Raw genomic sequence first — 112842 nt, 5'->3', positions numbered from 1 at the left:
GGCAAGGGCGATAGCTCGCCGGTCAAGGTCGGCGCCATCGCAGGCGTCGTGCCTGAGCCGACGCACCCGGATTCCTCCGCCAGCCGTGCGGCTGCGCTAACAAGGCCACGAGAGGCGTCGCCTGCGCCCCAAGAAGAGGAAGACGACACCGAGGAACCTCACAGTCCAAAAAAGAAAGTTGGTTGGAAGGTAATCGGCGCCCTCGTAGTGGTGCTCGCGCTCGTCATCGGCGGCGAATTCTGGACCAAGAACGAGATTTCTAACAACTTCTACGTCGCCACCGACGAAGAAGGGGCACTCAGCATCGAGCAAGGCGTAGATTTCTCAGTCTTTGGGCGTTCTTTGCACCACAAGTACCAAAATGCCTGCGTCGATAAAGCAAATACGCTGCGTCTCGGGTCCACTCCGTGTGAGGGGGATTTCGCCCCGTTCAAGGTCACTGACCTGCCAGATTCCGAGCGCGCGGCCGTAGATAACCTGCCTTCGGGTTCCTATGCCGAGGTACAAACCCAGCTTTCGAGCCTGTCCTCCAAGGCACTCAAGCCGTGCATCAGCACGCCGAGCAAGAAGACGGACGAGAAGCTAGAGAAGAAAACCGCTAAACCAGGAATCACGTGCCGGGAGGTGAGCTAAGTGAAGAAGATCTTTTCCCGCGGCACTGAGCTCGGGCTGCTGATTCTGGCGGCCGTGGTCTTTGCCATCACCACCGTCAGCCTGGAACTTTCCCAGGGCAACATTTTGACCATGGACGTCCTCTACCTCATCGGTGGATTCATCGGCGTCTTTACCGTCGCCCACCTGGTGCTGTGCTTCCTGGCGCCGCATTCGGATCAGCTCATGCTGCCGATTGTGTCCCTGCTCAATGGCACCGGCCTGGTCATGCTGGCGCGCCTCGACCTCGTCAATGATGGTGTCCTGGCCCGGCGGCAAGTGATGTGGACGATCGTCGGCCTTATCCTCTTCGTGCTGGTGCTGGTTGTATTGCGGGATCACCGCTCCCTTACCCGCTACTCCTACATCCTGGGCGCAGCCGGCCTCATCCTGCTGGCGCTGCCGCTGGTGTGGCCGCAGCCGCCGGGAGTCGAGGCGCGTATTTGGCTGTGGCTGGGCCCATTTTCTATCCAGCCTGGCGAGTTCTCGAAGATCATGCTCATCTTGTTCTTCGCCATGTTGCTTACCCAAAAGCGCTCACTGTTCACCGTTGCCGGTTACCGCTTCTTGGGTCTTTCCCTGCCGCGTCTGCGTGACCTCGCGCCGATTCTGGTGATTTGGGGAATCGCCATCGTGATCATGGGCATCTCCAATGACTTCGGCCCGGCGCTGCTGCTGTTCAGCACCGTCCTCGGCATGCTGTTTATGGCAACTGGCCGTGTCAGCTGGCTGCTCATTGGCTTGCTCTTGGTAGGCGTTGGTGGTTTTGGCATCTACCAGATCTCTTCGAAGATCCAAACGCGCTTTTCCAACTTCCTGGACCCGCTGGGCAACTACGACAGCGGCGGTTACCAGCTTTCCCAGGCACTGTTCGGCATGTCCTCCGGCGGCATCTCCGGAACGGGCTTGGGCCAAGGCCACCCAGAGATCGTCCCAGTGGCGCACTCCGACTTCATCCTCGCCGGCATCGGTGAGGAGTTCGGCCTCATTGGCCTAGCCGCCGTGCTGGTCATGTTTGGCATGCTGGCTTCTCGCGGTTTCAATACCGCGCTGAAGTCCCGTGATTCCTACGGCAAGCTGGTTGCATCCGGTTTGTCGCTGACCCTGGCAGTCCAGGTCTTCGTGGTCACTGGCGGTATTTCCGCCATGCTGCCGATGACCGGCCTGACCACCCCATTTATGTCGGCTGGCGGTTCCTCGCTGATGGCTAACTACATGCTGCTGGCGATCCTGCTGCGCATCTCTAACGCGGCTCGTCGCCCAGCGCGTGAGACCAGCAGCAATGCGCCTACCGATACTTCCATGTTCCCCGCCGTACAGGAGGCAACCCGATGAATAAGTCGATCCGCCTCGTCTCTCTCTTTGCCATCCTCTTGACCGCAGTGTTGCTCGTAAACCTCACCGTGGTGCAGGCATTTTCAGATGACAAGTACGCACATAACCCGAAGAACATGCGCGGTTTCTACGCCATGCAGACCACCCCGCGTGGCCAGATCTTCACCGGCGATACGGTGCTGGCTAAGTCCACCGAGGATTCCGAGGGCAAGTACTCGCGTTCCTACCCCACCGACTCGCCGGCCTTTTCCAACATCACCGGCTACCTTTCCACCCAGTTCGGTGCTTCCCAGTTGGAGGCTTCCCAGAATGAGATCCTCAACGGCACCGACGATTCCCTCCTCACCCAGAACTGGCTCGACACCATTTCCGACAAGGAAAAGGTAGGCGCCAACGTCGAGGTCACCATCGATCCTGCGCTGCAGCAGGCGGCCTATGATCAGCTGGTTGGCCCGGGTTACAACGGCGCAGCGGTGGCCATCCAGCCTTCCTCTGGCAAGATCCTGGCCATGGCTTCCTCTCCGAGCTACAACACCAATGATCTCCTCGGTGAAAACGCCGACGAGACCTGGAGCGCGCTGCAGGAGCAGGAGGGCAACCCGCTGCTCAACCACGCCACGCAGGAAACCCTGCCTCCTGGTTCCATCTTCAAGATCATCACCACGGCCGCCGGCCTCAACAATGGTTTCAACCCCAGCTCCTCGCTGACGGGTGCTAAGTCCATCGTGCTGCCGGATTCCGTGACGGAGCTGACCAACTACGGAAACGAGGTGTGTGGCGGCTCCCAGTCCGTTACCTTGCAGACTGCCTTCGCCCTTTCCTGCAACACCGCCTTTGTGGAGATGTCTGAATCCATCGGCGCTGAAGAGTTGCGCAAGTACGCCGAGGCTTTCGGCGTGGGCGAAAAATATGATCTCGGGGTCAACAGTGCTGCCGGTAATTTGGGCGAGCTCGCCGACGGCGCGCAGGTTGCCCAGTCCGTCATCGGTCAGCGAGACGTGACCATGTCTGCACTGCAGGCGGCCATTATGGCTGGCACCATTGCCAACAAGGGCAAGCGCATGGAGCCCTACCTCATCAACCGCATCACTGATGCGCAGATGAATGAGATCCGCGCGACCAAACCTCGCCAAGCCAAGCAAGCGGTAACGGAGGATGTTGCGAACACGATCAAAGAAATGATGTACAGCTCGGAGCACTCGACCTTCGGCTACGATGGCAACTCCTTTGCTTCCAAGACCGGCACCGCAGAGCACGGCGAAGGCCTGCCTCCACACGTGTGGTACGTCGCGTTCGATCCGGACCGCGACATTGCCGTCGCCGTCGTGGTCAAAGACGGTGGCAATCTCGGCGAGTCTGCCACCGGCGGCCAGGTTTCTTCCCCTATCGGACGCGCCATCCTGCGCGCATATGGAGGACAGTAAAAGTGAGCAACTCAGATAATAAAGAGCATCTCCAAGCCCTCATCGGTGATGATTACCAGCTGCAGTGGATCATCGGCCACGGCGGCATGTCCACGGTGTGGCTGGCTGACGACGTCCGCGGTGACCGCGAGGTAGCAATCAAGGTACTGCGCCCTGAGTTTTCTGATAACACCGAGTTCCTCAGCCGCTTCCGCAACGAGGCTCAGTCGGCAGAGTCGATTACCTCTGAAAACGTGGTGGCCACCTATGACTACCGCGAGCTCGAGGACAACGGCCGCACCTTCTGCTTCATCGCGCTCGAGTACGTCCGCGGCGAGTCCCTCGCCGATCTTCTAGCCCGCGAGGGCGCCCTGCCGGAGACCCTCGCGCTCGATGTCATGGAGCAGGCAGCGCATGGCCTCGCCGTGATCCACCGCATGGGTTTGGTGCACCGCGATATCAAGCCCGGCAACCTCATGATCACCCAGAACGGGCGGGTCAAGATCACCGACTTTGGCATCGCCAAGGCAGCAGCTGCGGTTCCACTCACGCGCACCGGCATGGTGGTCGGCACTGCGCAGTATGTCTCCCCAGAGCAGGCACAGGGTCTCGATGTCACGCCGGCTTCCGATGTCTATTCCTTGGGCGTCGTGGGCTACGAGATGCTCGCCGGCAAGCGCCCGTTTAGCGGCGATTCCTCGGTGTCCGTCGCGCTCGCGCACATCAGCCAGGCGCCGGAGCCACTCTCGACGTCGATTAGCGCCCCTGCTCGTGAGCTCATCGGGATTTCTCTGCGCAAGGATCCCACCACCCGTTTTGCGGACGGCAACGAGTTCACCAACGCCGTCGCCGCAGTGCGCAACGGCCAGCGCCCGCCACAGCCTAAGTCGGGGGCATTGGCACCAATGGCGGCCGAGCCTTCCCCTTCCGCGTCCACGGAGATGCTCGCCAGCGTGGCCAACCCCAAGACCGCCACCCCGGAGCGCGCCCCAGTCAAGGACACCCCACACCCCGTGCCAAAGGAGAAAAAGAAGGGCTCCGGATTTGGCGTAGGCCTTCTTATTGCTGCCGCATTGGCCGCCTTGGCGGCATTGGGATTCTTCGCGGCAAACTTCTTCAAAGGCGCAGGCGAGTCCACGGAGCCCACCACTCCGCCGGAATCCATCGTGGTTACGGAGTACCGCGATCCCGTAACAACCGAGGACGTTACCCCCGAAGAAACCACGGAAGATACCCCTGAGCAGGTCACTGTCACCACCACACACTCGGTTGAGGAGGAGACACCTACGCAGGAGAAAACCACCCCGAACCAGCCGGTTCATACCCCCACGCAGCAGGAAATCCCTACTACTGTCCAGCACGAGACCGATGTCAATGAAACGCCAAACTCTCCAACCGCAGTAGACTCGCTGCCTGATAACCCCCTAGAAAATCTACTACCCCAGGATGGTGCCTAGAACATGGTCAATGACCGCTACCACCTTCGCCAGGTCATCGGATCCGGCGGCATGTCTGAGGTTTATGACGCCGAAGACACGGTTCTGGGGCGCGCGGTTGCTGTCAAGATGCTGCGCCCCGAAATGGCGCGTGACATTAATTTCCGCGAGCGCTTCCGCCGCGAGGCTCAAAACTCCGGCAAACTGAATCATCCCAACATCGTCTCTGTCTTCGACACCGGTGAAAAGAACGTCGATGGCATTACGATCCCCTACATCGTGATGGAGCTGGTCAACGGCCGTACCCTGCGCGATATCGTTCGTGAAGACGGCCCACTTCCAGCTCAGGAGGCAGCGCAGCTACTAGCACCCGTGGCAAATGCACTGCAGGCTTCCCACGAGGCCGGCATCATTCACCGCGACATCAAGCCCGCCAACATCATGCTCACCAACACCGGCCAGGTGAAGGTGATGGACTTCGGCATCGCGCGTGCGCTCGATGATTCCACCTCCGCCATGACACAGACCTCTGCGGTCATCGGCACCGCTCAGTACCTGTCCCCGGAGCAGGCTCGAGGCAACCCAGCCGACGCCCGTTCCGATGTTTACGCATTGGGCTGCGTGATGTACGAGGCCGTCACCGGCCGCACCCCTTTCGAGGGCGAGACTCCGTTCGCGGTGGCGTACCAGCACGTTCAAGAAGAGCCGATTCCGCCTTCGCACTACATCAACACAGAGGGCCTTTCGAACACCCAGCGCCTCAACATCGATGCGGTCATTCTGACTGCCATGGCCAAGCACCCAGCGGATCGTTATCAATCCGCCTGGGAGATGAGCGAAGACCTGCAACGTATGGCAAACGGCCAGCTCACTGAAGCTGCGCGCGGCCACGTCAGCGAGGAAGAGCAAGCGACTTCGATGGTGGCGCCAGTGGTCGGTGCACATCGCGCTCCTGTGCAATCCACTCGTCCTGACAAGGACGAGGAGGGCGGCAATGGCCTAAAGTGGCTCGCGCTTTTCTTGGCGGGCCTGTTGGTTGCCATCATGGGCTACTTTGCATGGGACTTCTGGAATGCCTCGCGCGAGGAGGACCGTGCTGCTCAGCAGCAGCAAGAGGAGGCGACCGCCCGCGCCAACATGGTCATTGTTCCGGAGGTAGAAAAGCGCCCACGCAACGAGGTCGTCGCCGAGCTCGAGAAGATGGGCCTGCTGGTTTCCGTCAACGAAGAAGCTAACCCAGACATCGAGCGTGGCCAGGCAATCCGCGTGAACCCTGCGCCGGGTTCGGAGCTGCAGAAGGGTTCCTCGATTACGTTGACTATTTCCTCCGGTGACGAGATCACCGATGTGCCGGATCTCTCCGGTATGACCTTGGAAGAGGCGGGCAAGGCGCTTAGCGACGCCGGGCTTTCCCTCAACGAGCAGGTCGAAGAGGAAAACGACGATACTCCTGCCGGCCAGATCATTTCTCAGAATCCCGCCGGCGGCTCGCAGCTATCTAAGGGCTCAAAGGTCAAGGTCACCGTGTCCAAGGGCAAGGAGGAGGCGAAGGTCCCTGACGTAACCGGTATGCCACAAGACCGCGCTGTCAGCATGCTGGAGTCGGTGGGCTTTGAGGTAAACGTCAACGTCGTGGACTCTCAGGAGCCGGCGGATCGAGTTTTGTCCGTAAGCAACCAGGGCGGCAAGCTGGCCAAGGGTGAGACCGTCACGATTGAGGTCTCCAATGGCATGCTCATTACGGCACCGAACCTGTTGCACAAGACGCCTTCTGAGGCTGAGTCCGCACTGCGCTCTGCCGGCTGGCAGGGTAGCGTGCGCAACGGCCCCGTTGTTCCTACCGGTGCGCTGGTGGATAACGGCCGCGTGGGCTGGGCTTCTGTGAATGCGGGCGATACCATTCGCAAGAACGCAACCGTGGAGCTCCGCGTCTGGGAATTCACCGCCACGGAGCTGCTCCCGCGCTAGTAGCAGGCGAATTTCGCCTGCTAAAGTAACCGTAAAAAGAATGACTAAAGAAAAGTTGAAGGTTTAGCAATGCCAAAGTCAAAGATCACCCAGAGCTCGAGCGTTCCGCAGTCCTCTAGCTCTGCGGCCAACCGAACTCCGGTCAAGATCAATTCCGAGGGCACGCCGAAGTGGTACATCGCCATCATGCTGGGCCTGATGATCATCGGCCTGCTGTGGCTCGTGGTCAACTACTTGGCCGGCGAGTCCATCCCATTCATGCAGGAACTGGGCCCATGGAATTACGGCATCGGTTTCGGCCTAGCCATCATCGGCCTGCTCATGACGATGGGCTGGCGCTAAACTTCATCCCCCTGTCATGAGCTCTACGAGGTTCTATAGCTTCGCCGGCGTCGGCTTCATCATCGCCGTGATGCTGACCGTCGCCATCGATCCTTCTGTCCTCACCCCCGGCGCGCTGTTGCTAGCGGCCCTCGGCGTTGCTCTTACCCCGCTTGGTATGAACCACCCGCTGTGGGCGGCTGCGGCATATAGCGTGCTTTTTGCTATTTGTGGATGGCATCCCGAATGGCGCTCCTTTTTATTAGTGGCATGGAGCGCGGTAATCGTGGGTCTTATTTCTTATCGTCGCCCATGGACGCATGCGGTGATGCCTGGGCTGGTGTTGGTTTTACTCTCCATCATCGATCCCATCCACGGCATCTTGGCCTCCCTCGACCTCTTTAGCTTCTTGCTGGTCGCCGCCATCAACGTGACAGGAATCATCTTTGGTGTCTATTTAAAGAAGGCGCGGCAGCGGCAACTGGCAGCCGAGCAAAGAAGCCAGGAATACCGGCATGCGCTGATGACTACGCTGCATGACTCCGTAGCGACCACGTTGACCTCGGTGGTCATGCGCTCGGAAACACTCGGCCTTCTAGAAACCAACCCGAAGGTGGCTGAGAACGCCACATCCATCGCAGATGATGCGCGCAAAGCGATGGGAGAGGTCCGCGATCTGCTCCGGTTGATGAAGAACGAGGATGCACCGCTGCCGAATGCAGCACGCTCCACCATCGCAGAAGAACTGGAAGAGATGCAGAGCTTCCTGAAAAGCCATGGTTTCGAATGCACTGTGAAAGGAAAGCTCGGGAAATTGGCGCGTTCCATGGCTTTGCCCAACGATCTGCATTTGGTCTTTTCAGAACTTAGCGCCAACTTGATCAAATATGCCGAAGCAGGTTCCGAAATCACCATCCGGCTACGACGCAATTACCGCGGTCTCGATATGGAAGTCCATTCACTCATCGCTGGAGCCCAGGCAGATCAACATATGACGACTGGACTGGGTCTTTCAGAAATCGAAAAAAGAGTTACTGCAGCAAACGGCACTTTCAGCAGCGGCCCCCACAATGGTAAGTGGGTAAGTGCGCTTTATATCCCATTTTCCAGCATGGTGCGCAGATAAACTTACCTTGTAGTAGGCTAAGGCCCATCGTCTTTATTTCTCGCCCTTATAGGAGTATCCACATGCGTTTTCGTTCTGCTGCAGCCGCTGCCGGTGCGGCCCTGTGCTTGATGGGGACCCCATTTGCTAGCGCTACTTCTTCCTTCGGTTCTTCCAGTGCCGCTGAGTCTGCTACTCAGACTGAAACCGCCAACGAGACCGCCTACACCGGCGGATTTACCTACTACACCTCCATAGCGGAAGACTTCGCAAACGCTTTGCGTTGCTCCACCAGCCCGCAGCGTTGGTGGTGTGGTCGTAGCCGCTAAGCCTCGATGTCCATTAGAGTCTTTCTCGTCGATGATGACCCGCTGGTCCGCTCGTCACTACGACTTTATTTCGAAACCACCGATGACATCTCGGTGGTAGCTGAGGCAGCTAATGGCGCAGAATGCCTCTCGATGCTGGACAACGTTGATGCCGACATCGTCTTGGCAGATATTCACATGCCCACGATGGACGGCATCACTTTGCTGCGCAAAATCAAGGAAAGGCCCTACCCGCCAGTTTTCTTGGCGGTGACATCCTTTGATTCGGATGACACCATGCTCAAGATTCTGCAGGAGGGCGGGGCTGGCTACATTCTGAAAAACCAAAGACCGCAATCCATCATTGATGCAGTGCATGAGGCCATCCACGGCGGCACCGTCGTCGCACCCGTAGCGATGCACCGCCTAGTGGGATACATCGGGGATGCGCCCCGTAAGGATCCGGTCGCCACCGCCATCGAGACACACCACCTCAGCACTAACGAGATCAACGTGCTCAAGCTGCTGCTGCAAGGCAATTCGAATTCCGAGATTGCAGCAGCGCTGGAGATCTCAGAATCTTCGGTGAAAAAGCACGTCTCCAGCCTCATCATCACCTTTAACGCAAGCACCCGCCTAAATCTTGTAACCAAGATTTTAGGCGGGGCAGGTAGCTAGGCACTGGGGCTAGAACACGGCTTAATACACCGGGGCATCGTCAATGCGTAGCTCCGAATAACGCGAGTACGGTGCGCTGACAAAGTACGGCGCGCCCTTTTCTACCCACTGCTGATCCTCGGAACAACGCACATCCTGCGAATCCGCGTCGAGCATCATAAAGCCCCAGACGAGCTTGCCTTGCTGATTGGCTTCCAAATCGTAGGGGCCAATCTTTTGCCCGAGGCTCCAGTGGATCTCGTGGACGAAGTTAAAGCCAAACGTGTTCGACATGTACTTTTCAATGTCGCCGATTGGCTTCACTGAAACGCTGACCTCAGTGGTCTGCGTACGCTTATCAGTCACGGTGTGGCTAACTGGAACAGTGTAGTCGTTGCGATTAGCCACGCTGGCGGCATCAGTCTGCTTAAACCACATGCGCTCCGCCGTGACATAGGTGCCCTGTGCGCCCGGTGTTGCACAGTGCGTGCCCGGCTTGTAGTCATCATTCCAGCGCTGCGGCAGGCGGTAGGAAGCCGCGCCGTCGACAGCCTGCGCAGCCGGAGTGGCCGCACTTACTGCCACCAGCAATGCTGCGGCGATGCGTGCAAACTTGCGCACAGTTTGCCTCCCTTAGTTGAACTTCATGTTGTCGCGAGTAGAAACCTCAACGTGGCGCTCTGCTGGCAGCGACGCGGTGAAGGTCTCGCCGGTGCCCTGCCAGGTTCCGTCCTGGCCGCACACGGTCTTCTCGCCTTCAAAGTCGGAGACAACCCAGCCCGCGCGCATGACGGCGGTCTTACCAGGTGCAACGTTGTACGGACCGACGGTCTCGCCCACCTCGTAGGTCTGGGAATCGGTGTAACCAGCGTTGAACTTGATGTTGACTAGCTTCAAGATGTCGAAGTCAACGCCTACGGAAACGTTCCAGGTCTTGGTCTTGGTCTCCTTGATGGAACGGGTCAGTGGCAGCGGCTCAGCGTTGTAGTTGGAGACGGTCCAGGTGCCTGCGGAACCATCAAAGTAGGTGCGGACAATCTCAACGGTCTGGCCGGTATCGCCTGGGTTGACGCACTTTTCACCGATGGTGGTCGGGTTAGCAGCGCCGTGGTTAACGGCAGGCAGTGCCATTGCTGGTGCAGCGGCGATGGAAGTTGCAGCAATTGCGGATGCTGCCAGTGCGAGAGTGCGGTTAAAGCGCATGGTGTTACTCCTATTTAGTGAGAAAGAAAGTGGGGTTGGTAGGCGGTGTCGATAGTGTTAATAGGCGGTCTGGGTCGCAACTGGTAGGTCACGCCACTCATCTGGGGTGACGTCAACCTTGCGGGTCGAGCCATCCTTGCCGGTGACGGTGGCCTCCGCCCAGAATCCAGCCGGCGCGGAAGCCTGCTTGAAGTCGTGAACAAGGCTGTACTTTCCGTCGCGGCCACAGTGCAGCTCGCTGTAGTTCACGCGCATCATGGTGGTGCCGTATTCGATGCGTGCGCGCTCACCTGGCTTAAGGTCGAGTGGCGCCAACGCGGTACCCACCGGCATGTAGGCACGCTGCACAGCACCGATGGAGCCGAGCCAGCCCTCCGGCAAGCGGCCTTTATTGCCCAGCCAGTTCATCTGGCCGTTGTACTGCGCACCCACCAGGTGGTCGGTGATGCCACGATAGGTGTAGTCAGCCTCAGTCCAGTTCATGAAGTCCTGGGAAAAGCCCGGCTTTCGGAAGGTAGGAGCTACGCCCTCAATGGTGTTCGGGTACCACTGCATATCGCCAGCGGTGCACTCTTCGCCTTCACTCGGCCAATTCTCGCGCTGCAGGTCGGTCGCAGGGTTGACCACATGGTCCTGCTTTTCATCGGCAATCTTCTCCAGGCTTGGGCCGGAGACGGCATTGTAGCCACCATCAACAACCTTGCTGTTCGCACCCGGCGCGCGGGAAGGAATCTCAAGCGCTTGGTCATCAACGGTGCCGTCGGCGTGGATTACGGTTGCCCAGGCATAACGCTCAGCCGGTGCGGTACCACGGATGACATTTGCACCCGAGATATTGGTATAGATGCCATCCTTGCAGTCCACGAACATGGAAATGAAGTCTTTTTCCACAGTGCCGTATTCCACGCGGAAGGAATCGCCAGGCGCAAGCTTGATCGGCCCGATGGTTTCCCCTTCGATCCAACCGTTGGACAGAGTCAGACCGATGTCTGCCTTTGCGGTGGTATTCCAGTTGGAAGGCCACTTGGCGGCAGAGTTTGCTTCGATCTCGTGATTAGTACCGGATTCGACGGTGGCGGTGTACGGAACCGTCTGCTTGGTGGTGTTGGTGAACTGGATGGTGCCATCCGAAAGGTAACGGCGGCCAGTTTCACCAAAGTGCCAATCCGGATAACCCGCCGCAGTAGCCTCTGCTGGGCTGCACTCCTTGTAGAGATTCTCAATCGGATAGCCCTGCGGCATGGCGGGGATCTCTGCGTGTGCCGCAGCAGGGGCAACGAGGCTTGCCGCAGACAGTGCGGCGGCTGCTACGTAGTAGCTGAGACGGAGGCGGGGAATGCGCATCGCTACGTTTCCTTTTATTCACTATTTTTTGAAGTTTGAGGTTCACAACGGCGCGGTCTCTCCCTCCACGCGCTGTGAACTACTCACATGACGCTAGACGGCCACCATCGAATCCTTCAATACTTCAGATACTTTCGGATAATCGCCCCTTGAGCTGAAGCTTTACAGACTTTTCCCAGCTAATTGCTATCCGAGAAACACTCAAAATTGTCCTTTCGTACACACCCGCTTCTACCCCCCTTTCCCGAGTTGCCAACAAGATGGGAAGAAAGTTATCCACAGGCTGGGGATAACTCTGTGAAAATCAAATTCCCCAGGTTTCTTCCACAGCCTGTGGATAACTGTTTTCACGCACTTCCACAGGGGTTAAATTGCAAGAATGTAAGTCTTCTTGCCTGCGTGATCAGGCAAAACTCCGTCCATGCGTTCGAGAAATTACAAAAATGTAGTTATCCACATTGTGGATAACTACTGTGGAATTCTTTCGCACAAGCGTTTTGGTGAATAACTCGCCGGAGTTATCCCCAAAACCCTGCTTGAAGGCCTAAAAAGAAACTTAAAGCCAAGAAAACCGTGAAAACTCCCGTCCATCGCACTCCCCGACGGCTGTTAAAAACAAAGAATGCGAGAATCACGCCTGTGAACAAACCGCCCAAATGACCCCACAGCGATACGCCGGACATCAAAAACGTATAAGCCACGTTGGCCACTACAAGAACAATGGGTGCCCGCAGATCCATACCGCGGGAGTCGTAGAGCCCTACCAGCAAAGCGAGCAGTGCATAGATAGCTCCCGAGGCTCCCACCGTCGGAGTTTGATAATCCATCCCCAGCACGGCCGCTGAGGCGCCCAGCAAAGAGAGCAAATATACACAGGCATACAACACCCCGCCTAAGGCCTGTTCGATTTCGCGGCCTACGAGCAGCAGAAGGAACATATTGACAGCGAGATGCCCGAGATCGATATGCATAAACCCGGCACTTAGCGCCGTCAACGGCGCAGCCTCAAAGTCCGGACCCCACAGCGTCCAGTCATAGGCCAGCGAAGAGCCGTAGTAGGACGCAGTAAGCGAATGCGACTGGATGGCGGTAACCGCCCACGCCAAGGCACAAAAGGCGATGACTGTTGCGGTGACCGGCGCTTGTTTTAGGTAGCTTCGCAATGTCTTTTCCATATTTTCCCCAAAAACTTCAATGAGCCCACCGCCACTTTTAATAAGTGGTGGTGGGCTCAGTTGTTAAGAGCTCTTAGGCGATCTCGATGGACTCGATGATGACGTCCTCACGCGGGCGGTCCATGCGGTCCGTATCAACCTTGGCGATCTTGGACACGACTTCCTGGGATGCCGAGTCGGTGACCTCACCAAAGATGGTGTGGTGGTTGTTCAGGTGCGGGGTCGCAGCCACGGTGATGAAGAACTGGGAGCCGTTGGTGCCTGGGCCAGCATTTGCCATAGCCAGCAGGAATGGACGGTCGAATTGCAGCTCTGGGTGGAACTCATCCTGGAACTGGTAGCCAGGGCCGCCACGGCCGGTGCCGGTCGGGTCGCCACCCTGGATCATGAAGTTATCAATGATGCGGTGGAAAATTGCGCCATCGTAGAACGGTCCGGACTGCTCGCCCTTTGCGTTCTGGGTGGAGTAGTCCTTCTCGCCCTTTGCCAGGCCGATGAAGTTCTCCACGGTTACCGGTGCATGGTTACCGAACAGGTCGATAACGATATCACCGTGATTGGTGTGCATCGTTGCAGTTGCAGTCTTCTGAGTCATGCCGACCATTGTATGGAATTTCTGGCTCGCGCGCCGCAAATGACATAACGCCCTAAGCGATCACTATGCTTAAGCCCATGATTCGCGCCGTGCTCTTCGACCTCGATGACACTTTGATGGACCATACCTCCGCTATGCGCGAGGGTCTCGACGAATGGTGCCGCGAGCTAGGGCTTCCCACTGGCCAACATGAACGCTTCGCCGCCATCGAGCGCAAGTGGTTCGCCGCCTATGAGCGCGGCGAGGTCACCCATCATGGCCAGCGCATCGCCCGCTGCCGCGAGTTTCTAGAAAAAGACCTTTCGGAGCACGACGCATTGCAGGCCTATTCGGGGTATCTTGCCGCCTACCAGCGCAATTGGCGCGCTTTTGCCGATGCCCAGCCCGCCCTGCAGCGAGCCCTGCAAGCAGGTCTTCGCGTTGGCGTTCTCACCAACGGCGCCCGCGAGATGCAAGAGGCAAAGCTGCGCGCCGGCAAGTTAGATCTGCCAGAGGTGCATCTCATCGCCACGGTGGATCTGGGAATCCCCAAACCGCAGGCCACCGCCTACCTGGCAGGCTGCCAGGTGGTGGGTTCTACTCCCGCGAAAACACTGATGGTGGGTGACTCGCTAGCTAACGACGTCGAGGGCGCCCGCGCCGCCGGGCTGCAAGCGGTGCACCTGCGTCGCGACGGCTCAGGCGATATTTCTGGCCTAGACCAATTGAGGTTCTAGCGCGGAGGCCAGCACTTCCTCGCGTGCCAAGACGAGATTGCGCAAAGCCGCTTCCGTCTCGGCATAGCCGCGGGTCTTAAGACCACAGTCTGGGTTAATCCACAGCCGCTCAGCCGGCACATGGCGTAATGCTGCACGGATGAGCTCGGCCATCTCCGCCACCGAAGGCACGCGCGGCGAGTGGATGTCATAGATGCCAGGGCCGATCTCCGAGTGGAACTTCTCATCGATGTCTTGCAGCAGCTCCATGCGTGAGCGCGCCGCCTCGATGGAGGTGACATCGGCATCGAGGCCTGCCACCGCATCAATGATCTGCCCGAACTCGGAGTAACACAGGTGCGTATGAATCTGGGTGGTCGGTTGCGCCTCGAGGGCAACCAAGCGGAAGGCACGCACTGCCCAATCAAGGTAAGCCTGGCGTTCTTCTTGACGCAGCGGCAGCAGCTCCCGCAGTGCGGGCTCGTCGATTTGGATGATGCTGATGCCGGCGTCTTCGAGGTCACGCACCTCGTCAGCCAGCGCCACGCCCAACTGATCCGCGGAGACTGATTGATGCACGTCATCGCGGGTAAAGGACCACGCGAGGATGGTCACCGGGCCGGTTAACATTCCCTTGACATGCTTTGCAGATAGCGACTGCGCGTACTTGGCCCACTCCACCGTCATCGGCTGCGGGCGGGAGATGTCACCGCCAACGATTGGCGGACGAGTACAGCGCGAGCCATAAGACTGCACCCAGCCATTTTCGGTGACCACGAAGCCGTCGAGCAGCTCCGCGAAGTACTGCACCATGTCATTGCGCTCCGGCTCGCCGTGCACGAGTACGTCCAGCCCTAGGCGTTCTTGCAGTTCGATGACCTGCGCGACCTCCTTGCGCAGCGCCTTTTCATAATCGGCGTCGGAAAGCTCGCCCTTGCGGTGCGCGGCGCGCGCAGCGCGGATCTCCTGGGTCTGTGGGAAGGAACCGATCGTGGTGGTCGGAAGCTGCGGCAGGTCCAGGGACTTCTGCTCCTCGACGCGCTCGGCAAACAGCGGCTGACGCTGCACCTGCCCTTCCGGCAGCCCTGCCGTGCGCTTGGCGACGTCCTGGTTATGCGTGCGCGCTGATTCCGCCCGGGTACGCACCGCGCGATCGGCCTGGGCATAAGCCTCTGGGGCGTCGAGCGGGCCGGCGAAAAGGGCCACGACCTCGCGTACCTTTTCATCAGCGAAGGAGAACCACGTCGCGACGTCAACTGGCAATGTGGTTTCGGCAGCGACGGTATGCGGAACGTGCTGCAAAGATACCGAGGTAGTAACCGAGGCGCCCGGAAGTTGCTCCAGCTTGGCACGCAAATCGCGCAGGTTCGCCGCCCACACATTACGGCCATCAACCAGGCCCGCGCTCACGTGCACCGGCAACTGCGCTACGCGCTCCAAATAATCTGGTTCCAGCGCCAGGGTTCCCACGCTCAAGTCCACCTGGACTGCTTCTGGGCGTAGCTTCGCAATCGCGTCCAATCCCCTGCGGGCTGCGCCATAAGGCGTGGTCAGGTAGATCTGTGGGCGCTTCGCAGTGCCGAGGATGCGTTCGTAGGCCTGAATAAGGGCGTCGGCAAGCGTAGCGTCATCTGCTGACTGCAGATCAGCCACCAGCGCAGGCTCGTTGAGCTGAATCCACTCCACGCCCGCCGCATGCAGGTACCCAAGCACCTCGATATAAGAATCCACCAGCTTGCCCAGGTGCTCGAGAGGCTGGGTGTGGGAACCTTCCGCCGGCTTGGACAGCGCAAGCAGCGTCACAGGACCCACCAGCACTGGGCGCACCTTGTGGCCTGCTTGCCCGGCTTCCTCTACCAGCTTCAGCACGCGCTGCGGACGCGCCTGAAACTCCTGCTCGTCAGCAATTTCTGGGACGATGTAGTGATAGTTGGTGTCGAACCACTTGGTCATCTCCAGTGGTGCTGCCTGTGCATTTCCGCGCGCAAGACGAAACTCATCGGCAAGGGTTTCGCCCTCGACTACGCCCACCGTCAGCGCGGTTTCGAGGACGTGATCGTAATAGGCCACGTCCGCCGGGATTGCATAATCCTCGCGCAGGCCGAGGTCATGCAGGCGGGCATAGGTATCAAGGCGCAGCGAGTGCGTGGCCGATTCAAAGGTCTCCTCATTGATCTTGTCGGCCCAGAAGGCCTCGAGTGCGCGCTTTAGCTCGCGGTTCGCGCCGACGCGCGGATAGCCTTCGATGGTTGTGTGAGGAAATGGTGCGTTCATCGATTTACTCCGATTCTGCTCAGTAAGTCTTGGGTGATGGCTGGGTTGTTATGCGTATATATATGGAGGCCCTCCGCGCCCGCGCGCAGAACGCCGCGCGCGAGTTCGGCCGTGAGCTCCATACCGATTTCTTGTTCTTCTTCTGGGGTTTTCGCTGCCGCGAGCGCTGCCCGCACTTTTGGTGGGACGTCGAGCCCGGACAGCCCCGCCATTCGCTCAAGGCGGGCCACGCTGGTCATCGGCATGATTCCGGGGATAAGAGGGATGCGCACGCCGGCGAGCCGGGCGCGTTGATAAAAGCGCGCGTAGTCTTCCGGGTCGAAGAAGAGCTGCGTTATGGCGAAGTTCGCGCCCAAGCGCTGTTTGGCCAGCAGGACATCGATGTCTTCATCAGCATTGGCTGATTCCGCATGGCCATTGGGATAGCACGCCACGCCGACGGCCAGGTTGCCTGCGGCGAAACGTGCCGCTTGCGCTGCTTCCCGACGCCGAATGAGCCGGATCAGCTCATCAGCATGCTGCAGGTAGCCCACGGGCATGCCGTCTTCCGGAAGATCCCCGCGCAGTGCGAGGAATCCGCGGACGCCAGAATCGACGAGTACATCAACCCACTCGCTTAGTTCTCCCGGGTTACCGCCGGTGCAAGCAAGATGCGCCAAGGGACGCATCGAGGTAGTACGCGCGATCTGCTCAATGAACGCGGCCGTGCCACGCAACCATCCGGAGCGCTGTGAGCTGGTTACTGCAATGTAATCAGGATGATAGCTCTGCAACACTGCAAGCAGTTCGGATATCTTGCTCGCATCAGCGTCGTTGCGCGGCGGAATCACTTCGAAGGAAAGCGCGGTGCGCTGACGCACCCGAGCCGTCCATTCATCGATTTGGTCTAAAGGCGCAGAGGCCGAGAGTCGCGGAGTCATGCCCACCTCCTTCGCTGGTCACTTCGATTTCGTTGAGATGAAATGTACCAAGCGGTCTATTAAGAAAGGAGGGCTAAAATTTAGATACTATCTTTAAAACGGTTCTGCCTGCGGGGTTAACGCTTATTAGCGCGAATAAAAATCGCCCAAAATGAACCAAGCTGTCTATCCAAAAGGCGTGGCGGCGGGGGTAACCGGCCTAAAAAAGCAGTAGAATCAAGGCCAATTCCCAATGTCAGACTTGTCTATACCACCTCTCTTAAACAAGTTGCGACCAGCTCCAAACGCAAACGACATCGAGGCTCTCTCTTGAAAAAACATAAGATTTTGACCAAGCTCTCTGCTGTCTGCGCTGCAGTAGTAACCACCGCAACTCTTGGAACGGCAGCCGCATCAGCTCAGCAATCCGAGACGGTCCTCTTCGGCGACTCCATTTTTGCCAACCCCACCTTCGATCAAATCGGCTCCCCCATTGCCGAGCTATCTAGCGCCATGAAGATCGGCAGCGACCCAGGCGCTCCGAGCCCACAGGGTTGCCCGCAGGGCGCATCCAACGTTGGCCGCGAGCTCGGCCGCGCCTCGGGCCAGCGCGTCATCAACTACGCTTGCTCCGGCGCTACCGCTGCCGGCAGCACGCCGCGTTCGGACTTTGTCCAGCAGGTAGGCCACGCGGTTGATACACACACCCTCAACCCGGGCACGCGCAACGTGCTGATCCAGTTCGGTTTCAATGACGTCGTCAACACGAACTTCATCGTTGACCCGAACCGCACGGCTTATAAGAACGCGATGCGCAATCAGATAAACCGCATCCGCGCTGCCGCCCCAAACGCCAAGATCACCCTGGTGGGCTACCCAGCCTTCTCTGCGGCAAACGGCTCCATTTGCCCAATCCGCATCAAGGAGAACCCAGGACTAGGCGCTAACCTCTCCGCACTGGGCAGCGTACGCACCATCGAAGACAACGTTAACCATGCGATGTTCCAGGCCGCCCAAGAAAATCATGTGGACTATTTTGACCTACGTTCGGCCACCATCGACCACAATATGTGTGCGCCGACCGGCATGCGCTGGATGGGAGGCGTCTACGAGTTTGCGGAGCCGCATAACTTCTTCAACCACCTGACCCACTCCGGCAACGTTGGCGTGGCGCGCATCCTTTCGGATCGCGTCCTCGCACGCTAGGAAATCCACATAAGGATTAACGCTATAGTGGCGGGGCCCTCGCGCCGTCACTACGCTGGGGTGAAGCGCACCATAAACTAATTTAAGGAGCATCTGGGATGAACCCCACCGCAATTTCCGCCTCCATCGGTCTAGCGAACAATCTGTGGAGCCGTTTCAAGGATTACCGCGAGGAAAAAGAACTCGAAGCTTATGCCGCCCTTGAAGGCGCCGCCGCACGTGCGGAAAGCCGCAGCAAGGATCTCTTCCCAGAGGCACGCCGCAACGCCGGTGCTGTAACCCAGGCTGCCCACGAGCGTCTCGAGCGCACCATCGCCGAGCTCAAGGAGCGCGGCCAGGAAGCTGGCAAGCAGGCATCTGAACGCTTCGAAGAGGCTCGCAAGGATGCCAAGAAGGCGCAGAAGAAGACCAAGAAGCAGGCAAAGAAGCAATCCAAGGCTGCACGTAAGGCCGCAAACAAGGCGCAGAAGCAGAGCGCAAAGAAACTGAAAAAGGCAAAGAAGGTCAACTTCCGCAAGGAAGACAAGGGCTCCAAGTTCTGGCCATTCGCCCTTATCCTGACTCTTGTCTCCGCAGTTGCCGGCGGCGCTTACTACTTCTTCAAGATCCGCAAGGAAGCTCCCTCCGAGGTTCCACCTTGCGTTGAGGACTTCGGTGGCGGCGCAGACGCAGCGGCTGAGGGCTCCACCTTGGTCTACACCTCCACCTCCGAGCAGGACCTCAAGAAGGATTCCGACCTCGCTGAAGAGGGTGTCGTCGAGCGCGATGAGGAGCTGCTGGGCTCCATCGATGAGCAGCTGGCAAAGCACAAGGAAGAAGCTGCGGCCGCTGAGGCCGATACCTCCCGCATCACTGATGACCGCGAGGATGAGGGCAAGCACCGCCTGCAGACTGACGAGCAGGAGTAGTAATATCCCCCGAGCAAGGGGGTAGCACTCAAGTTGTCTTGATCTCAATTCTTTGATTAAGAGACCTAGAGCTGATTGAATTCTTGAGTATTTCGAACCTATCTCAAGGAGAGTAAATGAGCTTCGAGTCTCTCATTGTCAAGCTCAAGAGCGGAGCGACCTACTACTTCCCAGCCGGCTCCGTCAGCGGGGATCCTTCACATCGTGTTGACAATCTCCGCTTTGCAATTGAGAACGGCACTATCTTCCGTTCTGTTGATGACAACGGTATCGACCGCGAGTTCTCTGGATACGACGTATCGAATTACCACCTTGCATAAAACCTGCAGAGCATAAAACCTGCTAAGGCTGTCTTTCTTTCCGGATAATCCGAGCAAAGAAAGGCAGCCTTTTCTTATAGGATAAGCAGCTATGACTGTCTATCCTCGCATGAAAACCTGGTCTTAGTACCTGCCAAGCCAGCCACCCGCCGGGGAGACCTCTCTCACCGAAACCACCAATTGGTCTAAACCCCGCAGCGCAACCCGGCGCCTGCTCTTTGCGCAGCCGGTGGGCGTGGCCGGCATTCTCATCTCCGCCGCCATCAACGCGCCATTGGGTGCGCTTGTCTCCGTGGTCATTGGCCAAGCCACGCAATACGCATTCAGCGACCCTTCCTGGCGCACGCTCGCCATTCCAGTGGCGTTGACCGCACTGCTGCTTTTCATCGTCTATCTCGCCGAGGCCACCGCGGATGCTTTCACCGATCTCAGCCAGGCCCGCACCACGCATACGTTGCGACTCGGGCTGCTGGAGAAGCTGCTCAGCGCTTCTACCTCGGGACTTAACCCAGGCCGCCTGCTCAACACGATGGACGAGGATTCCCATTACATCGGCCAGCTCAAGCAGGTGCTCAACTTTCCGCTGACCATGGTGGGCTATCTGCTGGGCGCGATTTTCAGCCTAGCGCCGATCTCGTCCGTGGTTTCCATCGTGCTTTTGATAGGTGCCGTCGTCACCGCGGCGGTATCTTGGGCCACCGCAAAACCGTTGACGAAAGTGGCGGCAGCCCGCCGCCAAAAGGAAAACACGGCGCTTTCGCTCGCAACGGACTACGCGCAGGGCTCCCGCGTTATTAAAGGTCTAGGTGCTAACGAGGTGGCCAAGCAACGCTTTGGCACCGCTGCACACACCGCCCTCGACGCCATGCTGCGCGAGCTGCGTCTTAGCGCTTGCCTGAACTGGTTGCGTCAGATGGTGCCTACCGCATTTACCATCGGTCTGCTCGCATGGACCTCATGGCAGATGTACCTGGGCAATATTTCCCCAGGTGGGATGATGAGTATCACGATGCTCGCCCCACCGGCGCTCAACGTCCTTGGGATCGCACTGGGCCATCTCACCGAGGCGTGGGCGCGAGCTCAGGCCTCGGTGGAGCGCATCGGTGAGTTGCTGGAGGATCTGGATAAAGGCGACGTCGCAAAGCACGGCAATGCACTTTCCTTAAGCCCGGGCCTGCAGGTCTGGGTACCGGAGACCACCAAAGGGCGCGCGCTTGTCGACGCCACCATATCCCGCCTTTCTGCTCACGGCGCCCTGTGCCCGCCGCACCGGATTTCTGTGCTGGAGGGGACGCTGGCCGATAACATCAATCCGCTCGGCAACATCCCGGCATCGCAGGTTCGCGCGGCACTTGAGGCCGCGGCCTGCGAGGACATCGTCGCTCGTCTCGGCGGTTTTGATGACTCTGGCGCCTTGCCGGATGCCCCCATTGGGGAGGCTGGACTGAACCTGTCGGGCGGTCAGCGCCAACGCGTTGCGCTTGCCCGCGCGCTTGCCGCGCACCCGGAAATCTTGGTGCTTGATAACCCCACCACGGGCTTGGATTCGCTAACACTCGCGACGGTAGCTGAGCGCGTGGCGCGCTTGCGCAAGGACCAGATCACCGTCGTAATCAGCGGCGCGTCGACGTGGGCGGCTAACGCGAAGGAGGTGCTCGAACTATGAGTAAACCCGCAGCAGATGCCCTAGCTCCTGCCTCCGCCCGTGAGTCCTGGCAGTTCCTTCGCACGCTGCCTTCCGCACCGTCGAAGGCGAAGCTGGCCGTGGTATTTGGCATCTTTACGCTGACCATCGTGATGATGAACCTGGGCTCGCAGGTACTCGGCCGCCTCGTGGACATCATCCAGGGCGGCGAAGTCCCTGTGATTGGCTCTGGGCGCAATGCGATGATTGCCGCATTATGGATCATCGCAGCCTGCCTCATCGTTGAGGTCAGCGGCCGGGCGCTCGGCGGCTACCTCATCAACGCCCGCACACGCCGACTGGCTGTGGATCTGCGTACCGCAGCTCTCGACTCGGTGCTGCGCGCGCCCGTGCCGCGCGTGATGGAGCTGGGAACCGGCAACGTGATCACGCGCTTGTCTAAGGACATCGACACCGTGGTCACGGCGGTGGCCATGATGGGTGAGCGCCTCGCCGTCACCATCTTCATTCTGCCGCTTACTTTCCTGACCATGGCTTTCATCCACCCGGCTTACCTTTTGCTGTGCATGCTCGCAGTCGCCGTGATGTATCCGTTTATCAAGGGAACGATTCGCGATATCCCCGCCGTGGCTAACGCCGTCTCCACCGTAGAGGCCCGCCGCAACAACGTCTTGCTGGATACCATCCGCGCCTTGGAGACCCTCCGGATTTTCCGCCTCGACGGCTGGGCCACGCGCCGCATGGAGGACTACTCTTGGCACACCGTGCAGGCTTGGGGCGACAAAGTGCCGCTTATCAACCGCATCATTGGCCAAGGCAGCATCGCTTTCGGAGTGCTCCTGCTGGGTTCACTTTCGATGTCGGTTCCGATGGTGGCGTGGGGATGGCTCACACAAGGCCAGGCCACGGCCGCGGTCTTGCTGATCATGCGCCTAGAGATGCACGTTTTCAACATCTTGTTCTTCGCTGGGGAAATTCAGCATTCGGCAACTTCCTTGGGCCGCGCTGTGGCGCTGGCTCTGCTGGGCGCTGACGTGCCGACCAAGGAAGTAGCGCCGCTTGAGCAAGCCCCCGCGGTGCATATCGACGGCGTGAGCTACTCCTACCCCGGTGGCGCCAAGGTCTTAGACGGCATTAGCCTCACGCTGGCGGCCGGCACCACGACCGCGCTGGTGGGCACCTCAGGCGCAGGCAAGTCCACCTTGGCCGCACTGGTGGCCGGGCTGCAGTACCCCACTGCGGGCAGCATCCGCCTTGACGACGTCGACACTGCAACAGTGCCCAATACCTGGGTGACCGAGCATGTCGCGCTGATTACCCAGGAGGTCCACCTCTTTTCCGGCACCCTGCGCGAGGATCTTCTGCTCGCCCGGCCACATGCTAGCGATGCGGAACTATGGGCAGCCCTACACGAGGTGGGATTGACGGAAGACTCGCGCTGGCTTCCCGACGGCCTCGATACCCGCATCGGCGCCGGCAACGAGGAGATGGGCGCCGAAGCCGCCCAGCAGATCTCGCTGGCGCGCATGGTGCTGCGGCAGCCGCCGGTGCTCATCATGGATGAGGCCACCTCAGAGGCCGGCTCTGAACACGCCGCCGTGCTTGAGGAAGCCGCCCGGGCCGTCACCCGCGGGCGTACCTGCCTAGTGGTGGCGCACCGCTTGGACCAGGCTCGTGAGGCGGACCGCATCATCGTGATGGAGCAAGGAGAAATCGTCGAAGACGGCGATCACGCCTCACTCATGGCGCTCGGTGGGCGCTACGCCAAGGCCTATGCGCAATGGGAGCACGGCCACTAAGCCAAACTTGGCCCGACTAAACTCCCTCCCCTTCTCTCCTTCACTTCTCCTCTCTTCGAGAGGTGGTCCCCTTTGCTTGGCTCCCTTTGTGGGGGATGCAGAAGCGAGTCTCGAAAGCGGCGGGCCGAGGACAACGCAGGAACGACGAAACCCGGCACCGAATGGTGCCGGGTTTCTGGGCTGTGGAGCATAGGAGAATCGAACTCCTGACCTTCTGCTTGCAAAGCAGATGCTCTACCAATTGAGCTAATGCCCCAGTGCGTTTAATGCTACCCCAGGGGTATCGCAGAAAGAAAATCGCCGGCTCAGCCGCTAGCCCCACCGGTCACAACAGTTAACTATTTTCACTCTGGTTGCGTGTCACTAGGGCTTTTAGAAACGGCAGCGACCATAATCAAGGAACAGAAATACCCTCGTTAGAAAGGCTTTTGCATGCGCCGCCTCGCTGCCGCTACCGCTGCACTCTTACTAACCGCCGCACTTCCAGTTTCAGCCCACGCAGCGCCAGCAGCGCGCTTCCCGGTCCCCAACTTGCCGCAGATGCAACTGCCGAACCTCCAGCAAGAAGCCGAGAAGCTCAATAACGACTTCCTAAACTCCTTGCCGCCAGAGCTCGGTTCATCGAAGCCTGCACCACAAAAGCGCACCCCAAGCCCAGCACCTGCACCTACGCAAAAGTCTGACTGCTCCAATTGCGTCGCCATCACCTACGACGACGGCCCCAGCACCCTAACCAACCAGCTGCTCGACACCTTGCGCGAAAAACACGCACACGCCAGCTTCATGGTGCTTGCCCCTAACGCCACAGCCCACCCAGAGCTGCTGCGCCGCATGCAGGCAGAGGGGCATACCATCGGCAACCACACCAACACGCACCGCGAGCTAAACAAGCTCGCCGCCGGCGACGTCGACGGGGAAATCAAGGCAGGTGCCGGCGCCATCAAGGCGGCAACCGGCCAGAGCCCTCGTTGGCTGCGCCCACCGTACGGCGCCACCAACGGCACTGTCGACGCCGCGGCCAAAACCAACGGCCAAGCCGAGGCCATGTGGTCCGTGGACACGCTGGACTGGAAGGACCGCAACTCCGAGCACGTATGCAGCGCTGCAGTCAGCGGCGCGCAGCCGGGCGGCATCATCCTCATGCATGACATCCACGCCACCACGGTTAATGCTGCCAGCTGCGTCATCGACGGCCTGCGCGCCAAGGGCCTCGAGCCGGTAAGCCTCGATACCCTTGTCCCCAACCCACAGCCGGGCAAGCAGTACTACTCTCGGGGCTAATGATTGATTTCTCGGCTCCCGCAGACGTGGTGGCGCCTCAGCTTTTGGGTGCCACGCTCACCTTCAATGGCGTCAGCATCCGCCTGACGGAAGTCGAGGCCTACCTTGGCGCCGAGGACCCCGCCGCACACACGTACAACGGCCAGACTCCGCGCAACGCGGCGATGTTCGGCCCACCCGGACGCCTTTACGTCTACGCCTCCTATGGCATCCACCGCAACGGCAACATCGTTTGTGCCCCGGAGGGCACGGGCCAAGGATGTCTGCTGCGCGGAGGCGAGGTCATCGAAGGTACCGAGCTCGCTTTCCGACGCCGCGGCACCACCGACTTCCATAACCTCGCCCGCGGCCCGGGAAACCTCGGAAAAGCACTGGGATTCACGCTGGAAGATAACGGCACGCCAATTCAACTCACCGAGCGTGAGCACGAGCCGGAGTGGGTCTGCGGGCCGCGAATTGGCATCAGCAAGAATAAACAAGCGCCATTGCGCTTTTGGATTCCATTCGACAAAACCGTTTCGGCGCGCAGGGGTATGCCGCCGAGTTAGTAACGCCCGCCGTAGCGTTCATCGCTCTCGATGGCCGCGAGGATGCGATCGTTGATCTGGTTGAGCTGGCGCACCTGCGTGCGAGTGAGGTTGTCCATCACGGAACGACGCGCCTGGGCGGCGTGCCCAGGCGCAGTGGCAACAACCTTGTCCCAACCGGCGTCGGTAAGCTGCGCCAGCGTGGTGCGGCCGTCGTTGGGATCAGGTCGACGCGCTACCCAGCCTTGCTTCTCCAAGCGCGTGACGACCTGGCTTAGGCGCGATAGAGAGCCGTTTGCGGTAAAGGCGAGGTCACGCATGCGCATCTCGCGGTCCTCGGCCTCGGACAGCCGGGATAAGACGGTGTACTCAAAGAAGCTTAGGCCGGCGTCATCGCGCAGCTGCGCATCCAGAATGTTGGTCAGACGGATTGTAACTCCCATGAGAGAGACGAAGGAGGAAAGTTCCTCCTCATCGAGCCACTTCTTATCCTTCTCGGTCATGAAATTTATTCTAGCAATGAAGCTTTATTCATTAAGCATCTGCTAGGCAGATTTCAGCGCTTCCCGGAGAAGCTGCGCCGCCTGGCTCGGAGTCTTGCCGACCTTCACGCCGGCCTCCTCAAGCGCCGCCTTCTTGCCCTCTGCGGTTCCGGATCCCTCCAGAGACAATCGCTCCTGCGTGCCCCATGGTTTTGCCCTCCGGCGCGGTAAATCCAGCAATGTAGGCCACCACCGGTTTGGTCACGTGCTCCTTGATGTAGCGTGCGGCATGTTCTTCGGCATCGCCGCCGATCTCGCCGATCATGATGATGGCCTCGTAGAAAGAAACTTAAGTACTACCACCCGCGCAGTTTTTTACCGCCAGCACACGTATCTTGCGCGAGACCACGCTGCAAAAATACGCCCGGACTGGACTTTTCGGACACGAAGCGGCCAAGATTAGACGCCAGATCCTCGACCAGGCCGAGCCGTTTAACGCCGCCCACATCACCAACTGGGGACGACCTTGAAAGCCCACCGTCACGTGCGGCTAACGCACACGAGTCCACCGGCCGATAAAAACGCCCAGTACGCGTGTGTATCATGCGCGTGCTGGGCAACTTTCGCTGTCAGTGTAATGTCCTCCTTTTAGGATGCTGCGAGCTTTTGGGCGCGCTGGTAAGACACGCCGAGGACTGTTCCCATATCTCGTACGGTCATTCCAGCGTTTCTCATTGCAACAGCGAGGTCATGAGTGCTTGCCTGTGCCGCAGCGGCCAGTCGTGCCGCTTCTTCGCGTTCTTTTTCGGCGCGAGCTTTCATTTCCGCAAGGTCCGGTGGAAGAACGACATCAACAATAATGTTGAGTTCGTCTGGGTCTAGACCTGCCTGGTAGGCCAGTGCTTCGCGCATCTCGTCGGCAGCATTAGCCAGCCGCTTAGTTTGGGACACTGCCCCTAGTTCGGCGCATTCGAGCACCCATACTCCGCTGGTTCCGCGTTCTGCGGTTACTGTGTATGTCGTGGTCATTACCTCCACCAGCCTTTCCCTAATTCTTGGGCGTATTGGTCGAAAAACTTCTTGACTGTCACATCGTCAATCTCACGGTGCCTACCTAAGGTTCGGGTTGTGCTGCCTACCCGATAAGCGTCATGGCGCGATAGGGCGATTTCCTCAAATTCAAGACCACGCCGCTTAGCTTCCGCTTTCAATTTCTTGATGACGGCGTTTCGCTTCATAACGGTAGTCTACCGACAGGAGACTAAACAAGTCAACCATGGGTTGACAGCCAAACTTCGCTGTTGCGTTCGCAACGTTGAGGACTCCGCTCACCACGTTAAGGATTCCAACTCCTGAGGTGGCGGGGTCTTTTTTCTTGCGACCGGGCGTTTCCAATGAGTGTCTACCCATTAGTCACCTCGGGCAAAGTAGCAGAAGGGCATGCGGACGAAATTTTGCTACTTAGCCCCGTGTCAGGAACGGTGCACGCCCCGAAGCAACAAAGGAACCCGACACCATTACGGTGCCGGGTTCCGGGCTGTGGAGCATAGGAGAATCGAACTCCTGACCTTCTGCTTGCAAAGCAGATGCTCTACCAATTGAGCTAATGCCCCATTGTTCCGTGGTGGGCCTAGCAAGAATCGAACTTGCGACCTCATCGTTATCAGCGATGCGCTCTAACCGACTGAGCTATAGGCCCCTGTGCGGAACGAGAAGTAACTTTACATACCGATCCGACAAATACACAAATCGCCAGCGCAGACAAGGTTTTAGAAGGTTGTTTAAAATGCGAAACCGGCACCGTCTCTTAAGAATTTAAACCTAAAAGACGATGCCGGTTCGATGTGGGTTAGCGGGTTCGGGCTTTAGCCATGACCAGACTGGATACCCAGCTTGAAACCACCGAAGACGTCCACGATGGCGTTATAAAGTACCGCGAGCAGCGGCGCCAGCAGCATGTTGAACACCGCCACGATTGCGCCGAAGAGAGCAGAGATAGACAAGACCACACCGAAGGTCACTTCGAAGGCGCCGCCCACTCCGCCGACTAGGCTGTTGAGAGAATCCCAGATTCCCGCCTGATCGAGGCCAAAGTAGAGCAGGCACACGGCAAGCAGCCATGCGATAAGCCCGACGAGAGACATCGCCAAGCCCACGCGGAAGGCCGAAATCGGTGAGATCCGCGTAAGGGTTACGTCTCGTCTTGCCATGGATTACTCCTCGCTATCTGCTGTGTTCTTGGAATCCGCAACCTTGAGGTGTTCCTGCTGAACGTCCTCAACGGATTTCTCGCCCTTGGCCACAGCCTGTGCGTCTTCCTCACCATCGTCCTCAACGTTGCGGTCGATTGCAAGCAATTCGACGTCGTCGGAGAGGTTGACCAGGCGCACTCCCATGGTGGCGCGGGAGGAAGGACGAATCTGGCCCACCTCGGTGCGGATGACGCCCCCAGCGGAGGTGATAGCGAAGATCTCGTCTTCCTCATCGACGGAGATAGCGCCGATGAGCTTGCCGCGCTTCGGGGTGTACTTGAAGGTCATAACACCCAAGCCACCGCGGCCCTGTGGCGTGTACTCCTCGATAGCGGTGCGCTTGCCGTAGCCGCCGGAGGTGGCAACCAGCAGGTACTCGCCATTGTGAACCACGGACATGGACAAAAGCTGGTCATCGTCGCGGAAGCGCATGCCCTTCACGCCGGCGGTGGCGCGGCCCATCGGGCGCAGCTGGTCATCGTCAGCGGTGAAGCGGATGGCCTGGCCCTGCTCAGAGGTCAGCAGGATGTCATCGCCTTCGTCGACGAGGGACGCGCCGATGAGCGCATCACCCTCGTTGAGGTTGATGGCGATTAGACCGGCAGAACGTGCGGACTCGTAGTCGGTAAGACGGGACTTCTTGACGCGGCCCTGCTTGGTAGCCAGGACGAGGTAAGGAGCGTCCTCGTAGGACTGAATCTGAATGACCTGTGCGATCTTCTCCTCCGGCTGGAACTCCAGCAGGTTAGCCACGTGCTGGCCACGTGCGGTGCGGCCTGCCTCCGGCAGCTCATAAGCCTTGAGGCGGTAAACACGGCCAAAGTTGGTGAAGAAGAGGATCCAGTCGTGCGTGGAGCAGACAAAGAAGTTCTTGACGATGTCGTCCTGCTTGAGCTCCGCACCGCGCACGCCCTTGCCGCCGCGCTTCTGCGCCTTGTAGGCATCAACCTTGGTGCGCTTTGCGTAGCCAGTGGAGGTGATCGTGACGACCACGTTCTCGCGGGCGATAAGATCCTCGTCGGTGACGTCGCCAGAAGCGGCCACGATCTGGGTACGGCGCTCATCGCCGTACTTTTCAACGATCTCAGCGAGCTCGTCGTGGACGATCTGACGCTGGCGTTCCTCGCGGGCGAGGATGTCCTTGAGGTCAGCGATGATCTCTTCGATCTCAGCCAACTCGTCAATGATCTTCTGGCGCTCTAGGGCTGCCAGGCGGCGCAGCTGCATCGCGAGGATGGCGTCGGCCTGGATATCGTCGACATCGAGAAGCTCCTTCAACCCTTCTCGCGCTTCGTCGACCGTTGGGGAACGGCGGATAAGCGCGATGACCTCGTCGAGCATATCGAGGGCCTTGACCAAACCACGCAGGATGTGGGCACGCTTTTCGGCCTCATCCAGGCGGTACTGGGTACGGCGAACGATGACCTCGATCTGGTGCGCAACGTAGTAGCGCAGCATCTGGTCCAGGCGCAGGGTGCGCGGCACGCCATCGACGATGGAGAGCATGTTTGCGCCGAAGGAGGTCTGCAGCTGGGAGTGCTTGTAGAGGTTGTTGAGCACGACGCGAGCGACGGCATCGCGCTTCAGGGTGACCACGATGCGCATGCCGACGCGGTCGGAGGACTCGTCCTCAATCTTGGAGATGCCAGCGATCTTGCCATTGGCAACAGACTCCGCGATGTTGGAGATCATGTTATCCGGGTTGACCTGGTACGGCAGCTCGGTGATGACGATGGTCTGGCGGGAGCCAGACTCCTCGATGGAGGTCACACCGCGCATACGGATAGAGCCGCGGCCGGTGGTGTAGGCATCCTTGATGCCTTGGTCACCAACGATAAGGCCGGCGGTTGGGAAGTCCGGACCCTTCACGCGTTCCATGCAGGCTGCCAGCGCCTCTTCGTCGGAGGCCTCTGGGTTATCCAGCAACCAGAAGATAGCCTCAGCCAGCTCGTTGAGGTTGTGCGGCGGGATGTTGGTGGCCATACCAACGGCGATGCCGCCGGAGCCGTTCATCAGCAGGTTCGGAACGCGGGAAGGCAGGATGTCCGGTTCCTGGGTCTTGCCGTCGTAGTTCGGGGAGAAGTCGACGGTGTTTTCGCGAATGTCACGGACCATTTCCATGGCCAGCGGGGTCATGCGGCACTCGGTGTAACGCATTGCCGCTGGGCCGTCGTTGCCGCGGGAACCGAAGTTACCCTGGCCATCGACCAGCGGGTAGCGCATGTTCCAGGACTGTGCCAGACGCACCAACGTGTCATAAATTGCGGAGTCACCGTGCGGGTGGAATTGACCCATGGTGTCCGAGACCGGGCGAGCGGACTTCACGTAGCCGCGATCGGGTCGGTAGCCGGAGTCGAACATCGCGTACAGGATGCGGCGGTGCACCGGCTTCAGGCCGTCGCGTACCTCTGGCAGAGCACGGCCGACGATGACGGACATGGCGTAGTCGATGTAACTCGACTCCATCTCCTCGTTGATATCAATCGGTTGAATACGATCAAAGAGATCGTCATTTTGGTCACTCATAACGGCAAATTCTACCCTCTACGCCCCTCTCCCGCCGGCTGCGCCGCACTAGTGATACCACGGTGATACCATCGGGCCATGGCTATGACTCTTCGTCTTACAGCGGAACAGGATCATGCGCTGACCCTCCTGGCCTCCGCGCAAGGCACCTCCAAGCACGAGGCGGTGGTGCGTGCAGTTGTGGCGGCTGCGGCGCGCACGCTTTCCGACGCCGCGGTCCAAGACGCCGCACGCCAGCTCCTGCCCGGCCGCGCCGAGCTCGAGGCAGAAATCCGCAGGGCTCGATCATGACCGCAGAGCAGCTCCTTCTCATCGCGCGCGAGTTCTGCGCGCAACACAAAACCACGGTGACTAACTTTGGCGCGTTAGTTGCCGCCGCGAGCGTCTCAAGTGCCCGAATTGATGGCATCCCCGTCCACGCAAACCGGCAGCAAGCAGCACAAGCGATGCAGCAGATATTGATGGCTTATCCTGCGCTTAACAAGCACAACCGCGCCTTCGCAGCACTTAGCGCCCGAGTATTCATGGAGACGGAATCACGTCTTAGCCTGCGCTGACCTATCCTTTGTTGCCCGAGTTATGTAAGTTATAGCTGGTAACACTCAACTATTCCCTCGAATATCCGCGCGGCTTGGCCTTGAGGAATGACTGAAGCGTCAATGCAACGCGTAGGAAAGGAAGACATGTCTCTGAAGAAAGCCATCGCTGCGGGCGTAGTAGCAGTATCCCTAAGCACCGCTGTCACCCCAGCCGCAACCGCCACCTCCAGCACCCCTGAGACCACCAACACCTGGGAAAACCAGGTCAATCCTAATTTCAAACCAGGCGAGGTAACTTCCTCTCTCACCGGCTCTTCCCCACTCGATTTGGGCATCATCATCGGCGGTTCCGTCGCTGGCGCCGCGCTTATTTTCAAGCTGGTGACCGATTTCGCTCCGGCACTTCTCACCCAGGGCGTCCCGAACCTCGACCTCGAGCGCCTTGCTCGTGACAACGGCTTAACCCAACTTGCAGATCAGATTGCTGCCCTGAAGGGCTAATTGCCGCATTCGGGTTTCAGTAAGATTACTGCCATGTCTAATCTTTCCCAGCTCCTGGAAGAGCCAACCCGCACCAGCGTTGTCACCGCGCTTGTTTCCTTGGTCGATAACACTGTCTCCGAACAATCCGGCATCACCGGCATGGCCATCAAGGGCGCGGTGGCCGCGGCGAAGAAGGTCGACGCCGACATCGTCTCAAAAGGGATCAACCGCGCCCTGCCGGATCTCCTCGGCGAGATGGAATCCTACTGGCAGGAGTTCGAGACCTCCCCGCAGGAGGATTTCGGCACCTACCTGGCCGGAAACGACAAAGAGGTGGCAGATTCCATCTTGGGTGTGGCTGATCGTAATGCAGACCAGGTAAATAATCCGGCGCTGGTGAAGACCTATAACTCCCTACGCAGCAAGATCGCCAAAATTATTGAACCCCAGATTCCGGAGCTCGCGCGCATTTTGCAAAAGCATATGTAACCCCATATGTAAGAAGGTGTAGTCTGGCGCGCATGACTTCAAGCGATAACTATTCTGAATTCATCCGCAGCCGCCACTCCGCCCGCGCCTACCTGCCAGAACCAGTTCCGGCAGAGGTTATTAAACAGGTGCTTATCGACGCCCAGTCTGCACCATCTAATTCCAATACGCAGCCATGGGACGTGCACGTGGTTAGCGGTGAGAAGCTCCACGAACTTTCTGATGCGCTCATCGCCGAGTTCAATGAAAACGGCATCAACCCGGATTTCACCTTGGACTACGGCGAGGGCGTGCACCCTTCCCGTTCCGTTGAGCTGGCAAAGAAAATGTACGGCATCCTAGGAATCGCCCGTGAGGATAAGGAGGGCCGCACCGAGTTCGTGCGCGAAAACCTCCGCTTCTTTGGCGCCCCGCACGCAGCACTTCTTTATATCCCGCCAATGGGCGATCGCATTCGTGCTGCCTTCGATCAGGGCACTTATGCAGAAAGCTTCCTGCTTTCCCTACGAGCCCACGGCTATAACGGAACCCCGCTGGGCATGATTTCGCTCATGGCACCGACCACCCGCGAGTTCCTCGGCATTGATGAGGAGCAGAAGATGGTCGTCGCCATCGCCTTCGGTAAGGCGGACGAAGACAGCCCCGTGTTCAACGTAGAGCCGGGCCGCGCCGATCTTTCTGAGACGGTCACCCTGCACGGCATCGACTTGGACATCTAAGGCCAAATTACAGAAAGCGCCCTGCTCTCCCATTCGAGGAAGAGCAGGGCGCAAGTTTTTCTGGCTCGTGTAAAGCCAAAGGCTTTACACGTCCAGGAAGCGAACGTCCTTCGCGCGGCGGGTAATGAAGGAACGGCGAGCCGAGACATCATCACCCATCAGGATGGAGAAGAGCTCGTCGGCGCGTTGTGCGTCTTCCAGATCCACGCGGCGCAGGATACGGGTGGTTGGGTCGAGTGTGGTCTCCCATAGCTCGGATGCGTTCATCTCACCCAGGCCCTTGTAGCGCTGGATGCCGTCGTCCTTGTTGATCTTGCGATTAGCTTCGAGGCCTTCTGCCAGCAGCTTGTCACGCTCGGCATCGGAGAAGGCATAGCCCGGCTGGCCCTTTGCCCACTTGAGCTTGTACAGCGGCGGATTAGCCAGGTAGACGTGGCCATCCTCAACCAGCTGCGGCATGAAGCGGAAGAGCAGGGTCAACAGCAAGGTCGCGATGTGCTGGCCGTCAACGTCAGCGTCGGCCATCAGCACGATCTTGTTGTAGCGCAGCTTGGAGATGTCGAATTCTTCATGGATACCGGTGCCCAAAGCAGTGATGATCGCCTGGACCTCGGCATTTTTTAGAACCTTATCCATGCGTGCCTTCTCCACGTTCAGGATCTTGCCGCGCAGCGGCAGAATTGCCTGGAACATGGAGTCACGGCCGGCCTTTGCGGAGCCGCCTGCGGAGTCACCCTCCACGATGTAAAGCTCGGAGATCTTCGGATCCTTAGAACGGCAATCGGCAAGCTTGCCGGGCAGGCCGCCCAAGTCGGTGGCGGACTTACGGCGCACCATCTCGCGGGCCTTACGCGCTGCGACGCGTGCGTGCGCGGAGGAAACGGCCTTGTTGATAATCGCTTTTGCCTCTGCCGGGTTGGCATCGAACCAGTCGTTGACGTGCTCGTTGACGGCGCGCTGGACGAAGCCCTTAATCTCAGAGTTGCCGAGCTTGGTCTTGGTCTGACCCTCGAACTGTGGGTCACTGACCTTGACGGAAATGACGGCAGAAAGGCCCTCACGGCAGTCATCGCCGGAAAGGTTGCCGTCCTTCTCCTTGACCAGCTTGTGCTCCTTGGCGTAGCGGTTCATCAAGGAGGTCAGCGCGGCGCGGAAACCCTCTTCGTGGGTACCGCCCTCATGGGTGTTGATGGTGTTGGCGAAGGTGTGGACGGACTCCTTATAGCCCTGGTTCCACTGCAGAGCGACCTCGACCTCGTGATCCTCACCCTTGACGTCGAAAGCGACGATGGTGGGGTGGATGGCGGTCTTGGTCTTATTGAGGTGTTTGACGTAGTCAATCAGGCCGTCTGGGTAGTGGTAGACAACCTTCTTCTGCAGCTTCTTTGCCGGCTTATCCTCGCTCGGGCCGTCTGCTTCGGAATCGACGTCGACGTCGTCAAAGGACTCAGCGTCCAGGGCGGTCTCGCCGGATTCGGCGTCGGCAATTGCCTCAAGCTCGAGCTGCTCCTCGGTAACGCGCTCGTCGATGAGCTCGATGGTCAGGCCCTTGTTCAGGAAGGCCATCTCCTGCAGGCGGCGTGCGATGGTCTGGTAGTCATAATCCGTGGTCTCGAAGATCTCTGGATCGGCCCAGAAACGGATCGTGGTACCGGTACCGCGAGCATTGCCGCCTTCGACCAGCTCATCTGGGATGGCGTTAGAGAAGTTCTGATACCAGTGCTTGCCGTTGCGCTTGATCTCTGCCTCAACGCGAGTAGACAAAGCATTCACAACGGAGATACCGACGCCGTGCAGACCACCGGAGACTGCGTAGGAATCGGAGTCGAACTTACCACCGGCATGCAGCTGGGTCATGACAACCTGGACGGTCGGCGCACCGGAGGCGTGCATCTCCACAGGGATGCCGCGGCCATCATCGATAACCTCAACGCCGCCGTCGGCGAGCAGCTTGACGACGACCTTGGAGGCATAACCAGCCATGGCCTCATCGACCGAGTTATCCACGACCTCCCAAATCAGGTGGTGGAGACCGCGTACGCCGGTGGAACCGATGTACATACCTGGACGCTTGCGGACGGCCTCGAGGCCCTCCAAGATGGTAATGGAACTAGCACCATATGCGTGTTCTTCAGCCACGGAAACGTGTACTCCTTTTGGCTATAGCAAAATCTAAGACTTTAGCTATTCTACACGGTGTCCCCCTACTAGAGAGCGCTCCACACCAGTGAGAGGGCGGAATTTAGCCCGATTTTTCGATCTGGATTTTCTCCCGCGGCGGCTATCCGTAGGTATCTTGCGAGCCTTGCGGCTTCACCCACTGCCGGCCCTGATAATTGCGGTGTTGCTTGGGGCCTTGAATACGCAGTTCAACGATGACGTCGGGCCCGAGGCGGTCCGCGATTTTGCGCAAGATCTGGCGTTGCAGATAGCGCAGCTCCGTAGCCCACACAGAGGCATCGCAAGAAATATAGACGACCTTGTCCTTAATTCGCTCGGGCTTCGTGTGCGCGGCGATGCGCTCGCCCACCAGGTTGGCCCAATTGCCCATGACCCAACCATCAGCAAGCTCGTTTTCCCACCCGCGGCGCACAATCTCCTTGTTCAGCGTGGCACCGAGACTGGGGATATCCAGACTGCGACGCTGCCGCCTGCCATCGGGGCCGGTGGGCCTGCCCACGCGGTATTTCTTCGCTGGTGCATCGTGACTGATCTTCATCTTCGGCGCTGGCTTATCCAGTTTGGGAGCATTCTTGGAATTTGAACGCACACGATCAAAGAAATCCTGAATAGGATCAGTCATCGTCGCTCACCTTTGTAATTTCAGAAATCCGCCCCTCTTGAGTATCCCGAACGGAGACTTCATAGCGCACGATCGGCTCTAGGTTGCCGGGCAGGTCCTCATCCACGGCGGCGGTGATCAGCACTTGTTCGGCTTCGGTAGCCAGGTGCACGAGCTTCTCCCGGCGCTTGGCGTCGAGTTCGGCGAAAACATCGTCGAGAATCAAAATTGGATCGGTGCCTTCCTCGCGCAGGAGATTGAACTCGGCAAGGCGCAATGAAATGGCATATGACCAGGTCTCACCGTGACTAGCAAAACCTTTTGCCGGCTGCGTTCCGAGGTTGAGCACGAGATCATCGCGGTGCGGGCCCACCAGGGAGATGCCGCGCTCGATCTCGCGCTGCCGCTTAGCGGCAAGCTCGGTGAGCATCACTGCTTCCAGTACGTCGCGGTCAGAAACATCGATCGTAGATTTGTACTCGATGTGGGCTGGACGCGATTCCGGGGCCAGGCCTGAATAGGCGGATGGGATCAGCTCGCTTAAGGCGTCGACAAGTGCAAGGCGTGCCTGAATCACCTGCGCGCCTAAATGTGCGAGCTGGGCGTCCCATACATCCAACGTGGCCAAAGCCGAGGCACCATCGGCGTCATCGTAGCCGCGGCGCAGGCTTGACGACGCCGACTTTAAAAGCGCATTGCGTTGCTTTAAGACCTTGTCATAATCCGCCTTTACCCCAGCTAAGCGCGGGGTACGCGAGGCGATGATGTCATCCATGTAGGTGCGCCGCTCAGCCGGCTCACCACGCACGAGCGCGAGATCCTCAGGCGAGAACAACACGCTTTTGACCACGCCCAATACCTCGCGCGGGCTTTTCAACCGCGTGCGATTGATCTGGGCTTGGTTAGCCGCGTGCGGTTTGATGAGCAGGTGCGCGGTAAGCTCGCGGCCCCGATTGACGGCAGTGGTGGAGATTCTGGCATTAGCGGCGCTTTGACGTACCAACGGGGCGTCGTGGCTAACACGGTGCGAGGACAGGTGGGCCACGTACCCGATCGCCTCGACGATGTTGGTTTTGCCAAAACCGTTGCGTCCGACGAACAAAGTGATCCCCGGGCCGAGCTCAATATGCAGCTCAGGCCACGAGCGAAAATCCCGGACGTCGAGTTCGCGGATGAACATTAACCTGGCAGACGGACCGGCATCAGAAGGTAGGTGAAGTTGGTCTCCGGGGTTGGGAAGACTCCATCCTCATCTGCCATCGGCATCTCCTCTGGCTCCGGAATCATAATTGCTGGGCGGGAAGGCTCAGTGAAGCCGAAGACCACGCGGTCAGTGTGGACCACGGCCAGGCCATCCTTGAGGTAGCCCGGGTTAAAGGCGATGGTGAATTCATCGCGGCCGGTAAATGCACAAGGCAAAGTCTCGTCTGCCTTACCGGAATCCGCGCCAGCTGCCAGGGTGACCTGACCTTCAGAAAAGTCCATGCGGATCTGGGCGTTGCGATCAGTCAGCAGGGAAACGCGGCGGATGGCTTCCTGCAGCGGAGCAACCTCGATGCTGGCCATCGCGGTATGCGTCTTTGGCAGCAGCGGAGAGACGTTTGGGAAGTCTGCATCCAGCATGCGCGTGGTGGTCTCGCGGTTATCCGCGTGCAGACCAAACAGGCCCTCTGCGCCAATGTTTTCGCCGGTGCCTACCGCGATCTCCACCGGGATGTTGAGGTGAGTATCAAGGGAGCGGCCGGTGTCTTGCAAGGTCTTCGCAGGAACCAGCAGCTTTGCCTTTACGTCAGGGGATACCGGATCCCACTCGAAGGTGCGCATAGCCAAGCGGAAACGGTCGGTAGCAGTCATTTCGACGTGGGAACCGTTGATTTCCATATGCACGCCGGTCAGCATCGGCAGAGTGTCATCCTTGCCGGCAGCGGATGCGACCTGGCTGATGGCCTCAACGAAAAGCTGTGGGTTGATGGTGCCGGTGACCTCCGGCAGAACCGGCAGCTGCGGGTAATCATCGAGTGGAATGATAGGCAGCTCGAAGCGGGAGGAACCGCAGGTGAGCAGGACCTTGGAATCCTGCTGGGTCATCTCGACTTCCTTGTTCGGAAGGGTGGCAACGATGTCTGCGAGCAACTTACCGGCGACGGCGATGCGGCCTGGTTCGTCGATCATTGCCGCAATGCGTACGCGAGTAGAAACTTCGTAGTCGAAGCCGGTGAATTCCAAACCATTGTCATCGGCGGTGATAAGCATCGCGCGAAGAACAGGCTGCGTCACCTTGGAAGGCAGACTACGGGCTACCCAAGCAACTGCGTTGGCCAGATCATCTTTGGCAACACGAAATGACACAGATTGGTCCATGGTCTCGATGAGCTCCTTGCTGGGTTCTAGCTGGGTTGATTTTTGTAAGTAACAAAAGCTGTTTCCAACTTACCGCATGGGCGCCGTGCGACAGACTTTTGTAATTCACTCGCGGCCTGGTGCCTCGGCTCGAGGCGAGGGCGAGAATTACACACATCCCCTTTTTACTTTAGGGATCAGGAAAAATAGTTAGTAGTAGTAATAACCGTTGTGGGATCTGTGGATAACGCCCTAAACGACAAGGTGGTGGGCCCGATCCGCGCTGTGATCGTGGCTGTGGGATCAGTGTGATCAAATTACATAAATTGTGAGTAACCGGAGGGGGACCGATTTTATCCACAATCTATCCCCAGGATTGTGGAATTTGATCACAGCGTTGATCACAAGCTCCTGATCAGGGCGAATGCTTTGTGAAAAACAAAAATGTGTCGAAGATCTATGAATTACAACAATGAAATTACACAGGTGTGAATAACGCTGTGGATAAATATAACCCGCCACCTAAGTGCAGGTGGCGGGTTATATTTCTAGCTGCAGAAAGCGTTTTAAGAACGGCTGTGGTTCTTGATCCTTTGGGTCAGCGCCTGGATCTCATCGTAGGTATTGCGGTTTTCTGTCATTTCCTTACGGATCTTGCGATCGGCATAAATGACAGTCGTATGATCCTTGCCTCCGAACTGATCACCGATCTTCGGCAAGGAAAGCTCAGTCAGCTCGCGGCAGAGATACATAGCCAACTGGCGGGCATGAGCGACGGCGCGCTTTTTGCCCGCACCGCGCAGGGTCTCGACGTCGATGTCGAAGAACTCTGCTGTTACTTCCATGATCGCAGTTGCCGTAATTTCACGTCCCGCTGAATCGGGCGCGAGATCGTGCAATGCGATCTCCGCCATCTCCAAGCTGATCGGCTCGTTAACCAAAGAGGAATAAGCAGAAACGCGAATCAGCGCGCCTTCAAGCTCGCGAATAGAAGACTCGAAGCGCGAAGCGATGAGCTCTAGAACAGATCGATCTACTTCGGTGCCGTCCGCAGCTGCCTTCTTCATTAAGATGGCTATGCGGGTCTCAAGGTCTGGCGGCTGAATATCCGTGATCAAACCACCTTCGAAGCGAGTGCGCAGGCGATCCTCCAGGGTGGTCAGCTGCTTCGGCGGACGGTCAGAAGACAAGATGATCTGCTTATTGGCTTGATGCAGCGCATTAAAGGTATGGAAGAACTCCTCCTGAGTCGATTCCTTACCCTCCAAGAACTGAATGTCATCAACCATCAAGATGTCCAGATTGCGATAACGCCGCTTGAAGGACTCCTGGCGGTCATCGCGCAAAGAATTGATGTAGTCGTTAGTAAATTCCTCGGAAGAAACGTACTTCACGCGCAGACCCGGATGCAGTACCTGCGCGTAGTTGCCCGCGGCGTGCAACAGATGGGTTTTGCCCAGACCGGAGCCGCCCCAAATAAACAGTGGGTTATAAGCACGCGCTGGATTTTCCGCTACGGCCACCGCCGCGCCGTTGGCAAAGCGGTTGGAGGAACCGATAACGAAGTTTTCAAACGTGTGCTTTGGATTCAGCGACTCTTCCCTATTGGGATCGTGCGCCGGCTGCTCACGCGGAATGCGGGCATCTGCATTGTGCTGAGGCTGGTACTGCTGCTGTTGCTGGTTGTAATGATCGGCCAGTTCATCCAAGCTCGCCGGGGCATGGCTGGTCTGCCAAGCCTGCTGTGGCGGCTGATACTGCGGCTGTGAAGGCGCCTGCGGTGCTTGAGCCGGGGCGTCGTTAAGCGGTGCTTCTTCCTCCACCGGATTGGCCAGAGTTACAGCAAGCGTGCACGGCCTGCCCAGGTGCCGGGTAAGGGCACGCGAGATGTGTGGGCCGAGATCGGTTTCGATGACTGCCTTGGCCTTTTCATTGTGTGCTGCCAGCAGTGCGTAGCCATCCATCATCATGATGGGTCGCGCGAGCTGCAGATACAGTCGCTGCGTGTGGTTGAAGTTGGGTACCTCTGAGTTGGGTTTCTCAGATTGGGCGAGCAGATCTTCCACTACTGCTCGCCAGTTGGCGTTAAGTACCGCTTGTTGATCAGTCAACGCGCCTACCTTGTGCGGCCTTCCCAGAAGAAGGCCCTAGTTCGGACGGAGAAAAATTTACAGTGAATTTCACGGACGTATCCACATCGAAAATTGCGGAACGACCTCGATCTCCACAGAGTTATCCACAGATGTGGAACAAAGGTTTATCCACAGCCTAGTCGATGGCTGTGGATAACTATCAATCGGGTACTTTAGGCTATTTACCTGCTGGAATACAAAAAGTCTAAAGCTAAGATTTAGAGTTATTCACACCTTGTGGACGGCTGTGGAATTCGATTCTTTAGTTTTACCGCCGAGTTAGCGGGGCTGTCTAATGCTTTTCGGTGCGTGCATGGTGTGAACTTAAAATGCAAGCCGCCACATGTGCTCTGACCCCGCAAAGTAGCCTTTTAGCTGCAGATAAAAACATCTTTGTAATTTTGGGTACACCCGGGTGTCGATTTGTTCAAGGCTGCATTCGTCACGTAATCTGTCATGGTCTATCGCAACAGAAGACGTTGCGCGTGAGTGCGAACCCACTCCCAAGGGTTGCTAACTACTCACATATCCATTCATCAGTGGAGCTGGGGGAATAACTTTCTCTGGGCTCCGCGCACAACTTCAAGGAGATAATCGTGGCAAAGGGTAAGCGTACCTTCCAGCCCAACAACCGTCGTCGCGCTCGTAAGCACGGTTTCCGCACCCGCATGAGCACCCGTGCAGGTCGCGCCATCGTCGCAGCTCGTCGCAAGAAGGGCCGCGCAAAGCTGTCGGCATAATCGTGCTTCCAGCCCAGCATAAGCTCACCTCGCCAGCGGAATTCCGCAGGACGATCAAGGGCGGCAAGCGGGCCGGTACACGTACGGTTGTTGTGCACTTTCGTAACAACACCAGCCAAGACACCAAATTCGATATTGCGGCCGCTGGCCCAAGGTTCGGATTGGTTGTTTCAAAAGCCGTCGGGAATGCAGTGGTTCGCCACCGCACCTCCCGGCGGCTTCGGCATGTGTGCAGGTCCCTCTTTCCGGATCTTCCACCGACCGCAGATCTGGTTATCCGCGCGCTTCCCGCAAGCGCCACAGCGAGCAGTGAGCAACTAGAAAAAGACATCCGCAAGGCTCTGCGTAAATGCGGTATGTAAATTCTTCCGGTGTCGAAATCCCGGAAGCTAAGGGTGTGGCAAAACCGATGGTAAAAGCGGTGCGCTTCTACCAAAAGTATTTCTCACCCCTTAAGATGGTTTCCACCTGTCGTTTTGAACCGACTTGCAGTGCCTACGCCCTCGAAGCACTCTCCGTTCACGGAGCTTTCAAAGGCGCCGGCATGGCCATCGCTAGGGTTTGCAAATGCGGCCCTTGGCATCCGGGCGGGTTTGATCCCGTACCCGGCACGAACAACAACTGAGGACTATCCTTGCTTAATATCATCTATTGGCCGATCTCGGCCGTCTTGTGGTTCTGGCACTGGCTTTTGAGCTTCGTGATGGATCCTTCTTTGGGCATCACGTGGATTCTCTCGATTGTCCTGCTGACGTGGACGCTCAAGGCCATCATGGTCAAGCCGACCATCACCCAGCTGCGCTCATCCCGCAAGATGCAGGAGATCCAGCCGCAAATCCAGGAGCTGCGTACCAAGTACGCGAATGACCAAACCAAGGCTGCGCAAGAGATGCAGCGCATCTACAAGGAATCTGGCGTTCGCCCGATGGCAGGCTGCCTGCCGATTTTCGCTCAGATCCCAATGTTCATTGGTCTGTTCCATGTTCTGCGCGCCTTCGACCGCACCATTCAGACTGTGGGTGGCTTCGGTCACCCAGCTGATGAGCCAATGTCGGTGGAGGCTAACGCGAACACTGCGAACTACATCTTCAAGCCGGAATTGGTGCAGCAGTTCCTGGACGCCAAGATCTTTGGCGTTCCGCTGATTACCAACTTGCGCGTGAACTCGCCGATTCTGGATCAGCAGGGCATCACGACGTCGCAGGCAGCGGTCATCATCGTTCCGTTGATTGCCATCATTGTGGTTTTGACCCACTTCAATGCCCGTATGTCGCTTAACCGCCAGGAGGCACGCCGTGCTTCCGGGAAGACTCCGACCCCGCAAGGCCAGAACGCTGAGATGATGCAGCAGCAGATGGCAATCATGAACAAGATGATGCTGTGGGTCATGCCAGGCATGCTGGTCTTCTCCGGTGCTATTTGGCCTATTGGCTTGCTGTTCTACATGTTGGCCAACACCGTCTGGACCTTCTTCCAGACTCGCATCGTGTACAAGAAGATGGATGAGGAAGAGGAGCGAGAGGCAGCCGCCAAGGCAGAACTCAAGCGCACTTCCGCACCGAAGCCAGGCGTGCGCAAGAAGGACAACCGCACCAAGAAACAGCGCAAAAACAACAACTAAAACAGGAGTTTCTAGTGTCCGATTTGGACCCGTCTGAAGTATTTGGCTCCCGTCTGCCACTCGCGCAGGCTTACCACGATTCGCTCGCTACAGACGGGTCCATTCGTGGTTTTATAGGCCCCCGCGAAGTCCCGCGCCTGTGGGAGCGCCATCTTCTCAACTGTGCCGTGATCGGCGATGTCATGCCGGAAGGCGCCCGCGTAATCGACGTCGGCAGTGGCGCAGGCCTCCCAGGCATCCCGCTGGCCATTGCGCGCCCAGACCTTGATATCACCCTGATCGAGCCGCTTCTAAAGCGCTCTAATTACCTGTCTGAGGTCAAGGAGCTGCTGGGCCTAGATAACGTCACCGTCATCCGCGGCCGCGCCGAAGAAGGCCCAGTGAAAAAGGCCGTGAAGGGTGCAGACATCGTGACCTCTCGCGCCGTCGCGCCCTTGGGCAAGCTTGCCAAGTGGTCGCTGCCATTGGTCAAGGTGGGCGGCGAGATGATCGCTTTGAAGGGCGAGTCCGTGTATGAAGAGCTGGAGCGCGACGCAGCTGAGCTAAAGCGTGCTGGCGCAGGTAAAGCCGAGGTCACCACCATCAAGGGCACGACTATCATCCGTGTCCCGCGCGTGAACTAGAGTAGACGGCATGACTAATCCACGTCTTATCACCATCGCGAACCAGAAAGGCGGCGTTGGCAAGACCACGTCGGCTGTCAATCTAGCCGCGGCGCTCGCTGAGGCCGGCAAAAAAGTGTTGGTGATCGACCTGGACCCGCAGGGCAATGCCTCAACTGCGGTGGGCGCTGCCCATACCTCGGGCACTGATTCGAGCTACGAGGTCTTGCTGGGAGACCGCACTGCGGAGCAAGCAATGCAGCCGTCTCCTTCTAGCGCCAATCTCTTCTGTATTCCCGCCACCATTGATCTGGCTGGCGCGGAGATCGAAATGGTCTCGCTGGTACGCCGTGAGTTCCGCCTTTATGACGCACTCCATAACGGCTTCCTTGAAGAGCACGGCTTCGAGTACGTCTTCATTGATTGCCCGCCTTCGCTGGGCCTTTTGACCATCAATGCCATGACCTGTGCCGAAGAGGTCATCATTCCTATCCAGTGCGAGTACTACGCACTGGAGGGCGTGGGCCAGCTGCTGGGCAACATCTCCATGATTCGTGAGCACCTCAACGAGGAACTACATATTTCCGCCGTTTTGCTCACCATGTATGACGCCCGCACCAAATTGGCAGAGCAAGTTGCCCATGAAGTACGCGAACAATTCGGCGCTGTAGTTCTTGGTAATGTAATTCCGCGTTCGGTGCGCGTGTCTGAGGCGCCGGGTTACGGCAAGACTGTTATCTCCTATGATCCTTCTTCCACCGGTGCTAGGGCTTATTCGGCGGCGGCCCGCGAGCTCGATTCGCGCGGTGACTACCGCCCGCACCCCACCACTGGCGCCATCGGCGTTAGCCCAGAGATTTTCGCTGAATTGGAAGGATAAGTTTTAGCATGACGGAACAAAAGCAAGGTGGCCTCGGCAAGGGTCTTGCAGCACTTATCCCTTCTGGCCCCGACGCCCCATCCCGCAAGCCGCGCCTTGGTAACGATGCAGCAGATATCATCCTTGGCGCTGCTACCGGCGGTCCAGCTGGTGATAAGCCCCGCGTGAAGGGCGCGCCAACCATTCCACAGGGCGCTAATAAGAAGCGTCAGGCAAAGCCTTCCGTGATCGGCGCTACCTACCGCGAGATCGCGGTCGGTGACATCATTCCTAACCCAAAGCAGCCGCGTACCGTCTTCGACGAAGAAGGCCTCGCAGAACTCGTTCATTCCATCAAGGAGTTCGGTCTGCTCCAGCCGGTCGTCGTGCGCCCGGCAGATGAGGGCGGCTTTGAGCTCATCATGGGTGAGCGTCGTTGGCGTGCTTCCTCCAAGGCGGGACTTGCCACCATTCCGGCCATCGTCCGCGATACCAAGGATGACAACCTCCTGCGCGATGCCTTGCTGGAAAACATTCACCGCGTGCAGCTTAATCCATTGGAAGAGGCACACGCCTACCAGCAGTTGCTGGAGGAATTCGGCGTCACCCAGAACGAGCTGGCTGATCGCCTCGGCCGTTCCCGCCCGCAGGTGACCAACATGATTCGCCTGCTCAAGCTCCCGGTGAACGTGCAAAAGCGCGTCGCTGCTGGCACCTTATCCGGCGGCCATGCGCGTGCCCTGCTGGGCCTGCCCGATGCTGAGGCCATGGAGCTCATCGCCAACCGCATCATCGCAGAAGGCCTGTCCGTCCGTGCCACCGAGGAAGCGGTTACGCTGTACAAGAGGGGCGATAAGCCACAGGAGAAGAAGCCTGCTGCCCCGCAGCCACAGTACTTCACCGATTCCGCAGAGCGCCTGTCTGACCGCTTCGACACCAAGGTCACCGTCACCATGGGCAAGCGCAAGGGCAAGATGGTCGTCGAATTTGGCGATCAGGAAGATTTCGAGCGCATCCTTGGTCTCATCGAGGGCAAGTAATGCTCGTCGAGTCAGTCAAGGAAGGGGTGGAAATCAACCCCTTGGCGGCTCGTTCCATCTTTTGGGAGCTTGATACTGAGGTAACTGATCCCGCCTTCGAGAAAGAGGCGTGGATTTCCGCTGTGCTCCTAAGCGCCGGCGACTGTGGCCTAACGGTGGGCAACGAGGCTACGGTCTTCTTCTGCCCCGCTGATTATGCGCCTGGGGCGTCCAAGCTGCCTACCGCACCCGTGAGCCAGGACGCAGCTTTGCTGTCCTCATTGTTTGTGAAATCCCATCGCGCGGCACGTGGCTTGGAAGCGGTGCTTCTCGACGCCGCGATTATGAACCTTTCCTCGCGTGAGTTCAGCGCGGTAGAAGCTTTTGGCTACCGCGACGCAAAAGAGGCAGAGTTCCTATTACGCGAAAAACCCGCCTTCATCGGGCTTCTGTCAGTAGAAACCTTAGAATCGGCGGGTTTTATGGTGGTCCAAGACCACCCCGTTACTCCACGGCTGCGCCTGGATCTCCCACCAGCCTTCGACCTGCTCTCGGCCGCTGCGGTAGAAGATCTGCTAGCAAAAGCTTTGGCTTAAGCCTCCTCGGCGCGCAGCAACTCCGAGAACTTATAGGTGCCGGTGACAGCATCGTCATCATCGAGCAGGTAGAGGCGCTTTACAGAAACCACGATTGCTTCTGCAATATCATCGCGCTTGGCTGGCGTAGTAAGCACTTCTACGTCACCAGGGTTGGTGAGATAGCCCAAGACAACCTGGACAACTGGCATCTGCGTCAGGCGCAAAAGATCCCAGGTGCGGCCGTGGTTCCAGCAGTTTTGCAGTGGCGTGCGAGCCACGATCTCGCGCTGGATGAAACCAGAAAGAGTTTCACCAATGAGCGAGGAGCTGCCGATCTCTGAACCAAAGTAGAAGGTGGCAATGCCATTGGCCTTCTCGTTTGGATAGCGGTCACAAGCCAAAGAAATAACCAGATCGGCGTCGAAGGCGTTTGCCAGGTCCGCACGGTCCTTGACAGAAGGATTATCGGTACGTGGACGCGAGATGATGGTTTCCATGCCCGCTGCAATCATGCGTCCGGCCACGCGCTCTGCCAAGTCCCACAGAAGCTCTTCTTCGGTGACGTCACCAAAGCGGCCCTTGACCTTGATGCCCTTGTCGGCACCGCCTAAGGCAGGGTCGATGACGACGCGCTTGCCTGCAAGCTGTGGGCCGGCGTTGCGGACACGCTCGCGCTCTTGGATGTTGTGTGCGGAACCGCCGGTGATCCGGCGGCCCAGCAGATTAAGAGCGTTGATCGTGGTCGGACCACACACGCCATCCTTCTGGAGACCGCTGTTGAGTTGGTATTCCATGAGTGCGGAGTGAGTATCGGGACCGAAGTGGCCATCCACTCGGTTCTGGTAGAAACCGAGTTCTTGAAGTTGCTGCTGAAGTTGTGCGACATCGTCGCCAACTAAAACGTTGCCCGGCTCGTACGTGAGTACGCGCGCGCCCAAGCTATAAGAAGCCTGGCGCAGCTCACGAAGGGTAAGGTCATCGATTACGCCGGTGGGAACAATTCCGCGAGACTGCTGAAAGGCCTTGATGACCTCAGAGAGTTCGGCGTCGAATACTTTTTCCGTCTCGGAATACTTTTGTTGCTTCCAATCGGACAGTGCGCCTCGGTAATCCTTCATGAGGCCGAGACGGGCGAGGGTTGCACGTGCTTCGGCGACGCGGACACTTTGGTCACCGACCTGCAGAACGCGATTCACACCTACCCCTTTTCTCGTGTTAAAACTGTGCGCCCTGTGACGCATGTGAATAAGGCTACCAGTTAAAGCTGCTTTTGAATTTGTGCCACGATGTCTGACTTGGAACGCAGGCCGACAAATTCGTCGACCTTCTCGCCGTTGCGGAAGATCAGCACAGAAGGAATCGACATGATCTGGAACATGCCGCCCAGAGTGCGCTCCTCGTCGACATTAACCTTTACGACGGAAACATCCTCGCCCAACTCGCTGGCAACTTCATCCAAAATCGGGGAAAGCTTCTTGCATGGACCACACCATTCAGCCCAGAAGTCCACGACGACAGGCTTGGAAGCCGAAGCCTCAACGACGTCAGTACGGAAAGTATCCGTGGTTACGCTTGTTACGTTGCTCATGATTATTAAACGCTTTCTGCGAGGAAGTGTTCCGCATCGATTGCTGCGCGGCAGCCGGAGCCTGCCGCAGTAATAGCCTGCTGGTAATGGTCATCAACCAAGTCGCCGCAGGCGAAGACGCCCGGCAGGTTGGTCTTGGTGGAAGGCTGCTCAACGACGACGTAGCCGCCCTCGTTGAGCTCAACCTGGCCTTCCAGGAAGGCGGAGCGTGGATCGTGGCCGATGGCAACGAACATCGCGGTGACGTCCAGTGTGGAGACCTCACCGGTGATGGCGTCCTTGATCTCCAGGCCGGCAACCTTGCCCTCGCCCTCGAGAACGCGCTCTACGGTCTTGTTGGTAGCCCACTTGATCTGTGGATTGGCCTTTGCGCGCTCCAGCATGATCTTGGAAGCTCGGAAGTTCTCGGAGCGGTGAATGATGGTTACGGTCTCTGCGAACTTGGTGAGGAAGGTTGCCTCTTCCATTGCAGAGTCACCACCGCCAACGACGGCGATGTTGTGGCCCTTGAAGAAGAAGCCGTCACAGGTAGCGCAGGCAGAAACGCCGCGGCCAGCTAGCTCGGCCTCACCCGGGATGCCCAGGTAACGCGGTGCTGCGCCGGTGGCAAGAATGACGGTTCGAGCTTCGAAGACCTCGTCTCCAACGTGCAGCTTCTTGATATTCCCTGCCAGCTCGACAGAGTCAACAACTTCCATGCGCAGGTCCGCGCCGAAGCGGATGGCCTGGGAACGCATTTCTTCCATGAGCTCTGGGCCCATGATGCCTTTCTGGAAGCCTGGGTAGTTCTCCACCTCGGTGGTGTTCATGAGTTCGCCGCCGTACTCGAAGCCCTCGAAGACGATCGGCTTCAGTTCAGCGCGTGCGGCGTAAAGCGCCGCGGTGTAACCGGCAGGGCCGGAGCCTACGATGGCGACATCGTGGACGGTCATTAAAAACTCCCTTGCAATGTTTTGCTGGATTAACCCCACAAATCCTACCCGCGCCATGGTTAAATTCGGGTATCAGAAACGGGGTTGATGCTTAAACGTGACCTGTCCTGCAACGCTAAATATCGCAGGCTTATTTCCTTATTTAGGCCATGGCCTTGCGTAACACGCTACGTGCGCGGGCTCTACGGGATTTGATAGTACCTGGCGCTACTCCCTGCGCTGCGGCGACTTCGGCGATGCCATAGCCTTCAATGTCGGTCCAATACAGGGCGTCGCGCTGGTCTTGGCGCAGCAGCTCTAGGGCTTCGCGGACTGCCAGTTTGTCATCCAAGAACTCGTTCGGGTTATGCGCAAGCAGATGGTTGCGGTCATCATCGATGAAGTCCACATCGAGAGAAGAATTTTGCTGGTTGGAGCGATGCTTAACGTAGTCATAACCACAATTCATGACCAGTCGATGCAGCCAAGTAGAAAGCGCTGACTTGCGCCGGTACTTGTGCAGATTGCAGCTGGCGCGAAGCAGGGCTTCCTGGACGACGTCCTGCGCATCGGTGTCGTTGTGCGTATAACGGCGCGCCACAGTTGTAAGGCGGGCGCGGTGCCTTTCTACTATGACGGAAAAGGCTTTGTTATCCCCCTCGATGAAAGCCTCAACCAATTCATGATCACTGCGTTCAGACATGTAGATTCCCCCCGGATCAACAAGTATGTGAACCTGTTTTAACCGAGGGGAATCTAGTCGCGCTAGCGAACTGTGTCTTTCCTATTGACCACTTTTGACCCGCAGCGTGCGGCGCAAGTGATCCTGGCATTCGAGCAGCACGCGGCGCAGGGCACGTGGACGCTCAATGCGCAGGAACTCGTCCGTCGCGGCGTCTGCCATAGGCAGCTCTGGGTAGAGCCCACGGACGAGACGGTTGGCGATTTCGATCGGATGCTCCTGCCAGATCTTGTCCAAGACCGTGAAGAACTCTTCGGCGAAAGGCTCGGTGAGCTGCTTCGAACGTGGCGCGTTGAAAGCGGCAAGCAGGGAATCGACCTCGGCATTCGAGTAAGCGCCAGGTCGCAGGACCATATCAAAGACCTCGTGCTTGTCCCCTGGGAAGGAACGGGATACGCCGAGGTACGCCGCTGCACCGGTCAGCGTGTTATCGCGCTGCTTTTCTGCTTCCAGCTCCTCCTTCGTCACTGCCTCACGGGCTGCGAGCGCACGCAGCGCGGCCCAGCGAATATCGGGATCCGTGGCGTCGTCAAGCACTGCACGCAGGCGCTCGTTGGTGTCCTCCGGGCTGTCACCGAGCGCCGCGATGGCCGCGCGCGTGAGCAGCAGGTGGGTATCGGTACCTTTTTCTGCGTCTTGCAGCAGCTGCCAAATGTGGTTGGCAAAGTCGGGTGATTCCGGCAGATAATGGCTAACGGCGTACTGCGCATTGTTCAGGGCCGTGGCCAGCAGTGACGGCGACTCCCCTACTGCGTGCCGCAGTACGGTGTCGACGTAGTTTTGAGCCGGCCATTCGCCATCGCGCGTGAGGTTCCACAGGGAGGTCCAGATGACGGCGCGGGAAAGCTCATCCTCAATCGCGGAGAGCTTGTCTTGGATGGTGGCAAGTGAGGTTTCGTCGAAGCGCACCTTGGCATAGGTGTGGTCGCCATCGTTAAGCAGCAGCAATGCGGGTGCTGCCAGGCCAGAGGCGGCATCGACAATCGTGCGCGGGCCGGCGACATCGACGTCGAGGACCGCGTACTTGTTGAGATCGGCGTCGAAAAGCGCGGCGTTGAGGCGGTGCGGACGTGTCTCATCCTCGGCCTCGGCGAGCACGGCCAACTCCGTGATTTTTTCTCCTTCTACGTGCAGCTGCGGGGTCAGGGTGTCTGGACCCCAGGTCTTGAGCCATGCTGCAGACCACGCGTCGAGATCGCGCTCGGTGTGGTTTTTCAGCGCATCCAGGAGATCATCGAAGGTCGCAGCGCCGAAAGCATGGGCCTGGAAGTAGTCCTGCGCGCCCGCATAGAAGTTCTCACGGCCGACGTAGTGCACCAATTGCTTGAGTACGGAAGCGCCCTTGGCATAGGTGATGCCGTCGAAGTTTTGGCGCGCGGCATCCACGTCTGGGATATCGGCCTTGATGGGGTGCGTGGTGGGCAGCTGATCCTGCAGGTAAGCCCAGTTCTTGCGCTGGCCTGCGAAGTTCGCCCACGCCTCGGTGTATTCGGTGGCCTCGACGGAGGAATCCGCTCCCATGAACTCCGCGAATGACTCTTTGAGCCAGAGATCATCCCACCACTTCGGTGTCACGAGATCGCCGAACCACATGTGCGACATCTCGTGCAGGATCGTGTTGGTGCGGCCCGCATGCTGGGCACGGGTGGCCTGGGAGCGGAAGAGGTAGGTCTCGGTGAAGGTCACCAGGCCCGGATTCTCCATCGCACCCAGGTTGTACTCCGGCACAAAGATGGAATCGTACTTGCCCCACGGATACGGGAACTTGTACGCCTGGTGGAAGAAATCCATGCCTTGTGCAGTGATTTCTAGGATCTCATCGTCGAGGTACTGTTCCATCGACGCACGTGCGAAGGCGCGCAGCTGCGCGCTTAGGGTGCTATCCGGCGCGTTCCAAGTGCGCTGCTTGGACACGTAGGGCCCTGCGGCAAAGGAGGTCAGGTAGGTAGAAAGCAGCGGAGTGGATGCGAAGGTGACGCTCACGGAATCGCCGGACTCGCTGCGGTTTTCCTCCGGCTGGTTCGAAAGCAGCTGCCAGCCTGTTGGGCCGCTCAACGTTACCGTGAAATTCGCCTTGAGATCCGGCTGATCGAAGCATGGGAAGATGCGGCGGGCGTCGGAAGGCTCAAGGTGCGAGTAAAGGTAGGTATTCCCATCGGCCTGATCCTGCATGCGGTGCAGGCCCTGACCGGTGCGCGAATAGCGTGAGGAGCCCGTGATCTCCACGCTGATCTCCTCGCCTACCGGAAGATCGCGCAGGTAGATGCGCCCACCATCAAAGGTATTTTCCACCTCCGTGCCGTTTAGCCGCACGGAACGGACCTTATCGCCCAAGTAATCCACGAAGGTCTCAGGTGCGTTAGTCGTAAAGGTGATGCGGGAAGTTACCTCAAATGTCTCCGCCGAGGTAGGCGCGCTGTTGACATCAAGGTGCAAGTGATAAGCGGAAATCTGCAGCGCCGCACTGCGGGCCTGCGCTTCAGCCTGTGTGAGGTTCGCGGTTTTGCGGGAGGTCGTGTTAGCCATGTCGCTTATTTTAGGGATTGCCGTGCCCCGCGACTCCGTTTTTATCTGCTTGGTCTGATTGTTTCGGCTTGGCGGGTGCAAGGACCTTGTGGGAGAACCTTGCGGGAGAGCATTGTGGGCGCATGACTAAACCCCAACATCGACCGCACTTTGGGTGCGTTATCGGTGATGGGGTTTATGGCTGCTAGCCGGGCCAAATTTGGCCGCAAATTTCTTACTGCTTAATAGCGGAGATCTCGAGCTCGATCTTGATCTCCTCGGAGACCAGGACGCCGCCGGTCTTCAGCGGTGCGTTGAAGTCGATGCCGAAGTCGGTGCGGTTGATCTTGGTGGTTGCCTCGAAGCCGAAGCGGGTGTTGCCGAATGGATCCTCTGCCAGGCCCTCTGCCTCGACGTTCAGGGTGACCAGCTTGGTGGTGCCCTTGATGGTGAGGTCACCGGTAACGGTGCCGTTGCCAGTCTCGTCAACGTCAAAGGAGGTAGCGCTAAAGGTTAGTTCTGGGTACTGCTCGACGCTGAAGAAGTCATCGCCCTTAACGTGTTCGTCGCGGTCCTCGTTGCCGGTGTTGATGGAAGTGGCCTTGATGGTGGCCTCCGCCTTGGAATCGGCGATGTTTTCAGCGACGGTGATGGTGCCCTCGAACTCGTCGAACTTGCCGCGGGTCTTGGTGACCATTGCGTGGCGAGCCACGAAGCCGATGGTGGAGTGTGCTGGGTCGATTGCGTAAGTGCCTGCGAACATGGTGTTCTCCTAAGAAGTTTCGTTTTGTTGATGTGACAACATTGATTCTAGTTGCCGCTTTGGAATAGTCAACGCTTTAAGTAAAACTACTATTTCCAAAGACAAACGCCACCATGCCTAAGCAGGCATGATGGCGCTATTCAATCGTGAATAAAATTATGACAATCCAACGACTTGCATCTCTGAGACGGCTGTCTTGCCGTCAAACATGATGAGCACGCCGTCGAAGCCCTCCTGGACCTTCTCTAATTCGATGTCCTGCTTGGAAGAGCTCAGTTTACCTTCGGCCAGCTCGGTGCCCTCTGGGTCCTGCGGATCGAAGTCGGCCATGTCGACGCCATAAACCGTGAACTTGTTTCCCGTGGCGCCGTACTGGCTCAGTTGCAGCACGTGCAACTGCGTTTTCTTCTCAAGGGTGACCAGCGCGCCTTCTTCCACGTTGACGCGGTCAGCGGTCTTGCCATCAACGAGCGCCTTCTGCGGCTTATTATCCGGAACCGTGAAGGCTTCCTTTTCCTTCAGCAACACGGGCGGCGTATTCGGGAAGCTCGTTACCGAAGTCGAAGGCTTCGACACTGGCGAGTCATCGCCCACTAGGGACATGATCCACGCCGTCAGCGCCGCCATCAACACCACGAAGACCGTGGCAAAGACGCCCAGCACAATCGCGCCCGATCCCGAGTAGCCGCGGCCGCCAAAGCCCGGGATGGCCTCTGGTTGTTCAACCTTTTCTTCCGGAACGTCGAGCTTGTGGACCTCAGGTGCTTCGCCCTCGCCTTCGAGCTCCGCGTCCTCCTTGGCGAACTCCTCAAGCTTCTGCGCACGCTCGGCCAGTCCGTCTTCGGAATCGGCAATTTCTTGCAGCTCACTGGAACCTGCGGCCTCGGTCAACAACGTGATCGTGGAGTTGATTCCATCGAGGTCGGTTTCTTCCGTGTTGCGCTCCAGCACAGCGGGGAAAGCCAGCTTTGCGACGCCGTCGGTACCGATCTGCACGCGGCTGCGGTTATCCAGACCCAACACCAAGCCGTTTTCGTGGGCCGTAGCGATATCCGCAACCAGCGGAGCCAGAGCACGTGCGACGGCCTTTGGATCCAGGTTGTGGTCTTCTGCAACCGTCTTCAACGGCGTGCCCTCAATCCAGTCAGCCACTACGAGGCAGCCCTGACGATAGGACAGGATCTTGATGTTTGATGCAATCGCCGAAAGATGAAGCTCGCTGAGCTTGCGGGTATTGCGGGAGATCTCAGCCGAGCGGCGGGCAGCTACCGCCGGGGTGGCCGGTGCCAGCGGAGCCTCACCAGTGGTGTCCACGAAAGTCAGGGAGACGAGCCTGCCAGAGGACTGTTCGCGGGCCTTCCAGAAGCGGGCACCGGGGACGGAGCCGTAGTCTTTCAGCAAGCGGAAGCGGCCATCAGAGACCGGAGCGCCCGGCACCAGGCTCGGGCCGCGGACAATGCCAGCAGACATCGGTGGCGGAACCGGCGAGGAGTTGAATGCGTCTGCCGTGTAGACCGGCTGAATCTCTCGCACCTCCGGTTCCTCGATTTCGATGGCTTCGGCGTGCTCGATCTTGATGATCTTCGACATGCCCGGAATGCGCTGCAGCTGGCGGCCCAAGTTGATGACTTCTGGCAGTCCGGAGCGCGAAAGCACGATGCCGGCCACGACCACGAATACAACGCCCAGGAACGCTACTTCGAGCAAGTAGACGATGGAAGGAATGCTGTCCGGCAAGACGAGGTTGAAGCACCAGTGGAGGGCGGTTGCTGCGAGCAGGCCAATGCCACCGGCCAGGGTGGACCAGATGACGGTGGTGCGCAGTTCGCGGCCGCCCAGGCTGCCCAGCTTGCGCTTAAGCAGGAAGCCGCCGATAACCGCACCGGAGAGGAAGCCGAAGCCGTTCGCGGTACCCAGCAGGATGACCACGCGGTCGGTGGAGTCAGCGACCATCGGAGCAAGCAGGGTCAGCGCAATCTTGGTGGCCGTAATGCCGGCGATGATGAAGGTCGGCGTCCAGGTTTCCTCACGGGCGTAGAAGACGCGCAGGTGCAACAGCACGAGCGCATAAGGAATGAGCGTGAACGCGGAGAAGCTAATAGTCAGGCCGAGCTGCTCTGCGCTCGATGCGCCATAAGCGCCGTATTGGAACAGCGCGCGGGCGATTGGAATACCGAAGCCGGTCATGAAGATGACGATCGGAATAAGAGCGATAAGCGTCAGCTTCGAACCCAGCGTGAGATCGCGCACCACGGCTTCGACATCGCCGTTCGCTGCGTTGCGCGAAAGCCGCGGCATGATGGCGGTCAGCAGCGTGACGCCGATGACGCCATAAGGCACCTGCAGCATTAGCCATGCGTTCTGATAGACCAACATCGCGCCGTGGTCGGCGTAGGAAGCCACCTGGGAAGTGACAATGTAGCCGGCCTGGGAAATGGCAACGTAGACAATAATCGCCAACGCCATTCCGCCGAACTGCTTGATGCGATGATCGATTCCCCACTTCGGGCGCAGATCGATCTTGGCCTTAACCAGATAGGGAACCAAGATGAGGCACTGGACTACCACGCCCAACGTGGTGCCCAAGCCAAGCAAGATGACGTGCTTATCTGTCACGGGGGAAGCTGCCGTCGGATCCAGCTCGCCCGGCAGCAAGCGGTACATCAACAGCACCGTAATGGAAATGACGTTGTTGATAACCGGCGCCCAAGCGCCCGGCCCGAATACATTCTTCGTATTCAGGATCGCCTGGAAGAGCGCGAATAGACCATAGAAGAGGATCTGTGGAAGCAACAGATACGCCATCGACGTGGCCTGGAAGGCATTAACTTTACTGTCTTCCGGGACCATCAATCTGGTAATCAGTGGCGCGAAAACGATCGACAAAATCGTCACCACCGCAAGTAGCGACATCGCCAGGGTAAACAGCCTTCTCACGAAGGTTCTGCCGTTATCCGAATCTTCCTTTTCGGCTCGAACCAAAACTGGAACCACCAAAGAAGTCAGCACGGCGCCCAGGACAATCTCAGTAATGAGGTTAGGGATCTGGTTTGCCGTACCGAAGGCAGTTCCGACTACTTCGCCGAGGGTTGCGCCAATGAGCATCTGACGCAGGAAGCCAGTGATGCGCGAAAATAGCGTGGCAATCGCCATGGTGCCTGTCGCGCGGACAATCGAGCTATTGGAGTCTGCCTCCTGCTCGTGGTGAGAGCCACGCAGCGTCGACTTGTCTTCTTCCGGAACGACCTGGACGGGTTCGATCCGTTTCTCCGGCACAGGTGCCGGTGGCGTCGGCGTCACGATGCGACGGCGGGAGCCATATTCATTAGTCATAAAAGGAACTAACTATCTCTTTTTCGAACTTTTCTTTTTCTACGGCCCAGCCGAAAGAGCAGGGTCAAAATGAGAGCAAGAGCGGCAATGGCGCCGACTCCGTACACGCTTACGATACCGGCACGAGTCTGAACAGCGATATTTATCGGCTCGGAGATGGTCTGCTGGTTAGGCGTGGCCAACCACAAGCTGATGTCTGTTCGGTCGACGTCCGGCATATCTGCGGTCATGGTTACCGTAATGGAACCCTTTGCTGGGATGCGCACGCGCGACGGAGTGTTGAGCGAGGCGTCGTCGGACTCATAGATAAGCGAGGCGTCGACAGGCAGCGGCAGTCCATTTTCCGCCACGATGAGCAGCGGCGATGAATCCGAGACGCGGGTATAGACGTTGCCCGGTGGGATCAGCGACACCGAAGAACGCAGAGTGCGCAGCATCTCAGATTGCTTGGACAGGCGGTAATCAAAGTCCCGGGACAGCGCCAACAGCAGGTCGCGGCGCAGCGGCAGCGTAAACTCATAGCGCGTCATCGCAATCGCCGGGTCGTTGACCATGATGTTGGTCAGCTCATCCGTATAACGCGCCTGCTGCTCCACGCGCACGATATCCGTGTCGCTGTAGGCATTTTCATCCTCATAAGGCGAGCCCGACGGGCGTTCAGTCTCCTCCAACGGCAGCTGCGTCACTGGGCGCGGCTGCACCTTGTCATGCTCGATGAGCCGCGCCGCGGTCTCGAGCACCTTCTGGCCTTTTTCCGGGCTCAGGTTATTGGGCAGCTTGGCCACCACATCTTCTTCACTTGCCGCAATGCTTAGCGATGCCGCGCTGCTCAGCGCCTCAGCCAGCGCAGAGTTCTCTGCCTCATCGTGGCGCAGATACGGGTTGCCGTAGCCCGCCTTCGGATCCAGAAGCGCTCCCAGCGAGGCGTTGAAAGTTGCAGCTTTACCAGACCAGCCGGTGTTATCGGCCACCAGAGCCGGGCGTGAAAACTCCTGGGTGACATACCCGGCGTCGGGAAGCAGCAGCGTCGACGTCGGCTTGCCCAGCAGATCATCGAAGTGGCGGTCGATCGCCTCATTAGTCAAGAACTGATTATTAATGTGGGCTACCGCATTGATATCGGTGTTGCCCCACGGCAGCGCCATCGTGCAATCGATCTGCTTGAGGCGCTCAATCCACGCCTTCGCATCCGCGGAACCGCTGCCCTTCTCGCCGCGTTCTTCGGATTCATCCCTGAACCAAGAGTCGCGCAGGCGCTTCGGGCGCTCCGCAATAGAAGGACGCGTGGAATTGACCGTATAACCATCGGCCATGCGGTCCACCGTATCCACCAGCGCAGGATCCAATGCCACGCAGCCCGCACCCTTTAAATCATGATCCAGGTAGGAGTCCAGCAACTTATCCAGCCGGCCGCCCTCACGCAGCTCTTCGGCCAGATGATCATCGCTCAAGATGAGGGACTCTCCCCCGGTCTCACCAGGCACGATGTTTATGTCCGCGGTGATCGGGTAGATCAGCGTCAGGGCGTGATGATTTTCCACCGGCGCATTGAAATCAAAGATCATGCGCTCCTCGGCAAAGCTATTGGCTTGCCCATCCTGGGTACCCGTCAGCGTGAAAAGCAGCGGGTAATTGCCCGGCTCCGTCATTGCGAGCGTGGGCTCCTGCCCCAAAGAAAGCGGCGCTTTGATCGTCACTTCCTTGGTATCCCCTGGGCCAATGCTGCCTGCGCTTGTCGACGCCCCGTAGTACGGGTAGGTGCCCGCCGCCAGCTCTTCCTGGGCCTGCGCAGTGGTCGAAATGGCATCGCTGCGCCGACTCGTAATCTGCAGATCCTCGATCTCTTCTTCCGTCGGATTATGGATCCGGAAGGTCGCGGACATGACGCCGTCTTCGGTTGACTCGGTGAGCATGTCGAAGTCGAGCGTGCCCGCCGCCAGCTCTTCCTGGGCCTGCGCCTGCGCAGGAATCGGGGCAGCCAATGCTCCCGCGAGGATCAGTGCTGCCAGCCGCTTCACCGTGGGGTCGCCTTTCCTGCGGCGGCTTCCTTTCGAGCCAGATCTGGCAGTAGATCGTGCGCGATGCGCGCCAGCTTGCGTTCATCGGCATAAGCCAGGTGCTCGATGAGCTCCGAGACCGGGATCCAGGAGACCTCGGTGACTTCTGGGTCCTCGTCGTTCAAGACGCCGTCGACAAAGCGCAACAGGTGGTGATGCACCGTCTTGTGGATGCGCACGCCCTCAGAGACGAACCAGTAATCAATCATTCCAAGATCCGCGAAGACCTTGCCGTGAATACCCGTTTCTTCCCAAACCTCACGCTCAGCGGTGACGTTTTTGTCCTCACCGTTTTCCACGTGCCCTTTCGGCATGGACCACAGCAGGCGGCCGCGGCGGTCGAGGCGCCCGATGAGCGCTACATAAATACGGGACAGATCTACCTGGTCCCCATCGACGGCTTCGGCGAGTCCGGACACGACAAGTCCACCTGCGGAAGTCTCGTCACGCGTGGTCATGTGCGTGGCGGAGCTGCGCTGGGGGCGTCTTTCCGGACGGCGGCGGCGACGCCGTCTGCCGGAACCTTGTTCGTGCTTAGTCATCCTAGTTAATCGTAGTAGACTCACACCCGTGAATTTTCAGGACACTCAGCTAAACGGCGTTGAAAAGACTCTAGCCTCGCTCAGTGGCCTCGCAGAGCAATTTCGTGCTCGCGGAAACCGGCTCTATCTAGTCGGCGGCTCTGTGCGTGACGCGTTGTTGTCGCGCCTCGGCCACGATCTTGACTTCACCACGGATGCGCGTCCCGAGGTGGTCCAGGAGATCTTGGAAGGCTGGGCCGAAAAGGTCTGGGATACCGGCATCGATTTCGGCACTGTATCGGCCGTCTATAAAGGCCAGCAGATCGAGATCACCACTTTCCGCTCCGATTCCTATGATGGGGATTCCCGTAACCCCGAGGTAGTCTTCGGCGACACCCTCGAAGGCGATCTGGTCCGCCGCGACTTCAAGGTCAACGCCATGGCCATCGAGCTCAAGGAAGATGGGTTTGAGTTCCACGACCCGATGGGTGGCCTAAGCGATCTGCAAAACAAGATCCTCGATACTCCTGATAAGCCGGAGATCTCTTTCCACGATGACCCGCTGCGGATGCTGCGCGCTGCGCGCTTTGCCGCGCAGCTGGAATTCGAGGTGGCAGATCGCGTCAAGGCCGCGATGGAAGAAATGGCTGGCGAGATCCGCCGTATCACCGTCGAGCGCGTGCAGGTCGAGCTGGATAAGCTGATCCTGGGCAAGCGCCCGGAAACGGGCATTGACCTGCTCGTTGATACCGGAATCCTAGATCATGTTTTCCCCGAGATCCCAGCGTTGCGTATGGCGCCCGATGAGCATGCACAGCACAAGGACGTCTATGTCCACTCGCTGACCGTGCTGCGGCAGGCCATCGATCAGGAGGAAGAGCCGGACCTTATCCTGCGCTGGGCAGCCTTGCTTCACGACGTCGGCAAGCCCGATACCCGCGATACCACCAACGGCAAGGTGACCTTCCATCACCACGAGGTCGTAGGCGCGAAGCTGGTGCGCAAGCGCCTGCGCAAGTTGAAGTACCCCAAGGCCACCACCGAGGCCATCGGCCAGCTGGTCTACCTGCACATGCGCTTCCATGGCTTTGGTGAAGGCCAATGGACCGACTCCGCCGTGCGCCGCTACGTCACCGACGCGGGCGATCTCCTTCCTCGCCTGCACAAGATCGTGCGCGCCGATTGCACTACCCGCAACGAAAAGAAGGCTCGCCGTCTGCAGCGCACTTACGATCACTTGGAAGAACGCATCGCGGAGATCGCTAAGAAGGAAGATCTGGCCAAGGTGCGTCCGGATCTCGACGGCAACGAGATCATGGAGATCCTCGGCCTGCAGCCCGGGCCGGAGGTTGGCCAAGCTTGGTCTTATCTTAAGGAATTGCGCTTGGAGGAAGGCCCGCTGGGGCGCGAGGTTGCTATTGCGAAGCTGCGTCAGTGGTGGGAGTCTAGGTAAGTAATGTATGCCGATAGACTTTTCAACGCCCTAGAGCGCAACGAGCCCGCCCCCGGCCAGCTTTTGATCGCTGCACCGGGCATGCTTTCTCCTGAATTCGCTCGCTCGGTGATCTTGGTGATCGAGCACAACGACGTGATGACCTTCGGCGTCGATCTGACCAAGCGCTCCGAAGTGGCCGTGTTCAACGTGCTTCCTGAGTGGCTGCCCCTCGTGGCTAAGCCGCAGGCGCTCTACATCGGTGGCCCGATGAATCAGCAATCCGTCATAGCGCTTGGCATGACTAGGCAGGGCGTGCGCATCGAGCAGGAGCCACAGCTCAATAAGCTTGCCCCGCGCCTGGTGCACGTGGATCTGCGTGCCGAGCCCGAGGAGATCGCTGAGCTTGTCGACGGCGCGCGTTTCTTCGCCGGCTACGCGGAGTGGGGCCCTGGCCAATTATCGGAAGAAATTGATCGCGGCGACTGGTATGTTGCTCCGGCGCTTGCGCAAGACGTGCTCACTCCCGGTGCCGCTGACCTGTGGGGCGATGTTATGAAGCGTCAGCCTATGCCGCTGCCTTTGTATTCCACATACCCGGCGAATATTAATGACAACTAATGATCTAGTATTTGCGCATGCGTGAGGAGATTCTTAAAGGTCTGAAAGATACTGCGCCGGTAGCCTTAGGACTCGTACCGCTTGGACTCGCGTTCGGAATCCTGATTGTGCAAACCGGCTACGACTGGTGGTGGGCTCCCATCTTTTCCACCGTTATTTATGCGGGTTCGATGGAGTTCCTCGCCATCAATATGGTTACGGCAGGCACTAGTGCAATTGCCTCGTTGGTCACTGGTTTCATGGTTAACTTCCGCCATATTTTCTACGGGCTTACATTCCCACGAGATAACATCCACAGTCGTCTGGGCCGCGCCTATGCTACTTATGCGCTAACCGACGAAGCCTATGCCATCGTTTCCTCCAAGCCCAAGGATGAGGAAGTTAGCGGCCCACACATCCTTACTATTCAGGGCCTGATTCAGTCCTCCTGGGTGTGCAGCGGAATCGTTGGCGCTCTTGCCGGCCAGGTTATCCCCGCGGATATCAAGGGCCTCGAATTCGCCCTCGTGGCGCTCTTCGTCGTCCTGACCATGGATGCCTTCCAAAACAACAAGGATTACTCTCTGCCGCTTTCCGCAGCAGTGTGTGGCATTCTTTCCGCGGTGCTGTTTCCTGGGCAGGTTCTCATGGTCGCACTGGCAGCCTATTTCTTGCTGCTGTTGATGCGTCACTTCTCTCCGCGTCTGGATACCGCAATGATTCTGCGAAGGGGTGAGCGTTAATGCCAGCAGGCGTAAGTCTGTCCATGGTAGCGGCGGTGTTGTTGCCAATCTGCGTCGTTACTCTGCTGTTGCGTGAGCTGCCCTTTTCCTTCATCAAGGCGCTGAAAGGCAGCCAGTTCATCGGCCTACTCGGTATGACCATGCCGGTGGGCGTTATGACCGTGCTGGTGGTTTATACCGTCTACGGACAAAAAGAAGCGCCCGGCGGAATCCTCGCCGCCTTGATTGGTGTGGCGATTACTGCCGGGCTGCACTGGTGGCGAAAGAGCTCCGCTTTCTCGATCTTCGGCGGAACTGCCGCTTACGTGCTTTTAGTTAACTTCGTCTTCTAACGCTTCCACGCCGAAGCGTCTTATAGGTCTCCGTAGAGCGCCAAGGCCTCGGTCCACAGTGCCGTGAAATCCTCTTCGGAGACATGCTCCGCGCTGATATTCGGGTAATTGTCGTAGGTGTTTGGGTGCGGCACCGTGGATTGCGGGATGTCGGCGTTTCCCACCGATTTATTTGGGGTGGCGGCGCCTGCCACGGCGTCGTTTGGCGCGAGCGCAATCATGCGCAGCATGGTGCAGGTCTCGGCGTCTACTTCTTCCATTTCCGCTACGTGAATGGCGGAACCGACGCCCGGGACCTCCATGGTGGTGCGGATGTACATCAGGGTGCTCATGACTGCCCAGCATACCGGGCGGCCAGCCAGGAGCAGATCATCAGCTGAACCTGGTGGTAGATCATCAGCGGCAGGATCAAAAGCCCCAGTGAGGTCCCACCTGCCGCGAAGATAACTGACGCCATGGGCAGCCCGGTGGCAAGAGATTTCTTCGAACCACAGAATCCGATGGCGATGACGTCCTCGCGCCCGAACCCGATGTGGGAGCTAATGATGCGCGTTAGCCACAGCATGAAGGCCACCATAGCGATAGAAAGCGCCACGAGGAATAACAACTCCCAGATCTTGATTGAGCCCCAGATGCCGTCCACTACTCCCTTGGAGAAGGCGCCATAAACCACCATCGCGATCGAACCACGGTCGACGATCTTTGTACCTTTGTTAGCGGCAAAGTCCTTTACCCAGCGGCGCGTGAGCTGACCTAGGACGAACGGCGCGAGAAGAAGCAGACTGATCTGCAGGAAGACTCCCCCGTCTACCGATATGCCATCTCCCGCGCCCATCAGCGCCATGACTAACAAAGGAGTTAGGACGACTCCGACTAGGTTTGAGGCCGAGGCAGACACGATGGCTCCCGCGACATTTCCTTTCGCCACCGAGGTAAAGGCCACCGAGGATTGCACTGTTGATGGCACCAGCGTCAGGAACAGGATTCCCAGATACATGTCCTGTGAAATGAATGCCGTAAGTGGGCGAAGTGCTAATCCCAGCAACGGATAGGCCACGAAAGTAAAAGCCAAGATCGTTAAATGTAAGCGCCAATTCTTCAGGCCTGCCAGTGCCTCCGCAGTAGAAAGACGAGCACCATAGAGGAAGAATAGCAGCGCAATAACGATGTTCGTTAACGAGTCGAAGACTGCGGCAAATCCTCCCCTGGCTGGGAAAATAATAGCGACTATTACCGCGGAGACGATGAGCAAGATGAGCGGATCTATCTTCTTGAGGCGCGAAGTCATGAACAAATCCTATCGGTAGCATGTGATCATGACTAAGCTATTTACTCCGCTAACCTTGCGCGGCGTCGAGTTTCCCAACCGCGTGTGGATGCCGCCGATGTGCCAGTATCAGGCAGTACAAGGCGTACCTCAGCCCTGGCATATGGTTCACTATGGCTCACATGCTGTTGGCGGCTTTGGCCTCAGCATCGTAGAGGCCACCGCCGTCTCCCCAGAAGGCCGCATCTCCCCGCAGTGCGCCGGTATCTGGACCGACGAGCAGCGCGATAAGTGGAAGGAAATCGTCGACTTCGCGCATAGCGTTAATGCTCGCATCGGCATTCAGCTGGGCCATGCCGGGCGCAAGGCTTCTACCTATCCGATGCTGCCCAGCTACGCGCGCGGCTCCGTCCCCGTCTCCGAAGGTGGCTGGGAAACTCTAGGTCCCTCGCCCATCGCTTATCCCAACTATGCGGTTCCACGGGAGATGGCTCCTGCCGACATCGCACGCGTGGTGGAAGACTTTGCCTCCGCAGCAAAGCGCAGTGTTGGGGCCGGCTTTGACGCAATCGAGCTCCATATGGCGCATGGCTACTTGCTGCACAACTTCTTGAGCCCGCTGAGCAACCAGCGCAACGATGAGTATGGCGGCAGCCTGGAAAACCGTTTGCGCCTTCCCCTTGAGGTTGTCGACGCAGTGCGTGCCGTCATCCCCGAGGAGATGCCGCTTATCGCGCGTGTCTCTGCCACCGATTGGATCTTTGATCGTCCAGCTTGGGATGTCGAGGACACCGTCACCCTTGCCGTGCAGCTGCGTGAACGTGGGGTCGACTTGATTGACGTATCTACCGGCGGCAACGTGCATGCCGACATTCCGGTTGGACCTGAATATCAGGTGGACTGTGCCACTAAGGTCCGTGAAGCGGGCCTGCCGGTTTCGGCGGTTGGCCTCATTACTGAGCCGCAGCACGCCGAAGAAATTCTTGCTGCCGATCGAGCCGATGTCATTGAGGTTGGCCGTGCCGCTCTGAAGGATCCCTATTGGCCGCGACGCGCTGCTGAAGAACTCGGTTCACCGTTGGAGGCGCTCCCCTCCTATAGCCGCGCCCGGTGATTGGGGCTTAATGTTTCGGCGTTATTAATCAAAAGAGGGAGCGTTTCACGTGAAACACTCCCTCTTTTTGGTCTTAAGCCGAGACGTTTTTAACCTTGTCGCCCTCGGTCTCGACGTCATATTCGGTTAGCGGTTTGGTTCCAGGGCCGTCGATGACGGAGCCGTCTTCCAGGTTGTAGGAAGTAAAATGCGTGGTGCAGGTTGCCGTCATCTCCTCGATCTGGGTGATTAGGCTGCCCTGGTGTGGGCAAGTCTGCGAGTATGCTTTAAACTCACCCTTCTTGGGTTGCGCGAAGATGACCTTGTCTACAATGACGGCCGAGCCGACCGGAACCTCGGTGGCTGCGATTTCTGCGCTTGGTTCCTTACCGCATGCGGCAAGGTAGGCGCCCGCGAAGGTGGTTGCGGAGCCGAGAAGGAAGATGCGACGTGAACACTGAGTCATGTGTCTACCCTATCGCATCCTTTCGGAAATTCGGCCAAGTTTCCTTTCAATGGTGAACCCAAGTCTTGGAGTAAACAAAATCTTTGTATTCCCCATTTCCGGCCGGCATTAGTTGCCGATCTTAAAGTCACTTATGACGATAAGACTTTAGACCCTCTGGGTTGCCATTTAACGTCACTGTGTCTTTAGTGAATGGTATGAAAATAGCCCCCGCGGCGCGAGGGCTGAAGGCTTGCTAGGCGTGATCTGCTTGCTCGGCTGCCTTGCGGAGCGCCCCGAGATCTACCTCGGGTTCGGTGGAGCCGCATCCATCGTCGCCACAGTTGCAGCTGTCACCGCAGCCCTCTTCTGCCTTGTGGGCTTCATCCCACAGGAAGGCTGCGCGAGAACCCATGTTAGATCCGATGGACAGCGCCAGGATGGAAATCACAAAAGTCAGGGCCGGGATGGTCCACATCCAGCCGTGTGCGGAGATCGCCACGACTCCGCCGAAGAGCAAAGAGACACCAGACAGCATCCAGAATGGGCCGGCGATTGCATGAGCATTGTCCCACGCTTCCTTAGTCTTGCGGATTTCTACCAGGCGGAGGCCCACGACACTGTTACCGGGGAGCTTACGCGCGGTGGCGAGGCCGCCCACGATGAGGAAGATGGCGGCGAGGGTAAAGAAGATGATGGCTATCGCGAGCATGTCCCCTAGTTTATCCCTGAATTTGCCAGAAGAAAATCCAGCTCTTCCTGGGTTCGCGGCGATTTTACGATGAGTGTGAATAGCTGCTCGTTTGGTAACATTCTGCTCGTGTTGTGCCAAAGAAAACAGTGCTCACACGCACCACATAACAATGAAAAGATAGCTAAATGAACCTCAAGAGTTTTACTAGCTCTTTGCTCTTTAAGATCGTCGCCGCGATCATATTGGGCATTGCTGCTAGCTTCATTCTTCCGGAATGGGCCGCGCGCATCTTCGCCACCTTCAATGGGCTCTTCGGAAACTTTCTGGGCTTTTTCATCCCAGTTCTGATTTTCGCTCTCGTGGCGCCTGCGATTGCGGGGCTTGGTCGCGGCGCTGGCAAGTGGCTCGGAATGACGGTCGCACTCGCGTATGGCTCCACGATTCTCGCGGGCTTCATTGCCTATGGATTGTCAGTCGCGCTTTATCCAACGATGCTTGCGGGCCAGACCATCGATACCAACGTTTCCGATATTGAGGAAGGCGCGCTGCAGCCCTACTTCACCGTGGATATGCCGCCACCATTCGAAGTAATGTCGGCGTTGCTTTTGTCCTTCTGTATCGGCGTTGCGATGACTGCGGTAAAATCCGACACTCTCTACGCGGTGACTAAAGAGCTGGAAGCCGTTGTAGTCAAGATCATCTGGGGATTCGTCGTTCCGCTTCTGCCGGTCTACATCTTCGGCATGTTCTTGTCGCTGGGAATGAATGGCAATCTTGGCGACGTCCTCGTTGCCTTCTCTAAGGTGCTTATCCTCGCCGTCGTCATGACCATCGTGTACCTTCTCTTCCAGTACCTGGTCGCTGGCGCAATCGCGCGCAAGAATCCCTTCGTCGCGCTAAAGAATATGGCGCCGGCCTATTTCACCGCGCTGGGTACCTCATCCTCAGCTGCCACGATTCCGGTCTCCCTAGAGTCCGCGCTTAAGAATGGCATCTCCCGGCCGGTGGCTGGTTTCGTCATTCCGCTCGGCGCAACCATCCACATCTCGGGCTCGATGATCAAGCTGACCCTGTACGCTTTCGCCATCGTCACGATGACGGGCATGGATGTTTCCTTCGGCGAGGCGGCAGGGTTCATCTTCCTTCTGGCCATCATGATGGTTGCTGCGCCTGGCGTCCCAGGCGGTGCGGTGATGGTTGCGGTGGGTCTTCTGCAGGCAAACATGGGCTTCGATGATTCCCTCGTGGCGCTCATGATTGCGGCATACATTGCCATCGACTCGGTCGGTACCGCAGCGAATGTCACGGGCGATGGTGCAATCGCGATGATTGTGGATCGCTTCGCGCGCGGCAAAATTGAGGGCCTTGACGAGCAATCTGCTTCCCCAGCCGAACAACAGTAAGAGCTGTTCTTATAGGCACTTAATCCAAAACTAGGACCCGAGGAAAGTTCATGCGAGAACTTCCTCGGGTCTTTTTATATGCGTTTTGATGCGCTCAGTTTTTTAAACTGCCGCTACTTCTTGGTCGCCGCCTTCATGGATGCGACGAAGTCGGTGATGTCTTGCTTAAGGGCATCGACATCAATGTCGGTTTCACGTGAAACGTGCTTCTCAATGATCTTGGTGATTGCGGAGCCGGTTATAGCGCCCGCTGCGCCGGCAGCGATGGCATCGGCAACATGTTCTGGGGTGGAGATGCCGAAGCCGAGGAGAACTGGAGCGCCTTCGAAGCGCTTGACGTTGGCAACCACCTCGTCGAGGCCGCGGGTCTCCGAGACTTTCTCCGTACCAGTCACGCCGTCGCGGGAGATGGCATAAATGTAACCCTTGGAGTATTTAGCCACGCCTGCCAAGGTCTTCTCGCTCGCCTGTGCCGGGGCGATGAAGATTGGGTCGACGCCAGCCCTTTCCGCGGCCGCGACGAATGAGGCGCCTTCGCGCACCGGGACATCGGGAAGCAGGATGCTATCTGCACCCGCATCGCGGAACTCCTGATAGAAGTTCTCGATGCCACGGGTGAATGGGACGTTGCCGTAGATCAGCATGCCGATGGGAAGCTTCGGAAACTCGGAGCGAATCTGCTTGATCTGCTCAATTGCGGCATCGACGGTCGCGCCGTTGGCTAGCGCGCGGATGTGCGAGGCCTGAATCGTCGGGCCATCGGCGACTGGGTCGGAGAAAGGAACGCCCAACTCGAGGGCGTCGGCACCGCCGGCGACGGCCGCGCGGACGATCTCCAGAGCTACTTCCGGAGAGGGATCGCTCAGCATGATGAAAGGAACGAATGCTCCCTCGTCCTTGAGGGCGGCAAACAGGGGGTCATAGCGGCTCATTAGTTTTCCTCCTTGAGGCGCAGCTGTGGGTTCTGCTCGAGGGTGTGGCGGACGTGGTCGATGTCTTTATCGCCGCGGCCAGAAAGGGATACAAGGATGGTGATGTCTTCTTCTTTACGCTTCAACGCATAGGCCAGGGCGTGGGAAGATTCGAGGGCCGGGATGATGCCCTCCTTCTTGCTCAGTAGCTGGAAGGCGTTGAGTGCCTCGGCATCGGTGATGCCGACGTACTTAGCGCGGCCGGTCTTAGACAGGTGTGCGTGTTGTGGGCCGACACCCGGGTAATCTAGGCCGGCAGAGATGGAGTAAGACTCCTCTACTTGGCCGTCAGCATTGCGCATCAGATAAGAGCGCGCACCGTGGAGGATGCCCACCGTTCCGTTGTTGATGGTTGCGCCGTGCTTACCGGAGGCGAGGCCCTCGCCTCCTGGCTCAGCGCCAACTAGCTCGACTCCCTCGTCCTCAATGAAATCGGCGAACATGCCGATGGCGTTGGAGCCGCCGCCGACACAGGCGACGACGAGGTCTGGCAGCGTGCCAGTCTGCTCAATCATCTGCGCCTTGGCCTCTTCAGAGATGACCTTGTGGAACTCGCGCACGATGGTTGGGAACGGGTGTGGGCCGGCGGCAGTACCGAGGAGGTAATGGGACTCGTGGAAGGTTGCGGTCCAATCGCGCAGTGCTTCGTTAACGGCGTCCTTGAGGGTGCCGGAGCCGGTGTCGACGGCAACGACCTTCGCGCCCATGAGTTCCATGCGGTAGACGTTGGGCTGCTGGCGCTCGACATCCTTGGCTCCCATGTAGACCACGCACTCAAGGTCGAGCAGCGCGCACGCAAGTGCGGTGGCGGTGCCATGCTGGCCGGCGCCGGTCTCCGCTATGATGCGGGTCTTGCCCATGCGCTTGGCCAGCAGGGCTTGGCCGATTACCTGGTTCGTCTTGTGTGCGCCGCCGTGCACCAAGTCCTCGCGCTTGAGGAAGATGCGGGCCTTGCCGCCGAGCTTGGTTGCCTCGGTCAGCGGAGTCGGGCGGCCGAGGTAATCCTTCAGGTAGCCGGCGAGCTCCTCACGGAAGGAGGGATCGTTCTGGGCATCTACGAAGGCTTGCTCAAGCTGATCGAGAGCTGGGATGAGGGATTCTGGCACGAATTGCCCGCCGAATTCACCGAAGTAGGCCGGGAGCAAGGTTTCCCTGGTTTCTTGTGTTTCAGTCATGTTCTTTCCTGTGTTGGGGTGTTGGGGAGATGTCTATTTAGGGCTTTGTGTAGTTGCGGATGGTTTGGAAAGCGCGGGCGATGAGGCCAGAGTCCTTGCCGCGGGAGGTCTCCAATCCGGAGTTGAGGTCGAGGCCGGCGGTGCCGACGGCGAGCGCTTCCTTCAGATTCTCGAGGTTGAGTCCCCCAGCGAGGAGGGCCGGGACATCACGTGGAACCGTGGACCAATCGAAGGTCTGCCCCGTGCCGCCGCGGCCGGTGTCGAGAACGAGGAGATCCGCGTCTTCGGCAAGCGCCCGCGCCAAGTCCGGGGCATCCGGCGCCGTCATGTCGACGGCACGCCAGACAAAGTTCGAATGCTTGCGGGCCTCCGCGATGAGCGCGCGCTCGGCCTCGACGCTCCCCTGATACGGGGCATGCAGCTGGATTGCGTGGATGCCGTCGAATGCAATCTCCGCGAAGTTGGAGGTGCGCCGCGAGACCGCAACGTAGCGCAGCCCCGGCTCGTGGCTGATGATCTGTTCCGCAGTTTCACGTGAAACATTGCGCGGAGAGTCCTCCTCGAAGATGAGTCCGCCGTAGATGGCACCGGCCGCACGAGCCGCCTGCGCCGCGGAAGGAGTGCTGAGTCCGCAGACCTTAGTGTCTCCGTAGACGAGGCGGCGCGCGGCTAGGTCGATGTCCGGCTGGCTCGTCAATTGAGAGCCGACGAGGAAAGCGTTGGCGTGGCCGCCGATGCGACGCACCGTTTGGTTAGCGCGGATGCCTGACTCGGAGACAATGATCTTGCCTTGCGGAACATACTCCGCGAGCTTTTCCGAACGCGTCAGGTCGATGCTCAGATCGTGGAGGTTCCGATTATTGATGCCGATGATGTCGACGCCGAAGGCGACGGCGCGGTCGACCTCCTCTTTGGTAATCGCCTCCGTCAGTACGTCCAGTCCTAAAGAATCGGCGAGCGCCTTCAGCTCCGCGTAGGTCTCGTCGTCGACGATGGACATCATCAACAAGATGGCGTCGGCGCCGTAGTAGCGCGCGGCATAAACTTGAATCGGGTCGATGATGAAGTCCTTGCACAGCACCGGCAGATGTGTGGACATCGCGACGGTCTGCAGATGATCATAATCGCCGCCGAACTTATCGGGCTCGCACAGTACCGAAATTGCCGAGGCATAGCGGGAGTAGATGCGCGCGATGGCACCCGGCTCGTAGTGCTCGCGAATAAGTCCGAGCGAAGGTGAGGAGGACTTGCACTCCATGATGAAGCGATTGGTGCCATCCAGGGCGTCGTAAAGCGAACGCTCCGACTTCGGCAGCTTCGCCAGATCCACGTGGGCGATGCGCTCCCGGATCTCCGCGAGATGGGTGCGACGCCCCGCGACGATCCCTTCCAACACCGTTGGCAGCTTAGGCATAGTTGGCCTCCTCGTGGGTGCGCAACCACCCGGCCACCTGACCGGAGTCGATGATTTCCTTCGCATGGGCGACGCCTTCGGCGATGGTTGCGGTCTTGCCGTAGAGATAGAACATCGCGCCCGCCGCGGCGACGATGGCATCGCGGTGTGCGGGCTTGCCCTCCCCCGCGAAGACGTCGCGAAGCAGCTGCGCATTCTCCGCGCCGTCACCGCCGACGAGGTCCGCGAGCTCGTGGCGTTTAATGCCGAGACTTTCTGGCGTGACGTCATATTCGCTGATCTCGCCATCCTTTAGCTCCCACACGTGGGTGGTGCCGTGGACGGCAATCTCATCGGTGCCCGCACCGTGGACCACCAACGCGCGGGTGCGGCCTAGCTCCTTGAAGACTTCCGCGATGAGGCGTCCCTGCGCGGTGTTGGCGATGCCCATGATCTGAAACTCCGGGCGACCCGGGGAAAGCAGTGGACCGAGGGTGTTGAAGATGGTGGAGATGCCGAGTGCTCTGCGCACCGGCTGCACGTGTGCCACCGCCGGGTTATAGGCTGGGGCGAAGAGGAAGGTGAAGTTGGACTCCTCAAACTGGCGCACGGCGCGCTCTGGATTGAGGTCTAGCGGAATGTTCAGCGCCTCGAGGACGTCGGCCGAACCCGACTTGGAAGAAACCGAGCGGTTGCCGTGCTTGATCATCTTCACCCCGTCGGAGGCTGCGACTAGCGACGCCGCGGTGGTGATGTTGATGGTATTCGCACCGTCACCACCGGTGCCCGCGGTGTCCATCAGGCCCTCGCCGGTGATCGGGAAAGGGCGGCCGGCCTTCAGGAAGGCATGGGCGGCACCGGCGACGTCGGCAAGCGTCTCGCCCCTGGTGCGGATGTGGGTGAGCAAAGCGGCGATGTGAATGTCGTCGTACTCGCCGACGGTCAGCGAAGTAAAGACCTTCCCGGCCTGTTCGAGGGTGGGTTCGGCGGTGTTCAAGTACTCCTGGAGGAGCTTCAGTGCGTTCTTGTCTTCCATTTAGTTGGCCTTTCCAAATAGGTACTTCGCGGACAAATACTCGATGCAGCTTTCCAGCATGATGGGCCCGGTGGGACTAAGTACGGACTCTGGGTGGAACTGGACCCCGAAGGCCATCTGGTCCTCGGTCTCGGCCGCCATGACGACGTCTCCGATGGCGGTCTCGGTGGTAGCCAGCGCTCGCATTTTTGTAGGGATTTGCTTGCAGCCCAGGGAGTGATAGCGCGCCACTGGGACTTGGGTGCCGACGTAATCCGGATTATCCGGCTCGGAGTCGACGGCGAGCCCGGTGAAGATGGGATGTTTCGCGCCAGCTTTAGTTAGGGTCATCCGGACCGACTTGCCGTGTACCGGGCCGCAGGGCTCGACGGTGCCGCCGTGGTGATCCAGCAGCGCTTGGAAACCGAGGCAGATGCCAAACAACGGGATCTTCCCCAGCACCTTATCGATGAGTTCCATCATGCAGCCGGCCTCGCGCGGGTGGCCCGGGCCTGGGGAGAGGCAGATGATGTCGGGTTCCGCAGCCAGGATTTCTTCAACCGAGACGGTATTGCGGAAGATGGTCGTGCGGTAGCCGGCGAGCGCGTCGACCAAGTTGTAGACGAAGGAATCGTGGTTATCGATGAGCACCACGTGCGGGGAATGAGTCACCGGACAACCTCCAGTTTTGCGTTATGAGCGAGTGCGATGGCGTGCAGCACGGCATAGGCCTTGTGCAAGGTTTCATCGGCTTCGGCCTGCGGCACGGAATCGCGGACAACGCCGGCGCCAGCCTGAACCACCGCTACCCCGCCTTTCACGTAGGCGGAGCGGATGACGATGCAGTTATCCATGGAGCCATCGCCCTTCAGGTATCCCACTGCCCCGCCGTAGGAACCGCGGCGCGTTTTCTCGGTTTCGCGGATGAGTTCCATCGCGCGAAGCTTCGGGGCGCCGGTGAGAGTGCCCATGTTCATGCATGCGCGATAGGCGTCGAGGGCGTCGTAGTCCTCGTGGAGGGTGGCGGTTACACGTGAAACCAAGTGCATCACGCGGGAGTAGCGATCCACCTGGAGGAGCTCGGCGACCTTGCGGGTCTGTGGGACGGCCACGCGCGCGAGATCGTTGCGGGCCAGATCCACGAGCATCGTGTGCTCGGCAACTTCCTTGTTATCCGTGCGCATTTCGAGCTCATTGCGGATGTCGAGTTCGTGGTTGATGCTGCCATCCTTGTTGAGCCCGCGCGGCCGAGTGCCGGCGATGGGATAAAGCTGAACCTCACGGCTGGCGGCGTCGAACTTTAGGTTGGATTCTGGTGAGGCGCCGAAAAGTTCGTAGTCCGCGCCGCGCACGTAGAACATATATGGCGAAGGGTTCGTCTCGCGCAGTTGGCGGTAGGCGGCGAAGGCGTCGGGGCATTCGAGGGAAAATGCGCGGGCGGGCACCACTTGGTAGATGTCCCCCGAAGTCACGTTATTTTGTAATTGTGACACAATTGCGCGGAACTTGGAGTCGGGCATCGAAGCTTCCGCAACGAGGCGATCACGTTCCGGCGCGGGTTCTAGACTTTGCGGCTTGATGGATGCGAGCTCTGCCGAGCTTGCCGACGCCGCTTCCTCGCTCAGGTCGACCGCATGCAACGCGGCGGTCTCTGCGGCGTGGTCGATGGTGAGGAGAGTCTGTGCGACGAGAAACTCATAATCCGGATAATCGTTCAGCCCCTCCCCTACGGCGGGCAGTTTCTCGAAGGTCTCGAGATAGTCATAAGCAAAGCCGCCTCCGACGAATGGAAGGGCGCCATCCGGCGTGGAGTATCCGGCATCTAATTGAAGGGCACGAAGTACGGCGGCGGTCGAAACGTCGCGGAGGCGCTCGCGCTCGTCGCTCTTCGCGGAAAGGCTAAAAGCGAACGCCTCGCCATCGAAGAACTCGCCAAGCTGATCCTTGAGGCGCTCCATCATTGCCTCGCCCACTTTAGTCAGTGGCGAGGCTGTGACACGCTGTCCCCGGCAGGTAACTTTCAATGCGGCCTGGAGAATTGCGATGCAATTGAGGTTCTTTTTCGACTCGATGTCGGCGGCCTCTAGGAGGAGGCTATTCTTCGGCTGCGCGAGCCGTTGGAAAAGTAGGGATGCATCCTGCTCATAAGGTATCGCTCGGGAGGCGGTATGGAAGACCGTTCCGGAGGTAGGGGTTGGTGGCATTCGTGGTGGCCTTTCGCGGCTAAATGTTGTCTGTAGCTTTTAAAGTTTTGAAGCTTTAGATTCGCGCCGCGTGCGCCGTGGTGGCTATAAAACCACGAAAGGCCCGCATAGCGCGAGCCTAAACCTTCTGGGTTCGAGTGAACCGGCCCGCAGTTACGCGAGCCACCACCAGTTCTGGGTCTTGTTGGTCAGAAGTTGCATGAGACACACCATAGCATGAGTGTGTGCTACGTGTGTGGTTTCGAGCACATTTTATGCACGAACAAAATGAATGCTCCGATGTATGGTTGTGAGCATGAGCACACTTGAATCCAAACTCGCACCACTTCAGGAACAGTACTCGGAACAACTAACCAAGCGCCGTGAGGAAGCGGCCGAGTCCTTCAAGCGTTTCATGGAAGTTCACGGCGACGATGAGGAGCTGAAGAAGCACAAGACATGGCAAGCGCCATATGTCGACGCCTTCGCCCGTAAGGTCGCTCCGAAGCTCAGTGTCGATGAGGTTGAGCTTGTGCTTGGCCAATCGCTGGTGGAATACCACGGCAGCGATTGGCTCGTGGTTGGCGAGAACGATGGCGAGCCAGTCTTCGGTATCTTCGATCCGGCCCGCCGTAGCGCTGCCCTTCCCCGCACCTTCGCCCGCGAAATCGTGGAAGGAAATTGTCCCAAGTTCTTCGGCCTCGACTGGGTCCAGGTCTGGGACTTTGAGCCCGATGCTCCGGAATATGCTCCGGGCAAGTCCATAGCGGTGATGGAACAAATCGTATTGCATGCCGCTTTCTATCGCGCGTTGAAGCACCCAGAAGAATCTTCTAGCGAGGTCCTGGATAAGGTCCTTTTAGAATTTGAAGCTGCCGATCTCCGCGAGAAGGAAGCGGAGCTGAACCGCCAGCCGCTCGCGGAGTGTCTGGAAGCGCTCCTGGCTAAGCACTCCTAGGCGCTGCTAACGCTAAACGTCCCGCCTAGTGTTTCACGTGAAACACTAGGCGGGACGTTGTTTGTGGCTGCTTTTTGAGCCGTTGCTTACTTGGTTGGCAACAGCGCCTTGTCGAAGTAAGCCTCGACCGCCGCGACGTTATCAAGCGGCAGTACCGCACCGACGTATTGGTCTGGACGGACGATGATAACGGCGCCCTCGCGGGAGATTCCGCGGGCGTCGAAGATGTCGCGCTCGCCAGGCAGGGCGTTGAATACGTTCTCCCAATTGGGGATATGGAACTTGCCGTTAAGGGGGCGGAAGAGACGCGGGGCGTCCAAGATCTCGTAATCGTGGTGGTTGGTCTGCTGGTAGATGGCCTTGATGTCGAAGTAGGTGTTCTCGTCGGCATCAGCGGGAGTGAACTTGGCCAGAACCTCCTTCATCCGCTCGGCCCAGGCGCTGAGCTTGGATTCCTCGCCGGCCTTCGGGGCGTCGGCAAAAGCGTAGATGCGGTAGCGGCCGTCTGCGAAGTGCTGGTGCCCCAGGTGCTGCTGAACTGCGTCGCAGCGGCGGAGAACCTCAAAGGACTTAAAACGCTTGCCCACCGGGAAGCCGGTGGCGAGATCTTGATGCTGGGTGTCACCGACGATGATGTTCTCCTCGTACTGGGTCATCATGCCGGCGGCAAATTCCTCGGCGGCGACGTAGTACTTCTCCACCGCGCATGGATCCTCAAGCTCCTCCGGCGGGGTGGCCATGAGGGTGGACCATTCCTTATCGAAGTTGATGAGGTTCTGTGCGGCTGGCTGGCGCTCGCCGTGATAGGTGCTCAGTAGCTCCACCGGGGCGCGGCCATCCAAGACGTGGCCAAGCTTCCAGCCAATGTTGAAACCATCCTGCATGGAAACGTTCATACCCTGGCCCGCCTTCGCGGAGTGGGTGTGGCAAGCATCGCCGGTGAGGAAGACGCGCGGGGAATCGTTGTTGTCATCAAAGGCATCGACCAGGCGGTGGCCTACCTCGTAGACGGAGTGCCAAGCCACCATCTTCACATCGATGAAATAAGGAGAGTAGATCTCGTTGGCCTTCTCAATGATCTTCTCGATTGGCGTCTCGCGGATCTTGCCGTTGTCACCTTCTGGGACGACGCCCAAGTCGACGTAGATGCGGCAGAGGTAGCCGCCCTCGCGCGGGATGTGGAGGATCGAGCCAGCCTTGGAGTGGATGGCACACTTGGTGCGCCAATCTGGGAAGTCGGTATCGACCACGACGTCCATGACGCCCCACGCGTGGTTAGCCTGATCGCCGTTTAAGGAACGGCCGATGGACTTGCGCACGCGGGACTTGGCGCCGTCCGAGCCGACGACGTACTTGGCGTGAACCGTGCGGGGATTGTCGTTCTCATCTTCGAGCTTGACGGCAACGGGGTATTCGCCCTCCCCTACCTCGAGCTCGATGAACTTCCAGCCATAGTCTGGTTCGATGCGGCCCGGGGCGCGGTGGGCAAAGCGGGCGAAGTAATCCAGAACGCGGGCCTGGTTAACGATGAGGTGTGGGAACTCAGAGATGCCAACCTCGTCATCGACGGGGCGGGCGCCGCGGATAATGTGCTCGCGGTTTTCTGGATCCGGGTTCCAGAAGGACATCTCGGTGATCTCATAGGCCTCTTCGGTGATTTCCTTGGCAAAGCCGAAGGCCTGGAAAGTCTCCACGGAACGGGACTGGATGCCGTCTGCCTGGCCCAGGATGAGGCGGTGCGGGCGGCGCTCGATGATGCGAGTGTTGACGCTCGGAAACATTGCCAGCTGTGCAGCCGTGATCATGCCCGCCGGACCGGAGCCCACGATGAGAACGTCCATGGTGTTTGGCAGCTCGCTGGCGCGGTCGACGCCATAACCTGCGGGCTCGAGGACGCGGGGGTCTTGGGAAACATAACCATTGTGGTGGAACTGCACTGTGATCTCCTTGTTGGCCAAGATGAAGTGGATGGGATGCGGGTGACTTAACTCAATGCATGAAGGGAGTGTGATCTAAGTCCTATGTGCGGAATCATATATGATGCCGCGATTTTCTACAATGAGCATTCAGATTTGCGTGGAAACGCTGGGGATTTACTTGCTGAAGATGAAGTGCCCGCGCGCTTGCGCGGCTTCGTGCTCTGGGCCAAGAGGGATTCCCTTGCGTTCACGGAGGATGAAGGTGCACACGAGGCCAACCAGCGAAGCCGTGACTAGATAGCCGGATACCGCGAAGGTGGTGCCCGTTGCTTCGACCAGGGAAGCCGCAATCATCGGGGCGAAAGCTCCGCCTAGGACCGAGCCGATGGCGTAGGTGATGGAAACGCCCGTGGCGCGGATGGATGCCGGGAAAAGCTCGGCATACATGGCGGACTGGGCGCCGTAGGTCAGGCCCAGGCCAAAGGTTAGCGAGGTCAGAGCCAGATAGAGCAGCTTGAGATCGCCAGTGTTAACCAGAGGGAAAAGCGCTGCGGCGCCAAGCGCCTGAGCGATAAAGCCGATGAGATAAGTCGCGCGGCGACCAATTCGATCGGAGATGGCACCGGCAAACAACGTAAAAAGTGCCCAGGTAAACGCGGAAAGCGTGACGGCATTCAGGACGTCGCCGCGCGCGAGCGCAACAGGACCGTCCGGGTCAGTTGCATACTTTTGGATGTAGCCGCCCGTGGTCATGTAGCCCACGGTGCCATTGCCTGCGAAAACCAGTGCCGCAGTGAAGACCAGCGGGAAAAACTTCTTGAACAGAACGGCGAAAGGATGTGGCGTTTCTTCCTCTTGGCGCTCGGCGATTTCCTCGAAGACTGGAGATTCGTCAACGCCCATGCGGATTAGGTACCCCACCAAAACCAGCACGAAGGAAAGTAGGAACGGTACACGCCAACCCCAGGCCATGAAGGCGTCGCCAGGCGCGATGGTGTTCATGATTGAAAGAACTCCGGAGGAAAGCAGCAGGCCGGCCGGCACGCCCACCTGGGGTCCGGCGCCATAGAGCCCGCGCTTATCGACGGGTGCGTGCTCCACCGCCATCAGCACCGCACTGCCCCACTCACCGCCTGCGGAAATTCCTTGGATGATGCGCAGGGCAATGAGCAGGATTGGCGCCCAAACACCAGCGCTATCGAAGGTGGGCAGGACGCCGATTAGCGTGGTGGCGCCGCCCATGGCAAAGAGGGTGACCATGAGAACCACGCGACGGCCAAAGCGGTCGGCGAAGTGGCCGGCGAGGAAAGCGCCGATTGGGCGGAAGAGGAAGGAAAGGCCAACCGTAAGGAAGGAGATGATGGTGGCCAGGCCGCCTTCCAGCGGGCCGAACATGAGCTTGTTGAATACGAGGCCAGCTACCGCGGCGTAGAGGAAGTAGTCGTACCACTCGATGGCGGTACCGATGGTGGTCGCGGCGACAACCCGGCGGCGTTCGGCCGTCGTGATTGTCGGGGCGGCAGTTGCTTGCGACATGTTTTCCCTTTCTAGTTGTGGCTTGTCGTATACCTAACCACTTATTGTGAGTTGAACCACTTGCGGCGTTGGTAGGGATAATATACGATTTGGGCAAACATTTGAGAGAAAAGAAGGATTTTTCATGGCTGTACCCCAATTTCTGCCTGAGAAACCGGGCAAGATTATTGCCGTGCACGTGGCTTTTGAGTCCCGTGCCGCTCAACGTGGTCGCTGGCCCAAGACCCCGAGTTACTTCCTGAAGGCGACCAGTACCCTGGCGGAATCCGGCGGCGTCGTCGAGCGTCCGGCGGGCACTGAGCTGTTGGCATTTGAAGGCGAGATTGCGCTCATCATTGGCAAGCCGGCTCGCAATGTCACCTTGGATGAGGCTTGGGGTCATGTCGCCTATGTAACTGCTTCCAATGACCTGGGTCTTTATGATTATCGCGCGCAGGATAAGGGATCTAATACCCGTTCCAAGTCCCGCGATGGTTATACGCCGATTGGGCCCATGCTTATCGACGCCCAGACGATCGACCCCGCCTCGTTGCGCCTGCGCACCTGGGTTAATGGCGAGCTGGCGCAGGAGGGTACCTCGTCTGAGAAGGACCTGATCTTCCCTCTCGCGCAATTTGTCGCGGACCTCTCCCAGCACATGACTCTGGAGACTGGCGATATTATCCTGACGGGCACCCCGGCGGGCTCCACCGTGATCAAGCCCGGCGATGTCGTCGAGGTCGAGGTTGACGTACCAGGTGGCGAGACCTCCGGACGTCTTAAGACGGCAGTCGTAGAAATCCCGGCTTCCTTCGATTCGGCTCTGGGCAACCTGCCGAATGTCGATGACAAGCAGCGCGAGGATGCCTACGGCGACCGTGAGTCCGCTGGGCTTCCGCCGCTTCCCTCTTCCTCTTCCTCCGAACTTTCCGCGGAATTGAAGCGGAAATTGGAGGAGGCGCCCACCGCCGGACTTTCGGCACAGTTACGAAATCGCGGCATCAACCAGTCCGTCATCGAAGGCGTCTATCCACAGACTCCGGGCACCAAAATGGTGGGCGTTGCCCGCACCCTGCGCTTCGTTGCCGGGCGCGAAGATCTCTTCAAGAGCCACGGCGGCGGCTTCAACGAGCAGAAGAAAGTCTTCGACACCGTGAAGGAAGGCGAAGTAATCGTCATCGAGGCTCGCCAGGAGCCGGGGTCTGGCACCCTAGGCGACATCCTTGCACTGCGCGCGAAGACCCGCGGCGCGGCCGGTGTTGTCACCGATGGCGGTGTGCGCGACTACGAGGCGGTCCGTGAGATCGGCCTGCCCGTCTTCACCCAAGGCGCACACCCATGCGTGCTCGGCCGCAAGCACGTTCCGTGGGATAGCGACATTGCTGTTTCCTGTGGCAACGCCACCGTTATCCCGGGAGACATCATCGTCGGCGATGACGACGGCGTCATCGCCATCCCGCGCGAGCTGGCTGAGGAGGTAGCAGACGCTGCGCTTGCCAAGGAGCACGAGGATGAGTGGGTGGCCGAGCAGGTCAAGGCCGGCGCAAGCCTCGACGGGATGTTCCCGCCAAAGGGCGCCAACAAGGAGGCCTACCTCGCCTTCAAGAATGGGGGTGGTCAATGAGCCTCGCGGAGAGCAAATCCCAACAGGCATATAACTGGATAAGCCAGCAGATCCGCACCCGCGGATACGAGCCAGGCCACCGCTTGGTTCTTACAACAATTGCAGAAGAACTCGATGTCAGCGTCGTGCCGGTGCGCGAGGCCATCAGGCAGCTCGAGGCCGAAGGGTTGGTTACCTACGAACGCAATGTGGGCGCGCGAGTAACCACCCACAACCGCGAGGCCTACTACGAATCCATGGAGATTGTGGCCACACTCGAGGCCCGGGCAACCGCCCAGTCCGCTCCCTTCCTCGAAGCCGCGGACGTCGCCAAGGCGCGAGAGCTTAATCAGCAGATGCGGGAGCTTGATGTCACCCACGACCCAGACGAGTTCACCAAGCTCAACAAAGAATTTCATAGCGTGCTCTTTGCCAAGTGCCCCAACGAAAGGCTTGTAAAGCTGGTTTACGAGCAATGGGACCAACTGGAATATCACCGCGTTTCGACCTTCCGCTACATCCCGGAGCGGGCGTTGGACTCGGTGGAAGAACACGAAAAGCTAGTCACCCTCATTGAGATTGGCGCCGAGGAAGCATACGTGGAAAAGGTTGCACGGGAACACCGCTTGCAAACCTCCCGGAGCTATCGGGCAAAAAACGCCGAAACAGACACTGCAAACGCAACCTAGATACCCAGACTTAAAGGAGAACCCTAAAGCCATGAGCATCAACAACGACGCCGCGAAGCCAAACGACCTGCCAGAGAAGATCCTCCACTACATCGATGGTGAGTTCGTTTCCTCCATCGACGGCGAAGAATTCGACGTACTGGATCCGGTAACCAACCAGAACTACATCAAGGCCGCCTCCGGCAAGCCGGCCGACATCGACAAGGCCGTTGCGGCTGCCCGCGCCGCCTTTGAGCGCGGCGAGTGGTCCAAGGCTCTCCCCCGCGAGCGTGCTCGCGTCCTCAACAAGATCGCAGACATTGTCGAGACCCGCGCGGACAAGCTGGCTGCTTGGGAGTCCTTCGACTCCGGCCTGCCCATCACCCAGGCCAACGGCCAGGCCAAGCGCGCGGCGGAGAACTTCCGCTTCTTCGCTGACCTCATCGTTGCGCAGGCCGACGACGCCTACAAGGTTCCGGGCCGCCAGATCAACTACGTCAACCGCAAGCCAATCGGCGTCGCAGGTCTTATCACCCCGTGGAATACTCCGTTCATGCTCGAATCTTGGAAGCTTGCTCCGGCAATTGCAACCGGCAACTCCGTTGTCCTGAAGCCGGCTGAGTTCACCCCGCTTTCTGCACAGCTGTGGGCAGGCATCTTTGAGGAGGCTGGCCTCCCGAAGGGCGTCTTCAACCTAGTCAACGGCTTCGGCGAGGAAGGCTACGCGGGCGACCCACTGGTCAAGCACCCAGACGTCCCGCTGATCTCCTTTACCGGCGAGTCCCGCACCGGCCAGATCATCTTCGGGAACGCGGCACCGCACCTGAAGGGTCTGTCGATGGAGCTGGGCGGCAAGTCCCCTGCCATCGTCTTCTCCGACGCGGACCTCGACACCGCAATCGACGCCTGCATCTTCGGCGTGTTCTCCCTGAACGGCGAGCGCTGCACCGCCGGCTCCCGCATCCTGGTTCAGCGCGACATTTACGATGAGTTCGTTGAGCGCTACACCGCCGTCGCCAAGCGCGTAAAGGTGGGCCTGCCTTCCGATCCGAAGACCGAGGTTGGCGCCCTGGTTCACCCAGAGCACTACGAGAAGGTCACCTCGTACATTGAGATTGGCAAGCAGGAAGCCAAGCTGGCCGCCGGCGGCGAGCGCCCAGAGGGCTTCGAAGAGGGCAACTTTGTGCAGCCGACCGTCTTCGTTGACGTCGACCCATCCGCCCGCATCTTCCAGGAAGAAATCTTCGGCCCGGTCGTTGCCATCACCCCGTTCGACACCGACGAGGAAGCGCTCGAGCTGGCCAACAACACCAAGTACGGTCTGGCCGCATATGTCTGGACCTCCGACCTCAAGCGTGCGCACAACTTCGCACAGAATGTGGAGGCCGGCATGGTCTGGCTCAACTCGAATAACGTCCGTGACCTGCGTACCCCATTCGGCGGCGTGAAGGCTTCCGGCCTGGGTCATGAGGGTGGCTACCGTTCCATCGACTTCTACACCGACCAGCAGGCAGTCCACATCAACCTCGACAAGGTTCACAATCCGGTCTTCGGCAAGCAGGACTAAATCTCTTTTCTCTCACCTACTTTTCACCCAAGGAGCACATCATGACCAACGTTCAAGCACCGGATATCCTGCGTTGCGCCTACATGGAGATCGTTGTTACCGATCTTGAGGCTTCCCGTAAGTTCTACGTGGATACCTTAGGCCTCGTCGTGACCGAGGAAGATGACAATGCAATCTACCTGCGCACCTATGAGGAGTTCATCCACCACAACCTGGTGCTGCGCAAGGGGCCTGTTCCGGCAGTGGCGGCCTTCTCTTACCGCGTGCGTAGCCCAGAAGATCTGGACCGTGCTGAGGAGTTTTACAAGGCTCGCGGCTGCGAGGTTCGCCGAAACAAGGACGGCTTTGTCAAGGGCGTCGGCGATTCCGTTCGTGTGCAGGATCCGCTCGGTTTCCCATACGAGTTCTTCTACGAGGTAGAGCACCGCGAGCGTCTGGCGTGGAGCTATGACGCTCATATCCCGGGCGCGTTGGTTCGCTTGGATCACTTCAATCAGATCACCCCGGATGTTCCGAAGGCCGTGGATTACATGGAGGATCTTGGCTTCCGCATCACTGAGGATATCCGCGATGAACAGGGCACCGTCTATGCCGCATGGATGCGCCGTAAGCCGACCGTCCACGACACCGCAATGACCGGTGGTGACGGCCCGCGCATGCACCACATCGCGTTCGCGACCCATGAAAAGCACAACATCATCGCCATCTGCGACAAGCTTGGCGCTCTCCGCGAGTCTGACGCTATCGAGCGCGGCCCAGGCCGTCATGGCGTTTCCAATGCCTACTACCTCTACTTGCGTGACCCGGATGGTCACCGCGTGGAGATTTACACCCAGGATTACTACACCGGCGACCCAGACAACCCGGTTGTCACCTGGGACGTCCACGACAATCAGCGTCGCGACTGGTGGGGTACCCCGGTTGTTCCTTCTTGGTACCGCGACGGCTCCACCGTCCTCGACCTCGATGGCAATCCGGTTCCGCTGGTCGAGCGCACTGATGAGTCCGAGATGGCGCAGACCATCGGAGCGGATGGCTTCTCCTACACCCGCAAGGAAGACTCCGAGGAGATGCCGGAGTGGAAGCAGGGCGAGTTCAAGCTCGGCAACCAGCTCTAAAGCTCTCATGGATGCTGGACTGTGATTTCAAGGTTGATTAAAACCCAGAAATGCGGTCCAGCTTTTCTGCATGTTTCACGTGAAACAACGAACTAAGGAATGCGACAATGTTAGATAGCAAGCAACATATAGCCATCGCGGATGAGCTAGCGCAGGCCGAGCGCGACCGCACGATGATTCCTCTGCTGAGCACTCGTTTCCCGGACATGGGTGTGGAGGATTCTTATGCCATCCAGGGTGAATGGGTAAAGCGCGGCATCGCCGGTGGGCGACGCCTCGTTGGCCGCAAGATTGGCTTGACCTCCAAGGTAATGCAGGAGGCAACCGGCATTACCGAACCGGATTACGGTGCCATCTTTGCGGACCAGGTTTATGAGAACGGTTCCATTATCGAGCACGCGCAGTTCTCGAATGTGCGCATCGAAGTGGAGCTTGCCTTCGTTCTCAAGGAGGACCTGGCGGGGCCTAACTGCAGCATCTTTGACGTGCTCCGCGCGACCGATTACGTGGTGCCAGCCTTGGAGATCCTCTCCTCCCGCATTGAGATGAAGGGCCGCACCATCGTGGACACCATCTCTGACAACGCGGCGCTCGGTGCGATGGTTTATGGCGGCAACCCAGTCCGTCCCGAAGACGTTGACCTCCGTTGGGTCTCCGCCCTCCTCTATCGCAATGAATCCATCGAAGACACCGGCGTCGCCGCGGCGGTGCTCAACCATCCGGCGATGGGCGTCGCCTGGCTGGCGAACAAGCTGCATGCGCACGGCGACACCTTGAAGAAGGGCGACATCATCCTCGCCGGTTCCTTCACAAAGCCGATGTGGGTGGAGCCGGGCGATACGGTCCACGCCGATTATGGAAAGTTGGGAGCAATCACATGCCGATTCCAGTAGAACTTCCGCCAACCTTCACGCGCGCGCTTGACGACGCCCCCTTGATCGGCGCCTGGATCTGCTCCGGCTCCCAGGTGGCGGCGGAGATTGTTGCTTCCGCCGGTTTCGATTGGCTGCTCATTGATGGTGAGCACTCCCCTTATAGCTTGGAGACCATCGCAGAATTGCTGCGGGCCACGGATGCGTATGGGCCAACCCGCATGGTGCGTGTTCCGGTTAATGACACCGCACTTATCAAGCAATACCTAGATGTTGGTGCCCAGAATCTGATGGTGCCGATGGTCGATACTGCAGCCGAGGCCGAGAAGGCTGTAGCGGCAATGTATTACCCACCGCGCGGTGTGCGCGGCGTCGGCAGTGCGTTGGCTCGTTCTTCCCGCTGGAATGGTGTGGAGGGGTATTTGCAGAAGGCCGCTGAGACCGTCAGCCTAACCGTGCAGATTGAGTCCTTCACCGCTGTGGAGAACGCGGCGGAGATCGCGGCCGTCGATGGTGTTGACCAAGTATTTGTCGGCCCATCGGATCTGGCGGCCTCAATGGGGCTGCTGGGCCAGCAGGCTCATCCAGACGTGCTGGACGCTGTGCAGCGTACTTTCGATGCGGTTCGTGCCGCGGACAAGCCGGTGGGCGTCAACGCTTTCAATCTGGAGCAGGCGCAGCGTTATCTCGACGCAGGTGCGTCGTTCGCGCTGGTAGGAGCTGATGTCCAGCTGTTGTCCGGTGCGGCGCGTACGCTGGCGGACAAATTCTCGAAGAAAGGTTAGCAACTTTTATGACCATCAATGTTGAGCAACTGTTGGCCAAGGTTCCGACCGGCTTGCTGATTAACGGGCAGTGGCGCGATGCTGCGTCAGGTGAGACCTTCGACGTAGAGAATCCCGCCACCGGCGAGGTACTAGCCACATTGGCTTCGAGTAACTCGGAGGATGCCGTGGCCGCGCTGGATGCCGCCTGTGTCGTCCAGGACGAGTGGGCGCGCACAACCCCGCGCGAGCGTTCTAACATTCTGCGTCGTGCCTTCGAGCTTGTTACCGAGCGCAAGGATGAATTCGCTGCGTTGATGACCTTGGAAATGGGCAAGCCTCTGGCTGAGGCCTACGGTGAGGTCACTTACGGCGCGGAGTACCTGCGCTGGTTCTCTGAGGAAGCCGTGCGTGACTATGGCCGCAGCTTGCCTGCACCGGAGGGCACCCTTCAGATGGTGACCCGCCGTAAGCCGGTGGGCCCGTGCCTGCTTATCACCCCGTGGAACTTCCCACTCGCCATGGCTACCCGCAAGGTTGCGCCGGCGGTTGCTGCGGGCTGCACCATGGTGCTCAAGCCAGCGAAGCTGACTCCACTGACCGCTCAGTACTTCGCACAGACCATGATTGACGCGGGTCTTCCGGAGGGCGTTCTGAACGTCGTGGCGGGCAAGTCAGCTTCCGCCATTTCTGAGCCGGTCATGGCTGACTCGCGCCTCCGCAAGGTGTCTTTCACTGGCTCTACTCCGGTGGGTAAGACCTTGTTGAAGGCTGCTGCGGACAACGTTCTGCGCACCTCCATGGAGCTCGGTGGCAACGCGCCGTTCATCGTCTTCGAGGACGCAGACTTGGATCAAGCTGTAGCGGGTGCGATGGGCGCGAAGATGCGCAACATTGGTGAGGCCTGCACCGCAGCTAATCGGTTTATCGTGCACGAGTCCGTGGCTGAAGAGTTCGCACAGAAGTTTGCAGCCAAGATCTCTGAGCTCAAGGTGGGCAACGGCATGGATGAGGGTGTTACCTGTGGGCCGCTCATTGAGAAAAAGGCTCAGGACAACGTCGCCGCGCTCGTCGAAGACGCCGTCGCCAAGGGTGCCAAAGTCCTCGTCGGCGGCAGCCGTGGTGAGGGTGCTGGCTACTTCTACGAGCCCACCGTCCTGACTAATGTTTCACGTGAATCACGCGTGGCGCAGGAGGAGATCTTCGGACCGGTTGCGCCGATCCTTACCTTCAGCGATGAAGCCGAGGCCATCGAACTGGCCAACGACACCGAGTATGGCCTGGCCTCCTATGTGTTCACGGAGGACTCCGACCGTATGTGGCGCCTGGGCGATGGCCTAGAGTTTGGCCTCATGGGTTTTAACGCCGGTGTCATCTCTAACGCCGCTGCCCCATTCGGTGGCGTCAAGCAGTCCGGCATGGGCCGCGAGGGCGGCGCCGAGGGCATCGAGGAGTACACCTCGCTGCAGTACATCGGTGTGCGTAACCCATACGCCAACTGATAAGGAATATAAGAAAAGCAGCCACTCCGATGGGGTGGCTGCTTTAGGTCTTAACGAGGGTCGCGCTCGCAACCAACGCCATCGCCATCACGATCAAACTTCGACATGAAGCCAGGATCGCCAGAGCGGATTGGGCGGCCAATGGAGTTCCACACAGCAGTGCAGTTTGCATAGCTGGCGGTGACGCGAGCCGGGGCGGGTGCCATCACGCGAGGTGGGGCGGGAGCTGGCCTAGGGGCGGGAGCGGGAGCTGGTGCCGGTGCTGGCGCAGGGGCGGGAGCTGGTGCTGGAGGATTCGGAATAATTCCAGGCAGTGGATTGGGGATCATGCGCTGTTGAACAGCCCAATAGACTCCGCCCGCGATGAGGCCGGCCAATGCGAGAGCGCCGACGACAGAGCCAACAATTACCCCGGTATCAGGTTCAGAGGACTGAGAGTCGGTGGCGGTATCTTGTTCGGCTGTAGCGCCCGTTTCGGAGGCAACCGGAGCGTTAACTTCTTGTGCTTGCGCTGGAGAGATAGCGCCAAATGAGAGGGCCGCTGCAAGCAGTAGGCCAAGAGATTTCTTCTTCACAAAATTATTATGCTATTACGCAGATTCGTAGAGAGGCTAAATGGGAGATTTACCCCCATTTAGAAGTCTTAAAGGGATGGACTGCGAAACGGGCGCGATAAGCGCTGGGAGAAAGCCCGAATTCAGCTTTGAATACCCGTGAAAAGTGCGAAGGATCGTGCAGGCCGTAGCGCGCGGCGATGGTGCCAATGGATTCCTTGGCATTTAAGGGGTTTGTTAGCTCCTCCCGTACTTTCTCTAGTCGGCGGCTGCGGATATAGGAGCCTACTGACAGGCCTTGTGCGGCGAAGCGGGAATGGAGATGGCGCACGGATACGAAAAGCGCCGTGGCGATGGTGCTTGGGGAAAGATCTGCATCACCCAAATGCTCCTCGATATATGAGGTGGCCTGGTTGAATAACAAATTCTTCGAGTCAGAAGCGGTGTCGATTTCAGAAGAGAACACTGTGACCAACATGTTCAAGGCGGAGTGAACAAGGGCCGGGGCGTGCGGGCCTTCGAGCACGTCGAGGTTATTGGCCAGCTGCTCGAAAAGCGGCACTGCCACCTTGCCCAAGCCATGATCACGGGAAACTGGGCTCGCAGTTAGCTGCTGAATCTGCGCCGGTGTGAGGCTAAGTAGGCTCTGTGGAAAGTGAACGATAAGAGTGTGCTGCTCGACGGGATATTCAAGAACATAAGGCCGTTGAGTGACATACAGTGCTAAGTCACCGGGATGAAGCTCGCAGGTTCGGCCATCTTGAGCCATGGTGGAGCGGCCGGAAAGTTGAAGGCTGAGCTTGCAAAAGGGGGCGTCGGCAAGCGCTGCGTTTTCCCTTTTTACCGAATGGGGCGCGGTGTGCATGTCAAAGAGGGAGACCTCCCCCACCCTGGTGCTGGTGAGCTGGGCCCAAAAGGTGCTCGCCTCGGGTGCGTGAACCTCCAGCTTGCCGAAGGTCTCCGAAGACGCCGCGCGCCAGGCCGCGAGGTCATAGTGCGAGGAAGTGTTGGGCATATTAGTACTATACAGTGACTTCAAGCACATTTTTGAACAAGTTTTGTGCACTTAAAGTCAAGTGGAATTTTGTGTTGTAGGTAACAATGGGCGAAACTTTGCACACCTCGACCAAGGAGAATAAATGTCGCAGTTCGCCACTTATGAAGATCTTCTCGCAACCATCACCGCTGATGAGGGCCGCGAAATCATCAACCCGGCCACCGAAGAGGTTGTGGGTGTCGCGCCGGAAGGCAACGTTGAGGAGCTCAATGCGGCGGTCGAGCGTGCGGTTCAGGCGCAGAAGTCCTTTGCAAAGCTCAGCGATTCTGAGCGCTGTGACCTCCTGCTCAAGGCTGCGGACGCCATTGAGGCTTCCGCGGAGCCGCTGGTGGAGCTGCTCTCCCGCGAGCAGGGCAAGCCGCTGAACGGCCCGAATGCTCGCTTCGAGGTTGGTGCGTGCTCCGCGTGGCTGCGCGCGACGGCGTCCTTCGAGTCCCCTGATTACACCGCTGTCGATGATGACATCACCGCGACCGTGCACTACCGTCCGCTCGGCGTCGTCGGTGCGATTGGCCCGTGGAACTGGCCGATGATGATCACCATTTGGCAGATTGCCCCGGCCCTACGCATGGGTAATGCCGTGGTGGTTAAGCCTTCCGAGTACACCCCGCTGTCCGTCCTGGCGCTCATCAAGGTCTTTAATTCCGTGCTTCCGGAAGGCGTCCTGCAGGTTGTCACCGGTGACGGCGCGGTAGGCGCAGCGCTGACCACTCACGCGGACATCGACAAGATCATGTTCACCGGCTCCACTGCGACCGGCAAGAAGATCGTCGAGTCCTCTGCCGCGAACCTGCAGCGCCTCACCCTTGAGCTCGGCGGTAACGATGCGGGCATCGTGCTTGACGACGCCGACCCAGCCGCCATCGCCGGCGACCTTTTCTGGGGCGCGTTCATCAACACTGGACAGACCTGCGCGGCTATGAAGCGCCTGTACGTGCCGGAATCGCTTTACGACGCCGTCTGCGAAGCCCTCGTCGAGGTAGCCAAGGCCTCGCCGATGGGTGTGGGGTTGGAAGAAGAAAACGTGCTCGGCCCGCTGCAGAACAAGCAGCAGTTCGACATCGTGGACAAGCTCGTCAACGCCGCCAAGGACTCCGGAGCCCGCGTGCTGCTGGGCGGTGACCCGGACTATGACGCGCCGGGCTACTTCTACCCCACCACCCTGGTGGCGGACATCGACCCGGATAACGCGCTGGTCGTCGAGGAGCAGTTCGGCCCGGCACTGCCGATTGTGAAGTACACAGACCTGGATTGGGCCATCGAGCAGGCCAACAAGCTTGACGTGGGCTTGGGCTCTTCCGTGTGGTCCTCCAACCGTGAGCGCGCTCTGGAAGTTGCCGCGCAGCTGGAGGCTGGCACCACGTGGATCAACAGCCACGGTGCCGTAGATCCGCGCGTGCCGTTCGGCGGCATCAAGTCCTCCGGCTACGGCGTGGAGTTTGGCACCGAGGGCCTCAAGGGCCTGGCCTACCCGCAGATTATCAACGGCTAAAACCGCCGTGGCGCTGCTCTTCTAAGCGCCATGAGCACCGCCAACGTCCCGGAGATCGAGTACGCAGCCTTCGACGCAATGAAGGAGGTTGCGTCCTCGCTGAAAGCTGCCTATTTCCACCAGCAGCTTGCGACCGACAGTGAGCTAGAAATTAAGTATTGGACTGCACAAGAGGATTTTGTCCAGCGCATTGTGAGTGGTGTTGATAACACCGACCTTGAGGAAATCCGTGCCGCAGCGGAATTCTTTGCTCGCTTGCTCGATGAGCTTGAAACCCGCGCAAAGGTGGCGTGACAGTGCTGAAGGCTGCGGATTTTCCGGTCGATGATGCTTTTAAACGCCGCGTCCTTGAGCGGCGTATCGCGTATCTCTTTTGCCAGCCATCCGCGGAACCTGAGGTCATCTACCTAGCAGGACAACCAGCATCGGGAAAGTCTTCGGTGATTGAGACGCTTACGCACGACCATGTTGTCCTAGCTTCGGATGAATTGCGTAAGTATCACCCCGCCCTCGACGAAATCATGGAGCGCGACCCCCTGCGCATGGATGTGCTCACCAACGGTCCGGTCCCCTATTGGATGTCCTCGCTGATCGAGGATGGCCGGCAGCACGGCCACTCCCTCATCATTGAGAACACGCTGTCCAACCCGGAATTCATCGCGGGTGAGATAGCCAAGTTTCGCTCCGCGGGTTTCCGCGTGAGGGTCGTGGGCTTGGCGGTGGCGCAGGAGGTCTCCAGGCTCGGTGTCGTCCAGCGCTACCTGGAGGCGCAGCGCGTGAGCCGCTACCCGCGCTGGACCAATGAGGTTTCCCATACGTCGGGCTTTAAGGCCATCGTCCCAGGGCTTCAAGCGATTGCCCCGCTTGTCGACGACCTCGAGATCCGCACCCGCGACGGCCGCACCTTGAGCGGTATCGAGGATATTGAAGCCGAGCGCGCAACCTGGTTCGACTCCCCCGCCATTCGTGCTGATTGGCTGGCCCGCTTCGACAGCTGCGACTTGAGTGGCCTTGAAGCGGAGAAGCTCACGCACAACCTCGTGGCTGATGCAGAGCGTATCCGCAAACTTTAAGGCTGTGCCCGTGGAACTGCGCGCCCGGTAGGCGGTGAGAGCTTCGTGTCAAAGCGGCTGCTGGCGAGCTAGCGGTCTGCGAGGTCGAGCAGGCTGAGGATGTCGTCTGCGTTGAATTTAAGTTCAATGTGTAGGTTAGCCGAATAAGAAGCTCTGACAGATGGTGGGGTAATCCTGCTCTGACATCTTATTCCAGCTTGGATGCGCTGGGATTAGGACTGGTCACGTGTGAGAAGGTTTCGTGTACAACTAGTGACATGAACTTTTTATTGCTCGGTGGTACCGGTTTCCTTGGAGGACACATTGCGGCGGCAGCAATCGACCGAGGACATCAAGTTACTTGCCTCGCGCGGGGTAACGGGAAGGTTCCCAACGGAGCCGAATTTGTGAGTTCAGACCGTGACCGTGACGGTGCGTACGATGAGGTTGCGGGGAAAACTTGGGACACCATTGTGGATCTGACGAGTCAGCCGAAGCATGCGCGGGATGCGGCGACGAAACTCCAGGCCAAGCATCGTATATTTGTGTCTTCGAGCAGCGTATATGAGGACCAAGGAAGTATTTCTTCCGAGTCTGATTCCGTAGTCACTCCGCTTGAAATTGACTACATGGAGAACATGGGGCAGTACCCAGCCGCAAAGTCTGCTTGCGAAACGATATATCGCAGCACAAATCGGTCGGTAATGGTAGTTCGCCCCGGTCTGATCGCCGGCTACGGCGACGAAACAGGGCGCAGTGGTTACTACCCGTATCGCTTCGCGCATCCCACGGGTGAGAACGTTATCGTCCCAGACCCAGCGTTTCCCGTCGCTATGATTGATGTGAAAGACCTTGCAGGCTGGATAGTTGAATCTGCAGAAGTTGGGACTTTCGGAACCTTTAACGCTACGGGGTTTGCTACTTCCTTGTCTGATGTGTTCAAGATTTCGCGTGAGTTAACCGCATCGGAGGCTACGGAGCGACCTTACTCTGATGAACTGCTTCTCGCTAATGATGTAACCCCGTGGATGGGTCCAAAATCCTTGCCGTTGTGGGTACCAGGTGAACAGTTTCGCAACATCGCGCTACTCGATTGCGCCGCAGCCTACGAAGCTGGCCTGCGGATTCGTCCGTTGAAGGAAACATTGGCGGATGCGCTGCGATTCGAAGAAGAACAGCAGGGTGAAAGACTTGCTGGACTCAGCGATGAAGAGGAAGTCGTGCTTCGCCAGCGGTTAGAAGATGGTATTTAGCTTCGGAGGAACAGTTTTAGTTGCAGTCGGGACCGTACTAAGTTGGTTTTCGTTCCGCGACTGACTGTGAGAATGAGTCCGAATCTGACTTGAGGGGGACTTCGGCGGTGCTAGCTCTTCATGACGCGGAACGATCTAGCCTGCGGAGGCTGCCTTTCCGAGCAGGAAACGCCTTGCGGCACACTTTTCGGCTTCTCGAATCGCTTGCAACTGAGTGAGGTAGCCTTCTTTCGCCACTCCGTCGAGTTTAAGTTCAATTTGTAGCTAGGCCCCGAGGTTGCCCACGCAGAACTCGTTGCCTTCCGGATCCTGCATGACGGTCCACACCAATCCCGGCGCCTCGTGGGTGGTGAGTTCGGTAGCGCCTAGGTCTTTGAGGCGCTCTACCAAGGATTCGCGCTCCGCCCCGCCAACGTCGATATGCATGCGGTTCTTGCCAGGCGTGGGATCCTCAACGCGCTGAAACCCTAGCGCCGGGGTCGAATCGACCATCACGAAATCGCCGTAATCCGCGGCGATTTCGCAGCCGGTTGCGACCGCCCAGAACTCGGCGAGCCTAGACGGATCGTGGCAGTCGAAGGTGATTTGGCGGATGATGAAGTTGGCGTCGCTCATGGTTTCCATTGTGGGCGCGCGTTAGCGCGCCTGCAATAACGAGGGGTGTTTCTGGTTGGGGTATCAGAACAGTTCTCTCCGGCCATGTCAGCCCCATACGTCATAATGGAGGCATGGCCGAGCTAGACCCCGAGTGGGCGATCAATGAGATAGACGCGTTCCTGCAAGTCACAGAGAAGGTAGTCCCCGACATGGGCCCGGGCATCGCCTACCTTGGAACCGTTATGAGCGGATCGCCGACTGAGGCTGCGGCACGTGCCCACGTCGTTGAAATGATCCTTGACCGAGCGCTTCCCGGGTGGAGACAAGGACTCCCAGTCCAGGACAAGGAGTATAGCTGGCTGAGGGACCAAGCCTCCCGGGCCAAGACAGTGCTTGAACGTAGGTCTGAACTCGCTGAAAAGCTCGGAGACAACACGCCAGACTTAGACGCCGCCAATCTGCATCCGTGGGCGTGGGAGAATGGCAAGGGTTACTGGAATCATGGGCACTATCATCAAGCCGTGATGCAGGCTGCCATCCGCATCAATGCAGAGACCCAAGCGAAACTGAACCGCCTAGACATATCTGAAACAGCACTTTTCAATGAGGCGTTTTCACTCCATGATCCGAAGCGTAATGTGCCGCGCCTTCGGCTTATGGAAAATGATGGCAGTAAGACGTTTGAGAACCTACATCGGGGCGCCCGCGCCTTTGCAGAGGGCTTGTACGCGGCTATCCGCAATCCCGGGATGCATGTTCCACACGACGGTGGTGAGGAGCAAGTCGCGTTGGAGCAGCTCGCGGCTTTCAGTCTATTGGCTCGCTGGGTTGATAAGGCTACCGTCCTGGAGGGGTGACTACATCGGTTTACGGAATAGCAGTCTGCTTTGAGCGAAGGATGTGGAGCACGAACGTCTGTGATGGGGGTGCCGGGCGCTCAGTCGGCAAGGCCGTACAGGGACCATCGCCGTGGCTGTGTGCAAGGTTCATGCCAGCGAGTGGGGTGGGGTCCAGAAATGATCCTCGCACACGTTAAATAGCGACGACACTCCGTCGAGTTCAAGTTCAACGTGTAACGCGAGGCGTTAATGACGTTTCGCGTTATTGGGGTAGGTTGAAGAGCGCTGTCTCTAACTCCGGTTTTCGTTCGGCCTCGGTCCATTCCGCTACCTCGTGTGAAGAATCTGCAAGCGTTATCGGGCCGTTGAACTATTAGGTTCACCCACAGTTCCCGTGCCTGCACGCATCGAGAAGGACCAGGTGGTGAACTCGAATGACTCGCCTGGTCCAACGTGTGTGTGCGCTCGGCGCGTGGTTTAACCCTTATAAGACTTGCCGGTCACAGCCTCAGCGTTTCGCTCGTGCAGCCCGCAGGCCGTTCAAGATCACGATGACTTCGGCGACTTCGTGTACCAACACGACGGCGGCCAGGCCCAGTACACCGCTGATCGCCAGTGGCATCAACACGATGATGATAGCCAGAGACAGCACGATGTTTTGGTTGATGATCCTGCTGCCTCGGCGGGCGTGCTGCAGCGCCTGCGGGATCAGCCGGAGGTCGTGGCCAGTGAAGGCGACGTCAGCGGACTCGATCGCGGCGTCAGAGCCGGTCGCTCCCATCGCAATGCCCACCGTTGCGCCCGCCAGTGCCGGCGCGTCGTTGATGCCGTCGCCGATCATCGCCGTCGGCGTCTTGGAGGAGAAATCGGCGACGATGCTTGCCTTGTCCTCCGGTCGCAGCTCGGCGCGCACGTCGTCGATTCCAGCGATTTCAGCCAGCGCCCGGGCGGTGCGAGTGTTATCGCCGGTGAGCATGCTCACTTCCACGTCGTTGTCGTGCAGGGATTGCACGGCATCGGGCACCTCGGGCCGCAACTCGTCGCGCACCCCGATCGCCCCGGCGAGAGCGTCATCGACGGTGACTAGGACGCAGGTCTGGCCTTCGGACTCCATACGCTCAACGTCCGCCTTCAGTGGCCCGGCGTCGATCCATCGGGGGCTGCCGACCAGCACCCGTCGGCCTTCGACGGTGCCGCCGATGCCATGACCGGCTTCCTCGCTGATATCCAAGGCGGTGGGCGCTTCGGGCTCCGCTGCCACGATCGCCGCGGCGAGGGGGTGCGTCGATTGCTGCTCAACCGCCGCCGCGAAGGAAAGCACCTGCGCCCGATCGAATCCGTCTGCCGGGACCACTCCGGTAACCTCGGGCTGGTTGCGGGTAAGGGTTCCGGTCTTGTCCACCGCCAGGTGACGGATGCCGCCGAGCCGCTCGAACGCCGCGCCGGACTTGATGACCACGCCGAACTGGCTGGCCGCGCCGATCGCGGCCACGACCGTCAGCGGCACGGAGATTGCCAACGCGCACGGCGACGCTGCGACCAGGACCACCAGCGCACGGGTGATCCACGTCTCGGGGTCGCCCAGCAGCGAGCCAATCACACCGACCAGCACCGCCAGGATCATCACCCCGGGCACTAGGGGTCGGGCAATCCGGTCGGCGATCCGGGCGCGGTCACCCTTCTCCGCCTGCGCCTTCTCGACGAGATCGACGAGTGTGGTCAGCGAGTTGTCCGTTCCAGCTGCGGTCGTCTCGACCTCCAGCACACCGGCGGAGTTGATCGCTCCCGCGGGTACCTCGTCGCCGGGTGCGACCTCCTCCGGAATGGATTCTCCGGTGATCGCTGAGGTGTCAAGGCTGGAGCGTCCGGACCGAATGATGCCGTCCGTGGCGATCCGCTCTCCGGGGCGCACGAGCATCAGCTCGCCAGCCCCAAGGTCCTTCGCAGCGACCTCGGCCGTCGTACCGTCGCGCAGCACGGTCGCGGTTTGCGGTACCAGCTTCAACAGTGCCCGCAGTCCGCCTTGGGCCCGGTCCATCGCCTTGTCTTCAAGCGCCTCGGCGATCGAGTACAGGAACGCCAGCGCCGCGGCCTCTCCGACGAAACCAAGGATCACCGCGCCGACCGCGCTGATCGTCATAAGCAAGCCAATGCCGAGCTTGCGCTTCGTGGCAAGGTTCCGGATAGCGCCGGGCGCGAACGTATACGCCCCTAGCAGCAGGCCGACCCAGAACAGTACTGTCGCGGGTGTCTCTAGCCCAGACCAGTCCAGCGCCAGGCCTATGACGAGGGCTATGCCGGAGAAGATCGGCAGTAGCAACTCGGGGTCCTTCCACCATGGCCGATCGAGATCTTCGATTTCCGTGGCTGGTTCGTGTTCGCATCCACACGCTGAAGTCATGCGTCCACTCCTTTTCCGTCGCAGCCGGGCACCGAGCACTCAGGGTCGATGCACGGGGCGTTTTCGTCGACAGCCAGCGTCGCGTTCACTAGCGCGTTGAGCGCTGTCGCGAGGTGCGGATCGGCGATTTCGTAGCGTGTCTTGCGGCCCTCCGGCTCGGCGACGACGATGCCGCAGTCACGCAAGCAGGTCAGGTGGTTCGAGACGTTCGAGCGGGTCAGGTCTAGGTCGCGCGAAAGCACAGCCGGGTAGCTCGGGCCGTCGAGTAGGGTCATCAGGATTCTGGAGCGCGTCGGATCAGCCATGGCCCGGCCGAGCCGGTTCATGACGTCGAGGCGCGAAGCAATAGTCAGCATGTGCTGAACAATACAACGTGTGCTGAACTATTCAAAATGCACTGAACTGACGGTTGCGCGAAGGTCCTGCGACCTGCAAGAATTAGTCGATGGGATAGCAGATGACTGATCCTTTGTGGTTCGGCTGCCACCCAACGCGGGAGCGACGTGGGCGGCGAGGTTCTCCAGAATCTTCACGTTGACGTCCACGCCATCCCGCAAAACCTTTACGTGTTTCCATGTGCCCATATGTTCTCTGTGTGCTGACGTAATTACAGTTTTCTGATTGTTGCAGGCTAACGAGAAAGTAACTTTGCAACTACATACCGTGGAGTTCAAATTTAACGTATAGCGTTATTGACGCTTCGCGTTATGGGGGATAGGGTCAAGCCGGATCCAGTCGTTCGCTGACAAGGACACTGAGCGTATGTGGAAGCTGCGCCAGCTTGGGTACGCGCAGACTCTTGATGAGTTACGGATTCCCCCGGGAAACCGGCTTGAGGCGCTCAAAGGCGATCGCAGGGGTCAACATAGTATTCGCATCAACGACCAGTGGCGGATCTGTTTTCGGTGGTCCGCCGCGGGGACAGAGGAGGTTGAGATCGTTGACTACCACTGACAAGCTCCCTCCGGTTCACCCCGGTGAGGTCCTCATGGAGGACTTTCTCAAAGGAATGGGGCTCACCCAGCACAAGCTCGCCGTCTCCATCGGCGTTCCGCCCCGCCGGATCAACGAAATTGTTCACGGTAAGCGCGCTGTAACCGCTGACACGGCCCTTCGTCTAGCGAAGTTTTTCGAGATGAGCCCCCAGTTCTGGCTCGGGTTACAGGCTCAATATGACTTGGACGTGGCGGAAGACAAGATCCTCTCGGAAATCGAGCGGATTCAACCGGTCCAAGCTGTCTCAGCGTAGCGGTTACCCGAACCAGGTCCGTCAGCGTGAGGATATGCACGCGGATGGTTCGAACTAGGAAATTTGGGGCCGCCGTCGCGTGGACTTGAGTTCCGAGCGCCGCTTTTTCGCTTCGAGACGGCGTCGCACCGAGCTCTGCGTCGGCTTGGTCCTGCGCCGCGGAGGAGGAAGCGGAGCGAGCGCCTCGCGCAAGAGGGTGGCCATGCGCTCTCGCGCCTCGGTGCGGTTACGGACCTGCGAGCGCTGCGTCGACGCGCTCACGGTGAGCACTGTGCCGTCCAGGCGGTGTTCGAGGTTGTGAAGGACGCGGCGACGCTGGGCGTCGGAAAGCGATGAGCACGTAGCGATATCGACGGAAAGCTGCACTTTGCTGTCCGTAGTATTGACGCCTTGGCCACCTGGTCCCGACGACTTCGCGAACCGCTCCGTCAGGTCGGCGGCGACGATGACCAGACCCCCGGGGATCCCTGGGCCAGGCGCGATGGTCAGGTCGTTCATACCGCCCAGCTTAGTTAGAGTTGCTTCCGGATCAGACCCACCGTGCGAGATCAGGGTAGTGTACGACCACGCCGCCACCGTCGACCTCCAACTCGACGTCGACTCCCCGTGTTCCGCTTTCATATCGGGCAGTTTCAGCATCGACGGAGCTGTAGTACTGGTCTGATGCGATCACCTGGAGGGACGGTATATCAATCCAAGCCATGATCAGCTGCGTTTTCGGAACCTGAGTCTCAAGCAGCGTCAAGCGACGAATAGGCATTGTGTTGGTGAGAGGGCACAGACCGAGATCGCAATCGAGTGCGGCTTTCAGGTCGGCTGACTGGACGATACCGGGGGAAGGCAGCTCTTCAGGCTGGGCGCCCTCTTCATTGGTTTCCGCCGACCACACGCCTTGTTCGGACCTAAACAGCTCGAGGCTTCGCCCCCATCCGTCGCCTTCAACGTTCACCGACACACGTTCGGTCATCCAGTTCTCCGCGGCGCGCAGCTCCCACGTGGCCTCGTATCCATCGCCGTATTGCACTCCGGAAGCGGTCAAACCGGCTCCTAAAAAATGAACTGCGGCCTCGTTCCGGATGAGGGGAGTCTCGACATGCTCCCACTTATACGTGCGCTCCATGGTGAGGATTTTACAACGCTCGATGGTGCGAAAAGGCAGGTAGCTTTCGATTTGGACCGCGTACCGAGGAGGAGGCTTACCGGCAGAATGGTGTACTTCGTAAGCCCGCGGCGCAGAAGAATTCCATGAATGAGAGCAGGGCCAACGTGCCCGTTGCCGTCTGCAAAGGGATGAATCGTTTCAAACTGAGCGTGAGCAATTGCGGCCTGGATGAGAGCACCGTGCGAAGCGCCATCGAGGTAAAGACATAAGTCGTCCACGAGGTCATGGACTAGGCCTGGGGGCGCTGGGATGAACTCGGCCCCAATGGGTGTGTGGTTACTTCCACCAATCCAGTTCTGAATAGTGCGAAGACCAGTGGGGATAGAGCCCTTCTCCCCCATCAACTCTCTTTGGAGCTTTTCAAGAAGGCCGATGGAGATGTTGGTTCGGTGGCAAAGCTCTTCTCAATGGAACACAGAACGGTGAGGTTACGCGCAACCTCTTCCGCGCTTTCCTTAAAGCCGCGGACTTCCTCCTTTTGGGCGAGTTCCGCGAGGACAACCTTGTCGACGTTGGGCGCAATACCTTCAATGCGTGAGGAAGAAATCGCCTCAGAACGCATGAGTAAGCGGGCCACAGACTCCAACTGGCCAGAAGCAGCATGACGGTTGAGATTCAAGATCTCTCGCTCGATACGTGCTGCCCGGCTGGTGAGCTCTGGGGAAAACTCCATGCCTTACTTACAAGATGGTCAGGGACATAGACCTAAAAAGGGCCTCCGGCCTTATCGCGCCGGGGAGTGCCGGAGCCTGATTCGGGGATCCAGCTCTCGGTAACGTAGTGAGGCTTGTAGAGGCTATCCATTCGTCAGACAGCAAATGAGTGGTTGGATAACTCTTATCCAACCACTCATTGCGGTTTATGCGCTAGATAAAGCTTAAACATACGGGGTTTCAGGGCCATACTTTGGCCTCAATGAGAATGTCAATGACACCTCAATGGGAAGATCAATGAGAACTCTTGTCATTGAAGAGGAATGAAGTTAGCATTGAGCCGTCATTGTTAACATTGAGGGCGGGTATTCATCGTGAACAATTGGTCCGAGAATCAGCTGAGAGAGCTATTGGCTGAGCTTGAGTTGCGCGGCGGCGATTCAACAACAGTCGAGGTCAAAACCGCTCAAGGGGGCATTCCGGACTCTCTACCGCAGACATTGTGCGCGTTCGCAAACATGCCGAGTGGCGGCCTTATCATTCTCGGTGTCAATGAGAAGGAAGGATTCATTGTCACTGGCATTGAGAATCCTTCGGAGATGGAGGCTGCTCTGGCCTCGCAGGCGCGTCATGCCATCACCCCTCCAGTCACAGTGCATACCGACAGTGTGGCAATAGATGGCACGCATGTCGTGATTGCGGAGGTTACGGGTCTTCCGATTATTGATAAGCCTGCTATCTACAGGGGAGAAGCGTATCTTCGAATGGCTGATGGGGACTACCGTATGAGTGCCTCGGAGCTGCGCATGATGGACGTGGCAAAGCTGCATGCCGAAGAGGCAGTGTCCTATGACACGACGATTGTGGAAGGCACGAGCCTTGCAGACCTAGATAGCGACGTGGTGCAAGATTTCTTGGTTCAGGCGCGGAAAAAGAATCGGCGACTATCGGGACTTACTCAAGATGAGGACGTCTTACGGGCGCTAGCGGTGACGACCGCGACTGGAGAGCTGACCCTTGCTGGCCTGTATGCGCTGGGTTTCTATCCCCAAGGACATTTTCCCTCCTTAGCAGTAACGGTGGCGCAAAGGCTACCAAATGGTTCGAAGCACGGGCGAGTGCTGGGGTTGGAGACCTTTGAGGGGCCCGTTCCGGTGCTGTTGAACTCGGTAATGGGATGGGCAAGGCAACGTTTAGCCGCCGTACGGCGATATCGAGAGGACGGATCAATGGTGGAAGTTCCTGAACTTCCCCTTCCGGCCATTCGAGAGGCCGTGGCTAATGCATTGGTGCACCGTGATCTTGGGCCAAATACGTTGGGTGCGGGTAAATCGATTGATGTCCGCCTACTACCGGACAAGATGGTTATCTCCAGTCCAGGAGGCCTACGGGATCTGACGGTTGAACAGCTCAAGTCGAGAGATCTGGCGCGCCAGGAGATTAACCAGCGGCTCTATAGGCTGTGCCGATATCTCAAAGCAGACGATGGCTCTTTTGTTATTGAGGGCGAAGGCGGCGGCGTGCAGCTCATGCTGGATGCCGCGCGAGAGCAAGGACTACCGGAGCCTGACCTGATAGATTCTGGCGTGCAATTTACGGTGAAGATGTGGCGGCCGGACACTCGTGGAGAGGCCCGTATCTGGGAGCCACTACGCAAGGAGGAATCAGGCACCGGCCCGGAACGACGAGTGGATGCACCAGTGACCTTGGAACGCCTGGGTGTTAACGCCCCGCGCGTAGCGGAGGCGCTGCGTACGGCGGCACAACCGCTGTCTATCGGCGAAATAGAAACAGCCACAAACCTTACTCGAGCGCAGGTCCGATATGCGCTGAAGTCACTGGTGAAGGCACGATTCGTGCGTATGGATGGCACGCGCGGTTCACAAGCGACAACCTATGAATGGCTAGCTAACCGCGGGGCTGCAGGCGCTTAACCAGCTGATCGTGGTGGACTGCGGCAAGGCAGCCGGCGTCGACGACGCGCCGTGCTAGCTCCTTGTCCCCCATCTTGGCGGCAAAGGCCATGCCCATGGTGATGTCATGGTCGGGGCGGCCGATGAGCGTAATCTCATCGCCTGGGTTGATGCGGCCGGGCTCGATGATGCGCAGGTAGGAACCGCAATCGCCACGCTCAGTGAAGGACTTGAGCCAGCCGGGCTCGTCCATCCAGCCGGAGAAGGTGGCGCAGGGCGTGCGCGGAATGGAGACCTCGAGCACGCACTCCCCCACCTGAATCTGCTGGTTGATCAGCATATTCGGCCAGGAGATCCCCTCGGTGGTGAGGTTCTCCCCGAAGTAGCCATCACGCAGCACGCGGTTGAGCGTGCCCTCCCAGTAGTCGAGCTCCTCGCGGGCATAAGCGTAGACGGCCTTCTCGGCACCGCCGTGGTGGGCGTGGTCACCGATGGAATCCCCCACCACGCCGGAGCCGTCACCGTAGTTGGGCCCAGGTATCTCCAGGTCCAGGAAGGGGCGTGGCTGCTTATCGATGCCCGTGTACTCGTGTCGCCCATGCGGCTCGGGGCGGCGGACAGCGACGTTCGTGGAGATAACCTTCATGCTCACCTATTGTGGCACACCTCACGCGCTCACATGTCGCGATCGCGGAAGAGAGCTTCGGCCGTCACGAGGTCGTAGAAGAAGAGGCGGGGGGCGAGCGGCATGACGTCGGCAAGCATGGGCATGTCCTCCTTCAGCAGGGCGTTTTCCGGGATGGCGCCGTGGGCCACCGCGCGGGAAGCCAGCGCGAAGGCGTAGGAGATATACGGCATCCACGCGGCGGCGTTGAGCTCGTCGGCGGTGTTGCCGCTGCCAAAGGCGCTCAGCGCGATGAGCGTGTGGCTCACGGACATGTCCACGCCGGCTTCCTGAACAATCGAGGTCAGGGCCGTTGCATCCTTGCGCAGCTTCTCTACGGAGCCCAGGGCGTCGAGCGGGCCGTTGTTGGCAAAGCATTCGCGCAGCGCGACGATGCGGGCGGCCTCGCTGGTGAGGTCATCTACCTCAGGCGAGAGGCTCGGTGTGGTGGCGGCCGCGAGCAGCATCGGGCGCGTCAGGCTGTCGACGCCCGAGGTGCGCACTGTGGCGAGCTCTTCCGGCAGTGCGGCATCGGATGTGACGGCGCCCAAAAGGCCAGGGTAGTTATCCGTTGCTGGGTTATCGCTGGTGACGTCCATGTGGAACAAACGGGTGCGCACCAGGGAACGAGCCTGCTGGTTAACGCTCACACCAGACTGGCCCAGTGCCTGCACGGCTGCGGCTGGGTCGAGGCGCAGATTGTCGATGATGCTGTCGAACATCGCCTGCAGGCGCGGGTTCGGGCTGCGCTGCGAGAGCACGTGCAGGGAACGGAAAGCGTCCCAGAGCTCGAGCGGGGTCCACTCCTTCGAGGCCAAGGCTGGCTCGGCGGCGTCGGCACCGACTACGAGCGAGGCGCTCGACGGGCGCGCCGGGGCGGCGAGGTTGGAGGAAGCCTGTAGCTCGCGGACGTCGACAAGCAAAGTGCCCTCGAGCTCAGGAGCTTCGAAACCGGTCTCGTTTGGCTCAAGGCGGGTTGGGGAAACGGTTGGGTTGGCCAAAGGCCACGCCCATCCCACGAGGTCAACGGGCTCTTCGAGGTTCTGCTCGATCTCGATGCCCTCCCCAATCAGGCCGCGGCTGGCCAATGGGGACTTGCGGACGGTAGCCAGCGCAGCATAGATGAGGCTCGAGGAAGCCGATGCCTCATACTCCAGCACGCGGCGCTCCATGCTGCGGCTCAGGTGCGCGGCGCGCTCCTTCTCAGGCAGCTCGGCGAGGTAATCCTCGTAGGACAGCGTGGACCACATGAGGAACAGCTCGCAGGAAGCCTGCTTGCGCACGGCGCTGACCAAAGCGCCATTCGGCACGGACAGGTTGCGCACCGGCTGAGTGGTGCGGGAGGTACGCGCGAGCTCCTTGATTTTTTGGCGGGAGTCGATGGTGACGAACTTCGCTAGCGGTAGCGGGCGCGGGGAATGGACGCTGAACTGGGCGTCCTGGTCCAGTTGACCTGCCAGGATGACCGGCTTTTCGTAGTGGATGGTCGGCTCCAAGCCGATGCGTTTGACGCGGGTGAAAAGGGCCTCCGGGATGACGTCGAATTCCAGCTCGTAGCCGGCCTCGCTGGCCACTACCTCGCGGCGGGAGACCTCCGTCTCCTGGAAAGTGCGTGCCTTCTTATCCAGCACGATGGGCTTCTTCGGCGGCGAGGCGAGCAGGTAACCAAACGCGGAGTGCTTGCCCAAAGCATCGATGAAGCGGAAGTCGGTACCGCGCGGGCCCTCGTTCCTTGCGCGCATGTGCAGGCCCTCGGCCATGGAGATAAAGCGGACGTCGACAAGCGTGTCCTCGTGGTACAGCGAGACCTCGTAGCGGCCGACCCACGGATCCTCGTAGAGATCGGAGGGGAACGCCTCTGCTATGCCGGTGCCGAGGGTTTGCTCGGAGATCTCTTCCTGCTCGCCGTCGACAGGCGCATAGACCAAATCGAGGCGCCACTCCCCTTCTTTGTACAGCGTTACCTTCGGCGACTGCGTATAAATCGGCTCGCCGTCCAGGCCCTGCGCATTGGGCAAGGTCTTGACGGAAAAGTCCCACTCAAAGAACACTTGCTTATCGATGTCCACCGGCTCGCGCTGTGGCACCTCTACGCGCTGTGGCAGTGGACCAAACTCCCAGCCCGCCCAGATAGCTAGCGGCGTGGCATCCTCCAGGGTGCCCTGTGGGGCGAGCAGCGTGGACTGATCGTGGATGATAAACGGCGCATCGCTGCTGATGCCGGTGAAGTTAAACTCCGGCGCGAGTGGTTCCTCGCCGTCCATGAGGGTTACCTGGATGGATTTGAAGGGGCCGGGAATGCCCACGCGCAGACGCTCGCCGGCTTCGAAGACGCGGACGGAGTGTGGGCGATCGATGAAGTGGGATTCGACGCGCCACTGCGGTTGCTCCAGTTCGTGCTCTGTGAGGTCTGGCAGTGCGATATCCAGGATGCGAGTCTTTGGGTCAAGGCTTAGGCGAGGGGCCTGTTCGAGATAAGAGGACTGTTCAATTGCCGTGGTTTCCAAGCACAGAGTCTCCGCATTCATTTGCCCCATAATAGGACAATTTGCAGCGTGTTGGTAGTGCGCTGGTAGCGGGCTGTGGCGGCTTGCGTGAGGTCATGACGGTGTTGGGCTATGAACTGCACATTGAAGCACGACGCCTGGGCCTCGAATCCGTGATTGGGTACTGAGCGTGCGATTTATCGTCTCACACGGCAACTGCCGGACCAAATGCAACCGCGCTGGCGGGAAATACTTTTACGTTGCCGGAGGAGCGCACGCTACTCGATGGCGTAACCGTCGGCGGAAAGGACCTAGCTGAGCAGCAACAGATTTTGGATTTGTCGGCTGCGTCGGGCTGTTTCGTGGTGATGGTTCAGTAGCTGGTGACGGTGGTGGAGTGCGCCTCATGAACGGTGGATTTGTTGAGTTTGATCCAGCTGCGGAGCTGCATGCTGCACATGCTGAGTTGCTCGACTCCCTGGCGTTGCTTGATGCCCAATTGAACGTGGACTGGCCTACTTCTGCTCTGCCACACGTAGCCACTTCTACTTCGACGGCAATAAGCGAACAGCCCGGCTTATGGCTTCTGGGATGCTCATGTTCGCGGGATGCAGCGGATTGAACATCCCAAACGCCCGTCGCCTCGAATTCAACATTGTGCTCAATGAGCTATTTAGTACTGACGACGCCACCGCGCTGATGGACTTCCCCTAAGACTGCCTGGAGGAGTCTTCGGGGTAAATACCGTTGTTGGTAAGGAAATACCTCTGCATGCGCGGAGAAGAGGGATTCTGGGCCGGAAGATAGTGAACGGTGGTAGTAGCCACTTCTTCTCCTTTACTTATTTGCAAAGGGCCCCTTGACAGCCCAATTCGATGGGTAAGCGAAATCCGGAGCACTCTGCTTATCAGATACGCCAGGTTTCAAATCCTCCATGGGATAGTCAGACGGTGGAGCTGTACGCTTTGCCGCTTGCGCTTGAAGCTCCCCAAGACGCTGCGCATTTGCATCGAACTTCTCCGGGTCATCGCCAAGTAAGTCAGCGTTATCTTCGGAGATTCCTTACGTTGCAAGAGCCTGAGTACGTGCAAGCTGCATCTGGTGCTGCTTGGCATTAGCACGTTCAGCCTCCAGGGCTTACTGAGCTCGCTGCAGTTCAGTCTTCTCTGCATCTTGAATTTTCCGATACTTCTCAGCATCGGCTCGGAATTCATTGCGCTCGGTACAGTACTTCGCGCATTCCTTACGAAGTTTCTCAAGCTCACGCTGGTACGATTCAGCGGTGCGCTCCTGCGAAGGTTTAGCCTTTGCCTCCTGGGCGTTAGGCTGTTCTGCCACCTCCGTGGCGGTGGCCTCGGTGGTGGCGGTTGCTTCTTCTGCCATTGTTAACCTCCTGGGTTAGTTTTTGGGCATAAAAAATCCCCCGCCACCAACCAGTGGTGTGGGGTAGTAGCATGGCGGGGACTCGCACCCCGCAAGCGTGACTACTTCATGCTTAGAAAATTCATGCGGTGTAGTTCAGCAACATAGAATGCTGTGATTTCACGCCATCCGTCGACGTCGGCGACCTCGTTCTCGTGCTCGGCAAAAGCACTAATTAGTAACTTCATTTCGTCCGAAGAAAGCGGAACTTTGTTTCCAATCACCTCATCGGCGATGCTCATCGCCGCCGAACCAATTTCTCCATAGTTGAAATCTGATTTCGTTAGGGTTCCGCGAAAGCGAAAGTCATTGCATAAAGACTCGAAGCGAACATCGTCGTAGTTCTCCATCAAATTTTCCTCGCTTTCTTTAGCTCGTTCTCAACGTCTTCTACTCGGGCTATCCTTCGCTCTTGAGCTGGGGAGTACCATTCTACTCCGGCGCCGAATATTGGGTATGCCGTGTCAATTTTTAATTGACCGGACGGCAACTTATTCCACTGGACTTTCATCATCACTCCGTCGATGTCTCGATAGACGGTGCGTCTGACGTTGGCGGAGGCTACATAGTCAGGGGCTTCTACTGTTTTGACGATTGCGTTGGCAATATCGAGATCTGACCACTGTTTTGGAAAGAACGACCCCTTTTCTCGCATGGAATCATAAGTGTGGCCGTTCCTCCTGTGGTCACCGGTAAGGCTCCCTTCCTGACTACGCCAGCCCCAAATCGAGTGCTTAACCGTATCTGACAAATTGGGTAAGTACTCATCATCGAAATACGGTGCTTTCAGCATGTACGTTCCATCTTGATTCAATGGTGCACGAACAGCCCCAATACCTGGAAGCTGCTCTGAATAGGACGACAGCATTCGGTCACCGCGCACCCGCTTCGCGAACCGTTTGAGCGTTGCTGCGGAACCGTCGCCCTCGTCTGCTGCCATCCATTCGGCCTCCAGACGTTTGTAGGATTCCTCGCCCTCCCACCCGTAACCGTGGAAAACAAGAACACCTTGGCAATCGCAGTGGTCGTGATATTTCCTGCCATCCCGACGACGAGTAACAGTATCCTCGGAGTAGACAGGGCCGCGAGAGGCAAGCATCGCGCAAACGAGCAGTTCTCCGAGCCAGAAAGAACACGCGCATAGCCCATCTTCACAGGCTTTCTTGGAAATACCTCCGCGTGCGCGGAGAAGAGACCTTTGCTGGCAGGGCACGGCCTAGAGTATGGGAAATACCTCCGCGTGCGCGGAGAAGAGGCGATGGTGCCCTGGAGGATAATCTCTGCAAAGGAAATACCTCCGCGTGCGCGGAGAAGAGCGCCGTCGGGCACCATCGTGGCGAGCAACATATGGAAATACCTCCGCGTGCGCGGAGAAGAGGCGGTCCACAGTTGCACCGTCTGATTGAACTTGGAAATACCTCCGCGTGCGCGGAGAAGAGGTCGCCACCGGCTTTCTTGAGTTCCCGGCGTAGGAAATACCTCCGCGTGCGCGGAGAAGAGATTATCAGCGCATACCCAGAAGCGACCGATCTCGGAAATACCTCCGCGTGCGCGGAGAAGAGAGTCGCCAAAATCGCGGAGCCAATCGATCGCCGGAAATACCTCCGCGTGCGCGGAGAAGAGCGCAGAATCACTGGCTCCGCAAAGACTACCTAGGAAATACCTCCGCGTGCGCGGAGAAGAGTGATAGGTGGTGAAAGACAGCGTGTAAGAGTAGGAAATACCTCCGCGTGCGCGGAGAAGAGTACGCCCTGGCGGCGGAACAAATCGGCGTCATGGAAATACCTCCGCGTGCGCGGAGAAGAGGATTATGGGAGACGATTAGGTGGGCTAGGGGCGGAAATACCTCCGCGTGCGCGGAGAAGAGACATCGAACAGGGCAGCAGCCAAGCTCTTCACGGAAATACCTCCGCGTGCGCGGAGAAGAGCAATATTGCCGACGACGGTCACGTTATTGATAGGAAATACCTCCGCGTGCGCGGAGAAGAGTCGATGTTTGCGGTGGTGTGGGTGATTCCGTTGGAAATACCTCCGCGTGCGCGGAGAAGAGGTGAAGCAGAAAGCTATCACGGTGAATTAGTCGGAAATACCTCCGCGTGCGCGGAGAAGAGCTGAATATGCCCGACATTAATAGGCGTATTTTGGAAATACCTCCGCGTGCGCGGAGAAGAGGTGGTGCTCGCGTGCATTTCCCTGGTGATGATGGAAATACCTCCGCGTGCGCGGAGAAGAGACCAAAGGCGCCACGGCCTACCAATCCTCATCGGAAATACCTCCGCGTGCGCGGAGAAGAGCTGTATTCGGTAACCGTGACAGTTACGGGGACGGAAATACCTCCGCGTGCGCGGAGAAGAGACCACGGCGACTGCCTCGAACTCCTAGAACAAAGAAATACCTCCGCGTGCGCGGAGAAGAGCTTTCTTGAAGAAGACGCGCCAGCCTAGCTTGGGAAATACCTCCGCGTGCGCGGAGAAGAGGGTGGCCTGGATTACTTCACCATTTTCGATGAGGAAATACCTCCGCGTGCGCGGAGAAGAGCATATTTCTTGATGGATGCCATAAGATAGACCTGGAAATACCTCCGCGTGCGCGGAGAAGAGATGCGGTCCGGCACCAGGCCGGGGTCATAAGCGGAAATACCTCCGCGTGCGCGGAGAAGAGAAGTGCATGAACTCTGGCACGCGGAAGTCTTTGGAAATACCTCCGCGTGCGCGGAGAAGAGCGGGCGTGGCCAGGCACTCGGCCGCCGCCGCGGGAAATACCTCCGCGTGCGCGGAGAAGAGCACGCCCGGGCAATGGTAGCCGCGGCGCTCCAGGAAATACCTCCGCGTGCGCGGAGAAGAGTCGGGGTGCTGGCCGTCACCGAAGTGATTGGTGGAAATACCTCCGCGTGCGCGGAGAAGAGTTAACTAATTCTTCCGCATCATAGGTGGACACGGAAATACCTCCGCGTGCGCGGAGAAGAGGAGCGGATTAGCACTGCTTCAGCAAAGGTATCGGAAATACCTCCGCGTGCGCGGAGAAGAGTCAAGCACAGCCATCAGTCATCAACCTCCACCGGAAATACCTCCGCGTGCGCGGAGAAGAGCAACGACTCTGAACACGTCGCGGGGGAATAGTGGAAATACCTCCGCGTGCGCGGAGAAGAGCATGGCTGCTCCTGTAGCTCCGTGGCTACCGCGGAAATACCTCCGCGTGCGCGGAGAAGAGTGCGGAATCTCGTTATAGTGGCGTGGCTTGTTGGAAATACCTCCGCGTGCGCGGAGAAGAGCGTGACCCGAACATTCGTATTGGTCGTGACCAGGAAATACCTCCGCGTGCGCGGAGAAGAGCACGCCGCCCATGACCTCGTTGCAGGCTTCGCGGAAATACCTCCGCGTGCGCGGAGAAGAGGGCTGTTGGTTGCCCATGAGGTCGCGGAAGTCGGAAATACCTCCGCGTGCGCGGAGAAGAGCAGTGGCTATCAGCGCCTGGAGTGCACGCCCTGGAAATACCTCCGCGTGCGCGGAGAAGAGGGAAACTTACAGCCGGTTACAATCCGGTACCAGGAAATACCTCCGCGTGCGCGGAGAAGAGATGTTGGCGTGTTCGATGCCGATGCTGCGGGAGGAAATACCTCCGCGTGCGCGGAGAAGAGCCCTCAAGCTGTGCGAGGGCTACCTTCTTCCGGGAAATACCTCCGCGTGCGCGGAGAAGAGATCTGCGACTATTTCCAAAGCCGTACATTCACGGAAATACCTCCGCGTGCGCGGAGAAGAGACTTCCTGAACAGCAACTTTAGTTCGTCTCGGTGCGGTTTTGCGTATGTTCTCGCGAAAACGTGCACGCAAGTAAAAGTCCGTCCATGTCAATGATTGTACGGCGTCGCGGTCCCATAGTGTTGACTGCAAAGCCCTGTTCGCGGGTCCGGTCCTCGTTGATCATGGTTAGGCTGCCGTCGGCGATGGCATTGGAAAGCCGTCGCCACAGGTTATCGCGGACGCGACGGGAAACGTTTCCTACATAAACACCGGTATCTACTTCCGAAAGGAAACGCGAAAGGTAGCCATGCATGTGGTCCGGGAGGCTGGTGGTTGTGATTACAAGAAACATTCAGCGCCGTCCATATTGTGTATGTCCGGCGACTTCATCGCCGCGCCCAGAGACGAGTCGATCGTCATCACGTGAAGGTAAGTGGGGCGTGAGTACCTCTGTGAGAACTTCCAGCATGTCGACGAGTAAGTTCTTCCGATGGATCTCTCGGCGTAGTTGCTTCCTTAGCTCTGGCAATGGATCTTCCTCATTGGCACAGGCGAAAGCCAGCGGGATTGAGATTGTGGGCTTGTACAGATCAGCCAGATCAAAGAGCAATGAACGAGCGTTGCCTCGATGAATGATGCCCAAGGCAGGATTGACACCTATTGCCGCGCACGCAGAAGCGGCACATCCATAGAGCATGGAGTTCGCTAGGTTGAGTCCCTGATTAACTGGGTCGTCGTCAGCAGTATTGCGCCGAAAATTCTTGATTCCGTGTTTCTTCGCCTGGGTTTGATAAGTCTGTTTCATCACGCGGCCTTCAAGCCCGCGCATGATGGAAATGCTCGGGGCATCAGCAATTTCTTCGATGCCTAGTTGCCGTTGGTAGAGCTTGATTGCAGCCTTTCGCTGGTGTGCTTCATTAGAGACGAGAGCTGCCTGGGCAATTGCCCAACGCGCCGAGGAAGTTAGTGGGGTTGCGTGAGTATAAGCTGGTACTCCACCACCGCCAGTGAACATGATGGTCGTTCCTGAACGAGTACATGAGGTAGCAGCAGCTGCAGAAATGGAGGTTCCAGGTCCGAGCATAAGAACTGCGAGTCCGCCTACAGGGAGTTGGATGCGTTGCTCTAATTCTGAATTGTCAACAACCGAGTAGGCCACGACACCAGTACGGTCCTGGCGGATAGCTGCGCGTTCCACATAAGCAAAGCTGACACGGTCTTCCAAGCGGACTTGGTGGTCTGCTGGAATGGTGGAAAACGTAATGGCGTCTTCGGAGTAAGCCATTAGGAGTTTGCCTTTCCGTAGATGAGCCCAAGGGCTGGATCGTAGTTGTCGGAGAGATCAACGATTCTGAAATACTGCAGTAGGGAAGTCTCCCACGGGTTCGAGAGAAAACGCGGATCTTCGGAAGGAAAAGAGCCTTGACGTAGGTTGATACTTGAGCGGAGAATACGTTTCAGATCCTCCTGAGTGGGCTTTGTGAGTTCTAGATCGATACTGGTTATGGCACCCGGGATTGTGCCAGTGTCATCGAGAACGAGAGCACGTACAGTTTCGCTTTCTACGTAACGTGTACGGAGATCCTCTAGTGCGGTAGTTGCTTCTGTGAGCTTGGTTAGCTCGCTTAGGCGAACGTTTTCTTTTAGAACGGCTTCCAGGTTGCTTTGAATATTCGACGCTGCCATGTGCTTCCTGGAATCCTGGGCAAAGGCCTCAATGTCTTGGTCATCGTTGATATTTGTGAGAGTAATTGACGTTGTGTTGACAAAGTCTTGACACTCGACTGGGAATTCAATTCTTCCGTTATGAGAATTCAGCCAGCGTTGCGTACGGCTCAGTAGAGCCTCCATGTAGGGCAGATTCTCACGGTGCTCGTAATTCTGGTGGGCAACAATATGCAGATGCATGTGGTCACGCCCAGGAAGTCGGTGCTTGCGTTGTGGGTCTCTTCGACGCCAGACACGACCGGCCCGTTGGATGAGGGAAGCTGACGGGCATAGGTCGGTGCTGAGTAGATCAAGGTCAATATCCAATGATGCTTCAATGGCTTGTGTACCTACAATACATATCCCTTCACCGTTTCCATGTGGACCAATCGTGCGAAGTAGCGTATCGGCAGCAGCTTGGCGATGTCCCGCAGTCATCGCAGCGTGTAGAAGCAGGACGTCTTCGCCTTCCTCATCAAGTCTGCGGGATATCTCTTGTGCCCAGTCAACTCGGTTGCATATGACCCCGATGCGAGCAATCGGATACTCCGCACGCATGCGTCGAACCCAGTTGATATGTGCGTCTATCTGAGACGGGTTTGCGATGGTGATGTCGTAAGTGAGCGTGTATGGCGTTGAATCCAACGGAGTGGCTGCATAGGAACTGGAGCTGTGGCTGAGGATCGAGGGAAAATCAATGTTTGTTTCCAGCGGGTACCCGGTGTAGGCACATGCGAGTGAATTGCACTGTTCTTGCGACAACGTGGCGCTGAGAAGGGTAACGCGTGCTCGCACGGTACCTAGCCATTGCATCAATGGTTTGAGCAATTGTGCTTGATAAGGATCTAGCGTATGGACCTCATCGATAATTACATGCGCGTTTGCTAGCGCCAACAGAATGACATGGGTCCATTTCATCGGAAGTGCTGCTTTAAGCGCTTGGTCCACGGTGCCTACCGTGATAGAGGCCAGCATGCGTTCCATTCCTGAACGCACGAACTCAGCTGGTACGAGTCCGCCGACGTCTTCCAGTGGATTACTGTCGCGGAAGGTGGTGACGGGGCGGGAGTAGAAATCCTCAATGGTGGCCATTCCATGTGCGAGCGCCGCAGTGTTTTGAGTCGAACTAAAGATTCTTTGTACACGCTTCATCAATGCATTCGAGGTCGCCATCGTGGGTAGTAGGAACAACATGCGTTCTTTACGTTGCACATGGCGCAGGATAGCGGCTTCAGTCTTACCGGAACCTGTAGCTGACATGATCGTGAATAGACCATCAGGATCGGTCATGGCTTCTCGCTGTGCAGGGCGTGGTTCGTAGCCTTGAAGAATTGCTTCTAGCGCGTCTTCAGCGCTGGGCCAATCGGAATAGAGACCAAGTTGTTCTCGAATACGAGCTAGAGCAGGTTCAGCTTGTGTGAGTATCCACTCCTTCGGCTGTGTCAAGTCTAATTCGGTTGTTTGGCACCGTGCTTGAGACTGTTTGACCCATTCGTGGGCTGATACTAGGCGGTCGGCAACAACGGTTAGTCCGCTAATCAGAATCATGGCCGACGTTGGAACTTCATCGGGGAACATTGCTACTCCGCAGGCTTCGCGAAGCGCGTGGTCTAAAACTTTTTGGGCAGTATTCCACCCGTTGTCGGCTAGAGCCGTGTTCCACAGCGCTTCTTTTGTACCTGTGCGATCGCCGCCAAAGTCTGGAGTATCAAACCTTCCATGATGGCCCATAGCTGGGATACAGCGCCAGGCTTGAGATGCTGAAGCATCCACCGTGAGGTTGCCAAGGAGGTAGGAAGCTGAAGCCTGCTCATGGCGTCTAAATGCGGCGACATCGTGAAGTCCTCGCAAAGCACGTGGTGGGAGCTTAAAACCCAACTCTTCGTTTTCCACAATCCGGTTTCTTACAGAAGCCCAGATTTCGCGTTCTTCAGGACGCTGCCTCGCATGAGTAAGTAGTTGGCCTTGAAAGAAGGGGTTCGCTTTGCCGATGTCGTGCGTGCCAACCAGCCACATTACGATCTCACGTGCCTGTGGCCCCAGCTCTTCGCGAAGGTAGCCCTGCAAACCTGGCCTCAACCAGTGATCGAAGAGTTGTCCTGCCATAGAAGCGGCATCACACATATGGGCAAGCAAAGGGTAGCTTTCTTCGAGGCTATGTTGTTTGGCCCACACGGAAGAAAACGTTGAATGGGTGGCAGGCATGGGGTTCCTAACCTAGAGCGCGGATAGATAGTAGACCACAGCCGTAAGCCTTTTCTCGGCCGAGGCCAGTAGTCAAAATGGATACGAGTGCTGTGGTGTCGCGTACTACGGCGATGCCATCTACAGCATCTATTTGTAGCGTCATACGCCCCTTTTCAGTCTTAGGATCTTTGAGTACAGCGCGCCGGTGGTTGGTAACCTCCACAGCATCTAAGGCGGGAGATAACTTCTGTGCCAGCCAGGGGCCAAATGTGGTTCGTTCCGTATCCTCATGATCCAACGGGATGGGCTTAACTTTGTACGAACGCTTACCGGAAGCATTAGTGAATGTCTCGCGACGAATAGCGTTGAGACTAATGCGAAAACTTACTGAAGTTCCAGTAGGCGGAGCCTGAAGCTCAACTTGCTTAGTCACAATGTCTGGACAGTTCGAGACAGTGGGCTCTGTAGCAGACTGGATAAGAAAATACGGAGCCTGTCCTGCCGGGGTCTCTAAACGGAAAAGAATTTCTGCAGCGGAACGTGGATTGGCGTCGTCGAATGCAGGGAAAAGACCCATGACTGCGCGATGACGAAATGTTGGGCTATTAAGACTTGCGGGACTCACACGGCGAGCACTATTCGCAGCCACACTTAAGAGAGCGTGTGCAGGTGCTTTGGTTAGATACCGAGTGGTGATCATATTCTTCATCTTTCGTCGGGAATACGTTAGATTTGTTCAGAGTGGCTCTCCGCTGATGCGGAGGTAGTTCATATTTCATTGAATTGGAACCACCTTCTCCGCGATACGTGGAGGCAAGCGAAGCGGTAGGTCAACAAGGCCTACCGCTTTTGGCTACCGTTGAATGGTGGAGTGGCGGTGCAGGCTGAGCTCCTTGATGCCTTTGAGCCAGTCCGTTCGGGTCGCAACAGCGGGAACACTCATGCTCTCTGGGGACACTCCGGAACCGAGCGATGGTTCAAAGATTCGCACAGTCGCTTTACTCGACGCGTTAGGAGCAAGGGCGGGGATGAGCGACAGCATCTCTGCTGGCCCAGTTCCCAGATAGAACGGGAACGTTGCTGGAAAAGCTTTTCGACCTAGATAAACAGAGAAGACAGGGCTGGCAAAAGACTGATCTATCTCCTCCGTGTGGCCTTCCAGAGTGGCACGTACAATGAATTCAGATTCGGCTAGGTACGTGCGTCGGCTGATAGAAGTCGCACCCACGGCAGGGGTGAACTTAAGCTGCTTCACAGAGGTAGCCTTCATTTGCTGCATGATCGCAAGGCGCCGTCGGAAAGTAAATTCATCTTCCCTGTCACCGATGGTGTGAAAATCATCAACATATTTTGGAGTCTTATCCTCCCGCAAGGTGAAATGCACGTCATCGATCCACGTTGGCCACTGCCCTCTTTTCGCACCTAGACTCGCAGCCAGTAGCCCACGGAGCGCGCTGAGCGTAGGGCGAGGCTCAGTACGGACAAAATTTCCCGATACAGCCAGACCCGCCCACGACTGGAGGGGTCCCGCAAGACGGATATAG

General features: G+C 58.5%; 111 protein-coding genes, 3 tRNA genes, 1 pseudogene and 1 CRISPR repeat array (2 of these 116 only partly in view). Of the genes and pseudogenes, 54 read left to right on the top strand and 61 right to left on the bottom strand.

The window, feature by feature from the left end:
* From QKB66_RS09175 to QKB66_RS09135, 9 genes are all read left to right on the top strand, one after another.
* Positions 1-633 carry the 3' portion of a protein phosphatase 2C domain-containing protein gene (locus QKB66_RS09175; protein WP_414253167.1) on the top strand. The gene continues 711 nt to the left of window position 1, outside the view, so the window shows 633 of its 1344 coding nt (coding positions 712-1344); its start codon lies off the left edge, out of view; the stop codon is at positions 631-633.
* Entirely contained in the window at positions 634-1986 is a 1353-nt protein-coding gene (locus QKB66_RS09170) for an FtsW/RodA/SpoVE family cell cycle protein (RefSeq protein WP_070433331.1), read from the top strand.
* On the top strand, positions 1983-3410 hold the full coding sequence (locus tag QKB66_RS09165; RefSeq protein ID WP_414253166.1) for a penicillin-binding transpeptidase domain-containing protein: 1428 nt from the start codon (positions 1983-1985) through the stop codon (positions 3408-3410). Before QKB66_RS09170 ends, QKB66_RS09165 begins: the two co-directional genes overlap by 4 nt.
* 2 nt (positions 3411-3412) lie before the next feature.
* Complete coding sequence (locus tag QKB66_RS09160; protein ID WP_414253165.1) at positions 3413-4846, top strand: protein kinase domain-containing protein; 1434 nt, start codon at positions 3413-3415, stop codon at positions 4844-4846.
* A gap of 3 nt (positions 4847-4849) precedes the next feature.
* Positions 4850-6793 carry a Stk1 family PASTA domain-containing Ser/Thr kinase gene (gene pknB / locus QKB66_RS09155; protein ID WP_414253164.1) on the top strand — a complete coding sequence of 648 codons (1944 nt, stop codon included), beginning with the start codon at positions 4850-4852 and terminating at the stop codon, positions 6791-6793.
* A gap of 69 nt (positions 6794-6862) precedes the next feature.
* On the top strand, positions 6863-7135 hold the full coding sequence (crgA, locus tag QKB66_RS09150; protein WP_414253163.1) for a cell division protein CrgA: 273 nt from the start codon (positions 6863-6865) through the stop codon (positions 7133-7135).
* A 16-nt stretch (positions 7136-7151) separates the two neighbouring features.
* A complete protein-coding gene (locus QKB66_RS09145) occupies positions 7152-8240 on the top strand; it encodes a sensor histidine kinase (protein ID WP_414253162.1) in 1089 nt (362 codons plus the stop codon).
* Between the two features lie 62 nt (positions 8241-8302).
* A complete protein-coding gene (locus QKB66_RS09140) occupies positions 8303-8548 on the top strand; it encodes a hypothetical protein (protein ID WP_311518752.1) in 246 nt (81 codons plus the stop codon).
* Between the two features lie 6 nt (positions 8549-8554).
* On the top strand, positions 8555-9205 hold the full coding sequence (locus QKB66_RS09135) for a response regulator (RefSeq protein ID WP_414253161.1): 651 nt from the start codon (positions 8555-8557) through the stop codon (positions 9203-9205).
* A 21-nt stretch (positions 9206-9226) separates the two neighbouring features.
* On the opposite strand, the gene QKB66_RS09130 is transcribed toward QKB66_RS09135, so the two are convergent.
* From QKB66_RS09130 to QKB66_RS09110, 5 genes are all read right to left on the bottom strand, one after another.
* Entirely contained in the window at positions 9227-9805 is a 579-nt protein-coding gene (locus QKB66_RS09130; protein WP_248092859.1) for a hypothetical protein, read from the bottom strand.
* A gap of 12 nt (positions 9806-9817) precedes the next feature.
* Positions 9818-10387 carry a hypothetical protein gene (locus QKB66_RS09125; RefSeq protein WP_070433327.1) on the bottom strand — a complete coding sequence of 190 codons (570 nt, stop codon included), beginning with the start codon at positions 10385-10387 and terminating at the stop codon, positions 9818-9820.
* A gap of 57 nt (positions 10388-10444) precedes the next feature.
* Positions 10445-11731 (bottom strand): hypothetical protein, encoded by a 1287-nt coding sequence (locus QKB66_RS09120; protein ID WP_414253160.1) that lies wholly within the window; start codon positions 11729-11731, stop codon positions 10445-10447.
* A gap of 518 nt (positions 11732-12249) precedes the next feature.
* Complete coding sequence (locus QKB66_RS09115; RefSeq protein ID WP_414253159.1) at positions 12250-12906, bottom strand: rhomboid family intramembrane serine protease; 657 nt, start codon at positions 12904-12906, stop codon at positions 12250-12252.
* A 73-nt stretch (positions 12907-12979) separates the two neighbouring features.
* Positions 12980-13510, bottom strand: coding sequence for a peptidylprolyl isomerase (locus QKB66_RS09110; RefSeq protein WP_414253158.1), 531 nt, complete (start codon positions 13508-13510; stop codon positions 12980-12982).
* Positions 13511-13578: 68 nt separating this feature from the next.
* Between QKB66_RS09110 and QKB66_RS09105 the strand changes: the two genes are divergently transcribed.
* Positions 13579-14217: an HAD family hydrolase gene (locus QKB66_RS09105; RefSeq protein WP_414253157.1), complete on the top strand. Its 639-nt coding sequence runs from the start codon at positions 13579-13581 to the stop codon at positions 14215-14217.
* On the opposite strand, the gene metE is transcribed toward QKB66_RS09105, so the two are convergent.
* Both metE and QKB66_RS09095 read right to left on the bottom strand, forming a co-directional pair.
* Positions 14197-16470, bottom strand: coding sequence for a 5-methyltetrahydropteroyltriglutamate--homocysteine S-methyltransferase (metE, locus tag QKB66_RS09100; RefSeq protein WP_414253156.1), 2274 nt, complete (start codon positions 16468-16470; stop codon positions 14197-14199). The genes QKB66_RS09105 and metE overlap by 21 nt on opposite strands.
* Positions 16467-17390 carry a methylenetetrahydrofolate reductase gene (locus QKB66_RS09095; RefSeq protein ID WP_414253155.1) on the bottom strand — a complete coding sequence of 308 codons (924 nt, stop codon included), beginning with the start codon at positions 17388-17390 and terminating at the stop codon, positions 16467-16469. Before QKB66_RS09095 ends, metE begins: the two co-directional genes overlap by 4 nt.
* Positions 17391-17717: 327 nt before the next feature.
* Between QKB66_RS09095 and QKB66_RS09090 the strand changes: the two genes are divergently transcribed.
* From QKB66_RS09090 to QKB66_RS09070, 5 genes are all read left to right on the top strand, one after another.
* Positions 17718-18575 (top strand): GDSL-type esterase/lipase family protein, encoded by an 858-nt coding sequence (locus tag QKB66_RS09090; protein ID WP_311518754.1) that lies wholly within the window; start codon positions 17718-17720, stop codon positions 18573-18575.
* Positions 18576-18673: 98 nt separating this feature from the next.
* Complete coding sequence (locus tag QKB66_RS09085) at positions 18674-19483, top strand: hypothetical protein (RefSeq protein ID WP_414253154.1); 810 nt, start codon at positions 18674-18676, stop codon at positions 19481-19483.
* Positions 19484-19599: 116 nt separating this feature from the next.
* Positions 19600-19803, top strand: coding sequence for a hypothetical protein (locus QKB66_RS09080; RefSeq protein WP_062036471.1), 204 nt, complete (start codon positions 19600-19602; stop codon positions 19801-19803).
* 235 nt (positions 19804-20038) lie between these two features.
* Complete coding sequence (locus QKB66_RS09075; RefSeq protein WP_414253153.1) at positions 20039-21469, top strand: ABC transporter transmembrane domain-containing protein; 1431 nt, start codon at positions 20039-20041, stop codon at positions 21467-21469.
* A complete protein-coding gene (locus tag QKB66_RS09070) occupies positions 21466-23247 on the top strand; it encodes an ABC transporter ATP-binding protein (protein ID WP_414253152.1) in 1782 nt (593 codons plus the stop codon). The genes QKB66_RS09075 and QKB66_RS09070 overlap by 4 nt, the downstream gene beginning before the upstream one ends.
* A gap of 183 nt (positions 23248-23430) precedes the next feature.
* Here QKB66_RS09070 and QKB66_RS09065 read toward each other — a convergent pair.
* Positions 23431-23503, bottom strand: a tRNA-Ala gene (locus tag QKB66_RS09065).
* 176 nt (positions 23504-23679) lie between these two features.
* Between QKB66_RS09065 and QKB66_RS09060 the strand changes: the two genes are divergently transcribed.
* A complete protein-coding gene (locus QKB66_RS09060; protein WP_248092850.1) occupies positions 23680-24528 on the top strand; it encodes a polysaccharide deacetylase family protein in 849 nt (282 codons plus the stop codon).
* Positions 24528-25076, top strand: coding sequence for a DNA-3-methyladenine glycosylase (locus QKB66_RS09055; protein WP_414253151.1), 549 nt, complete (start codon positions 24528-24530; stop codon positions 25074-25076). The genes QKB66_RS09060 and QKB66_RS09055 overlap by 1 nt, the downstream gene beginning before the upstream one ends.
* Here QKB66_RS09055 and QKB66_RS09050 read toward each other — a convergent pair.
* From QKB66_RS09050 to gyrA, 8 genes and pseudogenes are all read right to left on the bottom strand, one after another.
* Positions 25073-25558, bottom strand: a complete 486-nt coding sequence (locus QKB66_RS09050; RefSeq protein WP_311518944.1) for a MarR family winged helix-turn-helix transcriptional regulator — start codon at positions 25556-25558, stop codon at positions 25073-25075. The two genes, QKB66_RS09055 and QKB66_RS09050, sit on opposite strands and share 4 nt — an antisense overlap.
* A 42-nt stretch (positions 25559-25600) precedes the next feature.
* Positions 25601-25874 (bottom strand): annotated as a pseudogene (locus QKB66_RS09045) (succinate--CoA ligase subunit alpha); the annotation flags it as partial.
* A gap of 311 nt (positions 25875-26185) precedes the next feature.
* Entirely contained in the window at positions 26186-26566 is a 381-nt protein-coding gene (locus tag QKB66_RS09040) for a hypothetical protein (protein WP_061925555.1), read from the bottom strand.
* Entirely contained in the window at positions 26566-26775 is a 210-nt protein-coding gene (locus tag QKB66_RS09035; protein WP_005325312.1) for a hypothetical protein, read from the bottom strand. Before QKB66_RS09035 ends, QKB66_RS09040 begins: the two co-directional genes overlap by 1 nt.
* 302 nt (positions 26776-27077) lie before the next feature.
* Positions 27078-27150: transfer RNA gene (locus tag QKB66_RS09030), tRNA-Ala, on the bottom strand.
* Positions 27151-27159: 9 nt separating this feature from the next.
* Positions 27160-27236, bottom strand: a tRNA-Ile gene (locus tag QKB66_RS09025).
* A gap of 166 nt (positions 27237-27402) precedes the next feature.
* Complete coding sequence (locus QKB66_RS09020; RefSeq protein ID WP_062036487.1) at positions 27403-27747, bottom strand: DUF3566 domain-containing protein; 345 nt, start codon at positions 27745-27747, stop codon at positions 27403-27405.
* A gap of 3 nt (positions 27748-27750) precedes the next feature.
* Positions 27751-30315 (bottom strand): DNA gyrase subunit A, encoded by a 2565-nt coding sequence (gene gyrA, locus QKB66_RS09015; protein WP_414253150.1) that lies wholly within the window; start codon positions 30313-30315, stop codon positions 27751-27753.
* 78 nt (positions 30316-30393) lie between these two features.
* Here gyrA and QKB66_RS09010 point away from each other — a divergent pair, with 78 nt between their 5' ends.
* The 5 genes from QKB66_RS09010 (at position 30394) to QKB66_RS08990 (ending at position 32545) form a co-directional block, all read left to right on the top strand.
* Positions 30394-30606 carry a hypothetical protein gene (locus QKB66_RS09010; RefSeq protein ID WP_061925542.1) on the top strand — a complete coding sequence of 71 codons (213 nt, stop codon included), beginning with the start codon at positions 30394-30396 and terminating at the stop codon, positions 30604-30606.
* Positions 30603-30872 (top strand): cell filamentation protein Fic, encoded by a 270-nt coding sequence (locus QKB66_RS09005; RefSeq protein WP_239240217.1) that lies wholly within the window; start codon positions 30603-30605, stop codon positions 30870-30872. Before QKB66_RS09010 ends, QKB66_RS09005 begins: the two co-directional genes overlap by 4 nt.
* Before the next feature lie 126 nt (positions 30873-30998).
* On the top strand, positions 30999-31355 hold the full coding sequence (locus QKB66_RS09000) for a hypothetical protein (protein WP_414253149.1): 357 nt from the start codon (positions 30999-31001) through the stop codon (positions 31353-31355).
* 33 nt (positions 31356-31388) lie between these two features.
* Complete coding sequence (locus QKB66_RS08995; RefSeq protein WP_062036503.1) at positions 31389-31826, top strand: DUF6918 family protein; 438 nt, start codon at positions 31389-31391, stop codon at positions 31824-31826.
* A 32-nt stretch (positions 31827-31858) separates the two neighbouring features.
* On the top strand, positions 31859-32545 hold the full coding sequence (locus tag QKB66_RS08990) for a nitroreductase (protein WP_414253148.1): 687 nt from the start codon (positions 31859-31861) through the stop codon (positions 32543-32545).
* A gap of 84 nt (positions 32546-32629) precedes the next feature.
* Here the strand turns inward: QKB66_RS08990 and gyrB are convergent, their stop codons facing one another.
* From gyrB to dnaA, 5 genes are all read right to left on the bottom strand, one after another.
* Positions 32630-34684, bottom strand: coding sequence for a DNA topoisomerase (ATP-hydrolyzing) subunit B (gyrB, locus tag QKB66_RS08985; protein WP_070432485.1), 2055 nt, complete (start codon positions 34682-34684; stop codon positions 32630-32632).
* Positions 34685-34826: 142 nt separating this feature from the next.
* Positions 34827-35348 (bottom strand): DciA family protein, encoded by a 522-nt coding sequence (locus tag QKB66_RS08980; protein ID WP_070432484.1) that lies wholly within the window; start codon positions 35346-35348, stop codon positions 34827-34829.
* The gene (gene recF, locus QKB66_RS08975) at positions 35341-36507 is read right to left on the bottom strand and encodes a DNA replication/repair protein RecF (protein WP_070432483.1); all 1167 of its coding nucleotides are present in this window, start codon (positions 36505-36507) and stop codon (positions 35341-35343) included. The genes QKB66_RS08980 and recF overlap by 8 nt, the downstream gene beginning before the upstream one ends.
* Entirely contained in the window at positions 36507-37688 is a 1182-nt protein-coding gene (gene dnaN / locus QKB66_RS08970) for a DNA polymerase III subunit beta (protein ID WP_082778674.1), read from the bottom strand. The genes recF and dnaN overlap by 1 nt, the downstream gene beginning before the upstream one ends.
* Positions 37689-38233: 545 nt before the next feature.
* Complete coding sequence (dnaA, locus tag QKB66_RS08965; RefSeq protein ID WP_070432482.1) at positions 38234-39778, bottom strand: chromosomal replication initiator protein DnaA; 1545 nt, start codon at positions 39776-39778, stop codon at positions 38234-38236.
* 617 nt (positions 39779-40395) lie between these two features.
* Here dnaA and rpmH point away from each other — a divergent pair.
* From rpmH to QKB66_RS08925, 8 genes are read left to right on the top strand one after another with little or no spacing between them, the layout of a single operon-like run.
* On the top strand, positions 40396-40539 hold the full coding sequence (gene rpmH, locus QKB66_RS08960; protein WP_005530694.1) for a 50S ribosomal protein L34: 144 nt from the start codon (positions 40396-40398) through the stop codon (positions 40537-40539).
* A gap of 2 nt (positions 40540-40541) precedes the next feature.
* A complete protein-coding gene (rnpA, locus tag QKB66_RS08955) occupies positions 40542-40901 on the top strand; it encodes a ribonuclease P protein component (RefSeq protein WP_062042802.1) in 360 nt (119 codons plus the stop codon).
* The gene (yidD, locus tag QKB66_RS08950) at positions 40889-41164 is read left to right on the top strand and encodes a membrane protein insertion efficiency factor YidD (RefSeq protein WP_246817643.1); all 276 of its coding nucleotides are present in this window, start codon (positions 40889-40891) and stop codon (positions 41162-41164) included. Before rnpA ends, yidD begins: the two co-directional genes overlap by 13 nt.
* Positions 41165-41173: 9 nt before the next feature.
* Entirely contained in the window at positions 41174-42160 is a 987-nt protein-coding gene (yidC, locus tag QKB66_RS08945; protein WP_248092843.1) for a membrane protein insertase YidC, read from the top strand.
* A 14-nt stretch (positions 42161-42174) separates the two neighbouring features.
* Positions 42175-42783, top strand: a complete 609-nt coding sequence (gene rsmG, locus QKB66_RS08940) for a 16S rRNA (guanine(527)-N(7))-methyltransferase RsmG (RefSeq protein ID WP_070432481.1) — start codon at positions 42175-42177, stop codon at positions 42781-42783.
* A 10-nt stretch (positions 42784-42793) separates the two neighbouring features.
* The gene (locus QKB66_RS08935) at positions 42794-43642 is read left to right on the top strand and encodes a ParA family protein (protein ID WP_061925513.1); all 849 of its coding nucleotides are present in this window, start codon (positions 42794-42796) and stop codon (positions 43640-43642) included.
* 8 nt (positions 43643-43650) lie between these two features.
* Positions 43651-44661: a ParB/RepB/Spo0J family partition protein gene (locus QKB66_RS08930; protein WP_070432480.1), complete on the top strand. Its 1011-nt coding sequence runs from the start codon at positions 43651-43653 to the stop codon at positions 44659-44661.
* The gene (locus QKB66_RS08925) at positions 44661-45236 is read left to right on the top strand and encodes a hypothetical protein (protein WP_061925507.1); all 576 of its coding nucleotides are present in this window, start codon (positions 44661-44663) and stop codon (positions 45234-45236) included. Before QKB66_RS08930 ends, QKB66_RS08925 begins: the two co-directional genes overlap by 1 nt.
* On the opposite strand, the gene QKB66_RS08920 is transcribed toward QKB66_RS08925, so the two are convergent.
* The 9 genes from QKB66_RS08920 to QKB66_RS08880 form a co-directional block, all read right to left on the bottom strand.
* Entirely contained in the window at positions 45233-46414 is a 1182-nt protein-coding gene (locus QKB66_RS08920) for an N-acetylmuramoyl-L-alanine amidase (RefSeq protein WP_414253147.1), read from the bottom strand. The genes QKB66_RS08925 and QKB66_RS08920 overlap by 4 nt on opposite strands.
* Positions 46415-46476: 62 nt before the next feature.
* Positions 46477-46806, bottom strand: a complete 330-nt coding sequence (gene trxA, locus QKB66_RS08915; RefSeq protein WP_070432478.1) for a thioredoxin — start codon at positions 46804-46806, stop codon at positions 46477-46479.
* A gap of 5 nt (positions 46807-46811) precedes the next feature.
* Positions 46812-47738 (bottom strand): thioredoxin-disulfide reductase, encoded by a 927-nt coding sequence (trxB, locus tag QKB66_RS08910; protein WP_062036520.1) that lies wholly within the window; start codon positions 47736-47738, stop codon positions 46812-46814.
* Between the two features lie 142 nt (positions 47739-47880).
* Positions 47881-48420 (bottom strand): sigma-70 family RNA polymerase sigma factor, encoded by a 540-nt coding sequence (locus tag QKB66_RS08905; protein ID WP_062036523.1) that lies wholly within the window; start codon positions 48418-48420, stop codon positions 47881-47883.
* A gap of 81 nt (positions 48421-48501) precedes the next feature.
* Positions 48502-50985, bottom strand: coding sequence for an aminopeptidase N (gene pepN / locus QKB66_RS08900; protein ID WP_414253146.1), 2484 nt, complete (start codon positions 50983-50985; stop codon positions 48502-48504).
* A gap of 214 nt (positions 50986-51199) precedes the next feature.
* A complete protein-coding gene (locus QKB66_RS08895) occupies positions 51200-51727 on the bottom strand; it encodes a YceI family protein (protein ID WP_096336400.1) in 528 nt (175 codons plus the stop codon).
* A gap of 156 nt (positions 51728-51883) precedes the next feature.
* Positions 51884-55060 carry a murein biosynthesis integral membrane protein MurJ gene (murJ, locus tag QKB66_RS08890; RefSeq protein ID WP_414253145.1) on the bottom strand — a complete coding sequence of 1059 codons (3177 nt, stop codon included), beginning with the start codon at positions 55058-55060 and terminating at the stop codon, positions 51884-51886.
* Positions 55061-55068: 8 nt separating this feature from the next.
* Positions 55069-57078, bottom strand: coding sequence for a DUF6049 family protein (locus QKB66_RS08885; protein ID WP_414253144.1), 2010 nt, complete (start codon positions 57076-57078; stop codon positions 55069-55071).
* Positions 57075-57659, bottom strand: coding sequence for an NUDIX hydrolase (locus tag QKB66_RS08880; protein WP_061925480.1), 585 nt, complete (start codon positions 57657-57659; stop codon positions 57075-57077). The genes QKB66_RS08885 and QKB66_RS08880 overlap by 4 nt, the downstream gene beginning before the upstream one ends.
* A gap of 28 nt (positions 57660-57687) precedes the next feature.
* Here QKB66_RS08880 and QKB66_RS08875 point away from each other — a divergent pair, with 28 nt between their 5' ends.
* The 4 genes from QKB66_RS08875 to QKB66_RS08860 are packed head-to-tail and all read left to right on the top strand — an operon-like array spanning position 57688 to position 60745.
* Entirely contained in the window at positions 57688-59091 is a 1404-nt protein-coding gene (locus tag QKB66_RS08875; RefSeq protein ID WP_248092837.1) for a CCA tRNA nucleotidyltransferase, read from the top strand.
* Positions 59092-59094: 3 nt separating this feature from the next.
* Positions 59095-59691 (top strand): YqgE/AlgH family protein, encoded by a 597-nt coding sequence (locus QKB66_RS08870; protein ID WP_414253143.1) that lies wholly within the window; start codon positions 59095-59097, stop codon positions 59689-59691.
* Between the two features lie 17 nt (positions 59692-59708).
* Positions 59709-60413 (top strand): AzlC family ABC transporter permease, encoded by a 705-nt coding sequence (locus tag QKB66_RS08865; protein ID WP_061925471.1) that lies wholly within the window; start codon positions 59709-59711, stop codon positions 60411-60413.
* Positions 60413-60745, top strand: a complete 333-nt coding sequence (locus QKB66_RS08860; protein WP_061925468.1) for a branched-chain amino acid transporter permease — start codon at positions 60413-60415, stop codon at positions 60743-60745. Before QKB66_RS08865 ends, QKB66_RS08860 begins: the two co-directional genes overlap by 1 nt.
* A 20-nt stretch (positions 60746-60765) precedes the next feature.
* On the opposite strand, the gene QKB66_RS08855 is transcribed toward QKB66_RS08860, so the two are convergent.
* Positions 60766-61077 (bottom strand): hypothetical protein, encoded by a 312-nt coding sequence (locus tag QKB66_RS08855; RefSeq protein WP_061925465.1) that lies wholly within the window; start codon positions 61075-61077, stop codon positions 60766-60768.
* Entirely contained in the window at positions 61074-62033 is a 960-nt protein-coding gene (locus QKB66_RS08850; RefSeq protein WP_414253142.1) for a bile acid:sodium symporter family protein, read from the bottom strand. The genes QKB66_RS08855 and QKB66_RS08850 overlap by 4 nt, the downstream gene beginning before the upstream one ends.
* Positions 62034-62061: 28 nt before the next feature.
* On the opposite strand from QKB66_RS08850, the gene QKB66_RS08845 reads away from it, so the two are divergent.
* Positions 62062-63126 (top strand): NADH:flavin oxidoreductase/NADH oxidase, encoded by a 1065-nt coding sequence (locus QKB66_RS08845; RefSeq protein ID WP_414253141.1) that lies wholly within the window; start codon positions 62062-62064, stop codon positions 63124-63126.
* 73 nt (positions 63127-63199) lie between these two features.
* Here the strand turns inward: QKB66_RS08845 and QKB66_RS08840 are convergent, their stop codons facing one another.
* Both QKB66_RS08840 and QKB66_RS08835 read right to left on the bottom strand, forming a co-directional pair.
* On the bottom strand, positions 63200-63571 hold the full coding sequence (locus tag QKB66_RS08840; protein ID WP_061925459.1) for a Rieske (2Fe-2S) protein: 372 nt from the start codon (positions 63569-63571) through the stop codon (positions 63200-63202).
* Between the two features lie 235 nt (positions 63572-63806).
* Positions 63807-64262 carry an SdpI family protein gene (locus QKB66_RS08835; RefSeq protein ID WP_414253140.1) on the bottom strand — a complete coding sequence of 152 codons (456 nt, stop codon included), beginning with the start codon at positions 64260-64262 and terminating at the stop codon, positions 63807-63809.
* Between the two features lie 167 nt (positions 64263-64429).
* Here QKB66_RS08835 and QKB66_RS08830 point away from each other — a divergent pair, with 167 nt between their 5' ends.
* Positions 64430-65647: a dicarboxylate/amino acid:cation symporter gene (locus tag QKB66_RS08830; RefSeq protein ID WP_414253139.1), complete on the top strand. Its 1218-nt coding sequence runs from the start codon at positions 64430-64432 to the stop codon at positions 65645-65647.
* A gap of 113 nt (positions 65648-65760) precedes the next feature.
* Here the strand turns inward: QKB66_RS08830 and trpA are convergent, their stop codons facing one another.
* From trpA to QKB66_RS08800, 6 genes are read right to left on the bottom strand one after another with little or no spacing between them, the layout of a single operon-like run.
* A complete protein-coding gene (gene trpA / locus QKB66_RS08825) occupies positions 65761-66579 on the bottom strand; it encodes a tryptophan synthase subunit alpha (protein ID WP_414253138.1) in 819 nt (272 codons plus the stop codon).
* The gene (trpB, locus tag QKB66_RS08820) at positions 66579-67793 is read right to left on the bottom strand and encodes a tryptophan synthase subunit beta (RefSeq protein ID WP_311518156.1); all 1215 of its coding nucleotides are present in this window, start codon (positions 67791-67793) and stop codon (positions 66579-66581) included. The genes trpA and trpB overlap by 1 nt, the downstream gene beginning before the upstream one ends.
* A 37-nt stretch (positions 67794-67830) precedes the next feature.
* Entirely contained in the window at positions 67831-69207 is a 1377-nt protein-coding gene (gene trpCF, locus QKB66_RS08815) for a bifunctional indole-3-glycerol-phosphate synthase TrpC/phosphoribosylanthranilate isomerase TrpF (RefSeq protein WP_311518157.1), read from the bottom strand.
* On the bottom strand, positions 69200-70222 hold the full coding sequence (gene trpD / locus QKB66_RS08810) for an anthranilate phosphoribosyltransferase (RefSeq protein ID WP_248092829.1): 1023 nt from the start codon (positions 70220-70222) through the stop codon (positions 69200-69202). Before trpD ends, trpCF begins: the two co-directional genes overlap by 8 nt.
* Entirely contained in the window at positions 70223-70873 is a 651-nt protein-coding gene (locus QKB66_RS08805; protein WP_311518158.1) for an anthranilate synthase component II, read from the bottom strand.
* Entirely contained in the window at positions 70870-72405 is a 1536-nt protein-coding gene (locus QKB66_RS08800) for an anthranilate synthase component 1 (protein WP_414253137.1), read from the bottom strand. The genes QKB66_RS08805 and QKB66_RS08800 overlap by 4 nt, the downstream gene beginning before the upstream one ends.
* Before the next feature lie 295 nt (positions 72406-72700).
* Here QKB66_RS08800 and QKB66_RS08795 point away from each other — a divergent pair, with 295 nt between their 5' ends.
* Positions 72701-73342, top strand: coding sequence for a hypothetical protein (locus QKB66_RS08795; protein ID WP_414253136.1), 642 nt, complete (start codon positions 72701-72703; stop codon positions 73340-73342).
* Between the two features lie 86 nt (positions 73343-73428).
* Here QKB66_RS08795 and QKB66_RS08790 read toward each other — a convergent pair whose 3' ends face one another.
* Entirely contained in the window at positions 73429-75279 is a 1851-nt protein-coding gene (locus QKB66_RS08790) for an FAD-dependent monooxygenase (RefSeq protein ID WP_414253135.1), read from the bottom strand.
* A gap of 156 nt (positions 75280-75435) precedes the next feature.
* A complete protein-coding gene (locus QKB66_RS08785) occupies positions 75436-76797 on the bottom strand; it encodes an MFS transporter (RefSeq protein ID WP_414253134.1) in 1362 nt (453 codons plus the stop codon).
* A 124-nt stretch (positions 76798-76921) separates the two neighbouring features.
* On the opposite strand from QKB66_RS08785, the gene QKB66_RS08780 reads away from it, so the two are divergent.
* The 7 genes from QKB66_RS08780 (at position 76922) to QKB66_RS08750 (ending at position 84870) form a co-directional block, all read left to right on the top strand.
* A complete protein-coding gene (locus QKB66_RS08780) occupies positions 76922-78400 on the top strand; it encodes a fumarylacetoacetate hydrolase family protein (RefSeq protein ID WP_414253133.1) in 1479 nt (492 codons plus the stop codon).
* Positions 78397-79068, top strand: coding sequence for a GntR family transcriptional regulator (locus tag QKB66_RS08775; protein WP_061925420.1), 672 nt, complete (start codon positions 78397-78399; stop codon positions 79066-79068). The genes QKB66_RS08780 and QKB66_RS08775 overlap by 4 nt, the downstream gene beginning before the upstream one ends.
* Positions 79069-79099: 31 nt before the next feature.
* Positions 79100-80614, top strand: coding sequence for a 5-carboxymethyl-2-hydroxymuconate semialdehyde dehydrogenase (gene hpaE / locus QKB66_RS08770; RefSeq protein ID WP_414253132.1), 1515 nt, complete (start codon positions 79100-79102; stop codon positions 80612-80614).
* A gap of 41 nt (positions 80615-80655) precedes the next feature.
* Positions 80656-81732, top strand: coding sequence for a 3,4-dihydroxyphenylacetate 2,3-dioxygenase (gene hpaD, locus QKB66_RS08765; protein WP_061925414.1), 1077 nt, complete (start codon positions 80656-80658; stop codon positions 81730-81732).
* 107 nt (positions 81733-81839) lie between these two features.
* Entirely contained in the window at positions 81840-82625 is a 786-nt protein-coding gene (gene hpaH / locus QKB66_RS08760; protein ID WP_061925411.1) for a 2-oxo-hept-4-ene-1,7-dioate hydratase, read from the top strand.
* A complete protein-coding gene (locus QKB66_RS08755; protein WP_070432459.1) occupies positions 82610-83389 on the top strand; it encodes an HpcH/HpaI aldolase family protein in 780 nt (259 codons plus the stop codon). The genes hpaH and QKB66_RS08755 overlap by 16 nt, the downstream gene beginning before the upstream one ends.
* An 8-nt stretch (positions 83390-83397) precedes the next feature.
* Positions 83398-84870, top strand: a complete 1473-nt coding sequence (locus QKB66_RS08750; protein ID WP_414253131.1) for an NAD-dependent succinate-semialdehyde dehydrogenase — start codon at positions 83398-83400, stop codon at positions 84868-84870.
* A 50-nt stretch (positions 84871-84920) separates the two neighbouring features.
* On the opposite strand, the gene QKB66_RS08745 is transcribed toward QKB66_RS08750, so the two are convergent.
* Both QKB66_RS08745 and QKB66_RS08740 read right to left on the bottom strand, forming a co-directional pair.
* On the bottom strand, positions 84921-85445 hold the full coding sequence (locus QKB66_RS08745; protein WP_414253130.1) for an excalibur calcium-binding domain-containing protein: 525 nt from the start codon (positions 85443-85445) through the stop codon (positions 84921-84923).
* A 49-nt stretch (positions 85446-85494) separates the two neighbouring features.
* Positions 85495-86439, bottom strand: coding sequence for a helix-turn-helix domain-containing protein (locus QKB66_RS08740; protein WP_414253129.1), 945 nt, complete (start codon positions 86437-86439; stop codon positions 85495-85497).
* Positions 86440-86563: 124 nt separating this feature from the next.
* On the opposite strand from QKB66_RS08740, the gene QKB66_RS08735 reads away from it, so the two are divergent.
* From QKB66_RS08735 to QKB66_RS08720, 4 genes are all read left to right on the top strand, one after another.
* The gene (locus QKB66_RS08735) at positions 86564-87973 is read left to right on the top strand and encodes an aldehyde dehydrogenase family protein (RefSeq protein ID WP_070823382.1); all 1410 of its coding nucleotides are present in this window, start codon (positions 86564-86566) and stop codon (positions 87971-87973) included.
* A 30-nt stretch (positions 87974-88003) separates the two neighbouring features.
* Positions 88004-88267: a hypothetical protein gene (locus QKB66_RS08730; protein WP_061925390.1), complete on the top strand. Its 264-nt coding sequence runs from the start codon at positions 88004-88006 to the stop codon at positions 88265-88267.
* The gene (locus QKB66_RS08725; protein ID WP_414253128.1) at positions 88264-89046 is read left to right on the top strand and encodes a zeta toxin family protein; all 783 of its coding nucleotides are present in this window, start codon (positions 88264-88266) and stop codon (positions 89044-89046) included. Before QKB66_RS08730 ends, QKB66_RS08725 begins: the two co-directional genes overlap by 4 nt.
* Positions 89047-89303: 257 nt before the next feature.
* Positions 89304-90278, top strand: coding sequence for an NAD-dependent epimerase/dehydratase family protein (locus tag QKB66_RS08720; protein ID WP_070587036.1), 975 nt, complete (start codon positions 89304-89306; stop codon positions 90276-90278).
* 264 nt (positions 90279-90542) lie between these two features.
* Here the strand turns inward: QKB66_RS08720 and QKB66_RS08715 are convergent, their stop codons facing one another.
* Positions 90543-90902 carry a VOC family protein gene (locus tag QKB66_RS08715; RefSeq protein WP_198530976.1) on the bottom strand — a complete coding sequence of 120 codons (360 nt, stop codon included), beginning with the start codon at positions 90900-90902 and terminating at the stop codon, positions 90543-90545.
* Positions 90903-91006: 104 nt separating this feature from the next.
* Between QKB66_RS08715 and QKB66_RS08710 the strand changes: the two genes are divergently transcribed.
* Complete coding sequence (locus QKB66_RS08710; RefSeq protein ID WP_061925377.1) at positions 91007-91732, top strand: TIGR02391 family protein; 726 nt, start codon at positions 91007-91009, stop codon at positions 91730-91732.
* 490 nt (positions 91733-92222) lie between these two features.
* On the opposite strand, the gene QKB66_RS08705 is transcribed toward QKB66_RS08710, so the two are convergent.
* Both QKB66_RS08705 and cmtR read right to left on the bottom strand, forming a co-directional pair.
* Entirely contained in the window at positions 92223-94115 is a 1893-nt protein-coding gene (locus tag QKB66_RS08705) for a heavy metal translocating P-type ATPase (RefSeq protein ID WP_061925373.1), read from the bottom strand.
* Complete coding sequence (cmtR, locus tag QKB66_RS08700) at positions 94112-94471, bottom strand: Cd(II)/Pb(II)-sensing metalloregulatory transcriptional regulator CmtR (RefSeq protein WP_046646453.1); 360 nt, start codon at positions 94469-94471, stop codon at positions 94112-94114. Before cmtR ends, QKB66_RS08705 begins: the two co-directional genes overlap by 4 nt.
* 406 nt (positions 94472-94877) lie before the next feature.
* Here cmtR and QKB66_RS08695 point away from each other — a divergent pair, with 406 nt between their 5' ends.
* Both QKB66_RS08695 and QKB66_RS08690 read left to right on the top strand, forming a co-directional pair.
* Positions 94878-95069 (top strand): type II toxin-antitoxin system RelE/ParE family toxin, encoded by a 192-nt coding sequence (locus tag QKB66_RS08695; protein WP_200896708.1) that lies wholly within the window; start codon positions 94878-94880, stop codon positions 95067-95069.
* 34 nt (positions 95070-95103) lie between these two features.
* Positions 95104-95364, top strand: coding sequence for a HigA family addiction module antitoxin (locus tag QKB66_RS08690; RefSeq protein ID WP_061925715.1), 261 nt, complete (start codon positions 95104-95106; stop codon positions 95362-95364).
* A gap of 54 nt (positions 95365-95418) precedes the next feature.
* Here QKB66_RS08690 and arfB read toward each other — a convergent pair whose 3' ends face one another.
* From arfB to QKB66_RS08670, 4 genes are read right to left on the bottom strand one after another with little or no spacing between them, the layout of a single operon-like run.
* On the bottom strand, positions 95419-95862 hold the full coding sequence (gene arfB, locus QKB66_RS08685; protein ID WP_061925370.1) for an alternative ribosome rescue aminoacyl-tRNA hydrolase ArfB: 444 nt from the start codon (positions 95860-95862) through the stop codon (positions 95419-95421).
* A gap of 31 nt (positions 95863-95893) precedes the next feature.
* Entirely contained in the window at positions 95894-96484 is a 591-nt protein-coding gene (locus tag QKB66_RS08680; protein ID WP_201040779.1) for a putative glycolipid-binding domain-containing protein, read from the bottom strand.
* Complete coding sequence (locus QKB66_RS08675; RefSeq protein WP_034657303.1) at positions 96412-96867, bottom strand: Fic family protein; 456 nt, start codon at positions 96865-96867, stop codon at positions 96412-96414. Before QKB66_RS08675 ends, QKB66_RS08680 begins: the two co-directional genes overlap by 73 nt.
* Entirely contained in the window at positions 96867-97199 is a 333-nt protein-coding gene (locus QKB66_RS08670; protein ID WP_227485928.1) for a Fic/DOC family N-terminal domain-containing protein, read from the bottom strand. The genes QKB66_RS08675 and QKB66_RS08670 overlap by 1 nt, the downstream gene beginning before the upstream one ends.
* Positions 97200-97553: 354 nt before the next feature.
* On the opposite strand from QKB66_RS08670, the gene QKB66_RS08665 reads away from it, so the two are divergent.
* Positions 97554-99113 carry an ATP-binding protein gene (locus QKB66_RS08665; RefSeq protein WP_414253127.1) on the top strand — a complete coding sequence of 520 codons (1560 nt, stop codon included), beginning with the start codon at positions 97554-97556 and terminating at the stop codon, positions 99111-99113.
* On the opposite strand, the gene QKB66_RS08660 is transcribed toward QKB66_RS08665, so the two are convergent.
* Both QKB66_RS08660 and QKB66_RS08655 read right to left on the bottom strand, forming a co-directional pair.
* The gene (locus tag QKB66_RS08660; protein WP_046646462.1) at positions 99088-99738 is read right to left on the bottom strand and encodes an MOSC domain-containing protein; all 651 of its coding nucleotides are present in this window, start codon (positions 99736-99738) and stop codon (positions 99088-99090) included. The genes QKB66_RS08665 and QKB66_RS08660 overlap by 26 nt on opposite strands.
* A gap of 29 nt (positions 99739-99767) precedes the next feature.
* A complete protein-coding gene (locus tag QKB66_RS08655; protein WP_414253126.1) occupies positions 99768-102284 on the bottom strand; it encodes a hypothetical protein in 2517 nt (838 codons plus the stop codon).
* Between the two features lie 20 nt (positions 102285-102304).
* Here QKB66_RS08655 and QKB66_RS08650 point away from each other — a divergent pair, with 20 nt between their 5' ends.
* Both QKB66_RS08650 and QKB66_RS08645 read left to right on the top strand, forming a co-directional pair.
* A complete protein-coding gene (locus tag QKB66_RS08650) occupies positions 102305-102430 on the top strand; it encodes a hypothetical protein (RefSeq protein ID WP_414253125.1) in 126 nt (41 codons plus the stop codon).
* A gap of 218 nt (positions 102431-102648) precedes the next feature.
* On the top strand, positions 102649-102864 hold the full coding sequence (locus QKB66_RS08645) for a hypothetical protein (RefSeq protein ID WP_414253124.1): 216 nt from the start codon (positions 102649-102651) through the stop codon (positions 102862-102864).
* A gap of 515 nt (positions 102865-103379) precedes the next feature.
* Here the strand turns inward: QKB66_RS08645 and QKB66_RS08640 are convergent.
* The 8 genes from QKB66_RS08640 to cas5e form a co-directional block, all read right to left on the bottom strand.
* Positions 103380-103625 carry a hypothetical protein gene (locus tag QKB66_RS08640; RefSeq protein ID WP_414253123.1) on the bottom strand — a complete coding sequence of 82 codons (246 nt, stop codon included), beginning with the start codon at positions 103623-103625 and terminating at the stop codon, positions 103380-103382.
* A 101-nt stretch (positions 103626-103726) separates the two neighbouring features.
* Complete coding sequence (locus QKB66_RS08635; RefSeq protein ID WP_414253122.1) at positions 103727-104014, bottom strand: hypothetical protein; 288 nt, start codon at positions 104012-104014, stop codon at positions 103727-103729.
* Complete coding sequence (locus tag QKB66_RS08630; protein WP_414253121.1) at positions 104014-104604, bottom strand: hypothetical protein; 591 nt, start codon at positions 104602-104604, stop codon at positions 104014-104016. Before QKB66_RS08630 ends, QKB66_RS08635 begins: the two co-directional genes overlap by 1 nt.
* Positions 104605-104829: 225 nt before the next feature.
* A CRISPR array of direct repeats spans positions 104830-107423; the repeat unit is 29 nt; unit sequence GGAAATACCTCCGCGTGCGCGGAGAAGAG.
* A gap of 18 nt (positions 107424-107441) precedes the next feature.
* Positions 107442-107756: a type I-E CRISPR-associated endoribonuclease Cas2e gene (gene cas2e, locus QKB66_RS08625; RefSeq protein WP_049147286.1), complete on the bottom strand. Its 315-nt coding sequence runs from the start codon at positions 107754-107756 to the stop codon at positions 107442-107444.
* Positions 107757-108689, bottom strand: a complete 933-nt coding sequence (gene cas1e / locus QKB66_RS08620; protein WP_201816204.1) for a type I-E CRISPR-associated endonuclease Cas1e — start codon at positions 108687-108689, stop codon at positions 107757-107759.
* Positions 108689-111316, bottom strand: a complete 2628-nt coding sequence (gene cas3, locus QKB66_RS08615) for a CRISPR-associated helicase Cas3' (RefSeq protein ID WP_414253120.1) — start codon at positions 111314-111316, stop codon at positions 108689-108691. The genes cas1e and cas3 overlap by 1 nt, the downstream gene beginning before the upstream one ends.
* 7 nt (positions 111317-111323) lie before the next feature.
* Positions 111324-111998, bottom strand: a complete 675-nt coding sequence (gene cas6e, locus QKB66_RS08610; protein ID WP_414253119.1) for a type I-E CRISPR-associated protein Cas6/Cse3/CasE — start codon at positions 111996-111998, stop codon at positions 111324-111326.
* A 153-nt stretch (positions 111999-112151) separates the two neighbouring features.
* A protein-coding gene (gene cas5e, locus QKB66_RS08605; protein ID WP_414253118.1) for a type I-E CRISPR-associated protein Cas5/CasD crosses the window boundary here: on the bottom strand, positions 112152-112842 show its 3' portion. 14 nt of this gene lie beyond the right edge of the window; 691 of the gene's 705 nt are visible here — the last part of the coding sequence; the start codon falls outside the window, past its right edge — the gene reads right to left on this strand; its stop codon occupies positions 112152-112154.

It is taken from the genome of Corynebacterium sp. c25Ua_89 (assembly GCF_047459735.1).
Taxonomy (GTDB): Bacteria; Actinomycetota; Actinomycetes; order Mycobacteriales; family Mycobacteriaceae; genus Corynebacterium; species Corynebacterium simulans.
The sequence above is the reverse complement of the archived record's forward strand: the minus strand, read 5'-3'. Positions and strand labels throughout refer to the sequence as shown.

Excerpts from the sequence above, each read along its gene's own strand:
- QKB66_RS09165 (WP_414253166.1), top strand. The coding sequence starts at position 1,983 with ATGAATAAGTCGATCCGCCTCGTCTCTCTCTTTGCCATCCTCTTGACC.
- pknB (WP_414253164.1), top strand. The coding sequence starts at position 4,850 with ATGGTCAATGACCGCTACCACCTTCGCCAGGTCATCGGATCCGGCGGC.
- crgA (WP_414253163.1), top strand. The coding sequence starts at position 6,863 with ATGCCAAAGTCAAAGATCACCCAGAGCTCGAGCGTTCCGCAGTCCTCT.
- QKB66_RS09145 (WP_414253162.1), top strand. The coding sequence starts at position 7,152 with ATGAGCTCTACGAGGTTCTATAGCTTCGCCGGCGTCGGCTTCATCATC.
- QKB66_RS09140 (WP_311518752.1), top strand. The coding sequence starts at position 8,303 with ATGCGTTTTCGTTCTGCTGCAGCCGCTGCCGGTGCGGCCCTGTGCTTG.
- QKB66_RS09135 (WP_414253161.1), top strand. The coding sequence starts at position 8,555 with ATGTCCATTAGAGTCTTTCTCGTCGATGATGACCCGCTGGTCCGCTCG.
- QKB66_RS09125 (WP_070433327.1), bottom strand. The coding sequence starts at position 10,387 with ATGCGCTTTAACCGCACTCTCGCACTGGCAGCATCCGCAATTGCTGCA.
- QKB66_RS09120 (WP_414253160.1), bottom strand. The coding sequence starts at position 11,731 with ATGCGCATTCCCCGCCTCCGTCTCAGCTACTACGTAGCAGCCGCCGCA.
- QKB66_RS09115 (WP_414253159.1), bottom strand. The coding sequence starts at position 12,906 with ATGGAAAAGACATTGCGAAGCTACCTAAAACAAGCGCCGGTCACCGCA.
- QKB66_RS09110 (WP_414253158.1), bottom strand. The coding sequence starts at position 13,510 with ATGGTCGGCATGACTCAGAAGACTGCAACTGCAACGATGCACACCAAT.
- QKB66_RS09105 (WP_414253157.1), top strand. The coding sequence starts at position 13,579 with ATGATTCGCGCCGTGCTCTTCGACCTCGATGACACTTTGATGGACCAT.
- metE (WP_414253156.1), bottom strand. The coding sequence starts at position 16,470 with ATGAACGCACCATTTCCTCACACAACCATCGAAGGCTATCCGCGCGTC.
- QKB66_RS09095 (WP_414253155.1), bottom strand. The coding sequence starts at position 17,390 with ATGACTCCGCGACTCTCGGCCTCTGCGCCTTTAGACCAAATCGATGAA.
- QKB66_RS09085 (WP_414253154.1), top strand. The coding sequence starts at position 18,674 with ATGAACCCCACCGCAATTTCCGCCTCCATCGGTCTAGCGAACAATCTG.
- QKB66_RS09080 (WP_062036471.1), top strand. The coding sequence starts at position 19,600 with ATGAGCTTCGAGTCTCTCATTGTCAAGCTCAAGAGCGGAGCGACCTAC.
- QKB66_RS09070 (WP_414253152.1), top strand. The coding sequence starts at position 21,466 with ATGAGTAAACCCGCAGCAGATGCCCTAGCTCCTGCCTCCGCCCGTGAG.
- QKB66_RS09060 (WP_248092850.1), top strand. The coding sequence starts at position 23,680 with ATGCGCCGCCTCGCTGCCGCTACCGCTGCACTCTTACTAACCGCCGCA.
- QKB66_RS09055 (WP_414253151.1), top strand. The coding sequence starts at position 24,528 with ATGATTGATTTCTCGGCTCCCGCAGACGTGGTGGCGCCTCAGCTTTTG.
- QKB66_RS09050 (WP_311518944.1), bottom strand. The coding sequence starts at position 25,558 with ATGACCGAGAAGGATAAGAAGTGGCTCGATGAGGAGGAACTTTCCTCC.
- QKB66_RS09040 (WP_061925555.1), bottom strand. The coding sequence starts at position 26,566 with ATGACCACGACATACACAGTAACCGCAGAACGCGGAACCAGCGGAGTA.
- QKB66_RS09035 (WP_005325312.1), bottom strand. The coding sequence starts at position 26,775 with ATGAAGCGAAACGCCGTCATCAAGAAATTGAAAGCGGAAGCTAAGCGG.
- QKB66_RS09020 (WP_062036487.1), bottom strand. The coding sequence starts at position 27,747 with ATGGCAAGACGAGACGTAACCCTTACGCGGATCTCACCGATTTCGGCC.
- gyrA (WP_414253150.1), bottom strand. The coding sequence starts at position 30,315 with ATGAGTGACCAAAATGACGATCTCTTTGATCGTATTCAACCGATTGAT.
- QKB66_RS09010 (WP_061925542.1), top strand. The coding sequence starts at position 30,394 with ATGGCTATGACTCTTCGTCTTACAGCGGAACAGGATCATGCGCTGACC.
- QKB66_RS09005 (WP_239240217.1), top strand. The coding sequence starts at position 30,603 with ATGACCGCAGAGCAGCTCCTTCTCATCGCGCGCGAGTTCTGCGCGCAA.
- QKB66_RS09000 (WP_414253149.1), top strand. The coding sequence starts at position 30,999 with ATGTCTCTGAAGAAAGCCATCGCTGCGGGCGTAGTAGCAGTATCCCTA.
- QKB66_RS08995 (WP_062036503.1), top strand. The coding sequence starts at position 31,389 with ATGTCTAATCTTTCCCAGCTCCTGGAAGAGCCAACCCGCACCAGCGTT.
- QKB66_RS08990 (WP_414253148.1), top strand. The coding sequence starts at position 31,859 with ATGACTTCAAGCGATAACTATTCTGAATTCATCCGCAGCCGCCACTCC.
- QKB66_RS08980 (WP_070432484.1), bottom strand. The coding sequence starts at position 35,348 with ATGACTGATCCTATTCAGGATTTCTTTGATCGTGTGCGTTCAAATTCC.
- recF (WP_070432483.1), bottom strand. The coding sequence starts at position 36,507 with ATGTTCATCCGCGAACTCGACGTCCGGGATTTTCGCTCGTGGCCTGAG.
- dnaN (WP_082778674.1), bottom strand. The coding sequence starts at position 37,688 with ATGGACCAATCTGTGTCATTTCGTGTTGCCAAAGATGATCTGGCCAAC.
- yidD (WP_246817643.1), top strand. The coding sequence starts at position 40,889 with ATGCGGTATGTAAATTCTTCCGGTGTCGAAATCCCGGAAGCTAAGGGT.
- QKB66_RS08935 (WP_061925513.1), top strand. The coding sequence starts at position 42,794 with ATGACTAATCCACGTCTTATCACCATCGCGAACCAGAAAGGCGGCGTT.
- QKB66_RS08930 (WP_070432480.1), top strand. The coding sequence starts at position 43,651 with ATGACGGAACAAAAGCAAGGTGGCCTCGGCAAGGGTCTTGCAGCACTT.
- QKB66_RS08925 (WP_061925507.1), top strand. The coding sequence starts at position 44,661 with ATGCTCGTCGAGTCAGTCAAGGAAGGGGTGGAAATCAACCCCTTGGCG.
- trxA (WP_070432478.1), bottom strand. The coding sequence starts at position 46,806 with ATGAGCAACGTAACAAGCGTAACCACGGATACTTTCCGTACTGACGTC.
- trxB (WP_062036520.1), bottom strand. The coding sequence starts at position 47,738 with ATGACCGTCCACGATGTCGCCATCGTAGGCTCCGGCCCTGCCGGTTAC.
- QKB66_RS08905 (WP_062036523.1), bottom strand. The coding sequence starts at position 48,420 with ATGTCTGAACGCAGTGATCATGAATTGGTTGAGGCTTTCATCGAGGGG.
- pepN (WP_414253146.1), bottom strand. The coding sequence starts at position 50,985 with ATGGCTAACACGACCTCCCGCAAAACCGCGAACCTCACACAGGCTGAA.
- QKB66_RS08895 (WP_096336400.1), bottom strand. The coding sequence starts at position 51,727 with ATGTTCGCAGGCACTTACGCAATCGACCCAGCACACTCCACCATCGGC.
- murJ (WP_414253145.1), bottom strand. The coding sequence starts at position 55,060 with ATGACTAATGAATATGGCTCCCGCCGTCGCATCGTGACGCCGACGCCA.
- QKB66_RS08880 (WP_061925480.1), bottom strand. The coding sequence starts at position 57,659 with ATGACTAAGCACGAACAAGGTTCCGGCAGACGGCGTCGCCGCCGCCGT.
- QKB66_RS08870 (WP_414253143.1), top strand. The coding sequence starts at position 59,095 with ATGTATGCCGATAGACTTTTCAACGCCCTAGAGCGCAACGAGCCCGCC.
- QKB66_RS08865 (WP_061925471.1), top strand. The coding sequence starts at position 59,709 with ATGCGTGAGGAGATTCTTAAAGGTCTGAAAGATACTGCGCCGGTAGCC.
- QKB66_RS08860 (WP_061925468.1), top strand. The coding sequence starts at position 60,413 with ATGCCAGCAGGCGTAAGTCTGTCCATGGTAGCGGCGGTGTTGTTGCCA.
- QKB66_RS08855 (WP_061925465.1), bottom strand. The coding sequence starts at position 61,077 with ATGAGCACCCTGATGTACATCCGCACCACCATGGAGGTCCCGGGCGTC.
- QKB66_RS08850 (WP_414253142.1), bottom strand. The coding sequence starts at position 62,033 with ATGACTTCGCGCCTCAAGAAGATAGATCCGCTCATCTTGCTCATCGTC.
- QKB66_RS08845 (WP_414253141.1), top strand. The coding sequence starts at position 62,062 with ATGACTAAGCTATTTACTCCGCTAACCTTGCGCGGCGTCGAGTTTCCC.
- QKB66_RS08840 (WP_061925459.1), bottom strand. The coding sequence starts at position 63,571 with ATGACTCAGTGTTCACGTCGCATCTTCCTTCTCGGCTCCGCAACCACC.
- QKB66_RS08835 (WP_414253140.1), bottom strand. The coding sequence starts at position 64,262 with ATGCTCGCGATAGCCATCATCTTCTTTACCCTCGCCGCCATCTTCCTC.
- QKB66_RS08830 (WP_414253139.1), top strand. The coding sequence starts at position 64,430 with ATGAACCTCAAGAGTTTTACTAGCTCTTTGCTCTTTAAGATCGTCGCC.
- trpA (WP_414253138.1), bottom strand. The coding sequence starts at position 66,579 with ATGAGCCGCTATGACCCCCTGTTTGCCGCCCTCAAGGACGAGGGAGCA.
- trpB (WP_311518156.1), bottom strand. The coding sequence starts at position 67,793 with ATGACTGAAACACAAGAAACCAGGGAAACCTTGCTCCCGGCCTACTTC.
- trpCF (WP_311518157.1), bottom strand. The coding sequence starts at position 69,207 with ATGCCTAAGCTGCCAACGGTGTTGGAAGGGATCGTCGCGGGGCGTCGC.
- trpD (WP_248092829.1), bottom strand. The coding sequence starts at position 70,222 with ATGGAAGACAAGAACGCACTGAAGCTCCTCCAGGAGTACTTGAACACC.
- QKB66_RS08800 (WP_414253137.1), bottom strand. The coding sequence starts at position 72,405 with ATGCCACCAACCCCTACCTCCGGAACGGTCTTCCATACCGCCTCCCGA.
- QKB66_RS08795 (WP_414253136.1), top strand. The coding sequence starts at position 72,701 with ATGAGCACACTTGAATCCAAACTCGCACCACTTCAGGAACAGTACTCG.
- QKB66_RS08785 (WP_414253134.1), bottom strand. The coding sequence starts at position 76,797 with ATGTCGCAAGCAACTGCCGCCCCGACAATCACGACGGCCGAACGCCGC.
- QKB66_RS08780 (WP_414253133.1), top strand. The coding sequence starts at position 76,922 with ATGGCTGTACCCCAATTTCTGCCTGAGAAACCGGGCAAGATTATTGCC.
- QKB66_RS08775 (WP_061925420.1), top strand. The coding sequence starts at position 78,397 with ATGAGCCTCGCGGAGAGCAAATCCCAACAGGCATATAACTGGATAAGC.
- hpaE (WP_414253132.1), top strand. The coding sequence starts at position 79,100 with ATGAGCATCAACAACGACGCCGCGAAGCCAAACGACCTGCCAGAGAAG.
- hpaD (WP_061925414.1), top strand. The coding sequence starts at position 80,656 with ATGACCAACGTTCAAGCACCGGATATCCTGCGTTGCGCCTACATGGAG.
- hpaH (WP_061925411.1), top strand. The coding sequence starts at position 81,840 with ATGTTAGATAGCAAGCAACATATAGCCATCGCGGATGAGCTAGCGCAG.
- QKB66_RS08755 (WP_070432459.1), top strand. The coding sequence starts at position 82,610 with ATGCCGATTCCAGTAGAACTTCCGCCAACCTTCACGCGCGCGCTTGAC.
- QKB66_RS08750 (WP_414253131.1), top strand. The coding sequence starts at position 83,398 with ATGACCATCAATGTTGAGCAACTGTTGGCCAAGGTTCCGACCGGCTTG.
- QKB66_RS08740 (WP_414253129.1), bottom strand. The coding sequence starts at position 86,439 with ATGCCCAACACTTCCTCGCACTATGACCTCGCGGCCTGGCGCGCGGCG.
- QKB66_RS08735 (WP_070823382.1), top strand. The coding sequence starts at position 86,564 with ATGTCGCAGTTCGCCACTTATGAAGATCTTCTCGCAACCATCACCGCT.
- QKB66_RS08730 (WP_061925390.1), top strand. The coding sequence starts at position 88,004 with ATGAGCACCGCCAACGTCCCGGAGATCGAGTACGCAGCCTTCGACGCA.
- QKB66_RS08720 (WP_070587036.1), top strand. The coding sequence starts at position 89,304 with ATGAACTTTTTATTGCTCGGTGGTACCGGTTTCCTTGGAGGACACATT.
- QKB66_RS08715 (WP_198530976.1), bottom strand. The coding sequence starts at position 90,902 with ATGGAAACCATGAGCGACGCCAACTTCATCATCCGCCAAATCACCTTC.
- QKB66_RS08710 (WP_061925377.1), top strand. The coding sequence starts at position 91,007 with ATGGCCGAGCTAGACCCCGAGTGGGCGATCAATGAGATAGACGCGTTC.
- QKB66_RS08705 (WP_061925373.1), bottom strand. The coding sequence starts at position 94,115 with ATGACTTCAGCGTGTGGATGCGAACACGAACCAGCCACGGAAATCGAA.
- cmtR (WP_046646453.1), bottom strand. The coding sequence starts at position 94,471 with ATGCTGACTATTGCTTCGCGCCTCGACGTCATGAACCGGCTCGGCCGG.
- QKB66_RS08695 (WP_200896708.1), top strand. The coding sequence starts at position 94,878 with ATGTGGAAGCTGCGCCAGCTTGGGTACGCGCAGACTCTTGATGAGTTA.
- QKB66_RS08690 (WP_061925715.1), top strand. The coding sequence starts at position 95,104 with ATGGAGGACTTTCTCAAAGGAATGGGGCTCACCCAGCACAAGCTCGCC.
- arfB (WP_061925370.1), bottom strand. The coding sequence starts at position 95,862 with ATGAACGACCTGACCATCGCGCCTGGCCCAGGGATCCCCGGGGGTCTG.
- QKB66_RS08680 (WP_201040779.1), bottom strand. The coding sequence starts at position 96,484 with ATGGAGCGCACGTATAAGTGGGAGCATGTCGAGACTCCCCTCATCCGG.
- QKB66_RS08675 (WP_034657303.1), bottom strand. The coding sequence starts at position 96,867 with ATGGGGGAGAAGGGCTCTATCCCCACTGGTCTTCGCACTATTCAGAAC.
- QKB66_RS08670 (WP_227485928.1), bottom strand. The coding sequence starts at position 97,199 with ATGGAGTTTTCCCCAGAGCTCACCAGCCGGGCAGCACGTATCGAGCGA.
- QKB66_RS08660 (WP_046646462.1), bottom strand. The coding sequence starts at position 99,738 with ATGAAGGTTATCTCCACGAACGTCGCTGTCCGCCGCCCCGAGCCGCAT.
- QKB66_RS08655 (WP_414253126.1), bottom strand. The coding sequence starts at position 102,284 with ATGAATGCGGAGACTCTGTGCTTGGAAACCACGGCAATTGAACAGTCC.
- QKB66_RS08645 (WP_414253124.1), top strand. The coding sequence starts at position 102,649 with ATGAACGGTGGATTTGTTGAGTTTGATCCAGCTGCGGAGCTGCATGCT.
- QKB66_RS08640 (WP_414253123.1), bottom strand. The coding sequence starts at position 103,625 with ATGGCAGAAGAAGCAACCGCCACCACCGAGGCCACCGCCACGGAGGTG.
- QKB66_RS08635 (WP_414253122.1), bottom strand. The coding sequence starts at position 104,014 with ATGGAGAACTACGACGATGTTCGCTTCGAGTCTTTATGCAATGACTTT.
- QKB66_RS08630 (WP_414253121.1), bottom strand. The coding sequence starts at position 104,604 with ATGGCAGCAGACGAGGGCGACGGTTCCGCAGCAACGCTCAAACGGTTC.
- cas2e (WP_049147286.1), bottom strand. The coding sequence starts at position 107,756 with ATGTTTCTTGTAATCACAACCACCAGCCTCCCGGACCACATGCATGGC.
- cas1e (WP_201816204.1), bottom strand. The coding sequence starts at position 108,689 with ATGGCTTACTCCGAAGACGCCATTACGTTTTCCACCATTCCAGCAGAC.
- cas3 (WP_414253120.1), bottom strand. The coding sequence starts at position 111,316 with ATGCCTGCCACCCATTCAACGTTTTCTTCCGTGTGGGCCAAACAACAT.
- cas6e (WP_414253119.1), bottom strand. The coding sequence starts at position 111,998 with ATGATCACCACTCGGTATCTAACCAAAGCACCTGCACACGCTCTCTTA.